Annotated in this window: 91 protein-coding genes (2 of these 91 cut by a window edge); 7 read left to right on the top strand and 84 right to left on the bottom strand. The window is 49.3% G+C overall.

Features of this window, described 5'->3' with window-relative positions; all coding sequences use genetic code 11:
* From fliD to BUA83_RS00575, 37 genes are all read right to left on the bottom strand, one after another.
* A protein-coding gene (gene fliD / locus BUA83_RS00755; protein WP_072934281.1) for a flagellar filament capping protein FliD crosses the window boundary here: on the bottom strand, positions 1-990 show its 5' portion. Its footprint begins 909 nt before the window's first position; the window shows 990 of its 1899 coding nt (coding positions 1-990); the start codon lies at positions 988-990; its stop codon lies off the left edge, out of view.
* Between the two features lie 12 nt (positions 991-1002).
* Positions 1003-1464 carry a flagellar protein FlaG gene (locus BUA83_RS00750; protein ID WP_072934280.1) on the bottom strand — a complete coding sequence of 154 codons (462 nt, stop codon included), beginning with the start codon at positions 1462-1464 and terminating at the stop codon, positions 1003-1005.
* Positions 1465-1530: 66 nt separating this feature from the next.
* Positions 1531-1749, bottom strand: coding sequence for a carbon storage regulator CsrA (gene csrA / locus BUA83_RS00745; RefSeq protein WP_072934279.1), 219 nt, complete (start codon positions 1747-1749; stop codon positions 1531-1533).
* The gene (gene fliW, locus BUA83_RS00740; protein ID WP_072934278.1) at positions 1749-2192 is read right to left on the bottom strand and encodes a flagellar assembly protein FliW; all 444 of its coding nucleotides are present in this window, start codon (positions 2190-2192) and stop codon (positions 1749-1751) included. The genes csrA and fliW overlap by 1 nt, the downstream gene beginning before the upstream one ends.
* A 15-nt stretch (positions 2193-2207) precedes the next feature.
* Positions 2208-2786, bottom strand: a complete 579-nt coding sequence (locus BUA83_RS00735; RefSeq protein WP_072934277.1) for a DUF6470 family protein — start codon at positions 2784-2786, stop codon at positions 2208-2210.
* Positions 2787-2991: 205 nt separating this feature from the next.
* The gene (locus tag BUA83_RS00730) at positions 2992-4320 is read right to left on the bottom strand and encodes a flagellin N-terminal helical domain-containing protein (protein ID WP_072934276.1); all 1329 of its coding nucleotides are present in this window, start codon (positions 4318-4320) and stop codon (positions 2992-2994) included.
* 11 nt (positions 4321-4331) lie between these two features.
* Positions 4332-6077 (bottom strand): flagellar hook-associated protein FlgK, encoded by a 1746-nt coding sequence (gene flgK, locus BUA83_RS00725; RefSeq protein WP_072934275.1) that lies wholly within the window; start codon positions 6075-6077, stop codon positions 4332-4334.
* A 15-nt stretch (positions 6078-6092) separates the two neighbouring features.
* A complete protein-coding gene (locus BUA83_RS00720) occupies positions 6093-6563 on the bottom strand; it encodes a flagellar protein FlgN (RefSeq protein WP_072934274.1) in 471 nt (156 codons plus the stop codon).
* A gap of 9 nt (positions 6564-6572) precedes the next feature.
* A complete protein-coding gene (locus BUA83_RS00715) occupies positions 6573-7055 on the bottom strand; it encodes a flagellar protein FlgN (RefSeq protein ID WP_072934273.1) in 483 nt (160 codons plus the stop codon).
* Positions 7056-7074: 19 nt separating this feature from the next.
* A complete protein-coding gene (gene flgM / locus BUA83_RS00710) occupies positions 7075-7356 on the bottom strand; it encodes a flagellar biosynthesis anti-sigma factor FlgM (RefSeq protein WP_072934272.1) in 282 nt (93 codons plus the stop codon).
* 178 nt (positions 7357-7534) lie between these two features.
* Entirely contained in the window at positions 7535-7957 is a 423-nt protein-coding gene (locus BUA83_RS00705; protein WP_072934271.1) for a hypothetical protein, read from the bottom strand.
* A 221-nt stretch (positions 7958-8178) separates the two neighbouring features.
* On the bottom strand, positions 8179-8838 hold the full coding sequence (locus BUA83_RS00700; protein ID WP_072934270.1) for a ComF family protein: 660 nt from the start codon (positions 8836-8838) through the stop codon (positions 8179-8181).
* Positions 8835-11006: an SF1B family DNA helicase RecD2 gene (recD2, locus tag BUA83_RS00695; protein WP_072934269.1), complete on the bottom strand. Its 2172-nt coding sequence runs from the start codon at positions 11004-11006 to the stop codon at positions 8835-8837. Before recD2 ends, BUA83_RS00700 begins: the two co-directional genes overlap by 4 nt.
* Positions 11007-11030: 24 nt before the next feature.
* A complete protein-coding gene (locus BUA83_RS00690) occupies positions 11031-12962 on the bottom strand; it encodes an ABC-F family ATP-binding cassette domain-containing protein (protein ID WP_072934268.1) in 1932 nt (643 codons plus the stop codon).
* On the bottom strand, positions 12959-14329 hold the full coding sequence (locus BUA83_RS00685; protein ID WP_072934267.1) for an LCP family protein: 1371 nt from the start codon (positions 14327-14329) through the stop codon (positions 12959-12961). The genes BUA83_RS00690 and BUA83_RS00685 overlap by 4 nt, the downstream gene beginning before the upstream one ends.
* Positions 14330-14467: 138 nt before the next feature.
* A complete protein-coding gene (locus BUA83_RS00680) occupies positions 14468-15778 on the bottom strand; it encodes a sugar phosphate nucleotidyltransferase (protein ID WP_072934266.1) in 1311 nt (436 codons plus the stop codon).
* Between the two features lie 2 nt (positions 15779-15780).
* Positions 15781-16716, bottom strand: coding sequence for a GDP-L-fucose synthase family protein (locus BUA83_RS00675; RefSeq protein ID WP_072934265.1), 936 nt, complete (start codon positions 16714-16716; stop codon positions 15781-15783).
* Positions 16717-16734: 18 nt separating this feature from the next.
* Positions 16735-17766 (bottom strand): GDP-mannose 4,6-dehydratase, encoded by a 1032-nt coding sequence (gene gmd / locus BUA83_RS00670; protein WP_072934264.1) that lies wholly within the window; start codon positions 17764-17766, stop codon positions 16735-16737.
* 89 nt (positions 17767-17855) lie between these two features.
* Positions 17856-18740, bottom strand: a complete 885-nt coding sequence (gene rsmI, locus BUA83_RS00665) for a 16S rRNA (cytidine(1402)-2'-O)-methyltransferase (protein WP_072934263.1) — start codon at positions 18738-18740, stop codon at positions 17856-17858.
* Positions 18737-19486, bottom strand: coding sequence for a tRNA1(Val) (adenine(37)-N6)-methyltransferase (locus BUA83_RS00660; protein ID WP_072934262.1), 750 nt, complete (start codon positions 19484-19486; stop codon positions 18737-18739). The genes rsmI and BUA83_RS00660 overlap by 4 nt, the downstream gene beginning before the upstream one ends.
* Positions 19479-20600, bottom strand: a complete 1122-nt coding sequence (locus BUA83_RS00655) for a PSP1 domain-containing protein (RefSeq protein WP_072934261.1) — start codon at positions 20598-20600, stop codon at positions 19479-19481. Before BUA83_RS00655 ends, BUA83_RS00660 begins: the two co-directional genes overlap by 8 nt.
* A 38-nt stretch (positions 20601-20638) precedes the next feature.
* Complete coding sequence (holB, locus tag BUA83_RS00650) at positions 20639-21640, bottom strand: DNA polymerase III subunit delta' (RefSeq protein ID WP_072934260.1); 1002 nt, start codon at positions 21638-21640, stop codon at positions 20639-20641.
* Positions 21640-22095, bottom strand: coding sequence for a YaaR family protein (locus BUA83_RS00645; RefSeq protein WP_072934259.1), 456 nt, complete (start codon positions 22093-22095; stop codon positions 21640-21642). The genes holB and BUA83_RS00645 overlap by 1 nt, the downstream gene beginning before the upstream one ends.
* Positions 22096-22234: 139 nt before the next feature.
* Complete coding sequence (locus BUA83_RS00640) at positions 22235-23146, bottom strand: PLP-dependent cysteine synthase family protein (protein WP_072934258.1); 912 nt, start codon at positions 23144-23146, stop codon at positions 22235-22237.
* Between the two features lie 13 nt (positions 23147-23159).
* Positions 23160-24314 carry a trans-sulfuration enzyme family protein gene (locus tag BUA83_RS00635; RefSeq protein WP_072934257.1) on the bottom strand — a complete coding sequence of 385 codons (1155 nt, stop codon included), beginning with the start codon at positions 24312-24314 and terminating at the stop codon, positions 23160-23162.
* A 27-nt stretch (positions 24315-24341) separates the two neighbouring features.
* Positions 24342-25244, bottom strand: a complete 903-nt coding sequence (locus BUA83_RS00630) for a class I SAM-dependent methyltransferase (protein ID WP_072934256.1) — start codon at positions 25242-25244, stop codon at positions 24342-24344.
* 19 nt (positions 25245-25263) lie between these two features.
* Positions 25264-26289 carry a uroporphyrinogen decarboxylase family protein gene (locus BUA83_RS00625; RefSeq protein ID WP_072934669.1) on the bottom strand — a complete coding sequence of 342 codons (1026 nt, stop codon included), beginning with the start codon at positions 26287-26289 and terminating at the stop codon, positions 25264-25266.
* Positions 26290-26299: 10 nt separating this feature from the next.
* Positions 26300-26971, bottom strand: a complete 672-nt coding sequence (locus tag BUA83_RS00620) for a corrinoid protein (RefSeq protein WP_072934255.1) — start codon at positions 26969-26971, stop codon at positions 26300-26302.
* Between the two features lie 36 nt (positions 26972-27007).
* Positions 27008-27856, bottom strand: a complete 849-nt coding sequence (locus BUA83_RS00615; protein ID WP_072934254.1) for a 4Fe-4S dicluster domain-containing protein — start codon at positions 27854-27856, stop codon at positions 27008-27010.
* Positions 27857-27895: 39 nt separating this feature from the next.
* Positions 27896-28768 (bottom strand): uroporphyrinogen decarboxylase family protein, encoded by an 873-nt coding sequence (locus tag BUA83_RS00610; RefSeq protein ID WP_072934253.1) that lies wholly within the window; start codon positions 28766-28768, stop codon positions 27896-27898.
* 199 nt (positions 28769-28967) lie between these two features.
* Positions 28968-29873, bottom strand: a complete 906-nt coding sequence (locus tag BUA83_RS00605) for a uroporphyrinogen decarboxylase family protein (RefSeq protein ID WP_072934252.1) — start codon at positions 29871-29873, stop codon at positions 28968-28970.
* A complete protein-coding gene (locus BUA83_RS00600) occupies positions 29873-31807 on the bottom strand; it encodes an ASKHA domain-containing protein (protein WP_072934668.1) in 1935 nt (644 codons plus the stop codon). Before BUA83_RS00600 ends, BUA83_RS00605 begins: the two co-directional genes overlap by 1 nt.
* A 202-nt stretch (positions 31808-32009) precedes the next feature.
* Positions 32010-32972 carry a class I SAM-dependent methyltransferase gene (locus tag BUA83_RS00595; RefSeq protein WP_072934251.1) on the bottom strand — a complete coding sequence of 321 codons (963 nt, stop codon included), beginning with the start codon at positions 32970-32972 and terminating at the stop codon, positions 32010-32012.
* A gap of 31 nt (positions 32973-33003) precedes the next feature.
* Positions 33004-33939: a hypothetical protein gene (locus BUA83_RS00590; RefSeq protein ID WP_072934250.1), complete on the bottom strand. Its 936-nt coding sequence runs from the start codon at positions 33937-33939 to the stop codon at positions 33004-33006.
* Positions 33940-34142: 203 nt separating this feature from the next.
* On the bottom strand, positions 34143-35555 hold the full coding sequence (locus BUA83_RS00585) for a monomethylamine:corrinoid methyltransferase (RefSeq protein ID WP_072934249.1): 1413 nt from the start codon (positions 35553-35555) through the stop codon (positions 34143-34145).
* Positions 35556-35610: 55 nt separating this feature from the next.
* Complete coding sequence (locus tag BUA83_RS00580; protein ID WP_072934248.1) at positions 35611-36258, bottom strand: cobalamin B12-binding domain-containing protein; 648 nt, start codon at positions 36256-36258, stop codon at positions 35611-35613.
* Positions 36259-36283: 25 nt separating this feature from the next.
* Entirely contained in the window at positions 36284-37297 is a 1014-nt protein-coding gene (locus BUA83_RS00575) for an MtaA/CmuA family methyltransferase (protein ID WP_072934247.1), read from the bottom strand.
* A 309-nt stretch (positions 37298-37606) separates the two neighbouring features.
* On the opposite strand from BUA83_RS00575, the gene BUA83_RS00570 reads away from it, so the two are divergent.
* The 5 genes from BUA83_RS00570 to BUA83_RS00550 all read left to right on the top strand — a co-directional run bounded on the left by BUA83_RS00570 (position 37607) and on the right by BUA83_RS00550 (position 43157).
* On the top strand, positions 37607-38635 hold the full coding sequence (locus tag BUA83_RS00570) for an HlyD family secretion protein (RefSeq protein ID WP_234988179.1): 1029 nt from the start codon (positions 37607-37609) through the stop codon (positions 38633-38635).
* Positions 38635-40413: an ATP-binding cassette domain-containing protein gene (locus tag BUA83_RS00565; RefSeq protein ID WP_072934246.1), complete on the top strand. Its 1779-nt coding sequence runs from the start codon at positions 38635-38637 to the stop codon at positions 40411-40413. The genes BUA83_RS00570 and BUA83_RS00565 overlap by 1 nt, the downstream gene beginning before the upstream one ends.
* Entirely contained in the window at positions 40410-41525 is a 1116-nt protein-coding gene (locus BUA83_RS00560; RefSeq protein ID WP_072934245.1) for an ABC transporter permease, read from the top strand. The genes BUA83_RS00565 and BUA83_RS00560 overlap by 4 nt, the downstream gene beginning before the upstream one ends.
* The gene (locus BUA83_RS00555; protein ID WP_072934244.1) at positions 41522-42640 is read left to right on the top strand and encodes an ABC transporter permease; all 1119 of its coding nucleotides are present in this window, start codon (positions 41522-41524) and stop codon (positions 42638-42640) included. The genes BUA83_RS00560 and BUA83_RS00555 overlap by 4 nt, the downstream gene beginning before the upstream one ends.
* A 169-nt stretch (positions 42641-42809) precedes the next feature.
* On the top strand, positions 42810-43157 hold the full coding sequence (locus tag BUA83_RS00550; protein ID WP_072934243.1) for a YezD family protein: 348 nt from the start codon (positions 42810-42812) through the stop codon (positions 43155-43157).
* Positions 43158-43271: 114 nt separating this feature from the next.
* Here BUA83_RS00550 and BUA83_RS00545 read toward each other — a convergent pair whose 3' ends face one another.
* The 41 genes from BUA83_RS00545 to BUA83_RS00345 all read right to left on the bottom strand — a co-directional run bounded on the left by BUA83_RS00545 (position 43272) and on the right by BUA83_RS00345 (position 106713).
* Positions 43272-44579, bottom strand: coding sequence for an S-layer homology domain-containing protein (locus tag BUA83_RS00545; RefSeq protein ID WP_072934242.1), 1308 nt, complete (start codon positions 44577-44579; stop codon positions 43272-43274).
* A gap of 242 nt (positions 44580-44821) precedes the next feature.
* Complete coding sequence (locus tag BUA83_RS00540; protein ID WP_072934241.1) at positions 44822-46555, bottom strand: ABC transporter ATP-binding protein/permease; 1734 nt, start codon at positions 46553-46555, stop codon at positions 44822-44824.
* A 72-nt stretch (positions 46556-46627) separates the two neighbouring features.
* A complete protein-coding gene (locus BUA83_RS00535) occupies positions 46628-47089 on the bottom strand; it encodes a deoxycytidylate deaminase (protein ID WP_072934240.1) in 462 nt (153 codons plus the stop codon).
* 42 nt (positions 47090-47131) lie between these two features.
* Entirely contained in the window at positions 47132-47527 is a 396-nt protein-coding gene (locus tag BUA83_RS00530) for a RuvC family protein (protein ID WP_072934239.1), read from the bottom strand.
* A gap of 18 nt (positions 47528-47545) precedes the next feature.
* Positions 47546-48730 carry a DUF3084 domain-containing protein gene (locus BUA83_RS00525; protein ID WP_072934238.1) on the bottom strand — a complete coding sequence of 395 codons (1185 nt, stop codon included), beginning with the start codon at positions 48728-48730 and terminating at the stop codon, positions 47546-47548.
* Positions 48731-48767: 37 nt separating this feature from the next.
* Complete coding sequence (locus BUA83_RS00520) at positions 48768-49865, bottom strand: LptF/LptG family permease (protein WP_072934237.1); 1098 nt, start codon at positions 49863-49865, stop codon at positions 48768-48770.
* A gap of 14 nt (positions 49866-49879) precedes the next feature.
* On the bottom strand, positions 49880-50599 hold the full coding sequence (gene lptB, locus BUA83_RS00515; RefSeq protein WP_072934236.1) for an LPS export ABC transporter ATP-binding protein: 720 nt from the start codon (positions 50597-50599) through the stop codon (positions 49880-49882).
* Positions 50600-50629: 30 nt separating this feature from the next.
* Entirely contained in the window at positions 50630-51331 is a 702-nt protein-coding gene (locus tag BUA83_RS00510; RefSeq protein WP_094756378.1) for an LptA/OstA family protein, read from the bottom strand.
* 5 nt (positions 51332-51336) lie between these two features.
* Entirely contained in the window at positions 51337-51882 is a 546-nt protein-coding gene (lptC, locus tag BUA83_RS00505; RefSeq protein ID WP_094756377.1) for an LPS export ABC transporter periplasmic protein LptC, read from the bottom strand.
* Between the two features lie 2 nt (positions 51883-51884).
* Positions 51885-52796, bottom strand: coding sequence for a lysophospholipid acyltransferase family protein (locus BUA83_RS00500; protein WP_072934234.1), 912 nt, complete (start codon positions 52794-52796; stop codon positions 51885-51887).
* An 18-nt stretch (positions 52797-52814) separates the two neighbouring features.
* On the bottom strand, positions 52815-53354 hold the full coding sequence (locus BUA83_RS00495) for a KdsC family phosphatase (RefSeq protein ID WP_072934233.1): 540 nt from the start codon (positions 53352-53354) through the stop codon (positions 52815-52817).
* Positions 53354-54328 carry a KpsF/GutQ family sugar-phosphate isomerase gene (locus BUA83_RS00490; protein WP_072934232.1) on the bottom strand — a complete coding sequence of 325 codons (975 nt, stop codon included), beginning with the start codon at positions 54326-54328 and terminating at the stop codon, positions 53354-53356. The genes BUA83_RS00495 and BUA83_RS00490 overlap by 1 nt, the downstream gene beginning before the upstream one ends.
* Positions 54329-54342: 14 nt before the next feature.
* Complete coding sequence (gene kdsA / locus BUA83_RS00485) at positions 54343-55170, bottom strand: 3-deoxy-8-phosphooctulonate synthase (RefSeq protein ID WP_072934231.1); 828 nt, start codon at positions 55168-55170, stop codon at positions 54343-54345.
* 27 nt (positions 55171-55197) lie between these two features.
* Positions 55198-55929, bottom strand: coding sequence for a 3-deoxy-manno-octulosonate cytidylyltransferase (gene kdsB, locus BUA83_RS00480; RefSeq protein ID WP_072934230.1), 732 nt, complete (start codon positions 55927-55929; stop codon positions 55198-55200).
* Between the two features lie 12 nt (positions 55930-55941).
* Positions 55942-58443 carry a tetraacyldisaccharide 4'-kinase gene (lpxK, locus tag BUA83_RS00475; RefSeq protein ID WP_072934229.1) on the bottom strand — a complete coding sequence of 834 codons (2502 nt, stop codon included), beginning with the start codon at positions 58441-58443 and terminating at the stop codon, positions 55942-55944.
* A 28-nt stretch (positions 58444-58471) separates the two neighbouring features.
* Positions 58472-60193, bottom strand: a complete 1722-nt coding sequence (locus BUA83_RS00470; protein WP_072934228.1) for an ABC transporter ATP-binding protein — start codon at positions 60191-60193, stop codon at positions 58472-58474.
* Positions 60190-61356 carry a lipid-A-disaccharide synthase gene (lpxB, locus tag BUA83_RS00465; protein WP_072934227.1) on the bottom strand — a complete coding sequence of 389 codons (1167 nt, stop codon included), beginning with the start codon at positions 61354-61356 and terminating at the stop codon, positions 60190-60192. The genes BUA83_RS00470 and lpxB overlap by 4 nt, the downstream gene beginning before the upstream one ends.
* A 184-nt stretch (positions 61357-61540) precedes the next feature.
* Entirely contained in the window at positions 61541-62347 is an 807-nt protein-coding gene (locus BUA83_RS00460) for an LpxI family protein (RefSeq protein WP_072934226.1), read from the bottom strand.
* Positions 62348-62376: 29 nt separating this feature from the next.
* The gene (gene lpxA, locus BUA83_RS00455; protein WP_072934225.1) at positions 62377-63198 is read right to left on the bottom strand and encodes an acyl-ACP--UDP-N-acetylglucosamine O-acyltransferase; all 822 of its coding nucleotides are present in this window, start codon (positions 63196-63198) and stop codon (positions 62377-62379) included.
* 189 nt (positions 63199-63387) lie between these two features.
* A complete protein-coding gene (gene fabZ, locus BUA83_RS00450) occupies positions 63388-63828 on the bottom strand; it encodes a 3-hydroxyacyl-ACP dehydratase FabZ (protein ID WP_072934224.1) in 441 nt (146 codons plus the stop codon).
* A 36-nt stretch (positions 63829-63864) separates the two neighbouring features.
* Complete coding sequence (lpxC, locus tag BUA83_RS00445; protein ID WP_072934223.1) at positions 63865-64713, bottom strand: UDP-3-O-acyl-N-acetylglucosamine deacetylase; 849 nt, start codon at positions 64711-64713, stop codon at positions 63865-63867.
* A 114-nt stretch (positions 64714-64827) separates the two neighbouring features.
* On the bottom strand, positions 64828-65703 hold the full coding sequence (locus BUA83_RS00440) for a lysophospholipid acyltransferase family protein (RefSeq protein WP_072934222.1): 876 nt from the start codon (positions 65701-65703) through the stop codon (positions 64828-64830).
* A 3-nt stretch (positions 65704-65706) separates the two neighbouring features.
* The gene (gene lpxD / locus BUA83_RS00435) at positions 65707-66732 is read right to left on the bottom strand and encodes a UDP-3-O-(3-hydroxymyristoyl)glucosamine N-acyltransferase (RefSeq protein WP_072934221.1); all 1026 of its coding nucleotides are present in this window, start codon (positions 66730-66732) and stop codon (positions 65707-65709) included.
* Between the two features lie 32 nt (positions 66733-66764).
* Positions 66765-67208 (bottom strand): OmpH/Skp family outer membrane protein, encoded by a 444-nt coding sequence (locus BUA83_RS00430; protein WP_072934220.1) that lies wholly within the window; start codon positions 67206-67208, stop codon positions 66765-66767.
* A 19-nt stretch (positions 67209-67227) separates the two neighbouring features.
* Entirely contained in the window at positions 67228-68286 is a 1059-nt protein-coding gene (locus tag BUA83_RS00425) for a hypothetical protein (protein ID WP_072934219.1), read from the bottom strand.
* Positions 68287-68378: 92 nt separating this feature from the next.
* Positions 68379-68849 carry an OmpH/Skp family outer membrane protein gene (locus BUA83_RS00420; protein ID WP_072934665.1) on the bottom strand — a complete coding sequence of 157 codons (471 nt, stop codon included), beginning with the start codon at positions 68847-68849 and terminating at the stop codon, positions 68379-68381.
* A gap of 111 nt (positions 68850-68960) precedes the next feature.
* Positions 68961-70250: a hypothetical protein gene (locus BUA83_RS00415; RefSeq protein WP_072934218.1), complete on the bottom strand. Its 1290-nt coding sequence runs from the start codon at positions 70248-70250 to the stop codon at positions 68961-68963.
* A gap of 2 nt (positions 70251-70252) precedes the next feature.
* Entirely contained in the window at positions 70253-72496 is a 2244-nt protein-coding gene (locus BUA83_RS00410) for a BamA/OMP85 family outer membrane protein (protein WP_234988177.1), read from the bottom strand.
* 41 nt (positions 72497-72537) lie between these two features.
* Entirely contained in the window at positions 72538-73065 is a 528-nt protein-coding gene (locus tag BUA83_RS00405) for a hypothetical protein (protein WP_072934217.1), read from the bottom strand.
* A gap of 150 nt (positions 73066-73215) precedes the next feature.
* Positions 73216-73857: a sigma-70 family RNA polymerase sigma factor gene (locus tag BUA83_RS00400; RefSeq protein ID WP_072934216.1), complete on the bottom strand. Its 642-nt coding sequence runs from the start codon at positions 73855-73857 to the stop codon at positions 73216-73218.
* 14 nt (positions 73858-73871) lie between these two features.
* Positions 73872-78188: a translocation/assembly module TamB domain-containing protein gene (locus BUA83_RS00395; RefSeq protein ID WP_072934215.1), complete on the bottom strand. Its 4317-nt coding sequence runs from the start codon at positions 78186-78188 to the stop codon at positions 73872-73874.
* 45 nt (positions 78189-78233) lie between these two features.
* The gene (locus BUA83_RS00390; RefSeq protein ID WP_094756376.1) at positions 78234-79922 is read right to left on the bottom strand and encodes a TolC family protein; all 1689 of its coding nucleotides are present in this window, start codon (positions 79920-79922) and stop codon (positions 78234-78236) included.
* Positions 79923-79997: 75 nt separating this feature from the next.
* Positions 79998-81272 (bottom strand): MlaD family protein, encoded by a 1275-nt coding sequence (locus BUA83_RS00385; protein ID WP_072934214.1) that lies wholly within the window; start codon positions 81270-81272, stop codon positions 79998-80000.
* Positions 81269-82018, bottom strand: a complete 750-nt coding sequence (locus BUA83_RS00380; RefSeq protein ID WP_072934213.1) for an ABC transporter ATP-binding protein — start codon at positions 82016-82018, stop codon at positions 81269-81271. Before BUA83_RS00380 ends, BUA83_RS00385 begins: the two co-directional genes overlap by 4 nt.
* Before the next feature lie 9 nt (positions 82019-82027).
* A complete protein-coding gene (locus tag BUA83_RS00375) occupies positions 82028-82798 on the bottom strand; it encodes an MlaE family ABC transporter permease (protein WP_072934212.1) in 771 nt (256 codons plus the stop codon).
* Between the two features lie 175 nt (positions 82799-82973).
* Positions 82974-84035 carry an ABC transporter ATP-binding protein gene (locus tag BUA83_RS00370; RefSeq protein WP_072934211.1) on the bottom strand — a complete coding sequence of 354 codons (1062 nt, stop codon included), beginning with the start codon at positions 84033-84035 and terminating at the stop codon, positions 82974-82976.
* 14 nt (positions 84036-84049) lie between these two features.
* Positions 84050-85708 carry an ABC transporter permease gene (locus tag BUA83_RS00365; RefSeq protein WP_072934210.1) on the bottom strand — a complete coding sequence of 553 codons (1659 nt, stop codon included), beginning with the start codon at positions 85706-85708 and terminating at the stop codon, positions 84050-84052.
* An 86-nt stretch (positions 85709-85794) separates the two neighbouring features.
* Positions 85795-86844 carry an ABC transporter substrate-binding protein gene (locus BUA83_RS00360; RefSeq protein WP_094756375.1) on the bottom strand — a complete coding sequence of 350 codons (1050 nt, stop codon included), beginning with the start codon at positions 86842-86844 and terminating at the stop codon, positions 85795-85797.
* Between the two features lie 203 nt (positions 86845-87047).
* Positions 87048-103826, bottom strand: a complete 16779-nt coding sequence (locus BUA83_RS00355; RefSeq protein ID WP_072934209.1) for a leukotoxin LktA family filamentous adhesin — start codon at positions 103824-103826, stop codon at positions 87048-87050.
* 40 nt (positions 103827-103866) lie between these two features.
* Entirely contained in the window at positions 103867-105567 is a 1701-nt protein-coding gene (locus BUA83_RS00350) for a ShlB/FhaC/HecB family hemolysin secretion/activation protein (RefSeq protein WP_072934208.1), read from the bottom strand.
* A 417-nt stretch (positions 105568-105984) separates the two neighbouring features.
* Positions 105985-106713: a LytR/AlgR family response regulator transcription factor gene (locus BUA83_RS00345; protein ID WP_072934207.1), complete on the bottom strand. Its 729-nt coding sequence runs from the start codon at positions 106711-106713 to the stop codon at positions 105985-105987.
* A gap of 180 nt (positions 106714-106893) precedes the next feature.
* Between BUA83_RS00345 and BUA83_RS00340 the strand changes: the two genes are divergently transcribed.
* Complete coding sequence (locus BUA83_RS00340; RefSeq protein ID WP_072934206.1) at positions 106894-108222, top strand: sensor histidine kinase; 1329 nt, start codon at positions 106894-106896, stop codon at positions 108220-108222.
* A complete protein-coding gene (locus tag BUA83_RS00335; RefSeq protein ID WP_072934205.1) occupies positions 108216-108539 on the top strand; it encodes a hypothetical protein in 324 nt (107 codons plus the stop codon). The genes BUA83_RS00340 and BUA83_RS00335 overlap by 7 nt, the downstream gene beginning before the upstream one ends.
* 41 nt (positions 108540-108580) lie before the next feature.
* On the opposite strand, the gene hemL is transcribed toward BUA83_RS00335, so the two are convergent.
* The 6 genes from hemL to BUA83_RS00305 form a co-directional block, all read right to left on the bottom strand.
* On the bottom strand, positions 108581-109903 hold the full coding sequence (gene hemL / locus BUA83_RS00330; protein ID WP_072934661.1) for a glutamate-1-semialdehyde 2,1-aminomutase: 1323 nt from the start codon (positions 109901-109903) through the stop codon (positions 108581-108583).
* A 63-nt stretch (positions 109904-109966) separates the two neighbouring features.
* Positions 109967-110941 carry a porphobilinogen synthase gene (gene hemB, locus BUA83_RS00325; protein WP_072934204.1) on the bottom strand — a complete coding sequence of 325 codons (975 nt, stop codon included), beginning with the start codon at positions 110939-110941 and terminating at the stop codon, positions 109967-109969.
* 350 nt (positions 110942-111291) lie between these two features.
* Positions 111292-112803, bottom strand: coding sequence for a uroporphyrinogen-III C-methyltransferase (cobA, locus tag BUA83_RS00320; RefSeq protein ID WP_072934203.1), 1512 nt, complete (start codon positions 112801-112803; stop codon positions 111292-111294).
* 80 nt (positions 112804-112883) lie between these two features.
* Positions 112884-113822, bottom strand: a complete 939-nt coding sequence (gene hemC / locus BUA83_RS00315) for a hydroxymethylbilane synthase (protein ID WP_234988175.1) — start codon at positions 113820-113822, stop codon at positions 112884-112886.
* Positions 113785-115101 carry a glutamyl-tRNA reductase gene (gene hemA, locus BUA83_RS00310; RefSeq protein ID WP_072934201.1) on the bottom strand — a complete coding sequence of 439 codons (1317 nt, stop codon included), beginning with the start codon at positions 115099-115101 and terminating at the stop codon, positions 113785-113787. Before hemA ends, hemC begins: the two co-directional genes overlap by 38 nt.
* Positions 115070-115343 carry the 3' end of a precorrin-2 dehydrogenase/sirohydrochlorin ferrochelatase family protein gene (locus BUA83_RS00305; protein ID WP_072934200.1) on the bottom strand. It continues 380 nt past the right edge of the window, so 274 of the gene's 654 nt are visible here — the last part of the coding sequence; its start codon lies off the right edge, out of view; the stop codon is at positions 115070-115072. Before BUA83_RS00305 ends, hemA begins: the two co-directional genes overlap by 32 nt.

Here is a 115343-nt window from a genome sequence, read left to right as displayed (position 1 = left end):
AAACTTACCCAGTTCTTCAAGCTCCGGAGCGCCATCCTCGCCAGGCACTGATTTCTTAAGATTGAGGTTATTCAGAAGCTTGGCTGCAAATGTACCGCCGTTATGCTCCGTAGTCGTATCCTTGTCTGCAAGCAACAGTTTGATACCCGACTCTTTTCCACTGACACTGTTGTAGAAGGTAAAGGAATCAGTCACGGAATCATACGATGCCTTAACATTCGTACCCATAGCATTGACATCGGCAGCAATATCATTATAGGTCTTTCCATTCGCCAAGTCTTTGAAGGTATATGTTATGGTCTGCTTCTTTTTCTCATCATCGGTCAGAACAGTCTGCGAGTCCTTCGTTTTATCCTCGGGCGAAAGAACCGCATCCGAATCTGATACCGTAAATTTGATAGCAATATCATCGCCCCTTACCTGAACCTTCTTGTATATGGTGTTGCCTTCTTCATCCGTTTTTACCTTTTGTCCGCCATTCCCATCGTCTTCCATCTCCGGCTCGCTGGTCGTATATGTATAGATTTCAACTTCTCTTTGTTCCTCTTCCGATGCCTTCTTCGATGCCTCAGCGTCATACTGGATATCTTTGAACAGATTGTCCGACAGTTTGATACTGTCTGCTTTACCCTCACGGGTGATAGTGCCATCCGTCAGCCAGTACGCATTGGAGCTGAGGCTGGTGACCTCTACTTTATGGTTCATGGCAATAGCGGCACCGTTAGCCGTTGCCGTAACTGCCGTCGAGTCTGTTGTTGTCGCAGCCATAGCGTTCAGCTTGGACTGGGATTTAAAGCCTGACAGCGTTGTGTACTTGAAGGTTGTAAGATCGGAATAAATATCCGCCAGAGCCTCTTTCGTCCACTGCTGTTTAACTGTTTTCTGGTAAAGCTTATCATACTCGGACTGCTTGGACATCATTCCAACCTTGACGAGGGATTCCACGTCAAGACCGGAGCCGCTGAGTCCGTATATTCCGTTAACACCCATGGTACTCCCTCCTTACGCGTTCTTGTCCAGGAAAGCACCGAGCCAATCCTTGGCCTTGATCATATTCTTGATCATTTCTTCCGGTGGGAATTCCTTCAGGACTTCCTTTGTCTGCTTGTCAATCATCTTGACAGTCATCATATCAACTTCCTTGTTGTATTTGAACTGAAGGTTGCAGTTGATTTTGCTCATGAGCTCATTGAGCTCCTGCGTCATAAGCGTGACGGCCTCTTCGTCCATCGGTTTTTCCTGCTCTGCTTTTTTCTCAGCAGCCTTCTGCTGACGTTCTGCAGCGCTGGCATTTATGGCTTCATTTGCGCCTTCAGCAGCCTGAGGTGCAAGAGCCGGGGCCTGCTGAGCGTTATTCTGCGCCAACGTTTGCGTATCGCCGGTAGAAGTACCGGCTGAATTTGAACCTGTGGCAGCGCCGACTACTATAGCAGCCGACATGACATCCTGAACTTTTCCAATCATCTTTTATCCCTCCATAGATACATGCTTTATCTTTCCCTGAACCCACACGGGTATTTGGCTTAACAATTAAATCTTCGGCAGGCTGCTCAAATCGAGGTCTGCCGGCATCGCTGCCTTCCGGTTCTCCTCCTGGATTGCCCGGTAAATCTCTCCGCGATATATTTTTACATCCCGCGGTGCCTCTATCGCGATGCGGACGTTGTCGCCCTGCACTTCAACGACATTCACGACGATACTGTCGCCGATCATAATCTGCTGCCGCGGTTTTCTTGTCAATACGAGCATTACTTCTCCTCCTTTTTCTGAAACAGAGGATGCTTTGTCGTATAACGGCTCTTTTCGAGCACAACCTGCTTCGCATCAAGCGTACGGTTGTTAATAACAATCGGAGCCATAAGGTTCGTTGTCATATCTGCAATCTCACCGTTTGGTATAGTCAGAAGCGTGTACAGAATGATATCCTCCGGGTCTCGGATTCCCAATTTTTCTGTCACATCATCCTCAAGCTGGAACTCATAGTCCGGGAAGAAGATGTACGGTACTGTCATCAAAAACGCCAAATCCGGCGTTGTAAGCGACTGCATGAAATAATAGGGGCTTTTTTCATCATAAGGAATCACCACAAATTCGTGCTCCTTTTCAAAAGCCGGCATACCTTCTTCAAAGCGGACGATTTTATCCTCCGCAACCTCAATCTCACCAAACCGTACCGTACTGACTTTTCTCATATAGCTTTTCCTCCATTATGCGTAAATATCATAATGACCTTCTGTTGTCCACATTCGAATCGAACCCCGGTCTTGCAGGTAGACTTCAAATTTCCCTGGATTATACTTAACATCCGCTGTTGAGGAGGTCTCAATCTTTACCGAATGATGCCCCGGCTCCGTAGTACCGTGCAGCTCCGACGGGTGCATTGTAACTATTGGATCCGGAATCGCCCGTGCCTCGATATAGCGCTGCTTGCTGACTTCCGCGGAAAGCCTGCCATCTGCCTGTTCATCAAAGATATCGCGTCCCTTCCGGGCAGCGTTATCAATTATGGACCAGGTGTCCTGTGCATGCTTTGACGTAGACTGTCTGACATCGCTCTTTCCCTGATCTCCGCACTGCTTCGTAAAATCCTTCATTGTCGAATGACCATACGAGTGACGGCTGGGATACGAATCGACTTCCATGCTTGGCTGACTGTAGCCGAGCTTCGACTGCGGTGCCTCATAATCCCCCTGCGGCTGAGGTTTTTTTATGCGGCTCGACAGTGTCGAGATATGCATATCAATACCTATTCGCGGCAGGGTATGCCGGATGTTCAGATAGAGCATAGGCTTCCCCCCTTTCCCTGGGCTTTAAGCGTTCCATCTTCTGAATGGCACAAGAGCGGGACGCATCATGCATCCCGATCAGGTGTCAAAGAATACTATTCCTCATTTATATTATAGCGCTAAAATAAATGTTTTTCCATAAAAAAACTTTCATTCATTTTAACAGCTCAATGCCTTTATTTTTGAGTGAAAGCATTCGTCATTCTTACAAGTAATCAGCCAGTGTCGGCGGCAGGATTCTCGAGCCGACCGAGAGCGAAAGCTGATAAATTGTCTGTGCTTCCATAAGCTTCGTCGCCAGCTTCGCAACATCTGTCGAATGAACCTCAGTAATGTCCGTCAGGATAGATTCATTCTGTGTGGTCAGCATATTCTGGCAGTCAGTGTACACCTGCTGACGCGCCGCAAGCTTGGACTGGGAAGTATTTACAATCTCAAAGGAGTTGTTTGCCAGTGTCTTGCCGTCCGAAGACATCCACGCCGCATTTCCCATATCCGTCATTGCGACGACGGTAAGCACATCGTTGAATGCTGCAGCGCCCGATGATCTGTTTCCGGAGTTCGCATCATCGAAAATGCTGGTTCCTGCCAAATCTATGCCATTCATATTCACGGTATCCGTAGCCGGCTGTGTAGCTCCATTCTCCTTGACCATTGAGAAGTGATTATTGTCCCCGGAATATGTGATGATATACTGCTCAATCGTAGAAAATTTCAACGTTACAGTTTCCCCGCCAACGGTGATATCCGAACTGAAGCTTTCCCCATCTGTGTTAATCACGCCATTGGCGTCAAAATAATTGTGCACTTCAGTTGAGCCGCCCCATCCGCTTACTGTTCCTGCCTCATCGCCGGCCTTCACCGTTGCCTGTCCGGCTGCCATCTTGTCCTTGTAGCCGTTGTCCATAAAATCCTTGGAATAGACATTGCCATCCATTGTATTCAGGTAGTACTCATTGCCATCAGAACCTTTCAGTGTAAGCATCTGTGAAAGATTTCCGGAGCTTGCCGTTTTCGACGGAGCAGTTCCCTGATTAAAGAACGCTGTCTGCTTATCATCAAGGTTCTTTGTGAGCCCTCTCTGGAATTTATCATTGGACATGGAATAAGGCTGCTTCAAATCCGACTGTCCCGAGAAAAGATATCTGCCGTTGACCTGCATATTTCCATCGGCAACCACCTGCTGGACTTTTACAAGCATCTCTTTCGCAATTGCCTGCATATCTGTGGTTGTATTTGTATCCTGCGCTGCATTGGATTTTTCAACAATGGTTTTCAGCGCGTCACTTATGTCCTGAACAGCAGCATCGCTGTTTTTCATCCATGATATCGCGGATTTTACATTCGTCTGATACTGATTGTTCTCCGCATAGGAATCCCCGTAACGGAGATATTTCGAATATCCGATTGCATCATCGGAGGCACGGTGCAGCTTGTCGCCGTCACTCTGCTCCATGAGCTTTGTCTGAGCTTCATATGTACGGTTCAGCTGTTTGAGATAACGATTTGTCATCATCATGCTTGCTACGCGCATTTCAGTTCACCTTACCTTCCTACCATACCGGTACTGTTAATAAGTCTGTCGAGCATTTCGTCCATGGTCGTGAGGCAGCGGCTGCATGCGCTGTAGCCCTGCTGGAACGTAATCATGTTCGTGAGCTCTTCATCCCAGTTAACACCCGATGTTGCCGAACGCCATTTTTCAACTTCCTCAACCAAATCCTCCTGAGCCTGAAGATTTGCTTTACATGCCGCGGAATCAACACCCATGGCTGTCATAATTGAGTTGTAGTAGCTCTCGAAGGAATTTGTTCCAATCGAGCAGGTTGTCGAATTAAGCGACGTATTTCCAAGATTAAACAAGGTGCTCATAAGTACACCGTTTGTGCCGTCGGCAGTTCCGTTTGCGACAACCAGTGTCATATCAGTTTCGCTCTCAGGCTTCGTCGGATCAGTAATCGACGGCGGCATAACCCAAGCCTGACCTGCCAGCTTCTTTTCTCCGTCCACCTCATTGAGAATCGGGTTGACAGCCAGTGCCTTGATGGCGAGGATGCCTTTCAGCTCCTCCGCCGTTGCCGTGCCGCTGCCTGCCACCGTAATGCCGACCTCGAAGTTTCCATCGGCATTTTTGATGTAATTCCCGTCGGCATCCTTTTTGAGATATTTCGTCGCGGTAAGACCATCTGCATACGCCGTTGCTACTGTGCGGTAATTTCCGTTGGCATCCGCTTCCCACGTATAGATTGTCTTATTATCACCGAAGAAGTTCGTTCCTGTGGTATTATTGGCGTCCATACCGGCACCCTGCTGATGCTGTCCGTTGAACTGTACCAAAAGGAAGGATGCCATATCTGCCAGCTTGTCGATATATTTCTTGTCCTCGGCAATGGCATCAACCTCAGCAGCCAGGGTTCCATTCAGCGGGTCAAACACAACTCCTGTGTCACCCAGCTCAATATTGTAATCTGTGAGGCCGTAATCCTTGTTGTGCATGCCGATAACATTTCCGTCATCATCACGCGGCCCCATTTTGAGGTCGATTTTAGTGATACCGTTTACGATTGTTGCACCATTGCACACGATGGTGTACATGCTGGTATCCTTTTCCTCGGATATCGAAACGCTCATATATCCCGAGAGTTCATCAGCAAGATTATCCCTGGCATCGCGGAGATCATTCGCTGAACCCCCGGCAGCCTCCAGAGCCATGATGCTTCTGTTAAGAGATACGATGTTGTCTGTGATTTCATTCACCTTTGCAACATTCGCGGTGATATCATTATACAGTGAAGTAATCTGTGACTGGAGCTGTTCACCGCTGCGGTTGATACGTTCTGACAAAATGCTTGCTTTTTCAAGCACTGCCACACGCTCGCTGACATCGCTATTATTCGTAGACCAGTCGGAGAGTGCCTTGTAGAACTCTGTTACAGCATTCTTCACGCCTGTATCCTGTGAATCATTGAATATTTCTTCAACCTTGCCGTAGTTATTTTCACGGGTTGTCAAATACTTCTGTGTGCCGTTTTCTGCCCAGTATTTTTTATCGGCATATACATCACGGGCACGCGTGATGGAGAGCGAATCAACGCCCGAGCCTACATACTGCTGAGTGCCGTTGGCGTAAATCTTGTCCGGCATAACAGCCGCCTGGTTAACGCTCTGTCGGGAATACCCAACCGCGCCTGCATTCGACATATTATGTCCGACCGTATCAAGTGCCAGACGGTTTGTACTGATACCGCGGTACATTGTATTAAGTCCCGCAAATGTGGAACGTACTGCCATTGTATTTCACCCTTTCTAGACCGACCGGTCGAACAATTTCTTTCCCTGAATTGCCGCCTTGTCAGGCGACTCCGTATCATCATATCCCGGTCCTGCCTGCGACTGTGTCATCACATTGAGACTGAACGTCAGATACTCCATATCATTCTTCAAAAGAAGCTTATTGGCCGAACCGATATTTCGAATTCTTTGGAAAAGTTCCGTCATACGGTTCATATATTCCTTTGCTTCCATTTTTTCCTTTGAATACGGCTGATGCTTCAAGAGCTCCAGCATTGACTCGCATCCTGCCTTTTGCAGAAGCTCCTCCTTCTGCTTTTCAAAGACCGAAATCTGCCGTAAAAGTCCATCGACGGTCTGCGTTGTCTCCGTGACACGCCGGCCGTCGAGATTTGCTTTGAGTGCTTCCCTCTGTGCCTGCGCCGCTGCCTCAAGTTTCATACAAAGCGCAAGCTCTGCGCGCAGGATTCGTATAATTTCATCCATTCCGTGACCTCATGCCTCGAAATCAAAATTCTTATGCCGGGTTACAATTTCCTGCCCCTTCTGCCCGTACGCAGGCTCCACCGTAGAATTTCCGATACGGTTAAGATGATAATGAACGGCACCAAGGGCACTTTTAATGAGGAATTCATTTTCCTCGCTTTTCTGGCCGGCTTCCTTTACAAGCTCACCAAGCTTTTCATGAAGCTCCGCGAGCTTTACCTTGTATGGCGTAGGACTATGTTCCGTGACTTCCTTCATGCTCATTTCCGGAAGCAGAGATTTCTCCGACTTACATAACTGCAGAAGCACACTCCTGCGCTCATCCTCGAGCTTATGGATACGGTCAATAACCGTTTTTTCAACCTCCAGCAGCTTCTCCAGCTTTTCAAGCTGCACTGTAACAAGTACGCCGCGCTTCGCGCTGGCAATCTTCAAAAGCTGACTGTAGGCTTCCGTAAGTGCATCCAGCACCCTCACAAGTTCCTTCCACATATAACCGGCCCCGTTTCAATCAATAACGCATGTTCAGCATGCTGGCTGCGATTGCATTCTCATCAATCTTATAAGTGCCATTTGAAATCTGGCTTTCGAGCTCAGTTACCTTATCCATACGGACGTCGTCCTTCTTGGAACGGATCTTCTGAAGAATAGCGCTGAAATCCTGTGCCTGCGTCGAAAGCTGAACAGAGCTGGACTCAACAGCCTTTGTAACCGGTTTTCTTGTGCTTGTTCCGCTTACACTCTGTGCGCCGTATACACTTGCCAGCGATTGAATGTGATTGTTGATAAACATGGTTTCCACCATCCTTGCTAAAGGGTATTTTCCCCTCGTTTTTCTTTCTGCTCATTAATCGAAAAAAAAAGCGGGATTCTTAACTCCCGCTTTTCGTGATTTTCACCTGTTTAATTAAGATTATCTCGCTATAGCTCTCAAATGCTCTCTTTTTTGCCAAAAGATGCCTTTTGAAAAATCAGCTGAGTTTCTTACCCATATCCCTTGAATACATACCCGAGCCTTTTTTCTGCGGAGCAGCAGCTGCAACCTTTGCAGTCATCTTCTGCTGTGTCTGCTGCATCTGCTTTGCAAGGTCATCGTTGCATTTATCGCAGAAACGTCCGCTGGTAATAGGTGTGCCGCAGGACTCGCATGGATATTCAATAGAAATTCCGTCCGTAACAAAACGTCCCTCACGAATCATACGCATTACAAGCTTCTCTTTTACCTTCAGTGCCTCGCAGATCTGTTTGACCGTAGAGTGCGGGTTGTCACGCACGTAGGAAGAAATCTCCTGCATCTGATCCTGCTGCTTCTCATAGCAGTCACGGCAGACACCGATTCCGGTATCAACAAAAATGCGTCCGCATTCTGAACAGTTCTTCAATTGATTTGCCATATCTATCACTCCTGTGTATAAATTTCATTTTCAGCGTCATATATCATATATTATAACGCCTTTGATACAGTTTTGCCAAGGGCAAAACTTCCTCTGTCAGCGTTTCAACGAGGCGAGAGATATGCTCGCCGCCTGTTATTTGTCCCAGCCCCCACTTACAGAAGTGGGGGACATCTTTTGCCGAGTTATATATTTTTTTCATGAGCACGGCAAGAAGAGATTCACGACCTGTCACTTGACAGGACAAGTCCGAAAATTTTTTCCGCTCCCCCCTTGCGAAGCACCTTTGCGCATTCCCGAAGAGTTGTTCCCGTGGTACATATATCATCAACCAGCAGCAGACATTTCCCCCGCACATCAGCGCACTCCGACAAGCAAAAAGCTCCCGAAAGATTTTTTATACGCTCATCTGCGCCAAGGCCAAACTGCGGAGTAGTACTTCTCGACCTTACCAATGCACGCTGCCAGGACATCCCCTTAGAAAGCGCCCATTCCCTGAAAATAAGCTCCGTCTGGTTAAAGCCTCTTGCTTTCTCGCGTTCCTCATGGAGTGGAACAGGCACAGCCGTTGACACCTGCATCAAGATATTCACGTTTCTGTTCCCCGTTGACTCAAGAAACGTGTGCAGATACGGCAGTCGGTCACGCTTGCCGTGAAATTTCAACGGAACCAAAAGAGGCCGAAGTCCATCATGATATTTCCCCAGCGCCCACACCTCATCAAGCACGGAAATAGTTTCCACATCCATCGGGAGTCTTCTTGTATCGGAAGCACTTCTCAGGCACTCCTTGCACCAGCCTCCCCTTTCGCTGACATACGCCGAACATATCGGGCACCTTGGCGGGAAAAGAAAATCAAGAACTCCTGACAACAGATTCATTTTGCATCCTCCGGCACCTGCGCCAGCCGCTCCGCAAGCAGCGTGTAGCGTCTGCGTGTGCGGTCATTTTCCACAGCAGTCCGAAGCGCCGCACGGCTTCCCACAAGAACAACGCGTTCCTTGGCTCTTGTCACCGCAGTATACAGAAGGTTTCTCTGCAGCATGATATGATGTCCCGGCACCAGCGGCAGGATAATTACAGGATACTCGCTGCCCTGGCTCTTATGTACACTCACCGCATAGGCAGGTGCCAGCTCCTGCATTTCGCTTTTCTCATAGTCTGTCTCAAGCTCATCACCGAATCTTACTGTCACAAGCTCCGGTGTGATTTCAGTAATAAAGCCGACATCACCGTTAAACACATTTTTCTGGTAATTGTTCTTTATCTGCATAACCTTGTCACCTACGCGGTAGGTAAACCAGCCCGCAGGACGCTCGTCCCGTCCGGGGCGCTTTGGATTAAGCGCCTCCTGAAGACGTTTGTTCAGCACATCAACACCGCACTCCTGCCTGTGCATAGGAGACAGCACCTGCACATCGCGCATGGGGTCAATACCCTCCCGCGCAAGCTCGTCAGCACAAAGCTGCACGATAACCTCCGAAGCCTCCTCGGCAGAATGGGTTTCGCGAAACTCAAAGGCTGTTCCGGGTTCACACTCAGGCATCCTTCCCCTGTTTATCGCGTGAGCGTTTCGTACAATAATGCTTTCCTCAGCCTGTCTGAATACCTCAGTGAGGCGCACACTTGGAATAACTCCCGAACGAAGAATTTCACGGAGAACAGCTCCCGGCCCTACTGCAGGAAGCTGATCCACATCACCGACGAGAATCACATGACAGCCCGACGGAACTGCAGCAAGAAAATGCTGCATAAGAAGGATATCCATCATTGAAACCTCGTCCAAAATGATGACATCTGCCTCCAACGGTTCATCCTCATCCTTGGCAAACATGGAGCCGTCGTCCTCCGACACCCCCTGCGCCTCCAGCATACGGTGAACCGTCATGGCACGCCTTCCGGTTGATTCAGCCAGCCGCTTTGCCGCGCGTCCTGTCGGCGCACCCAAAAGCACTGTAAGTCCAAGCTTTTCCAGTACAGCAATCATACCGCGCACGACAGTTGTTTTTCCCGTTCCCGGGCCTCCTGTGAGAACGAAAATTCCATACTGCAGCGCGCCTGCCACAGCCTCACGCTGCCCGTCCGCCAAATCCAGCCTGTCGGTGGTCTCCCACTCGTCTATAAGCAGCGAAGAATCCTCGACAGGAAAAACCGCCGCAGCTTTTTTCAAATAAAGAAGCGTATCTGAAACCTCTTTTTCCGCCATATAAAGCTGCTGCGGGTATATGAGAGTCTCGCTTCCCAAACGCTCAGCATAAAGCCTGCACATGCGCAGAGCGCTGCGCACCGCATCGCTCACGGCTTCCCTTGGCACCTCCAGAAGCCGCGCAGCACGTTCAATAAGGAACTCAGCAGGCACGCAGCAGTGTCCTGCGGAGGATACGGAGCTCAAAGTATAATCAAGACCTGCAAGAAGCCGCGACGGGTCATCCGCCGGTACATCCGCAGAGCGGGCAATCGCGTCCGCCGTAGTAAACCCGATTCCCTGCACCTCCTGCGCAAGACGGTACGGATCCTCCTGCATTACTCCGAGAGAAAACGAACCGAACTGCTGGTATATCCGCGCGGCATACGCCCCTGATACCCCGTGTGCCTCCAGCCATAGCATAATGTCCTTCAGCTCCACCTTTTCCTGATAGGAGCGGTGAATTTTTTCCGCAGTCTTCTCTCCGATTCCCGGAATTTCCCGTAATCTGTGGGGCGCATTTTCGATTATATCCAGCGTATCCTGTCCGAATTTTTCCACAAGACGGTGTGCAACAGCAGGACCTACTCCCTCCACAGCGCCCGAAGAAAGAAACTTCTCTATCCCCTCGGCACTTGTAGGCGCCGCCACCGTGAGACTCACAGCCTTGAACTGCTCACCGAAACGCGGATGCCGAACCCACTCACCAGACAGAGTGACCTGCTGTCCCACCAGCGGAGGTTCAGCATTCACTGTCGCTGCGGCCATTCCTCTCTGTCCGTCAACACGAAGGCGGAACACAGAAAAACGTCCGTCATCACTCGCAAAAACAATCGTTTCCACGGTTCCTGTCAGTTTTTCCATGCTCCGCCTCTTCTTTCCCGTATTTCAGGCTTCACCCGAAAGCTCGCCCCAATCCTCATATCTTCTTTCAATTTCTTTTTCTTTTTCCGCGTATTCCTCTGCAATCCTAGCCGACCTCTCAGGGTCTGACTGCACCGCAGGGTCATTCATCTCATGCTCCAGCATTTTAAGCTCTGCCTCTGCCATTGCAATCTCAGCCTCAGCCCGCAGAAGAAGGTCTGCCCGTTTATCTTCACTGAGCCCTGCATACTTGGATTTTGCGGAAGAACTCTTTTCCCTTACAGGGACTCCCTTTTTCTCCTTTTCAGGAACTGCTTTTTTATCCTTCCTTGAAGCTTCCTCTGCCAAAAGCTCCTCTGCTTCCTTCAAAAGCTCTTCCTTTTTCTCCCTGTAATAGCTGTAGTTTCCACCATACTCCGTGAGCTTTCCGTTTTCCAGCTCCACAGTAAAATTCGAGACCTTGTCAAGAAAATAGCGGTCATGGGAAACCACAATAAACGTCCCGGGAAATGCCATAAGCGCTTCCTCAACGGCTTCCTTTGCAGGAATGTCAAGATGGTTTGTCGGCTCGTCAAGAACAAGGAAATTTGCGCCTGTCAGCATCAGCTTAAGAAATGCCAGACGTGCCTGCTCGCCGCCCGAAAGCTCTCCGATTATCCGAAGGGCCTCATCCCCGCGGAACAAAAACGCACCGAGATACCGCCGCGCCTGCTCCTCGTCCATATCGAAATCATACTCAATTTCCTCCAGCACCGTACGGTCCATATTAAGACCTTCATGCTGCTGGGAAAAATATCCGATTTTTACACGATTTCCGATTTTCACGCGGCCTGTCGGGGACTCCAGCTCACCCAACAGAATCCTCAAAAGTGTCGTCTTTCCTGCTCCATTCGGTCCGACAACAGCAACACCGTCGCCACGGCGTACCAACAGAGAAAGCTTTGAAAACACCGTATTCTCTCCGAAAACAGCCGACACCTCTTCAAGCTCAGCCACCCGTTCTGCACATTCCGCAGGCGGATTAAAGGCAAAATAATTAAACCTCGCCTTTTCCGGCGGCAGCACAATCCGTTCAAGACGATTCAGCTGACTCTGACGGCCCCTGGCCTGCTTCGATTTTATTCCTGCCTTATACCGACGGATATATTCCTCTGTTTCACGTATATGCTCCTGTTGCTTTTCATACGCGCTTTCAAGGGCTGCCCTCCGTGCTTCCTTTACCTTCATGTAGTAGCTGTAATTGCCGTCATAGGTCGTGACAGTTTCTCCCTCAAGCTCAATTACCTTAGTCGCTACACGGTCCAGAAAGAAGCGGTCATGAGAAATCATCAGAACACCGCCGGGATATGAAGCAAGAAAACCCTCAAGCCACTCTATCATGCCTATATCCAGATGGTTTGTAGGCTCGTCCAGGAACAAAAGCTCCGGTTCACGAAGAAGCGCCTTTGCCAGACACACGCGGGTTTTCTGTCCACCCGAAAGATGCTCAATACTGCGTTTTAAATCCTCGTCATTAAAGCCTAATCCGAAGGCAATACGGCGTATGCGGCTTTCGTAATCGTAGCCCTCCATGTGCTCAAAGCGCTCAACGACGCGGCTGTACTCCGCCATCGTCTCATCATCCGCGCCCTTTGCGATAGCCTCCTCAAGCCTTCTTTTTTTATCGGCAAGAGCTTCAATATCACTGAAGGCTCCGCGAAACTCCTCATACAGCGTTCCCGTTCCGAGAGAAGCCTGCTGCTCCACATATCCGACCGATGCGGCAGAATCAATACGCACATTTCCGCCGTCATATTCCATCTGCCCCAAAAGGCAGCGCATAAGCGTAGTCTTTCCGGCACCATTGGCACCTAAAAAGCCCACACGGTCACCCTTTTCAACACGAAAATCAACATCATGAAAAAGCTCCACGATGCCAAAGGCCTTTTTCAGACCGTGAACCTCAAGTAAACTCATCTGTAATCCTTTCCAATACGGAGCACCGCCTGCGTACTCTCATCATTCAGAGTAATCACACAGTCAAAAGGCATTCCGTAGAAGAGGTCGGCAGCACTTTCAGGCACGACAAAGACCGTTTTCTCCCTGGTCTGCGTTTCACCATTGCCCACATCCGAAATCTTAAAGCCCTTGCCTTTCAATATTTCTGCAGTCTCTGCTCCGGCTCCGTTTATTCCGCTTTCGTTCAGGACGCGGATTGTAATATCCTCAGGCTTTAAATCCTTGCGTTTATCACTGCGTGTTTCCTTGTCCTCTTCCTTTTTATTCTTTACCTCTTTTTTATTTTTTACAGAGCCCTCATCCGGCTCAGAACCATCTCCGCGAAGCACCAGCGTGCCATTTACCTCCGTAAGCCCGTCAGGGAGATTTCTGTTATACACCTCTGTATCCTTCTCTGCATCGTCCTTCATTTCCTGCGTCATCTCAACGCCCATCTGCTCTGCCAGAAGCGCTCTGGCCCCAATGATATCAGGAAGCCAGTAGCTGGTATCGTTCCACCATGCAGGCTGTCCCGGAAGCATCGTCGTCTCTACGCCGTTGCTGCGAATCTCAGGAAGATGCTTTGCCATAGCCGCCATCTCGGATATCGGCATATTCGTTTTAAGTACAGAACGAAGCTCCTCCAGAATCTTTGGGATTCTCGGAAGCGTATCCGTTGAAACAGCCTTGGTCAAAAGGGCACTCAAAAACTTCTGCTGCCTCTTGATACGGCCGATATCTCCTTCCTCGTCACGGAAACGCACATACTCCATAGCACGTTCGCCATCAAGATGCTGCATACCCGGATAAAGGTCTATTACAAGCCCACCGTCGTCATCCCACGGATCTTCATAATACATACGCTTTTCAACATCCAGATCTATTCCGTCAATGGCATCAATGATACGCTCGAAGGCATGAACATCAATCATAACGTAATAATCCACATTAACATTAAGAAGCTTCTCCACAGCCTTCTGTGTATACTCGTGACCGCCGTACGCGTAGGCGTGATTGATTTTGTCATAACCGTTATTTTCAATGACGGTACGGGTATCACGGGGTATGGACAGCACCGATGCCTTCTTCTTTTCGGCGTTCATCGTGACCAGCATCAGCGTATCGCTTCTACCTGCATCATCCTTGCGCGGGTCAATGCCCATAACCATAATTTCCTTCGTCATTTCCGAGCGAAGAGCCTTCGGCTCATCAATCTTAACCGCCTTATGCTCACCGCCAAGGAGCTTCCATCCGACAAACCCTGCCGCAAATGCCACAACCGCAACCACAACAAAATAAATCGCACGCGTGTAAATATGACGTTTCCCTCCGCGCCGTTTTCTCATTCCTCATTCTCCGTTCGTTTCTCTACTATATTAAATGAAATCTTCAACAAGTATATCAAAAATACTATCCTTCATCAATGAAGACATCCGCCGCAAACAACTAAAACGGACATAGCTCCCAGCCATGTCCGCCTGTGATTACAGTTCCCATTTTTTCTTGTCGTTTACGTCGATATCTTTTCCGCGCTGGATTTCGATCAGCTGCAGGTCTTCTTCCGCGTATATGGTGTGCTTGCAGCCTGTTGGAATCTTTATTATGCCGCCGGGGCTTACGGATTGTTCCTTCCCGTCGAGAACAGCTTTTCCCGTTCCTGAAAGGATTGTCCATACCTCATCACGCCGTTCGTGGCTGTGGTAGTTCATTTTGTGTCCTGCAAGGAGCGTGACCTTGATAGTGAGGCTGTCCTCTCCTATATCCACGACCTTGTAGCTGCCCCATGCCTTTTCCGCGTACATTATCGGCTGATGAAACGCTTCCACGAAGGGTTTTATGTAGCTTGACTGGTTCTTGTCCGTTACAAGGATTCCTTCGGGGCTTGCCGCTATTACCATATTCTTTAGTCCGAGGCAAAGTATAGGCACGTCAAGCTCGTTTATAACATGCACATCCTCACATGTATCGGCAAGGACAGCCTTTCCTATGGAGGATACCTGCATTGCTTCCGTGAGAGTGTTCCAGGTTCCGAGGTCCTTCCATTTCCCACCGTAGCGCATTACAGCTATGCTCGGTTCTTTTTCTACAACTGCATAGTCAAAGCTGATTTTTTCCAGTGTATCGTACTTGGAAAAAAGCTCCTCGTAGCTTGAAAAGCCGATATTTTCCTGCGCTTTTCCAAGCAGATATCCGAGTTTGAAGGCGAAGACTCCGCCATTCCAAAGAGCGCCTTCATCTATATATTTCTGCGCTGTTTTTACATCAGGCTTCTCCTTAAAGGAAGCAACCTCTGCAATCTGTGCCTTTGATTTTGGCAGGATGTATCCGTATTTTTCACTCGGATATGTGGGCTCTATACCCATGAGTGCCAGATTTACCTGTCCCTTTTCCGCGATTTCAGCCAAAGCCTTAAGCGCAGAAAAATAGCTTTCTTCCACATAAGGATCAATGGGACAAACGACAACCGTCTCATTTTCATCCACATGCTTCACATCATGAAGGTATGCCGCCACAAGCGCCATTGCAGGAAATGTATCCCTGCGGCATGGCTCTATTGAAAGGTCAACGTCCTCTGAAAGCTGCGATGAGAGAATTGATGCCTGGGAGCGTGATGTTGCTACGGTAACAGAAACATCGCCAAGAGCGTTTCTTATCTGCCCATAGACACGCTGCACCATTGATATGCGTCCGCCATTCTCTGAAGGAAAGATTTTTATGAACTGCTTTGAACGTATGTCGTTCGAAAGCGGCCACAGGCGTTTGCCGGAGCCGCCTGACAATAAGACTATATTCATCTCTACGCCCTCATGGGATTGTTGAGGAAGTCTTCATAGGTCATTCTGATTCCGTCCTCAAGCTCTGTTTTATACTTCCAGCCAAGCTTTTCTGCTTTTGAGACGTCAAGAAGCTTTCTCGGCGTTCCATTTGGTTTTGATGTATCCCACAGGATTTTTCCTGTATAGCCTACTACCTTTGCAACAAGAGATGTCAGCTCTTTGATGGTAAGCTCTTTTCCCGTCCCGGCATTCACTGTTTCGTTTCCGCTGTAGTTATTCATGAGAAATACACAGAGGTTTGCCAGGTCATCCACATACATGAACTCGCGGAGCGGAGAGCCGTCTCCCCAGCAGGTGACCTCAGTGAGTCCCTTTTCCTTTGCCTCATGGAAGCGCCTGATAAGCGCGGGCAGTACATGGCTGTGCTCAGGGTGATAGTTGTCATTCGGGCCGTAGAGGTTCGTCGGCATGACTGATATGAAGTCTGTACTGTACTGACGGTTCAGGTATTCGCAGTATTTCAGTCCCGATATTTTCGCCAGTGCGTATGCTTCGTTTGTTTTTTCAAGCTCAGAGGTCAAAAGACAGTCTTCCTTCATGGGCTGAGGTGCCATGCGCGGATATATGCAGGATGAACCGAGAAATTCCAGTTTCTTTACTCCGTTTTTCCATGCGGCGTGTATGACATTCATTTCAAGAATCATGTTGTCATACATGAAATCCGCCAGCGCTCCCGAATTTGCCATGATGCCGCCAACCTTTGCCGCGGCAAGGAAGACATACTCGGGCTTTTCTTCTTCGAAGAATTTTTCGACTTCTTCCTGTCTGCAAAGGTCAAGCTCCCTGTGTGTCCGCGTTATTATGTTCGTATAGCCCTGTCTTTCAAGCTCACGGACTATAGCAGAGCCCACCATCCCGCGATGGCCTGCTACGTATATTTTTGCGTTTTTTTCCATCTCAATACGCCTCAATAATTATTTTCCATAGGTTTTTCTGTCTGCATCTACCATCATTTTGACAAGGGAAGGGAAATCAACCTTTCGTTTCCAGCCCAGCTCCTTCTCTGCCTTTGTTGAGTCGCCCCAGAGAAGCTCTACCTCAGCAGGGCGGAAGAATTTCGGATCAACGTCCACAAGGAGCTTTCCTGTCTCCGCGTCATAGCCCTTTTCATCTACGCCGCTGCCTTCCCAGCGGAGCTTCATCCCTGCCGCAGCAAAGGCAAGCTCACAGAATTCACGGACGGTATGTGTCTCATTGGTCGCGAGGACATAATCCTGCGGCTTATCCTGCTGAAGAATCAGCCACATACCTTCAACATAATCGCCTGCAAAGCCCCAGTCGCGTTTCGCGTCAAGGTTTCCAAGGGAAAGATGGTCCTGAAGGCCTGCGAGTATTTTCGCAACGGCAATGGTAATCTTACGCGTTACAAAGGTTTCGCCGCGCCGCGGAGATTCGTGGTTGAACAGTATACCGTTGGCCGCAAACATTCCATATGCCTCACGGTAGTTGACCGTAACCCAGTAAGCGTAGAGCTTCGCTGCTCCGTAAGGGCTTTTCGGGTAGAAGGGTGTCTTTTCGCTTTGGGGAGCAGTTCCCGGAAGTCCGCCAAAAAGCTCCGAGGTCGATGCCTGATAATATCTGCAGGGAACCTCGTTCTGACGAATCGCCTCAAGGAGACGGATTCCGCCTACGCCGGTAGCCAGCGCCGTGTACTCAGGAACCTCGAAGGAAACGCCTACATGAGACTGTGCCGCGAGATTATAGACCTCGTCAGGGCGTACCCTGCCAACGATATTACTCAGACTGCTGGCATCGGTAAGGTCTCCGTAATGAAGAATAACTCTGTCCTTAAGCTCCGGGTTATTCAGAATATGGTCGATGCGGTCGGTGCATGGGGTACTGTGCCTGCGCACGATACCGTGCACCTCGTAGTCCCTGTCCAAAAGAAATTCCGTAAGATATGCGCCGTCCTGCCCTGTAATGCCTGTGAGCAATGCCTTTTTCATGTGCTGTTTCCTCCGAACACTAAATTAAAAATCAGTTTAATATATATGATAATACAATATTTCGGTTTTTATCAAAGAATTTTTGAATATTAACCATTTTCCTGCTCCAAAAGTGTCTGATACACATCACGTCTTGATATGCCAAGCTCCTGCGCCGCGCTGCGCATTGCCTCTTTTTTGCTCTGGCCTGCTTCTATATATTTTTCAACAAGCTCCGCAGGTGAGGCCTTAGCCGTCTGTGTTTCTTCGTTCTCCTCTGTCTTTCCCGAAACCACAATGACGTATTCGCCGCGGGGTTCTATCCCGCTGACTGACGGACGCAGAGTTCCGAGAGTTCCTCTTGAAAATTCCTCGAATTTTTTTGTAAGCTCTCTTGCAAGAACAGCCGGACGGTCGCCAAGCGCATCGAAAAGTTCATCCATTGTCGCCTTCAGATGATGCGGTGCTTCATAAAAAAGAAGCGTTTCACGATGATTTTTTACTTCATCAAGTCTTTCCTTCCGCTTCTGCTTAGTTTTCGGCAAAAAACCCACGAAGGAGAAGCGCGTTGTATCAAGTCCCGAAGAGATGAGTGCAGACAGCGCCGCATTTGCTCCGGGAAGCGGGATAACACGTATGCCGGCTTCTATTGCCTGCTGTGCCAGCATGCTTCCCGGGTCTGCAATCCCCGGAAGTCCCGCGTCACTGACACAGGCAAGGTCATTGCCCTCCAGCATCCAGTCTATAAGCTCCTGCCCTTTTTCCATTTTGTTGTGCTCATGATAGCTTGTGAGCTTCGTATGAATATCAAAATGTGTCAGAAGCTGCCGCGTATGTCTCGTATCCTCTGCCGCAATCATGGGAACTTCCCCCAATATGCGCACGGCGCGGTACGTCATATCCTCCAGATTTCCTATAGGAGTTGCGCACAAATAAAGGACGCCGGGCGCCTTCTGCGTCCGAACGTCCTCCCGCTTTTCTTCCTGCTTGCTCATTCCATAGATTCCTTCCCGTAATACTTCAAAGCCTCAGCCGTATATTTTCCTTCTTTATCATAAACCCGAAGTGTGGGCAGCCAGCGGATGCTTCCTGCCTGTCCTCCCACCATTGCTTCTACAAGCACAAGATTCGCCGGTTTTCCTTCACGGGGTTCTATAAGCTGCACCCGTTTAGGCGCCATCTGATTTGCCGAAAGCGCCACGAAAATCTCATCCAACCGTTCGGGAATATGCACCATAGCAAACCGCCCGTGATATTTAAGCACGTACCTCGCGGCACGGATAACATCAGAAAGCGTAGCTGTCAGCTCATGACGTGCCTTTGCCTTTTCGGGAACAGCCGCGGCAAGTCCGCTTTTTACAGGAAAATACGGTGGATTTGCCAGTACAACATCAAAGCTCTCAGCAGGATACAGTTCCTTTATTTCCCGATAATCTCCCTGCTTCACACGGATTTTTTCTTCCAGTCCGTTGTACTCCACGCTCCGGGCCGCACGCTCAGCCATTTCAGCATCCAGCTCCAGAGCATCAACAGTATCCGCTTCCTCTGCCATCAGAAGAGGAATTACACCCGTTCCTGTTCCAAGGTCAAGCACACGGCATCTTGCCCCATATTTTGGAAAATGTGCCAGAAGCACCGCGTCCATACCAAAGCAGAAGGCATCCGTACGCTGTATAATCTGACGTCCGAGATGATTCAGGTCGTCGAGGCGTTCATTTTCATGAAGAACTATTTTACTCATTCGCCTCGTTGGTTCCCGGGTTTTCATGGTTATCGCGGCGTTCGCGGCGCGGACGGCGGTCCTTATGGTCGCGCTGTCCTTTGTCACGGTGAGGTCTGTCTCCGAAGTCACGTTTTCCGTGACCGTGTCCCTCATTTCCGTATCCTTCCTTGCTGCCTTTGTCCCTGCGGTGCTCTCCGTCTCCTCGTGAACGGCGTCTGCGTCCGCGTGGGCGGTCACCCATTCCGTTTTCCGCAGCCTCAGCCTGAATTGCGGCAATAGCAGCAAGTGCCGCTACATTTGCGAGATCCTCTTCCTCAGGCTCCTTCTCGACAACGTCCTCCCAGGATGCCACGATTGTTTTACCGTCATCAAGAAGAATTGTCGCCGTGCGGCGCTGCTGGTTCAGCGAAATTACACGGCCCTCGCCCTCGATGCTGACAACGCGGCTCCCCTGTGCCGGTGGCTGTACCTTCTTCTGGACAGGACACTGGTCGCAGTAGCATTCACTCTCGTATTTGAGGCAGCACATGAGTCTTCCGCAGATTCCCGAAATCTTTGTCGGGTTCAGGGAAAGATTCTGCTCCTTCGCCATGCGTATTGATACCGGCGCAAACTCACCAAGGAAGGTTGCGCAGCAGAGAGGACGGCCGCAGCAGCCGATACCGCCAAGCATTTTCGCCTCATCACGCACACCAATCTGACGAAGCTCGATACGTGTACGGAAAACTGCCGCCAGGTCCTTTACCAGCTCGCGGAAGTCAACACGTCCGTCGGCGGTAAAATAGAAAACAATTTTATTTATATCAAAGGTGTATTCAACATCTACAAGCTTCATGGGAAGATTTCTTGCCGCAATCTTTTCTTCGCAGATGCGCATTGCTTCCTTCTCCTGCTCATGATTGCTCTTTACGCGCTCACGGTCTTCATCCGTTGCCTTGCGCTGTACCGCCTTCAATGGAAGCGTTACCTCAGCGTCATCAACCTGACGCGGCCCGAGAACGACATGTCCGAACTCTACCCCACGGGCAGTTTCCACGATAACATCGTCGCCCGTCTTGATTTCAAGCGGCCCTATCCCGAAATAATATATTTTGCCCGCTTTTTTGAAACGGACGCCAACAATCGTCTGCAATGTATTCCCTCCTGCCGTAACTCTTCATCTTGGAAGAATTACCGATTCTGATTATTTGCACGCAGCAGAAACGCTTCTGCCTGCAGTCTTGCATTTGCATTGGAGCCTGTAAGCCTTTTCTCCAGCTCCTTTGCCAAATCCATAATATAAAAAATCCGTTCCTCGGAAAATCCGGAAAGCAGCCCTCCCAGCTCCTCCGCAAGGTCCTTCTGGCTCACAGCCGCGCCGCTGTACAGCGCCAGCATATCGCGAAGAAGGAGCCGCATATACCTGACCCAGTCCAAAAGCTCCTCTGCCGGCAGCTTTCCCAGGCGCTCGCCCTCTGTCCACACCTCTGAGGCAGGCATTGAAGGCAGGCGTTTCAGCATATCAAGAGCGTCCCTCCTGAGGGAAAGTGCTCCTTCCCCCGCGAGTCTCAACGCCCTTCCTATACTCCCGGACGCGAGAGGCGCAATCCCCTGCGCTTCGCTATCCGAAATGCCTTTCTCCTTCATAAGCCTCAGGATAACTGTATCATCCAGCGGAGCAAACGGAAGCAGCAGACACCGGGACACAATGGTGTCCAGCAGTGCCTGCCGCGCACTCGTCACCAAAATGAATACAACATCCCCGGACGGCTCCTCCAAGGTCTTTAACAGGCTGTTTTCAGCAGCTTCATTCATACGTTCCGCTGCTTCCATAAGAACGACACGGCGCTTTGCAAGCTTTGGAACACGCCCTATTTCTCTTTCAAGCTCACGAATCTGCTCGATTTTTATACTTTTCGCGGAACGTCCGCTGCTTTCAGGCTCCACAAGGTAAAAATCCGGGTGCGTGTCATCCCTCAGGGCACGGCAGCCTGCACAGTGGCCGCATGCCGTTCCATTCACAGGATTTTCACATAGAAGCGGCGCAGCCAGTGCCTGTGCCGCTCTTCTTTTTCCCACGCCCTCAGGGCCGTAAAACAGCAGCGCATGGGGAAGCCTTTTTTCCTGCAGCATACGCCGCAGTCTTCCGACCGCTTCTTCCTGTCCGAGGATTCCCTCCCATGACGTTTCCATCAGCTGTAAAGGTCTACAAGCATTCCGCGGATTGCGTCCTGACTGGCCACAATGGAGAGCGCGTCTGCCTGTCCGAGGCGTATATCCTCTGCCATATTCTCAAGCTCACGGTCAATTTTCCTGACGGTGGTATAGACCTTCTGTCTTCCCATGCGGTCCCAGCCTGCCGAGGTATGCAGCGAATACATACGCGACACCGCCTCACCGACAAATTCCTTGACAAGTGAGCGATATTCCTTCAGCTCGTCATAGGTCGGCGTGTTGGTAAGACGCGCACCCTGCTCGTCGATTTTTTTCAAAAGCTCCTCAAGCTGCTCGCGGGACATGCTGCTCTGCTGATCTTCGAGCTCCGTGGAAAATTCGGTATTAGTGTCTGCCACATGCGCCCTTGCCCCTGAGCCTGTTTCACGGGTCATGGACTGCTGACGCTGTGTCGAAAGCGCATCAATCTTCATATTCTTCACCTTCATTTCGGAGGTTGTTAGCCGCAGGCGGCAAAAAAGAAATACCGCCCCATTCTCAATGTATTATTATACCATACAATAGCGTGGGGAAAAAGAAAAAGCCGAGCGCAAAAAGCGCCCGACAAAAATTTTAATCCAAAATATGTTTGCTGAAATATCTTTCTGCGCGGTCAACAAACACCACGACGATGTTTCCCTTCGCGCCGTCCCTGACAAGCTTCAGTGCTGCGGACATTGCCGCTCCTGCGGATGAACCGACAAAAAGCCCCTCTCTTTTTGCCAGTTCCTTAACCTCGCCGAAGGCTTCATCATCAGAAATCTTGTACACCTTATCAACGAGACTCGTATCCATAGTCTCAGCGATAAAATCATTTCCGATACCCTCTATCTCATAATCCCCGTGCTCGCCTCCGCCGATGACAGAACCGACAGGGTCCGCAAGAATTCCCTGTATAGCAGGATTTTTCTCCTTCAGATACTTTGTGATGCCTGAAAAAGTTCCGCCGGTGCCTGCCCCTGATACGAGGTAATCTATTTCCCCGTCAAGGTCCTCAAAAATCTCCGGGCCCGTCGTATCGTAATGAGCCTTCGGATTCGCCTGATTTTTGAACTGGTTCATTGTGACAGCGCCCGGGATGGAATCACGAAGCTCTGCTGCCTTCGCCTCTGCCCCCAGCATTCCCTCGGAACGCGGCGTCGATACAATCTCTGCCCCCATGGCCTTCATAAGTGTCTGCTTTTCCGCGGAGAATTTTTCAGGCACGCAGAAAATAACACGATAACCCTTGTTCAGTGCCGCAAAGGCAATACCCAGTCCCGTATTTCCTGCAGTTCCCTCGATGATTGTACCGCCGGGTTTAAGTCTTCCGCTTTTTTCTGCCTCCTCAATCATGGAGCGTCCCACGCGGTCCTTTGCGCTGCCGCCCGGGTTCCAAAGCTCCAGCTTTGCAAAAATCCGTACGCCCTCCGGAAGGTCGAAATGTGTCAGCTCAACGAGCGGCGTATGCCCGATGAGCTCCTGCATTGATTTATAATATTTCATGATATTTTCCCCCTCAGCTGTTCTGAATTGCCTGTGTCAAATCCGCAATCAAGTCTTCCTTTGCCTCAATTCCGACGGAAAAACGAATGAGATTGTCCGTGATGCCGACCTTTTCCCGTGTTTCCTTTGGAATCGCAGCGTGAGTCATGGTTGCCGGATGGCAGACGAGGCTCTCAACACCGCCGAGGCTTTCCGCCAGTGCAATAAGCTTCAGGGATTTGTAAAATTTACGGATGTCATGTTTTTCAGTAAGCTCAAAGGATATCATGGCGCCGCCGTTTTTCGCCTGACGGGCGTTAATATCGTATCCCGGATGCGTTGTAAGCCCCGGATAATAAACTCTGCTGACCTCAGGATTTTCCGCCAGCCATTCCGCAATCGCCTGCGCGTTTTCCGTGTGACGGTCAAGGCGCACCGCAAGAGTCTTTATTCCGCGGATAAGCAGGAAGGAGTCAAATGGCCCCAAAACACCTCCCGTGGAGTTCTGAATAAACGCAATCTGCTCTGCAAGCTTTGCGTCCTTCACGACGGCAAGACCTGCAACAACGTCGCTGTGTCCGCCAAGATATTTTGTCGCGCTGTGTACGACGATATCCGCGCCAAGCTCAAGCGGACGCTGGAGGTACGGACTCATAAAGGTGTTGTCAACTATTGTCAAAGCGCCGTGTCTCTTTGCCGCCGCAGCCACAGCCGCCAGGTCCGTGATTGTGAGCAGCGGATTTGCAGGGCTTTCGATAAGTACCGCCTTTACATCAGGCGTCAGCTTCTTTTCGAAGGCCTCAACATCGGTCATATCCTCAAGGGAGTATGTGATGCCGAAATGGTTGAACACCTTGTCCAGCACGCGGAAGGTTCCGCCATACACGTTGCTCGACAGGAGAATCTTATCCCCGGTCTTAAAAAGACTGAGCACAGCTGTAAGCGCAGCCATACCTGAGCCGAAGGCAAAGCCTGCGGTGCCCTTCTCAAGCTCCGCAATCAGCTTCTCAAGAGCCTGACGGGTAGGATTTCCCGTGCGCGAGTATTCCCAGCCCCCGCGCATTTCCCCGATACCGTCCTGCTGATATGTGGATGTCTGATAGATTGGCACATTAACCGCGCCTGTCTGTTTGTCATTTTCGTACCCTGCATGAATCAGGGCACTCTCAATCTTCTCATAGCTTCCCATTTTTCCCATCTCCGTTATTTATCTTTTTTATTTTTTCTCCGCCAGGATGAAATGAATGTTTTCCATAGCCCTCTGATTGTCCATACGGTCATCAAAGAAGTGACGCTGAATATCTCTCGGGCCTTCATGACGGCGGATATTGAAGCCTTCCTCGTTGAGGATTGTGTGAATCTCATCAACTGAGAATCCGTGGAGCATAGGCTCACCCAGCTTGCTGGTGATTTCCGTAAGCTCGCGGACGCGTCTCGGACGCTTTTCCGCAAAGGTTGTCTCATCAGGGAAGTCAAACACGAACTGACTTCCCGAGGAGGCGAGCTCGCCTATACCGCGCACGATGCGTCTGAAGCTCTCAGGCGTAAGATAATACGCAACACCCAAAAGCGAGAAGAAGGATGCACCTGCCTGACAGAAGCCTGCTCTGAGAAGTGCGCGTCCGAACTCTTCCTTTTCAAAATCCACAGGAGCATAGTGGACATTTTCGGGTATCGTCCAGCGCAGCTTGTGGATTCGCTGCAGCTTGTACGCCTGTGTGTCAGGATGGTCAAGCTCGTAAATCTGTATGGTTTCATCTGTGTTGCGGAAGGCAAAGGTATCCATTCCAGCCCCCAGCACTACATACTGGCTTTCCGAACGGCTCTCTGCAAAACGGCGCAGTGCACGCTCTGCAAAGGCTATACGCGAAAGTGTAATCGGTGAAAAATAACGGTCCATTTCATCAAATACCCATACACTTTCAAAGCCATAGCGCGGCTCGTAGGGTTCTGCCGCGTAATCACTCTGGAGCAGACGGCCTATTCGGTCGTATTCGTCCTTTCCGATGATGTCGTAAGCAAGATAATCATCAAATATTTTATTTTTTCCCATTGTCGAATGGTATGCGCGTGCGAAGGAGCAAAGCTTCGCTGTCATACTTTCCTGTTCGGCTATCATATTTCTTCTTCCTTTCCCATTAACCCGACTGCTTTACGGTTTCCGTCATAACTCTTATGTTATCCGCCGGAGTCGTCGTAGAAAGACCGCAGGCAGGACTTATTATGTCGATTTTGTCGCTCAAAAGCTTTTCTGTTGCCCTTTGGATGACATCAGGCGTCTGCAGCTGCAGCGCAAAGGTACTGAGATTTCCCATTACCGTGCCCACTCCACAGGCTGCCTTGATATTTTTCAGATTAACCATCGCGTCTGTGCTTATGGCATCAGCGTGGATTCCTGCGAGATGCTTTTCTACCGACTCAAGCCGTCCGCATATATGCACAATTACAGGAGTATCCAAAGCATGAATCCCGTCCACCAGCTTGTTGAGATACGGCACAGCGTAGTCACCGAACATCTTCGGTCCCAAAATTTCGCCCGTCGCCGTGGGGTCTGCGATTGTTATTACAGGGAACCCGCTTTCTACAAGGACCTTGGCGTACTCTATGAGGAAATCCGCCACATAGTCCAGAACGCGGTTCGCGTTTTCCTTATCCCTCCGAAGCTCCTTCAAAAAGGTCATCGGGTCTACAATCGAAGCCGCCGTGGACACAGGGCCTGTAAGACTTCCGATTACAGGAATATCCGGATTTTTTCTGCCGATTTCATAGCCTGCCTTGGCAATAGCCTCTATGCGGCCCTCTTTGACCAGCTTTTTCACGTCATGAATCGGAACATCCCTCGAAAACTCATAACGCTCCTTGGCAATTTTCGGCTCGCATTCCTCGTTTCCAAAATCAATCTCGCTTCCCAGCACCTCAGCCTCAACCGTCATACAGTAGGGGATGCCGAAATTTTCAAAGCCTGTCCTCGTCTGCACCGAAGAGGAGAGCCGCTCCATAGCCTCAGCACTGTGGTGCACTGTAGGGAAGGACGCGCCGCATTCCTTCATGACATCCACAGTTGCACTGTTCATCATTCCTCCCGGGCATATAACAGGCGGACGGTCTACAGTTTTCTTTTCAAGCACGCGGAAAAGACGTTCCTTAGGGGAAATATCATTCATTGCCTTCACCTCACGCGCTCTGCAGGGCGGCTTCCTCCGCCGCTGCAAAATCCTTGGCGATGCGGGCTGCTTCCGCTGCCGTAGAAGCGTATGCGTCTGCCCGTATTTTCTTTGCGAAATTCGGGGAAATAGGGCCTCCGCCAATCAGCACCTTGTATTTATCACGCTTATCCTGTTTTTCGAGAAGCTCAACAACCTCCTGCATGGATGGCATTGCCGTTGTCATAAGTGTTGAGAGCGCGATAATCTCAGCGCCGTTTTCCTCGGCAGCATCTATAAAAGCCTGAGCCTTGATGTCGCGCCCAAGGTCTATAACCTCAAAGCCTGCGCTTTCCAGCATGATTTTCACAAGGTTCTTTCCTATGTCGTGGGTATCTCCCTCAACGACACCTATAACCACCTTATGCTGCACCCTCGTTTCCTCGCGGACGATATGCGGCTTCAGAATATCAATTCCCGCATACATCGCATCCGAGCACAGAAGGAGCTCAGGAATGAAATATTCCTCCTGCTCATAAAGCTCGCCCACCTTGTCCATTCCCTTTGAGAGTCCCTGCTCTATCGCAGCGTAGGCATCATAGCCGGCCTTTACAACCTCCGACGCGAGCTCCGCCGACTGCTCTTCATCCATATCTACAACCGCGTCATAAAGTCCCTGGTGCAGTTCCTGTTCCGTTGCCATATAAATTCCTCCTCTTTCATCAGCTTCACATATTTATCAGCCAAAATTCTTCTTTGCGGCACGCCCGGCTATTCTTACCACGCTGCCCTTCTGTTTTTTTATCTCTCCGGCATCTGCCGCTCCGAAATCGCGGCAGTGCAGAATACCCTCTGCGCTTATAGCATTTGCTCCGTAGCGCTTCTTATCAAGGCCTACCGGGCAGGCCGCCGCGCACCGTCCGCAGGGATAATGAAATTCCTGCTTCAGCTGCTGGTGGTAAAGAGCACATTTGTGTTTGTCCATGTTCGCCACAGGCTCCCCCTTCTTCCATGTGAAGGCCTGCATCGGACACGCCCTGATACACGCCTGACAGCGGATGCACACATCCTCCTTCAGCATGCGGCTGGCAGGAAGCTCCGCGTCCGTGATTATTGAGACGAGGCGGATACGCGGTCCGTACTTTTTTGTTATAAGCGTATGATTAAGACCTATAGTACCCAGTCCTGCGTAATATCCTGCTATTACATGTGAGAAGGCTGCCTCAGGCCGCTTAACCAGCGCTGAAATATCTCCGTAGCAGTCCCGCGGGAAGAAATGTGCCCTATAGCCTTCCTCATTCAAAAAATTCGCTATACGGTATGAAACATCATCCAAAAGGCGGTTTGTAGTGTTATAAAGCTCCGAATACACAACCGAAGGAGTCGTCTCAATCATACCCGGGAAAATCTGCATAGCGAGAACTATAACATTTTTAGCCCAGGGCCATATATTCTGCGGCCAAAATTCCTCATCATTCAGATGCTGCTCCTGCCAGCGCTTTACCGGCGCTACACCGATTAAATTTATATCCAGCGCCTTCGCCTTTCTTACGATTTTGTCCTTTAGTCTTGCTTTTTCTGATGCCATTGCTCATTCCCCATTCCATATACTCTCTGTAATCTGTTTTCACTTCAGTGTCAGCTTATATACGCCGCCGTTGCATAACGGACAGTAGGAACGCTGTATGCATCCGTGTCCGATGAAGCGGATATCATTCTCCTGCATGACCTTTTGCAGGGCTTCCCCGTAGTTAAGCTCCCTCGGCAGCAAAATCTTTTCTGAGGTACAAAAGCCTGCTTTTTCAAAGCCCACCGAGGTTTTGTTGCACAAATGAATCACAATGTGCTCTGTTGCCGCCTCGATTTTTTTCAGTACCTCGTAGGATATCTCTCCACAAAGCTCCTGATATATCTTCGGAGAAATCAGATCGCTGGCAACCGTCGGATCTGCGTAGGAGAGAAGGTCAACTCCGTGCGCCTCCGCTTCCCTTGCGTACCGCGCGAGTTCATTTCCGATGATTTCACTCAGTTCCCTCAGCCTCTCCTTCTTTCTGTAGAGACCTTTGTATATCTGTTTGGAAGGAACCAGCTGCCCGAGCACCGTGAACGGCCCCTCGATGTTCAGCATTATTTTTTCGCCCTGCCCGTGAAGAATTGATGCCGCCCTCAGCACCTCCTTCACCCGTCCGCTGGTAAAATCAAGCTGTGGAAGCGTATCTATTTCATCAATAGTCTCGTATCTGAAATGAGTCACAGCCGGGACTCCGTAGAGAGGACTGAGCTCGACCTCAGCTCCGAAGCCTTCCGCCTCTATCGTCACGCAGAACGGCAGCTTTACCCATTCATCATGATTCAGCCGCTTTACCTCAAGCGCTGCCTTTATCATGTCCTCAGCCTGTCCGAATACCGCAGCATACCGTGCGCCCGCGTTGGAGCAAAGCTCCTCGGTGATAGGTCTGTCAGGTTCCCCGAGACATTCAAAGCTCAGTTCATCATCCATACTGCCGCCCCCTTTCCAATTCGCCAAAAAACAAAAGGAGGCTCTGCGGCAGACTAAATAAGCCTGTCACAGAACCTCCGGTGTTTCCGGTCAGTCCGTTTTCTTTTCATATATACTTGCTATGTTTTATAGACATTATATTACCCCACTGAGTTTATCTTGTCAAGAGAAAAACATAACATTTCATGATTTTTACTGCTTATCTGAGAGTCAGTTTGTAAATGTACGGCTCCTGCATTCTCAGCGGCGAACGAACCTGGCAGCCGTGCCCCACAAGCCTGCAGTCTTTTCGGTTCAGTCCCACAAGCTTCAGTGCCTCGCCATACAGAAGCCCCGGAGTTACAGGAACCTTTTCCGCGACAGCACGGTCTGCTCTCTCAAGCCCAACCGAAGTCGCGCTGCAAAGCTGAAGCATCGTATGCGGCGCTGCTCTTCTGACACGTCGTACCGCATCCACGGTAACCTCTCCGCAGACATCCCGGTAAAGCTCAGGAGAAACAAGCTCAAAGGAAATCGTTGCGTCGCTGTATGAAAGAATACCCGCACCGCAGCGCACTGCCTCTCCCGCATATTCAGAGATTCTCCCTGCAAGCTCTGCGCCCCTTTGCTTTATTTCCTCAGGATTCCGATAGACGGCCTTGTATACCTCCCGTGAGGATACAAGAAGGCTTAGTACGCTGAACACTCCTTCAAGCTCCAAAAGGACAGTCTCACCATGATGCTTTAGCCATTTGACGGCTTCAAGCACCGCAGAAATCTGCCCCTTCGTAAAATCCAGCGGCTGAAGCGCAGGCATATCCTGAAGACGCTTATAAGGAAAATTTTTGACAGCAGGGATTCTCGTCTTTTCATTTAGTGTAAGCTTTGCTCCGTACTGCTCAGCCTCCACGGAGACCGAAAACGGCAGCCGGCAAAGAGGATCGTGGTCACGGCAGCTGAGAGCAAGCGCTGCCCTCGCCATTGCCTCACCATCGAAAAAAGCATCCTCGTAACGGATTCCTGCCGCCTCACAGATATCCTCGGATATAATACATGTTGGAGGCGGCGCGTCGGGATCGCTGGCACACTCACGGGCTATGTGAAGCTTCTCTGTTTCCTCTGCCATCAGGCGTCCCCTTCCTTCAGATGTGGGAACTCGTCCTTTGCGTGAGGGATGGCAAGGGCTTCCATAAAACGTGTCTGGAAATCAGGCTCAACTGCCGTCTCAATAAACTCAACCTCACGCGCTACCTTTGCCGCTTCTTTTCTTTTTTCTACATTTAACAGAGCGATACGGGCACCGTCACCGGCTGCATTTCCAACCGCCTGAACCTTTTCCAAAGCACAGTCGGGGAACATACCAAGAGCCATAGCACTCTTTTTATTAATGTAGCTTCCGAAGGCACCTGCAAGAATGACTTCATCTACATGGTCAATTCCATATTTTTCCATGAGATATTTCGCGCCGACGTAGATAGCCCCCTTTGCAAGCTGCACCGCACGTATGTCTCCCTGCGTGATTACAATATCCTTGTGGACTGCCGTCTCAGGCGCCCACGCCAGAACATATTCGGCCTTCCCCTTGTCATCCTTTCTTACACGCGGCGTATCAAGCTTCGTATTTATGCGGCCTGCCTTTGAGATTATTCCCGCACGGTAAAGCTCGGCCACAACATCAATTATTCCGGAGCCGCAGATGCCCTGTGCCCCTGTGAAGGAAATATCAGGGAACCACTCGTCCTTTCCGATAACCTTGTAACGCGGCTCATAGGTTTCGGGGTTTATTTCAATACGCTCGATAGCACCCGGTGCGGCGCGCATTCCGAAGGCAATCTGCGCTCCCTCAAGAGCAGGGCCTGTTGCGCAGGAGGTGGAAAGAAGTCTTTCCTTATTTCCAAGGTCAATCTCTCCGTTTGTACCTATATCAATGATAAGCTTTACAGACTCGCTGTTATACGGCTCCTCTGCCAAAAGCACCGCCACGTTGTCCGCGCCTACAAAACCTGCTTCGATGGGAAGGGAATGAATATTTGCGGAGGGATTTATAAGTATTCCGAGGTCACGCGCCTTGATGTCAAGGGCATCACTGGCTGCAGGTGCAAAGGGAGAACGGCCCACATACCTGGAATCAAGTCCAAGTGTGAAATGATGCATTGCAGTGTTGTACACCAGCACCATTTCATCAACCTCTGAAGGTGTGCGGCCGATTTCACCTGTCATCTGCGCGGCAAGCTCACTCACCGCGTCCTGCATTGCACGCTGTAGCTTTTCTCCGCCGTCCTCGTTTGCCATAGCATAGGAAATACGCGCCAGCACATCCTCGCCGTAGCCGATTTCAGGATTCATCCGTGAAGCCTTTGACAAAAGCTCCCCTGTCACAAGGTCGCACAAAAATGCCGCCAGGGTTGTCGTTCCTATATCAATGGCAATTCCAAGGCTATGCGGAGCCTCCCCCGACTCCACACGTATAACCTCCTTGCCCTGCCATACAGATACAGTGACAAGCCAGTCATTTTCGCGAAGTGTACGGGGAAGCGTGCGAAGCACAGGATAATCCACGGTGAGTCCAGAAAGCCCCTCCTTTTCCTCCAGAACATCCAAAAGACGGCGGCGGTCGTCGCGGGCATCCTCAAGAGTTGGTGCAGGAAGCTTTATCGTATACTGCTTCACTGCAGGATTTATAGTAAAAGTCCTTTTCTTTCCCTTTTCAAGGATGACCTGTTTTACGCTTCGGCTCTCCTCAGGTACTGTCACCACCAGATCTCCTGTAATCTGCGTAAGACATGCCAGACGATAGCCTCGGCTGAGTTCATCCTCTGTAAAAAATTTCTCCTCTGTCTCGCCGCGTTCAGATACATGGGACGCGCCCGAAACAAGCCCAAGCTTTTCAAAACGTCCTTCCTCTACAATAATACGGCACTTTCCGCAGACACCCTTTCCGCCGCATGACGCCTCTATACCAACGCCCAGCTCCTGCGCCGCTGCCAGTACAGTCTTCCCTGCCGGCACTTCCCCGCGCCGTCCCGAGGGCTGAAAAACTATCGTGTACGCCTCTGCCATCTTCCATTCTCCCTTCAACAAAAAAGAGGCTGTGGACAGAGCACTCTGCTCCATCCAAAGCCTCTGGTTTTCCAGTCAGTTTTGTTTATTCATACTTATATGCTATGTTTTATATTTTTAACTACTATACCGCAATAGCCGCATGATGTCAAGCAAAACCGTAAAACATTGCTAATTTATCTCCTTCGTATAAATATCCTCATTAATCAATAGTAATTTCCCAAAGGAACAATTCATTTTTCAAGCCGTTCAGTTTTTGGTACTGCTCGAGGTCAAAGGCTTTGGCACTGTATATCGAAACAGGACTTTGGAAAAGGGGAATTCTCTTTACCTTAAGCCCCTGAGCTTCAATAAACTGAACAGCCTCCTCTGCATTGCTGAAAAATGCCTTGTCAAAATCTGCTGAAGCAGTTTTTTCGTACATCTCGGCAGAATTTCTGTAAATACGCTGGGCATCTGTGTCATCATAAACCACCATCGCAGACGCCTTTACAAATTCACGTGCCGAAAAATCGGAAGTGACGTACGCGCCGCCATGCTTTTTCAAAATTTCCCTAATGCTCTGCAGCACAGCTGCCTGCTCCTGTCTGCTGAGGTACATCATCAGTCCGTCCATAGTTATGCAGATACGTCCGTCAAGCTTATCAGCCGCACGCATCATGCCTGCCCCGTCCGTTGCATCAGCAACGATATAGGAAATACGCTTCTGCTGTTTTACAGGTACACACTCAGACACAATACTGCTCACTTCTGTTATTGACTGCTTAAAATCCGTGCCCACAAAATTCCGTCCCTGGCGTGCCATAGCTATGCTGCGCGGGGCAAAACCGCAGGCTATGTCAAAATTGTTTTGATAGTTATTCCCTGTGATATATTCATTAAGCGCCGCATAGCGCATTTCAATGTAGAGCTTATTTACAGGAGCCAGCTCATCATAATTGGGAATCGCATTCTTCGCCAGACTCACCTTATTATCTCCGATAGCATTGGAAAATTCTGCCGCCTCCGGAACGCCTGCCTCCCTCAGCCAATAAAGAGAAGTGTACGCCGTATAGGAAACCGGCCGCATGGAATCTTCCGCATAAACGTTTCCGCAGACTGCGCACAGAAGCAGCGCAAAAATCAACAGCCTGCCGATAAAATATCTTTTTGTTTCATGAGACATAAATAATCTCTCCTATTGATTGAAAGCAATCTTAAATTCTGTGGTTGGAAAGCTCCCTGTACCATTGCTTCATAACAGTGCCTGCCTTTGTTACCCCGTCATCAAAGGCTGCCCTGTAAAGAATTACAAAACCGTCCACGTGAACCTCGCGGACATAGTTTTCCCTGCCATCCTGCAAAAAGAAGTCAAACCGTATTTTTTCATCAGGGAAGCTGAGCGTCACACATTCTCCGGCAGGCACATCCTTCGAATCAATCATTTCATACCTTGCGTTCCTTATGAGCTGCTCCACGTATTTATCAGCTTTTACCTCATCCGAAAAAAATGCCCCCTGCCTTGACATGCCGATTGTGTAGTTTACTCTTGGCCCATAGGCGGTGCGGGCTAGATACATAGCCACGCTGCTGTTGTCATAGGCTTCACGTACAAGTCCCTTGTTGGCCTGTATAAACTCGCCCGGAAGCTCCGTTCCTGCCCACTTGTTCAGACTGCTCCATATTTCACCGTCACGGCGCATATCCTCGTTATTTTTGCGGAACAGGCGTACATCCGTCGGATGCTCAAGGATATAATGGTTCCCCTTTGCATCCTTTGCAAAGACCTCCGCTCCCGACATATCACTGCAGAGCATTTTATGAAGCTTTTTTTCACTGACGCGGCGGATTGTACAGATCCAGCCTGGGCCATTTCTTCGCTCATTCTGCAGCCATGCCGCCGTCACCGATTTCGCCTCGGTGATTGAGAAGAGTCTGCCGTCCTTGTCATCCTTAAGCACCTTCGTACGGAGCAGACTGTCATAATAACCCGGTACAAGCAGCGTCATCCCGTCGTTCTGATACGGAACCATCGCCTCGCACACCGCCGCGCCGAATACAGGCGCAGGAATAAACGACGGCGATACAGCAGTAAGTGAAGCAGTAAGTGAAGCAGCTATTGCAGCCGTAAAGATTGCTTTTCTGATTTTCATTTTCAGCTTACCCCTCTCCGTTTAAGCAATTATGTAATGCAATTTCTAATAACCTACTATCATTTTACTACATTAGAGCAGCATTGGTGAAACTTTATTTTTACAAAAAAAGACCGTCCACAAAAATTGTGAACGGCCCGGAGACAGAGTCTCCGAAGAGTTATGGGAAAGCCCCCTTGAAAGGAAGCTTAATGGGAAGCTCTTTAAACGATTGGCAGACCGAGCTCACGAAGCTCTGCCTTGACCTTGTTGTATTTTGCAAGGAACTCAGGCTTCGGCTGAACTGTCGTAAGGTCGTATGCCGTGCGGAAGTCTCCGCCGACTGTATGCAGCGTGCGGTTGTCGATGAGCGGCTGATATTTCGGCAGAATCTTATTGACAAGCTCGTTTGCCTGTACGCGGGTAAGGCGGGCCTTGCCGACTGCCCTGCCGACCTCTGCAGCAAAGCGCGCGCCAAGTCCGCATGCGTGGTCGAGGCCTGCGCTCTGATGGCCTGTGCCGCCTGCGACAAGAAAGCCGAGAGTTGCGCTGCCGATTGCGCCGGCTGCGGTCTCCCAGAAGTATTCCTCACTGTTGATGCCTGCAGTCTGCTGCCAGGAAGCACCGACGAGGGACGGGAAATGAGTATGCTTGCTGAAGGCCGCGCCGCCATAGTCCGCCACATAAAGAGCGTATTTGCTGGAGTTGCTGAAGTAAAGGGCATCTGTCGGCCATGTGCCGAGAATCGTAGGTTCATACAGCATTACGTATGCAAGAAGGTCAGCAACGCCGTTTACCGCGGAGGTCGCAGGGCCGCCTGCGGCGCCGCCGATGTAGGACTGCAGAATACCCCAGATGTTTGCGCCGTAAGAGTGCCAGAAGTACGCGCGGCTCATCTGATCGTAGTCTGTTTTAAGCTGCGGCATGATGTAGACATGGCGCACGTCACCCTTTTTAACGCCCCAGTACGGATTTGCCGCAGCCATTTCAGCCTGAAGATTAACCGGAGTTGAACCGCCGTCGGGAAGCCCAGGACGTCCGACGCGGCGTTTTACATCATTTACGATGGCGACGTGCTGCTGTTCAGCCATCATTTCAAACGGAGAGCCAGGTTTTACAGGAATACCGTTGATTTCCGTCTTGACACCCTGGAAGTGAACATAATCAATAAGAGGCTCCTGAGCGTATGACAGCGCAACCTTTTCATACAAATCATCGGAAATAGGCCCGAGAATACGTCCCATTGTGCCAACAGGGGTTTTTCCGCTGTCATAATCCTCAAAGCCGCGGTGCGGAATGGTAATAGCATCCTGTCCCTCACCCAGAGTTACCTGAGTCGGCAGGTTCTCAAGTGCTGCATCAACCTCTTCCTCGCTGAAGGTTATACGGCGTTCTGTCGATACGTTCAGAATACCGACATCCAAGAGCAGTTCCTTGCCTGCATTCCAAATAGCATCAAGCTCATCATCGTCAGTCGGGACAACCTTTCCGGGCGCGTACTCAATGCCGTATTTCTTCGTGAGCTCCTTCAGGCGAGGCCAGTAAACCTTAGTATCAAATTCCTTCTGAAATGTAATCGGGCCTGTTTCACCGCGGCCCCAGTATTCGATAAATTTTCCTTTGGATCCATGACTCATAACAATTCCCTCCAACTATATCCATTCAATTTATTTCATATAAAAGCTTGTATTCTTATGCTACGTGAAGCAGCTTCTTTGCAATCTCAACAGTTGCGATCGCATCCTGCCCGTAGCCGTCTGCCTTAATCTGGTCGGCCCACTCCTGCGTTACGACACCGCCGCCAACAAGAACGATGAAATTGTCGCGAACGCCCTTTGCCTCAAGGAAATCAATAAGGTCCTTCTGTACGGGGCGTGTGGTTGACATAAGAGATGCAGCCGCAATGATTTTCGCGTCAAGCTTCTTTGCTTCCTCAAGAAAACGGGACGGGGCGACATCAACACCCAAGTCATGCACATCAAAGCCTGCAGTCGTCAGGAATGTAGCTACCATGTCCTTGCCCACCTGATGTACGTCACCCTGCACGGTGCCGATAACTACCGGGATAGCCTTCTGCCCTTCAGTGTTTCTTTTCTTTATCTCAGGCTCCAGAACACTCAGCGCATTTTTGAAGGCATCCGAGGCCAGCATGATTTCCGGGAGGAATACCTCCATACGCTCAAATTTATCACCCAGCTCGTTGAGTCCGTCAGCAAGAGCGCCTACAGCCTCTACCGGGTCAACGCCTGCTGCCAGTGCTTCATTTGCCGCATCAAGTGCCGCGTCCTCATCGAAGTCAAGAATTGTCTGCTTGAGTTTTTCCAAAATATTTTCTGCCATGATTTATTCCTTCTTTCTTTTCTCTTTACAGTCCTTCAACTGTTTTAACCATTGCTATGATATTTTTAATCGGCGTATCCGGCGCAACCGCGCAGTCCGGGGAGACTGCGTCAACGCCGTCGGCGATGGATTTTTTCACGCCCTGGGCGACATCCTCCTCCGTGCCCTCCAAGAGAGCGCTTATGGGATGAACCGCACCGAATACCGGCGTCGAAATACCATTTTCCTTAAACTTCCTTTTGGCTTCCCTGACATCCACAGCGGACTCAACGCTTATCGCGTCCGCCCCTGTCGCAGCCACATCAAGAATTACCTGATCCAGCTTGCCGCAGATATGGATGATAACAGGAACCCTTTTGTTAATGAAGGAAATCAGCTGTTTTTCGTAGGGTGCCGCAAGCTCCCTGTACGCCTTCGGGCTAATCATATCCAGTGACGCCATCATGTCTTCAATGACGATTGCGTCAGCACCTGCATTGATGACTGCCTCCGCATACTGCTCAGCGGTTTTCTCTGCCGCCTCGAAAAAAGGAGCAAGCTTTTCCGGCTTTCTGAGGCTTGCCTTCAGAAGTGCCGAAACACCGATGATATTCGCCGCCACACTGAACGGGCCTACAATACTTCCCATTACAGCAGTTTCACCGCCAACATCCTGCTTCAACCGACGAATGGCATCGAGTACCGCAGGAATCCTTCCCTTTTCCGTGAAATTCTCCGGGATGACCGGAACATCGTCCACACTCAGGGCAGGCTTTTCAATACTGGGAATCTGCTTCTTTCCTCCATCCTTAATCTTTGAGCCGTATATTTCCGCCTCAACCGTCTGACAGTATGGCACGCGCACCGCGTCAAGATGAAGCACTGTTGCTCCGCCTGCCGCAAGCGCCGCCATTTTCTCACCGTCATAATGAGCCTCAGGCCAACAGGCTCCAGTTTTTTCCATCAACTCATAGGTAGCGTACTGACAAACGGAGAGCACAGGCATTCGGTCCGTCGCCCCGCCGCGTAATGCTGCCAGCAGCCGTTCTTTTCCATTCATTCCATCATCTCCCAAGATACTTTGGATTGCTTTTGAAAAAGAAAGGAGGCTTCAACAGTCCGCTCTTACGGTTCTGTTGAAGCCTCCGGTTTTCCAGTCAGCCATTTCATAGCTAATTGCTATGTTATATATCTTTTGGAATACTATACTGCACATGTGTAACTGTGTCAATACCTTTTTGAAAATTTTTTGAACAAATCCATAGTGTCTTCACAAAAACTTATTCGTCCGTGTTATTCCTGCTTACAGAGCTCAATATTTTTTCCCAAACAGACTCAAAAATCAATCAGTTTATGGTATACTGAAAGCATGAATGAATATTCAGAAATCGAGGCGATGGATATGCAGAATAAAAAGACCTGGTTGTTAATTTTTGCCGGAATTGTTTTGGTCGGAGGAATCATCTGGTATATGCACGAAAGCGCCGCCCAGCGCGAGGCGTCGAAGCATCTTGTATTATCAGGAAATGTTGACGTGCGCGAGGTGACTCTTGCTTTTCGCTCCAATGACCGCATTGAAGAGCTTCTTGCGGAGGAAGGCGACAATGTAAAAAAGGAACAGGTTCTCGGACGCCTCGAAACACGTAGTCTTTCCATACAGCTGGCACAGGTAAAAGCACAGGTAAAGGCACAGGAGAGCGAGGTTGCCAAGCTCCATAACGGAACACGCTATGAAGAGCTGGAGCAGGCAGCCGAAAGAGTCCGTCAGGCAGAGGCCTCCTCTGAGCTGGCTCAGAGCGTACTCGCCCGCAAACAGAAGGTTTATGATGACGTACAGGGCATCAGTGAGCAGGAGCTTGACAGCGCCATTTCAGCGGCAAACGCTGCCCAGGCCCAGACTGAAGCTGCACGCCGTGCCTATGAGGAAGCACTGACAGGACCGCGCGCCGAGGATATTGCTGCCGGTGAAGCACAGCTTGATGCGCTGAAGCAGCAGCAGGCACATATCGAATTTCTGCTTTCAGAAGCGGTGCTCAAGGCCCCGGCTGACGGCGTAATACGCTCACGCATGCACGAACCCGGCGATATGGTTTCCCCGTCCTCAGCCATCTATAAGCTTTCCATCCTCGATAAAAAATGGGTGCGTGTCTATGTAAAGGAAAGCGATCTCGGACGTATCCATGAAGGACAAAGCGCGTCAGTAACGATTGACAGCTTTAAGGATAAATCCATCAAGGGGCAGATCGGATATATTTCCTCCACGGCGGAATTTACTCCGAAAACGGTTCAGACCGATGAGCTTCGTACCTCTCTTCTCTATGAGGTACGCGTTTACCTCGATGATCCCGAAAACATTCTGCGCCTTGGTATGCCTGCAACAGTCCGGGTGGATCTCTGATGAACGCACAAACTGATTACATTGTAAAAACTGAAAATCTTACGAAGGTCTTTCCGCAAAAGGACGGAACCTCCGTCACAGCACTTGCGCCCCTTAACATTGAAGTAAAGAAAGGGGTGCTCTCTGCTCTTATAGGCCCTGACGGCTCTGGAAAAACGACGCTCATGCGCCTTATGGCAGGGCTTATGCTTCCGACTGAGGGGCGCCTTACTGTTCTCGGCAAAAATGTTGCCGAAGAGCCACAGGCAGTGCAGAACGAACTCAGCTACATGCCACAGAAATTCGGTCTTTATGAAGATCTCTCCGTAGAGGAAAACATGAATCTCTATGCCGACCTCCACGGTATCCCTCAGGATATACGTCCGGAACGCTTTGAGCGGCTTTTGAACATGACAGGGCTTTCTCCTTTTACAAAACGGCTTGCCGGAAAGCTCTCAGGCGGCATGAAGCAGAAGCTCGGGCTTGCCTGTACGCTGGTTCGCTCCCCGTCTCTGCTGCTTTTGGACGAGCCAACTGTCGGAGTAGATCCGCTTTCGCGGCGTGAGCTTTGGGAAATTCTCAAAAGTCTTGTGGCAAGCGACCCTATTTCCATTTTTGTTAACACCTCCTACATGGACGAAGCAGAAATGTGCGCCGATGTTTTTGTCATGAACAGGGGGCGCGTTTTGATGGAGGGCACACCTGCCGATATACGCGCTCTGGCGAAGAATCTCTGCTTTTCCGTTGAGCCTCCCGAAACTGTTCCCACCCGTGTTCTGCAAAGCCTTCTGCTGGATGACTCGGAGCATATAATCGATGCTGTTCCCGATGGAGGACGCGTTCATTTCATCACGCGCGGGGCGGAGCAAAGTCCCGTCCTTGATAATTTTTCACTTACTGCAGAGGCTGTTCCCGAGCGTCTTGAAGACGGCTTTATGCTGCTAATGCACAAGGACCTTAAGGAAAATCCCGACCTCTCCGCTCCTGCCGTCCAAAGCCGCGACGATAAAATCCTCAAGGAACAGAAACGCATTACCTCTGACGCAGGACTTCCTGTCGATATAGAGGTCAAGAATCTCGTTCGCAAATTTGGTGATTTTACCGCCGTTGCAAATACCTCATTTTCCGTTCATCAGGGAGAAATATTCGGCCTATTAGGTCCTAACGGCGCAGGCAAAACCACGACCTTCCGCATGCTCTGCGGACTTCTCCCTGCAACCAGCGGCTATCTCAATGTCGCAGGGGTTGACCTTTCCGTTTCCCGTACAAAGGCCCGTGAAAAATTAGGCTACGTGGCGCAGAAATTTTCTCTTTACGGAAATCTGAGCGTGCTTGAAAACCTGCGCTTTTTCGGCGGTGCCTACGGCCTCAGCGGAGAGACACTGAAAAAACGCATCAATGAGGTCATTGATGAATTTTCCCTGCACGGCAGGGAGAACGATGCCGCGGAATCTCTTCCGGGCGGCTACAAACAGCGTCTTTCCATGGCAGCTGCCCTCATGCACAAGCCGAAAATTCTGTTTCTTGACGAACCTACAAGCGGAATAGACCCCCTCGCACGGCGTCAGTTCTGGCGGCAGATTACTGATCTCTCCGCCCACGGAACAACCATCATAATCACAACCCACTTCATGGAGGAGGCCGAATACTGCGACCGAATCATGATACAGGATCAGGGAAGACTTTTTGCCATCGGAAGCCCTGAAGGGATTCGTGATGAGCTTGGGCTGAAGCATGCGCCCATGAATGAGGTGTTCATCACAATAGTTGAAAACGGCAGAAAGGAGGAGCACAAGTGAACGATTTCTCAGGCTTTTCCCGCCGTCTGCGGGCGCTCGTTTACAAAGAATTTCTGCAGCTCATCAGGGACAACAGCAGCCTTCTTCTCGGCATAGCTCTGCCCCTTGTGCTTATACTCCTCATCGGCTACGGCATATCACTGGATGTAAAAAATGTCCCCACCGCCGTAGTGCTGGAGGACCCCTCTCCAACAGCCCAGGACAGTGTGAGCTTCCTCACAGGTTCAGATTATTTCAACCCGCGCTACGTCACCTCCATGAAGGAAGCAGAAATACTCATGGAACAGCGCAAGGCAGATGTTATTCTCCGCATACCGCCGGACTTTACTGAAAAGCTTGAGCACGGCGAAGCAAAAATACAGGCGATTCTATACGGAGTCGAGACTACCACCTCCATGACTGTACAGGGCTATCTCGAAACGGGCCTTGCATCGTGGCTTGAAGCAAGACAGGGAAGTACTCACGGTGCTGTCATAGTAACCCGCATGTGGTTCAATGATGCTAATACAAGCTCCTGGTTTTTCGTCCCGGGCCTCATAATGCTCATAATGACAATTGTAGGCGTATTCCTGACTGCCGTTGTCATGGCGCGTGAATGGGAACGCGGCACCTTTGAATCCCTTTTTGTAACACCCGTGCAAGCAGCAGAGCTGATTCTCGCAAAAATGATTCCTTATTTCTGCGTTGCCATGGCAGGAATGCTTCTGTGTCTTGTTGCAGGCCATTATCTTTACGGAGTACCGCTGCGAGGCTCAATCATTTTAATTCTTGCCGTTTCCATGCTCTTCCTTATTGTTGCTCTCGGAATCGGTCTGGTTATTTCAGCACTTACAAAAAATCAGTTTAACGCCTGCCAGCTGGCACTGCTTGTTACATTCATGCCATCTGTAATGATTTCGGGATTTCTTTTCGACATGCATTCACAGCCTATAGTTATTCAGGCAGTAGGACAGCTTTTCCCGACAACATATTACTTAATACTGCTGAAATCCCTGTTCCTTTCAGGCAACAATTTTCCTCTTATCATAAAAAATTCTCTGATATTGGTAGTTTATGCCGTCTTATTCTTAGGCCTTGCCTTTCACATAACAAGAAAGAGGGTAGAGGAATGAATTTCGAGTCCCTTCGTGCATTTTTCATACACCTGCGTTTTATCTGCGAAAAGGAGCTTCTTGCAACCTTCAAGGATAAAACCGCCCGTCAGCTGCTCCTTGCTCCCGTTTTGCTCCAAGGACTTCTTTTCGGATATGGCGCTACTTACAACCTTGATCAGGTTCCCTTTGCGGTTCTTGACATGAGCCATACAAAGGAAAGCACCTCCCTGATAGCACACATTGACGGAACAACAGCCTTCTCCCGCGTAAAAACGCTGTATTCTACCAATGAGATTGCGGGAGCCATGGACAGCGAAGACGTCATGGTTGTAATCGTTATACCGTCGGATTTCGAATCAAAGCTTGCCCATAACGAGCAGGCCCCTGTCCAGCTCATCACCGATGGATGCAATACCATGACAGCAGGACTTGTTGCCTCCTACATTGGGCGAATAACTGCAGCCTGGAACGCAGAAAACATCGGCACTCCGCCAATTGAGCTTATAACCCGCACCTGGTTCAATCCAAACCAGACAACAAGATGGGCGTTCCTTCCTGGACTCATTGGCATGATAAGCTTCACACAGGTCATCATGCTTGCAGGGCTTTCAATAGCAAAAGAAAAAGAACAGGGAACCTTTGACCAGCTCCTTGTCGCGCCCTTTTCACAGCTTGAAATACTCGTTGGCAAGGCACTTCCGCCTATGCTCATAGGAATGTTTCAGAGCACTGTTCTTTTTCTGCTGGCGCTGTTCTGGTTCGAAATTCCGTTTTCGGGCTCTGTTCTCCTGCTTTATCTCACACTATTTATTTTCGTGCTGAGTTCCACAGGCATCGGGCTTACCATCTCCGCAATATCAAACAGCATGCAGCAGGTTCTCGTTTACGTCTTTGTACTTCTGCTTCCTCTGTCACTTCTTTCCGGAATTGCGACTCCCATCCATAACATGCCTGAGGCACTGCAGATTTTCACCTACGCAGATCCGCTCCGCTTTGCCACTGATGCTCTTCGCCGCATATATCTTGAGGGGGCAGGTCTTAAAAACATTTACCACGACTTCATCCCCATGCTCTGCGTTGCAGCCATAACCCTGCCATTCGCAGGCTGGCTGTTCAGGAATAAGACAACCTGATAATGTATTACAAAGCCCTCCCCTGAGAGGGCTTTTTTATTTCACATCTTCGTCAGACCAAACAACCATGAGTCGAAATCTCCAAAAATTCACACTTTCGTTGACATACGGGATACGGTATGGTATTCTTTTATAAATCATAGTTCACAGCTATGAAAGGTGGGTATATATGGCAGCAGAAAAGAAAGCCTTGGAAAGCATAAATCCTCAGGCTATGAAATACATTCGTCAGGCTCTCTCGGAAATCTGTTTCGGTGAGCTGATACTTGTGGCGCAGGATTCACGGCTCATACAGATAGAACGGAACGAAAAAATCCGCATTCAGCAGAATGCTCCCTCATGTCAGAGAAAAGCCTTTGAGGAAAAAGAGCTTTCCTTCCTTGAGGAGAAGATAAGAGCCTCATTTAAAAATCTCGATTACGGGCAGCTTGTAATCGTCATAAAGGATGGAAAGGTAAAACAGATGGACCGCACTATAAGAAGCCGTTTCACCGGAATGGACGGTGAAGGCATCTAGAAAACAGACATTAAAAGGGAGCGTGAAAAATCCCCGCCCCCTTTTAATGTCTGTTTTTCTGTACACAAAAAGACCGCGCCGAAGCGCGGTCCTTTATTATTTTCGATTCAGTTATCAGAAGAAGAAGTTCAGCTCTGTGAAGAGTCTGTGAGCCTTCGTGTTGTTCTCATCCATTTCCTTGCCTGTGAAGTACTTGACAGTACCCTGGATATTCTTGTCAAAGACATAGTCAACGCCGAACTCCCAGCCCTTTTGGTTGCGCTGAATTGCATCGTATGTTGGGAGCCATACAGAAGCCATGCCGAGCTTACGATATGCAGCGAAGATACCGAAGGAGCCCTTCTTGGACGGATCTGCGCCCTTGTAGTCGAGCTCAACAGTCCAAGCACGTTTTGCATTTTTATACGTTAACTCATCGTCTTTCTGTGTGTTGGAAGCAGCCGTGTTCCAAGCATAAGCACCCTTCAATGCAACATTGTCCGTGAACTTGTAGCCGAGACCAAGAGTCCAGATGTTAAGGTCATGGTTTTCGCCCTTGTCGCCAACTGCAATCTCCTTGTTAGCGAAGTGATGGAAGCCAACACCGTATGTGAATTTAGCATCGCGGTCGTTGTATACCTCAATGCTCTGGTAGCTTGCTGTAATGGAATCGATTTCATCGTCCGCTCCACGAACATAACCAAAATCATCATAACGAGCACGACCAACTGAGAGAGCAACCTTCAGGTTTTTGCCGAAGACTACCTGGCCGCCTGCGATATTGTCATCGAAAATCATACCGTCATCAACCATGGAGTACATTGGAAGCTTACCAAGGTTGATAGTTGTGTTGCCATACTGGCCTTCAACCCATACACGCTCAACCTGAACAGTTGTATTGTTCTTACCCGTATCCATGTTATTCTTTTCATCATCTGTGCCGTAGTCGATACGTGCATGACCTGTCCAGTGGTTGTTGATTGTCATGGACGGCTCAAGACGGAGGATAACCTGGTTCGTGTTCGTATGATCCGGGTCGTTCTCTTTACGGGAATTTATATAACGATAACGAACCGTGCCGTTCCATTTAACGTTGTCGACCTTCTTCTCGAGAGCAGCAACGCGAACGCCAAGAGCATTGAGTTCATCAGCGAACTCAGCAGCCAGCTTGTCGATCATAGCTTTGTCAGCTGCGGAAACGCCGCTCTTTGCCATAGCGCGTGCAACCATCTGAGCCATCTCATAACGAGTGATTTCCTGGTCGCCACGGTATGTGCCGTCGCCATAGCCTTCGATGACGCCGTCAGCAGCGAGCTGAGCAACAGCATCATAAGCCCAATGGTCTGCAGCAACATCCTCGAACGGATTAGCTGCTGCAAAAGTTGTGGATGCAGCGCCGACTACGAGTGCAGTCGTCAGTGCAGATACGAGTGATTTTTTCATTACGAAAAACCTCCTAAAAATATATAGAAATGAATTTGGCGTGGAATTCATTTCTCCGCTTCAGGAGGCCCCTTTACGAGTTTCCATGTTTCCTCACATGACGCCGTCCGTCCGACAGAAAAAGAAATCCAAGTGTTATTATAGTACAAACCGAAAGGAAATGCAAGTTTTTGAAAATATTTCTCAAAAATACGTATAGAGGTATACATTAAAGTATACCTCTATACATGGATTAATATGTTTCACACCGCAGGCTGCGGCTCCTTTTTAATGCTGCGTAAGCTCCAAACACCTTCCTCAAGATGAAGCTCCTGCTCATGCTGACTGAAAAGCGTGCCCCTGTGTCCAACACTTAAAATACCTGTATTGGGAAGCTCCTCCCGCAAAAGCTCATACAGCCTCTGCTCTCTCGGTTCATCAAGGGCACTGGTCGCCTCGTCAAGGAATACCCAGTCAGGCCGCGTGATGAGAATACGGGCGAAAGCAATTCTCTGCTGCTCACCGAGAGAAAGAATCCGGCTCCAGTCATCAACCGTATCAAGCTTATCAACAAAATGAGCCAAATCCACACGCTTAAGAACATCCTTAAGGCTGTCGTCAGTTATACTTCCGTCATCCGGCATAGGATAACACAACGCACGCCGCAGTGTACCGAGCGGAAGATACGGACGCTGCGGCAGGAACAATACCTTATCATCATTTTTGACGTACATTGCACCTTTCCCGAAGGGCCATATTCCTGCAAGTGTGCGAAGAAGCGTGCTTTTTCCGCAGCCTGAAGCACCTGTAACAAGAAGTCGACTTCCCCGTGGGAAAGCCAGTGAGCAGGGTGTCACGAGCTGCCTTCCGTCAGGAAGCGCAACAGCAACCTCCGCAAGCACAAGCTCTTCTCTGTCTCCGTCAATTCGTGAAACCGCAGGCTTTAGCGCTTCTACCTCATCAAGATGTTCAGTAAAGCCGTTGAGTCGGTATATAACAGCAATAAGCTGAGCGATTGTGTCATAAACTGTTACAAAATATGAAAGCGCATCCTGTACGCGGCCGAAGGCGCTGACCGTCTGCATAAGACCACCCAGCTGCATAGCCCCTCCGAAATATCTGGGTGCTGCCAGCACAAGAGGCGCGATTATGGCAAGCTGTGCATAAAAATTTGAATAGAAATTCAAAAACTTAGTCTGCCTCATTAGCGCACGGAAATTATTTATGACATTTCCGAAACGCTCCCTAAAGCCCACACGTTCAGCATCCTCGCCTCGATAAAAAGCAATGCTTTCACTGTTTTCACGCACACGTGTCATGGAAAAACGGAAATCAGCCTCATACCGCTGCTGGTCATAGTTCAGTCGGATGAGCTTACGCCCCACAAGATGGGCAAACCATGTTCCGAGTCCCGAATACAGAAGCGAAAACCAAAGCATATATCCATAAATCTGAAAATTCCAGCTCCCTACAGGGACCTCAATAACACCCGAAAGATTCCACAATACAACCGCAAATGCAGCCAATGTGGTGAGCTGCTTCAAAATGTTCACCAGAAGGCCGAGGGTCAAACTAACAAACTGGTTGATGTCATCCTGAATACGCTGGTCAGGGTTGTCCATGTCGCTCCCCACTACCTGCAGCCTGTAATAGGACTGTCCGTTGAGCCATGCACTGACATACCGCTTCGTCATCCATGTTCTCCATCGTATCTGCAAAAGCTGCTGGAGATAGATTGCGTAGACTGCAATCACAATATGAAGCAGCGCAAGCGCTGTAAATTGTCCGAGAAGCGGCCAAAAAAGTTCGTAGTTATAAGCCTGAAGCGCGTCGTAAAAATCCTTGTACCATTCATTTATAAGTACTACGAGATAGACCATAGCAAAATTCAAGGAAATAACAACGCCAAGAAGTCCGCAGGCCTTCCATTTTTCTTCTGAATGCCAATAGCCATGGAAAAGATTCCAGAAGCCACGCAGGAAATGCGCCTTTTTCATAAATTCACCTTTCTTTTCTGCTTTTTTGCAACAGAAAAGACCATGCCGTAAATTTTCGGCACAGTCTTTTCATCAGTCCTTAATATCCTTAGGAGCTATACAGACCACACTGCCATCTGTCTCCTTATAGACAGCTTCCTTTATCATCGCGTTGCGGAGCATGCGCCGGCACAAAAGACACGGTTTACCCGATGCCAGCGTTCCGTCAGAATTAAAGCCCACGATATATATAGTAGCTCCCTGCATTTTTACAGGGTCCGCATTAATTATAGCATTTTGTTCAGCATGAACAGCTACACAAAGCTCATAGTTCTGCCCTTTAGGAACATGCAGGCGCTCACGCTCACAGATACCGGTATCAATGCAGTTTGCTTCGCCGCGCGGTGCGCCATTGTAACCTGTACTGATGATAATTCTATCCTTTACTATAATCGCACCGTACTGTCTTCTCAGACACGTAGAACGGCGTCCCACCGCCGCCGCTATGTCGAGAAAATACTCTGTCCACTCAGGACGCTCCTTTTTTTCCGGCATGTATTTTTCACTCCTTTAAAAATCCCCCAGGCGTCGTGGGACTCATCTTCGATTGATTAAATAACGCTGTCCCAAAATAATGGCTGCATAATCATCTATCGGAACCGGCGGAACCTGCATGCTTGTCGGGAAAAATCGTCTCCAGCCTGTAGGAGGATTTTCCTCCCAATAGGCCCGCTTCGCATCATCCGTTGTACGGTACTCGTCCGCCTCATGGACAGAAAGCTCCGGAAACTCCTCCCGTATAGCCGCCTGTGCGCTTTTGCTTGAGGTTCCGTTGCCTATGACCAGAAGCGAGGGTTTATAACGCTCAACACGCTCCTTCAGTTCCTCCGTAAGCCAGACGGTGGCAATGACGGAATGCTCCTTAACCTCTCCGTTTTCTCTCAGAACAGCTATCCCGCATTTTTCTCTTCCGGGATCAACGGCTATTATCATTTCAGGGCTCCTTTGTACTTAGTTTGAAGAATCAGAAGTAAAGCCGGACTCCAGCTTTATATTAAGCCGCAGTGGGCCGAGAGCATCCGTATCATCACGGGCATACGCGCTCAAAATAATATCACCGGATATCGGCACAAGCGCCTGCACAACATCAAAGAACTGTGAGCCCTCCATAACACCGACGGAGCCGCGTATAGGGTCCGGCAGAATACCACGGTCTGTTGCCGCGAGGTTCACATCCTTCAGGAAACTCATGACCGTATTCTCAGCCTCTGAACTATCCCCTGCAGTGATACGGAACGGCCGAGCTATAATAAATTCATTTTTCCTGTAGATAATCGAATTTTTGAACAACTGAAGGTTTGTACGGACAGGCTCTCCGGCAATAAGATTTCCAGCTGCAACTATACGGACAACCATATCATTTTTACCTGACGAAATCGTTTCTACTGCTTTATCGTATTCAGGCTGATAAATCCAAATGCTGCTGTTTTCATCATTCACGCCAAGCCGCTGGGTCGTATTCCGGTTCGCCAGGACTATAAGAGATTCCATATCCTCACGGATCTCTTCCTTCGACCGGCCGCCCTCAATAACTCCGCTGGCAACAACCTCTCCTGCACGGAAAACAATATCTCCTTCGCGCATCGTCTGCAGGCCCTGCCGTAGAAGCTCAGAACGCTGCTCCAGTGATTTGTTGTCGGCTTCAAGCGCTGTATTTTCTGAAGAAAGCGCGTCATTCTTTGAAAGCAGCGCACCCTTTTCAGCTTCAAGTGCGGCATTGCCTGCCTCAAGTTCGGATGCTCTTGCTGCAAGCTTCTCCTGCTTTGACTGCAGCTTTTCTATTTCTTCCCGTGAATCCTTCAGCTTCTCCTCAGCCTTCTTCTGCTGCTCCTCAGCTGCAGAAAGCTTCACGCCTGCCGTATTCAGACGTTCCTGTGTCTCCTGCATTGCCCTGTTCAGTTTTTCCATACCGAAAAGTGCCGTGCGCACGTCCTTTGAGACAGCCGCCATTACGCCGAAGGTCATAGTCGTAATACAAATACCTGTGATAATGGTAACAATGACAGAGGTATGCCGCGGGCGCAGTCCGAAAAGAGACAGCTTTTTCTTGCCCACCTTTGTTCCGACGCGATCGCCGATAAAAGCAATCACACCGCCGGTTATAACAAGAACCACAATGAGCACAACTCCGTACATTGTTTTCCCCCCATTCACTGTACTTAGCTTACTTTTCTTACCTTGATGCCTTCCACATAAGATATACACCCGCTATGAGACCGACGATATTCGGAATCCAGACCGCAAACATGGCAGGAAGCGTCCCCCCCTGTGCAAAAGCGCCTCCCATAGTCATAAGCGAGTAGTATATGAAAATAATCACTATACTGAGAGCAAAGCCACGTGAAGAGCTTGCGCGGTTTGGCTGAAGGCCAAGCGGAATACCCACCAGCGCAAAGATAAAGCTGGCAAACGGTACAGTAAAGCGCTGATGGAATTCAGCCTCCATCTTTCTGGAATTTACAAACTGCCCCTTTAGAAGCTTAATTGTCTCACGAAGCTCACGGATTGTCATTTCCTCAGGTCTCTTCTGTGAACGGACAATCTGACGCGGGCTGTCATTGATTGGAAGCAGCTGCGTATCAAAGTGCATCAGGTGCTGGGCAGCGCCCTCTTCCTTCGGAATATCGTATATTACGCCCTGATGCATCGTCCATGTTCCATTCTTCCACTCTGCATACTCAGCATTTTCTACATGGCTCACCTTTCCATTTTCGAAAAGCTGCATTGTAATATTCTGCATCTGCTCGGTGGACGCGTCATAACGGCGCGCGTATATGAGACGGTTAATAACACCGCTCTTGATGTCCTTAAGAATAATATGGTCCTGTGACTGCGGTGCCGTATTACCCTTGATTTCGTAGTTCAGAACTCTTGTGTACGCCTCGTTGGACCAGGGCACAATATATTCATTGAACCACACAGCAAAAAAACTCACAACCAGACCAAGAAGAAGTCCCGGTGCCGCAATTCTCCAAAAGCTGACGCCGCATGACTTCATAGCCGTAATCTCGCTGGAGCTTGACAATCTTCCGAATGCCAGGAGCGTCCCGAGCAGCATGGACATAGGGAATGTCCAGATTACAGCCCCCGGAAGGCTGAGAACAAAAATTTTTATGCAGGAGCTAAGCGAAGCCCCATATTCTGTCATATACTGTGCGATTCGAAACAGTGTTCCGGATCCCACAAATACTGTTGTAAACGCCGCAATACCAAACAGAAAGGTGAAGAACACCTCACGGAAAATATAGCGGTCTAAAAGCCGAATATGCATTATTTCCTATACTCCTACAGGGTGAAATTGTCACCCAGATAAAATTTCTTTGCAAGCTCATCGTTTGCAATCTTGTGACGGTCGCCTTCCAAAAGGATTTCCCCGTTGTTTAATATATACGCCCTGTCAACGATACGCAGCGTCTCCCTGACGTTATGGTCCGTAATAAGGATTCCAATACCACGCTTTCTCAGATATTCAATAATTCCCTGAATATCCGCAACGGCAATCGGATCAACCCCGGCAAACGGCTCATCCAGCAGGATGAATTTAGGCTCAAGCGCGAGACAGCGCGCGATTTCAACACGGCGGCGCTCGCCTCCGGAAAGCTCCGTTCCTTTGCGCTCCCGGACATGTGCTACGTGAAATTCCTCCAGAAGATCCGACATTTTCTGCCGACATTCCTTTTTACCGGCTCCCGTCATCTCCAAAATAGCCATGAGATTTTCCTCGACGGTCAGCTTACGGAATATTGATGCCTCCTGTGCCAGATAGCTTACTCCCATCTGCGCGCGCACATGCATCGGTAAATTTCCGATTGGCTTGTCGTCCAGAAAAACCTCTCCGGAGGTCGGACGCTCAATGCCGATAATCATGTAAAAGGTCGTCGTCTTACCGGCACCGTTAGGTCCAAGAAGGCCGACTATCTCACCTGTCTTCATCTTGATTGACACATGGTCAACGGCGTTCCGATTCTTATATGTTTTTACTAAGTCTCTTGCTTCGATATACAAACCGTAAAACTCCTTTGTTCCTTAGGACTCTTACTGTGCCGCCTCTGTCTGTGCCTGTCCCTTTTCATCGAGATAAACCGTAAGACGCTGGCTCTTAAGCCTGTTATTGTCCTGAATTGCCCATGCGTTACCTGTCAAAACCACTTTTCCGCTTTCTTCTCCGAAATACTCGGCCTCATCTCCGCCGCCCTCAAAGTTTCTCTTCGGGCTGGTAACATAGGCATTACCTACACCGCGGGCATGATTTTCCTTCATCCAGCCCTCCATGTAATCTGCTGTAAAAGAGCCGTCCGCCGTGGTGATTGTACCTCCTGCGGGAAGTCTCAGATACTCATTGTCAGTGGAGTATTCCGCACGCGGTCCCTCATAGGCTTTATCTCCCTTTGAGCCATGAACATTTCCTTCAGCCACGACCTGAGTTCCTCCGAAGAAACGCACGGAATCACATGTAAGGTGCGTATCCCCCTGATTGGCGACTACTCCGCCGGTCAAAAGACCGTCCTGTGTTTTCGTATTGTATTCTGCATGGCTGCCTCTTGCAACACCGTCATTATGCTTAAGAACAACATGTCCATCTGCCGTCATGAGGCCCGTCTTCGCATTATATTCTACCACATCTCCGTTCAGTTCGGATGCTCCGTTTGAAGGCTCCGCTCCGACGATTGCAAAGCTAGAAATACCAAGCAGCACAGCTGCTGCAGCTGCAATACTTTTCTTATGAATTGATTTCATCGTGCTCATTCCTTTCCTTTCACGATATGCGCATTACCCTGCGCCTTGAAGGAATTAAATTCGTCTGCGGCTTCAATCCTGTCCGCCGTGATTGTTACCCCACCGCGCACAAGCTTCGCTTTTCCTATTGCCAAAAGCCGTCCTTCATCTGCCACCCATTCAAGGGATGCGCAGTCCAGCGTCTCGTTATCACTTGTTACGGCCTTTGCTCCGCCGTCCAGCCGCACATTGCGCGTCTTGCTGTTATAGACGCCGTGGGGCGCTGTAATGGTGATAAGCTTATCTCCCTGATAATATTTTCCTTTTACGTTCTGGAAAACCGTATCCTGAGTATCCACATTCATCTGTGACTGCTCAGCATAAATCTCCCATATGACCTTTCCATCCTTTTCTTCACGAATAGTGTTGGAGGAATATTCCATAAGTCTTGGACCGGGGTCTCCGGCTTCCTTCACATTTTCTTCCTTAGGTACGGAGAATACTACCCATGCGATTCCGCCTATAAAGGCAGCCGCTGCAAGAAGCATCACCATTTTCATTTTCTTTTCCATGATTACGGCTGCTCCTCCTCTGCCTTGACAGTATGGTGTTTAACATGCTTTTGCTCCGGAGGCGTATTCCACCTCTTCTGGAACCAAAGCCACTGAGTCGGATTTTCCTTTATAATCCCTTCAAGTATGCGTGTCATGCGCACAGTGAAATCGTAGAGGTCCTTGTCTGTATCTCCGTGATCCTCATACCGCATTGCCTCTCCGATAACAACCTTATGGGTTCCATCAGGCTTTCTGAGTATAAACGCAGGAAGCACAGGGGCATTGAACTTGCGTGAGAACACCGCAGGTCCCATTGGCGTTGACGCGGTTTTTCCGAGGAAATCAATAAAGGCTCCCCCGGGGCCCGCATCCTGGTCTGCCAGGAATCCCAGAATTTTGCCATGACGAAGTGCCCGTGCTGCCGCAAGGAGCTCGCTTGTACCCCGGCTGAAAATCTCAACATTTATAGTAGCCCGAAGGTCATTCAGCACACGTGTATACTGCTCATTCGGCTGTGGCTTTGCGATTGCAGTAACCGGAAGATCCGAAAGAGTAAATGCCGCAGACAGCCATTCCCAGGTTCCAACGTGGCCTGTAAGAACTACAACACCATGCCCTTCAGCAAGAGCATCCTTCATGCGTTCAAGATGATCAATCTCAATATATTTATGAAAATTCTTTTTATTGAGATGCGGCATGTAAAGAATCTCAAAAACATTGGTAGCGAGATTTATGAAGGATTCCCTCACGGTTTTACGGGCCTCATCCTCCGGCATGTCAAGGCATTCCATCATCTGCTGCACGGCGCGTTCACGCTGCTTCTTTATGAATTTGTAATACAGGACACCCGCTCCCCGGCCCAGAACCAGCAGGGCCGAATGCGGCAGACAGCAGACGATTCTGCTGAGCAGCATAAGGCAGCGATAAATCATACTTGTTCCTCCAAAAGCTTAACTCAAAAAAGTGTTTACTATATCCTTCCACAGGTTCTGAGATTTGAGAATAAATTCCAAAACCTCCCGAACAGCTCCGCGCCCTCCGTATGCTTCAGTGACAAAGTGAGCGCGTTCGCGCACATCACTGACCGCGTCCGCAGGAGCAGCTGCAAAGCCAACCTGTATCATAACAGGAAGATCAATAAGGTCATCACCGATGTAGGCGATTTCCTCATCCTTCAAAGAATACTTCTCCTTAATCTCCTTATAGGCATCACGCTTATCCAGGCATCCCTGTCTGAACTCCGTGATATGAAGCTCCTCAGCCCTTTTTTCCAGCATCTTGGACCTGCGCCCCGTAATGATTGCCGTCCTAAAACCGGCCCTCTGCCAAAGAGCGATTCCCATGCCGTCCTTGATGTTGAAGGTCTTAAAGAGTTCTCCCTCTTCACCGATATGAACGCCTCCATCAGTAAGGACTCCGTCCACATCGAGAATAATCATTTTAATTTTCTTTGCACGCCCGAGGACGTCTGCATCTCTTGCTTCTTCCATCATACGACTCCCTGACGTAAAAGGTCTGTAAGATGTACTATCCCTATCGGATGTTTTTTATCATCGACTACCGGCAGAACAGTTATCGGCCGTGGCTTATGCTTCTCCATAATGCTGAGCGCCGAAGCCGCCAGCTTATCCTTTGTTATAGTAATCGGATTCTTTGTCATAAAATTATCAACCGGCTCGTTCAAGAACTCGCTTCCCTGTGCAAGACAGCGGCGGATATCTCCGTCCGTAACAAGCCCGATAAATGTACCGTCCGAAGATACTACGGATGTTGCGCCTACTCCCTTTGCCGTCATGACAAAGAGCGCTTCCTTTGCCGTCTTTTCTACACCGATAACAGGATTCTCGTCTCCGGAATGCATGACATTTTCCACCGTCAGCAAAAGTTTCCTCCCAAGAGATCCGCCAGGATGAAATACCGCAAAATCCTGTGCCGTGAAATTTCTTGCAGAAAGAAGCGCCATTGCAAGAGCGTCGCCCATTGCAAGGGCTGCCGTTGTGCTGGCCGTCGGAGCAAGTCCCAAAGGACATGCTTCGCGATCGACTCCTGCATCTATAAACCAGTCAGCATTTTTTCCAAGTGTAGAATCACGGCGTCCGCAGAGAGCTATTATCTTGGCACCTATTCTGCGGATAATAGGCAGAATATTGACAACCTCGTTTGTTTCACCGCTGTTTGAAATAGCCAGCACTATATCGTTAGCCGTGACCATACCCAAATCACCGTGAAAAGCCTCCGCAGGGTGCATAAAGAAAGAAGGTGTTCCGGTACTTGCCAGCGTTGCAGCAACCTTCTGCCCCACATGACCGGATTTCCCTATTCCTGTAACGATAAGGCGGGCTTTGCATTCCAGTATACCATTTACCGCATCCTCGAACTCATCATCAATGCGGTCAATGAGCTTAGTTACCGCATCAATTTCAATTTTCAGCGTATCAACTGCTTTTTCCTTGATTAAACTCATGCTCAGGACCTTCCTCAGTAAAGTTTCTTGCGTACGATATTATAAATCGACAGGCAGTCCTTCAGGATATCCTCCAGCTTATCGAGATAAATACTGTTCGGACCGTCACAGAGTGCTTCCTCAGGATTATCGTGAACCTCCATGAAAAGTCCGTCAACGCCTGCACCTACTGCTGCACGTGCAAGATACTCCGCCAGTTCACGGTTTCCGCCGGAGCTTGTACCGCTTCCTCCCGGAAGCTGAACGCTGTGTGTAGCGTCAAACACAACAGGATAACCGAAGGAACGCATTATCGGGAAGCTTCTCATATCAACCACAAGATTATTATAACCAAAGGAAGCTCCGCGCTCCGTCAGTATGATATTCGAATTGCCGCCCTCAAGAATCTTGTCAACAACATTCCGCATATCCTTAGGCGCCATGAACTGTCCCTTTTTAACGTTTACGACTGCCCCTGTTTTTGCAGCAGCATTCAAAAGATCAGTCTGACGGCAGAGAAATGCCGGAATCTGAAGGACATCCACGACCTTTGAAACAGGCTCCGGCTGAAGCTCCGTATGGATATCAGTCACGACAGGTACCCCGAGCTCCTTTTTGATATTTGCAAGCATTTCCAGCCCCTTCTCAAGACCGGGGCCGCGAAATCCATGGAAGGATGAGCGGTTTGCCTTATCAAAGGATGCCTTGAAGATATATGGAATACCAAGACGGCTTGTAATATCGCGTATAGTACGTCCAATAAAGAGACAGCGCTCATAATCCTCCAGAACGCACGGACCTGCCATGAGCACCAAAGGGTTTCCTGCTCCCATCTCAAAATTTCCGATTTTTACTGTATTCATGATGCACAACCTTTCTTTTATCATCACTCAGTTCATATTTCTGTATATCTCATTAACCTTCGCGAGATCTTCTGCCGTATCGACTCCGACAAATTTCGCGTTGGTCGCTATCACACGGATGCGGTATCCGTTTTCAAGTGCTCTCAGCTGCTCCAGCGACTCAGCCTGCTCTAAAGGTGTCGGGGCAAGCTTTGCGTACTGCAGCAAAAAATCCCTCTTGTACGCATAAATTCCGATATGCTTATGCACAGGTGCCTTTCCTTCTACTCTCGGATAAGGCATAAGGGAACGGGAAAAATAGAGCGCATACCCGTTTTTGTCCGTTACAACCTTAACATTGTTTGGATTTTTCTGTTCTTCCTCATCCGTCATTGGAGTCATTACCGTCGCCATAAGAAGCTCACGGTCTTCCTCAAATGCCTCTGCCAGTTCATCAATGAGAGAAGGCTCAATAAGGGGCTCATCTCCCTGAACATTGATAATGAGGTCAACATCGGTATATGCAGCCGCAACCTCTGCAAGACGGTCTGTGCCTGTAGGATGATTTTTTGACGTCATCATTGCTTTGCCGCCGTTTTTTTCGACCGCCTCAATTATTCTTTCATCATCTGTAGCAACGACAACCTCAGTTATTTTCTTTGCCTGCGCCGCACGGTCATATACCCTGCATATCATAGGCTTTCCTGCAATATCCTTAAGCGGTTTTCCCGGCAGACGCGTAGATGCGTACCGCGCCGGAATAACGCAAAGTGTCTTCATGTAAAAATCTCCTTATTTACCAAGCTTTTCCTTCAAGTCCTTATGAATACAGCCCAAAATACGGTCCGCATCATCCCTGAAGGTTACCTCGACGCTGACAACATAAATAGGAACCATATGTCCAAGCTTTCCGACTATCGTGTCGCGTGTCAGAATAGGAACCTTGACGGCATCCTTTTCTGTTATTACGACAGCCTCAGCATCCATCTGAACAGCGAGATTTGCGGCATCAAGCATCTCCTGCTCCGTATAATCATGATGGTCAGGGAAACGAAGGCTCTCAACGACAACGGCGCCGAGATTTGCCAATGTCTGCTCAAAGGAAGCCGGATTTCCGATAGCAGACACAGCCATAACACGCTTGCCCTTCATCTGATTGACATCTATTCCTTCGCTTGCGATATTTGCGTGCCAGTCAGCCAGTTCAATAAAGCCTCTCGGACGGTGGACTGACTCCACAACAAGGGCATGCTCGTTCTCCTCTTCAATGACCGTATGGATATACTGCCTTGAAGTCTCGGACGCCTGGTCAACCTTTGTAAGAAGGCAGATGTCCGCGCGGTCGATATGGGATATAGGTTCGCGCAGCGTTCCTCGTGGGAGCATATATCCGTTTCCGAAAACATTCACTGCATCGATAAGTACGATATCCATGTCACGGTCCAGCTGCCAGTGCTGATATCCGTCGTCGAGAATTGCCACCTCAGCACCGAAATGCTCTATGGCGTATGTACCTGTCTGATAGCGCTCGGGTCCGATAAGCACCGGAACATCCGGCAGGTGCTTCGCAAGCATGTACGCCTCATCGCCTGCCTCCGCCGCTGTCATGTGAAGAGTCTTTCCGTCGGAAACCACGCCGACCTCGCCGCGCCATTTTGCACGGTAGCCTCTGTTAAGTATGACAACGCGGTATCCAAGATTACGGATTTCCCTTGCAAGAAGCTGGGCAGTCGGCGTCTTTCCTGTACCACCGACAGTTATGTTACCAAGACTGATTACATAGCATCCAAGCTTTTTGCGGCTGAAAACGCCGAATTTATATCCGGCAAGCTTCAGATTTACAAGACCGCCGTATATAAGCGAGAAAATATAGAGTACAGCTATAAACATCTGCACCAGAAGCCCGTGGCTCTTGCGGCTGTGAATCAAATGGTAGAAATACGTCTGGAAGTTTTCAACCTTGTTTGTAGATTTGATATATCCGCTCGCAAGACGGCGCTCCTCCACCTGCTCCAGCATTTCATGGAGAAGAATCGCGGAGCGGCGTGCCGCGCCCTTATTTTCGCTGCAGATAGCGAGTGTTTCACTTTCCATGCGGTGGCGTTCCTCATCATCGCTGAAAAGGCGCACAACCTCTTGGGTAAGCTCGGCAGAGTTCTGTACCGTGATTACCGCGCTTCGCTTTGTGAAAAGCGCATGGGTTTCCTTGAAATTGAACATGTTAAAGCCAACAATGATGGCTTTTCCGTGAGCCGCAGGCTCCAGGATATTATGGCCGCCGTGGGCAATCAGGCTTCCGCCTACATAAATAACGTCACCGACGCTGTATACCTGTCCAAGCTCTCCTATGGTGTCAAGGATTACAATATCGTGTCCTTCGGAGGGATGCTCCAAAAGCTCAGTACGCCTTGCCGTCTTAAAACCGGCACTATGACAGATTGCAATAACCTCACGTACCCTGAGCAGCTCACGCGGAGCAATAACCAGCTTAGCGTTCGGCTTTTCCTTACGAACCTCCTTAAAGGCTTGAAGCACCGGTTCTTCCTCGCCCCGGTGTGTACTTCCTGCAAGGAAAATGCCGTCATTATTCTGAATTCCCATTTCGTCAATCAGCCGCTGCTTTTCCTTTGTGCTGACATCGGTATAGGTCTGGTCAAACTTCGTATTTCCTGTTACTACGACAAGATTCGGATTCGCACCCAGACGTATGATATACTCTGCATCAATAGGCGACTGCATGGCAAACTTCGTAACAGTGCCTATCATGTCGTCAAGAAGACTGTGCAGATGATGATATCGCTTTACGCTCTTATCGCTTATTCGTCCGTTGACCATCATGACGGGGATGTTCATGGTACGGCACGCACGGAGGAAATTCGGCCAAAGTTCTGTCTCTACGGGCATAAAGACACGTGGAGTAATCATACGGACCATATGCGCAGCCAGAAGAGGCAGATCCAGCGGGAAATATATAATACTGTCCGCATCCTTTATAATGCGGTTAGCCATTTCATAGCCGCTGGTTGTTACAACAGAAACAAGAATCGGACTTTTGGGAAATTCCTTACGAAATTCCTTGATAAGCGGACTTGCCGCAACGACCTCACCCACCGATGCCGCATGAACCCATATACAGTTTTTCTTCGCTACCTTCGCAAGCTCCTCCTCCGGAACAAAACCCAGAGACTGACGGATACGCTCAACGAATCCGCGCTCACGTATTGCCCTGACCGCGAATACCGGAATAATGAGCAGCACCACGATTATGGCGGCGATATTATATAGTAACTGCATGTTTTTTCCCCTGTTATATGCTTAAAATTTATTTGCTGAACTGAATATTATACAGACTGCTGTAGAGACCTCCGAGAGCAAGAAGCTCTTCATGTGTCCCATGCTCCCTGATATGTCCTTTTTCAATGACGTAAATCTGGTCAGCATTGAATATAGTCGAAAGACGATGGGCGATAACGAAGGATGTACGTCCCACCATCAGACGGTCAAGAGCTGCCTGAACAATCTTCTCGCTTTCCGTATCCAGTGCTGATGTAGCCTCATCAAGAATAAGCAGCTGTGGATTTTTTAATATTGCACGCGCGATAGCAATACGCTGACGCTGTCCTCCGGAAAGATTAAGGCCCCTCTCGCCTATTTTCGTATCATAGCCCTCCGGAAGCTGCATAATGAACTCGTGGGCGTTCGCATCCTTGGCAGCCTGGACAAGCTCCTCATCGGTAGCGTCCAATCGTCCGTAACGGATATTTTCGCGAACCGTCGTTGAAAACAGCATCGTTTCCTGCGGAACAATACCAATCTGCTCGCGAAGGGATGACATAGTCACATCCCGCACATCCTGCCCGTCAATACGTATAGCTCCCCCATTGACGTCATAAAAGCGCGGAATAAGATTTGCTATCGTTGACTTGCCGGCTCCGCTGGGTCCTACAAAGGCAATCATCTGCCCGGGCTCTGCCTTAAAGCTGATATGCTCAAGTGCCGGGATATCGTCCTTATAGCCAAATGTCACATCATCAAATTCAACATAACCCTTAACCGCAGGCATAGCCTTTGCCTCCGGCTTGTCAGCAATCGCCTCAGGCATGTCCATTATACCAAAGACACGCTCCGCGCCTGCCATAGCCTTCTGAATGGTACCGTAAACACGGCTGATTCTCTTAACCGGATTTGCAAGGTTTACAGCATAAGTCAAAAATGCAACCAGCGCGCCTGCCGTTATATTTCCATTGACTACCTCATAGCCGCCGAACCACACGATAACAGTAACCGCCAGAGCCGCGAGGAACTCAACCGTCGGCGTCAAAAGGCTCTGAATCTGCACGCTCTTCATCTGAGCGCGGAAATTCAGGTCATTTTCCCTTGTAAAGCGCTGAATTTCAAAATCCTCACGCACAAAAGACTTTACCACGCGTACTGCGGAGATACTCTCCTGCATAAGTGCCGTAATATCTGCCAGCCGCTCCTGTATAACTGCACCGGAGGATTTCATCTTACGACCGAAAATTTTCATAGCCTCGCCTACCAGCGGCACGGTAATCAACGTCAAAAGACTGAGCTGCCAGTCAAGCAGAAACATCATAACAAGAGAGCCTACGAAAATCGAGCTCTCCGTGACCAATTCAATGAGTCTGTCCACAAGTGCGTTCTGAAGCGCCGCAACATCATTTGTAATGTAGCTCATTATTTCGCCTGTCTGATGACGGTCAAAATACGAAAGCGGAAGACGCTGAAATTTTTTAAACAAAATTTCCCTGACATCTATGATAACACGTTCCCCGACAAAAGACACGAGGTAACTTTGCCCATAGTAAAAAATTCCGCGTATAAGGAACGTAATAACAATTCCCGCTGCTATCACATTCAGCATAAGCATATCCTTCTCGGCGAGAACCTTATCAATCATGTCCTTTATAATCCATGGCAGATACAAATTCGCGCCCGCCGCGATTATAATGCATACGATGGCCTCAAAAAGCCTTCTCTTGTATGGAAGTATATATTTTAACAATCTTGTGTAATTTTTCATACAGATCCTCCGAAAGTCTGCTTATCTGCGCCAAGCCTCACAGCCGCAGCCAGGATTCGCTCTGCAACGCGTTTTGCAGCATTGGGCGGACCCAGGCGGTCACATGCCTCACGCAGTTTTTTTCGCACACCTTCAGCGTAGGATGACTCCTCCCAAAAGCGGCGTGCTTCCTTCAAAATTCTTTCAGGATTCACTTCATCCTGCAAAAGCTCCGGCTGGATTTCTTCGCCCAATAAAATATTCGGCAAGCTGAAAAACCTCACATGAACAAGGAGCTTTCCGAAAAAATACGATACCGGTGAAAGCCGATACAAAACTATACATGGAAGCCCCATAAGTGCTGCCTCCAAAACAACCGTGCCGGAGGTTGCAAGGGAAAATTCCGCCTGCGCCATGAGGTCATAGGTATGGTCATGGGTAAAACGGATATCGACACCAGCCTTCTCTGCCATTTTTTCCATATCTTCCTGCGCCATGCTCTGTGCGACAGGAAGATAAAAGACTGTGTCCTTCTTTACTTCCTTAATGCGTTTGGCAGCTTCAAGCATAGCAGGAAATAAAAGCTCTATTTCCTGTCGGCGGCTTCCCGGCATCAAAAGAACGGGATATTCATCAGCCTTTATCCCGAAATATGCCTTTGCCTCTTCATCACTCATTGAAGGGCGCACCTTATCCACAAGGGGGTTTCCTACAAAGCTTATGTTTGCTCCAGCATCCTCATAGACCTTTGTTTCAAAAGGGAAAATGGCCGCAAATTCATCGGCAAGAGCAGCGCAGCTTTTTGCGCGCCCCTTTCTCCATGCCCACGCTGATGGAGGAATATAGGAAAAAACAGGGATACCTAATTCCTTCGCCCGTTTTGCAAGTCTCCAGTTAAAATCCGGATAATCTATAAGCACCAAAAGATCCGGACGTTCCTCCTTCATCACATTTGTCAGATGATTTAACAGCCGCATAATGCGGCGGAGATTTAAGATTACCTCCCAAACCCCCATAACACTGTAATCAGCCATGTCGGCATTGAGGCGGACACCTGCCGCCTGCATTTGTTTCCCTCCAAACCCGATAAGCTCAGTTTCGGGGGAAAGTTCATGTATCGCAGCAGCTATACTTGCACCGTGCAGGTCTCCGGACACTTCTCCGGCAGAAAGCATAATCTTCATACGTCCGCCTCCTTTCGGCAAAAGTCAAAACAATATACATAATAGTATATCATAACTCACACATAACACCATTAATCAAAATTTTTGCTATGGACTGTCGGGCAAAATCTCAGTACCGCACAGCAAACAAAAAAGCGGCAGATACTTTTCGTAGTATCCGCCGCGCATCTGTTCTTTCTACGGACTACATGGCAACAATAGTTATCTTGTTCTTCTCCGCCAGAGCAATAACTTCCTCGCGGTCAACCAAAAGCGTATGTCCGGCCTCTATAGCCAGTGCCTTTGCTCCCACCGCAGCCATGTGTTCAATAGTCGTGACACCAACCGCCGGAACATCAAATCTCAGGTCCTGCTCAGGCTTAGCAACCTTCACCACGACAGCTCCGCCGCGTGAAAGCTTTCCTCCTCTGTCTATGCAGGCATCGGTTCCTTCAATTGCCTCCAGCGCCATAACCGCCAAATCCTTGACCACCGCAGTCTGCCCAACATCAAGCCGGCCGATTTCCTTTGCCATACGGAATCCGAACTCCATATCCTTGAGCTCGGCCTCCGTCGGCTCGCGCTTCGTAAGCGTTCCCTTTTCAGGCATCAGCGGACGAATCAGAAGTGTCTGGTCACAGACCTCAATTCCTTCCTTCGCAAGCTCCTCAACAAAGGTAAGCATTATAGTGTCATCCTTGTGATCCGGCAGCGACCACAGAAGCTTCACTGTGCGAAAATCAGGCAGCGCATAATTTCCGCTCATTAAAAGCTCCTTTGTGACCTTACCTATCATAGTAACCTTATGAACGTCATTTTCCTTCAGAAAATCTATGATCTTTCCGACCTTTGCGACATTAATATCAGCATAGCCGGCAACACAATCCTTCAATGTCTTATCGACTTCGGAAAGGAGCGCAACTGCATAGACCTCATACCCGAGTTTTGACGCGGCTTGCGCGCACTCCACCGGCAGATGACCTACACCTGCCAAAAGACCGATTTTTTCCATCGTATCCTCCAGTATATGGTTTTTTCCTCTCAGGCATTATCCGAATCGCTTCGGCCTCCGCGGCAGATACCACGGTCCGCGTTCCTCAGGAAACGGAGGAAATGGTCAACCTCCAGGCAGGAATCTACCTCCTGCTCAATAATTTCAATAGCTTTGGATACATTGTACCCTGAGCGGTATAAAATCTTATACGCCTGTTTAAGACGCCGGCGCGAATCCGAAGAAATTCCCGCACGTGAAATTCCTACGCTGTTTAAGCCAATAGCACGCGCAGGGGCACCGTTTACAATCGTATACGGAACTACGTCCTGCGTCAGGCGGCTCATTCCGCCGACCATGGCATTACGTCCGATTTTTACGAACTGATGGACACCTGTCATTCCGCCGATAACTACCCGGTCCTCAACCTGAACATGTCCTGCAATCATGGCTGCATTCGACATAATAACATTGTTTCCCACCACACAGTTATGCGCAATGTGAACCGTAGCCATCAGCAGGCAGTCGTTGCCAATGCGGGTTTCCTCGCCCTCGCCGGTCGCACGGTGTATCGTTACGCACTCGCGTACCTTCGTACGGTCTCCGATGACGACATAGCTTTTCTCACCGACAAACTTCAAATCCTGCGGCTCCTCGCCGACTGATGCAAACTGATAAAACTTACAGTCATTACCTATTTTGGTCCAGCCTGTAATAACAACATGCGGTCCAACTACCGTACCGTCCCCGATTGTAACATTAGGGCCGATAACCGCATAAGGACCTACCTCAACATTTTTCCCTAGCTGTGCTCCGGGATATATCACCGCGGTCTCATGTATTTTGTTTGTATTTTCATTCTCCGCGCTCATTTCCTACACTCCTCCATCGAACCTGCTTTATGAGTAAACTCTTCCTTACGTAAAATATAATCCCTTGGATACGATATTTCTTGCAGACGATTTCGGACTAAATAACCTCATTTTCCACAATCCCACAGAAACAACTCCATTTTACGACAAAAATCTACTTAATATGCTCTATTTTCTATACTTTTCCTTTTAATCTTCATTTTTCTTCAGAGCAAAAATGAAGTCTGCCTGCGCCACAAGTTTATCGTCCACGAAAGCCTCAGCATGAAGCTTTCCAAAGCTTGACTTCACAACATGCAGCAGCTTGGCCTTCATTACTAGCTGATCTCCCGGAACAACGGGACGCTTGAATTTCACATTCTCCATACCGCCAAAAAGCGCAATCTTTCCGCGGTGCTCTTCCGGATAAAGCATCGCTATTCCGCCTACCTGTGCCATTGCCTCAAGCAGCAGTACTCCCGGCATTATCGGATTGCCCGGGAAATGCCCTGCAAAAAAGGGCTCGTCAGCCGTGACATTTTTTATCCCGGTTGCCGACTCGAATGGCTCAATCTCAATGATACGGTCTACCAGAAGCATTGGTGCGCGGTGCGGTAAAATCTGCTGTATTTCTTTAATATCGAGTACCATACTTTCACTCCTCTTCAGTTCCAAGCTATTTTCAGTTCAGCGCAGTGTCTCGTATATTTTTTTTGCCAGCTGCGTGTTCAGGGCATGTGCTGATTTAACAGCGATTACATGTCCGCGGATAAGTCCTGCCAGCCTAAGGTCGCCCAACACGTCAAGCACCTTGTGGCGAACAAGCTCATCAGGAAACCGCAGCGTGTTCAGCCATTTTTCGTCGCTGTACACAATGACATTTTCAAGCGTTCCGCCAAGTCCAAGGCCCATCTGCCGCAGCGCCTCGATTTCCTTTTCATACGCAATGGTACGCGCAGGCGCAATCTCTTTCCTGTACGCATCCCCCTCAAGAATGACATCACAGTACTGTGTGCCAACCAAAGGATGCGGATTAAGCGATGTAAAGGATACGCGCAGTCCATCGTAAGGCAGAACCATGACAAAACGGTCTCCGTCATCCACACGGTAAACACGGTCAATAACAGTCTCCTTACGTTCCTTCTCCTGCTCCTTTATTCCGGCCGATTCCAGAAGCTGTAAAAAAACAAGTGCTGCCCCATCAGCAACCGGAGGTTCCTCCGCATCGAGCTCTACGCGGCAGTTATCAATGCGTGCTGCCTGAAACGAAGACATCAGATGCTCGATAGTGAAAAACTTCACTCCGTTTTCCTCTATCGTGGTCGCACGAACAGTTGCGGTTACATTTGACGCTACAGCACGAACAGTCGGCTGCCATTCGATATCCGTACGCACAAAAACAATGCCGGTATCCACCGGCGCCGGAAGAAGTCTCATGTGAACTTCTTTTCCCGAATGCAGTCCTACTCCTGTATAGACTGCTTCCTTTGCGATAGTTTGCTGCTTCAAAACAAAGCCTCCCAAAAGCCTAAGCATTAAGTCCATATTTTCCCATATTATTTATTTTAACGAAGATTTCTTTCATACGCAAGTTTTTTACTTTTACACTACTTTCAAAGAAAAAGGCAGCCCTCAAAGGCTGCCCCTCAATCATGGATTATCTTTATTCCGAACGGACTTCCATCGGTCGTGAAGCCAGAACCATTCCTCAGGATATTTTCGTATGTGTGCCTCAAGCACTTCACTTATCGCAATCATTGCCTTCCGTATATCTCCGGCTTTGTCCTTTGTTTTGTCGACAAATATAGGCGGATAAATAATAATCTTGTGATGACCGTCAGATTTCCGTGTTATATATCCCGGGAAAACCGGAATACCCTGAAAACGTCCCATCACGGCAGGTCCCTGAACAAAATTCGTCGGCTGTCCGAACCAGTCAAAAATTATCCCATCCCGAAGGCTGCTGTCCTGATCCATCAGAAGACCAATTGTCCAGCCCTTTTTCAGCATATCGAACATTTCACGTACATTATCCTTATAGGTAATATGCATGCCCACAAGGCGTCTGTACTCATTGATAAACTTATCAAAGCCGGCTTCCTTCTGACGCATTGCCACGCCTACAAGGGAAATCCCCGCGTTTGCAAGAGCGCCGCCCATCAGCTCCCAATTGCCTGAATGTGACGTTGCGATTACAGCTCCCTTTCCCTTAGAAAGACCTTCCTGAAGATACTCCATTCCCTCGATTTCCACATAGTCATCCATGTGCTCCAAAATCTTCGGAAATCTCATTACTTCCATAAGCATAGGGCCGAATCTCACCCAGCTGGCCTTTGCAATGCGGTCCGCTTCAGCTTCATCTACCCCAAGGCAGCGCATAACGTTGTCACGTGCCATGCGCCGGCGTTTCCTTGGAACAAAGCACCAGGTGAGCTTTCCAAGAGTAACTCCGAGCCATTCGCAAAATCCGGCAGGCAGAATACACAGGATAAAGCTCGTTGCCTTTGCAAAATAATATGCCAGCATAGCTTATTTCTTTCCTTCTTCATAAGCCGCGAGCTTCTTCTCAAGCGCCTTCATTTTTTTCATCATATCAGGAAGCTTTTTAAGCGCTGCCTGCATACGCAGCCAGTCGTGATGCGGCTGTACAGGGAAGCCTGAACAGAAAACACCCTCCGGCATATCTCCGATGATACCGCTTCTTGCGGCATATACCGAATGTCCTCCGATATGAATATGACCGACCGTTCCCGTCTGTCCTCCAAAGGTAACATTATCACCGACAATCGTAGATCCGGATATTCCTACCTGCGCCACAATGAGGCAGTTTGCTCCAATCCGGCAGTTATGCCCGATATGAACAAGGTTGTCAATCTTCGTGCCATGTCCGATAACCGTTGCTCCTGTAGTAGCACGGTCTATTCCAACCTGAGCGCCAATCTCCACGTCATCCTCCACAACGACGCAGCCAACCTGCGGAACCTTTGTATGAACATCGTCCTTTGTCGTAAAGCCGAAACCGTCTGACCCGATGACTGTTGAGCTGTGAATTATAACACGCTTTCCCACACGACAATGCTCACGTACAGTAACATTTGAGTAAATAAGCGAGCCGTCGCCAACCTCCGCGTACTGTCCGATATATGTGTGCGGATAAAGTGTTACGCCATCTCCGATTACCGCATGGTCATCAACCACTGCAAAGGGCATGATGATGACATCCTTTCCGATGCTTACATCCTTTCCGATATGCGCCTCGGGGCTTACACCTTTTTCAAATGACAGCGGCGGCGTAAACGTCTTAAGAAGAACAGCAAATGCCTCACGAACATCCGCAACATAAATTGATGGCTTTCCAACCTTGCCCTCGCCCTCAGGAAGAATTACAGCGGCAGCACCGCATTTGGAGGCTTCCTCAAAATGTTTTTCGTCTGCAAAGGTAATCTCCTTTGCTCCGGCCGCGTCAATATTATTTACGCCTTCAATAACAGCAGCACCGTCACCTTCAAGTCTTCCTTTGACCAATGCTGCAATTTTCTCCAGTGTTATCTTCATATCGGTTTCCCCTCAAACATCATTCTTACAAGTCATTTCAACTTCTGAATCAAATCATCAGTTATATCTACTCCACCAAGAATAACCGCCTTCTGCATATTACTGTTTGCCATAACAGCGTCCAGCTTTTTCTCCTTGCTGATAGTCTCAAGTGCCTGCTGCACCTTCTGCTGAATTTCTATCTGATACTTCTGGTTAAGCGCCTGCATCTTAAGCATCTGCGCCTGCTGTGCCTTCATGAAATCCTCATCGGACATCTCAGCACGTTTTCCCTGAAGTGCAATTGCTTCCTTCTGTGCCTCTGCCAGCTTTTCATTTGCTTCTGCTTCGATAGCCTTGAGTGCTTCACTTTCTTTATCAATACGTTCTGCATTGAAATATCCGACCGACGCCTGATTTCCTCCGCAGCCGGTCATAAGGACAGACGCCAGGAGCACTGCCCCCGCTATCAATCCTGATTTTTTACCAAACCTCATAATCTGTTAGCCTCTTTCGTTATTGTAATTCACGGATGAGTTCATCCGTAATATCCTGTGCGCTTCCGGCCACAACACGGGCATTCTTTTTCAAGACTTTGCCATTATGCAGCCATCCGGCGGAAATTGATGAAACATCCACCGCAGGCGAAGAATAAATTATGGAGAAATGATGAATGGCCGCAAGCTTTGCAGCTTTTCCTGCAATCTCCTTAAGCATGTATGCCTCCAGCGCCGCAATTTCCTGATCCTTTGCCTTCAGCATCTGCATTTTTTCCTGAATTCGTGCCCTAAGCTTAGATGCATCCAGCATATTCCTCTGCATCGCATCCACATTACGTGCCTGAGCGGAACTCTGTTTCGCTGACTCTGCGGCACGCATGCGCTCAGTCATCTGGGCGGAAGCATCCTCTTCCTGTATGCCCTCCCGTGCCGCAAGCTCAGCACGGTGCTGCTTGATTTTTTCCTCGTACGCTCTCCAAAGTGCAATCTGTCTGCGACCGCGCTCCATCTGCAGCTCGTGAAGACGGTTCTTCAGCTCCTGCAGTGTTTCCTCGGAAAGGCGCATCGCCTTTGCATTATCCAGCTTCAGTTGAATATTGAAAATTTCATTGAAATACTCGGCATTGATTTCATCCCTCGCGGCTTCAAGCATGGGGCGTGTAGCTTCACGTTCCGCCTTTTCTGCCGCATCAAGACGTTCAACAACCTCACCGTGCATATGAATGGCTTCCGTCCTGACCTTCTGACGTACAGCCGCATCAAATGGACCCTTTTCCGCTTTAGGTGCCAAAAGCTTAATAACCATACGCTGTGCAACAGCCAGATCAACAGCCATGCGCTCACGTTCCTCGCGGAGCGCTGAAAGCTGGCCATAAGCATTATGCGCCTGCATGGCCTTCTTTACATCGATAATTCCTGCCGCGTCCGATACCGCTGCCGCAGGCCTTTCAACGGGTTTATTTCCCGTAAACAGAAACGCTGCCGCTGTCAGAATACACAGAAGAACTGCGCCGCCGATGAGTATAGACCCGGGAATTTTTTTCCCGGTGCCATTGGGCATTTTCTCATCAGCCATCGCAATCCCTCCTCATCCACAAATTTGCCGAGTTAATAAAGTACCGAGCACAATAAAGGCTCGGTACAAAAATTCCTATTCAGATGTACTGCTTATTTGCCAAGCTTTTTAACAACATCCTGCGTAATATCCTGTCCGCCGTAAACAACTGCGTTCTTATCAAGAACGACCTGCAGTCCTTTAGCTTCTGCAACTGCTTTTACAGCCTCGTCAATTTTCTTCTGGATTGGCTCGATGAGATCCTGCTGTTTCTGTGCGAGGCGCTCCTGCGTCTGCTGATAGTACGCAGCCTTTTCTTCATCACCCATGTTAGCGGATTTTGTTTCGAAATCGTTCTTTGCTTCCTCAACAGCCGCCTGCATCTGCTGGTCTGCAGCAGCGAGGTCAGGAGACTGGCTCATTGCCTGACGGTAATCAATCACACCCACAGAAGAGGATGCCGCGGAAGCAACGCCTGTCATGCTGCCCATCTGGGAAACACCGAGAGCCACAACGCTTCCTACGAAAACAATTGCAATGAGAATGCTGAAGATTTTGATCTGTTTCTTTTCAAGTTTAATCATGTGAGAAGACTCCTTTTCTTTTTTATCATGATACTTTAAAAACATTACTATTATAACGCCGTTTGTCAGATTTTTCCATAGGCTGACCGAAAGAATCATATAGGAAAAACATCAGAAATTTCCTATGACTCTCAGCCAGTTGTCATCCTTATCAACAGCGTATTCAAAACTAAGGAAATCATGCATACGATAGCGTACAGCGGCCTCCCCCTTCTGGTCTGCCCATCGGTATTCATACCTGAGCATCCATCTGTCAGAGATTGCCTGCTCTCCTCCAAGGACGAATCTGTCCTTTTTCAGGTCATAGCGGACAATAGCCCTGGTCCATGGAGTGAAGTGTCTCGCATAGCCGACATCCCACTTCCATTCGACAACGTGCGGAAGGAAATCAGTCTGGAGAAAAATCTCATCCTGAGGAGTAAACCTTCGGCCAACGTGCAACCGGAATACCGTATGTTCGTCCTTGTCGCCCCTGCGTGATATATCCGTCCAGCCTTCCAGCCTTATAAGATATTTCTTCGTGTTCGAGCGGCTCATAACAGCCAAATCCTCACTTATACGCAAAAGCTTGACTTCTGTGTGCATCGAAAGCGCCCGGAAGTCATCCATACTGTCCAAATCCTTGGCAAACATTGCTTCAAATTCAGCACTGTGACGTTTTACAAACGACACCGGCACACCGATAAGTGTATTCACAGACTCCTGCATGTGCGCCCTGTGATTGAGCAGTGTGAGGTTCGGAATTGAATCCGAACGCATACTCAAGTCAACAGTACGGATAACAGGAAGACGAGGATATACTATAAGCTTTACTGAAGTTTCTTCTCCGGAAAGTATTTCAAAATCACCGCGAAACTCAGGAAGATGCTCATCAAGATACTCGTTAAGGCTGCGCTTCAAAACACCGTTTGTCCAGTCCGTGGCAGCCTCAGGAAGTCCCGAAAGCCCCCCTTCAAACACCTGACCTACATCTGCCAGATCGCGCCGCACGAGCGGTTCAACGGCAGGAGACATCCCTTCAACCGTTATATCAACATTGACCTTCCGAATCACATCTGCCCACGGAATCAACGAAACAAACACATGCGTTTCCTCCGCCGGTTCAATCCGGACACTTTGTACAGAATATCCGACAAGAACCTTGTCAAAAACCTCACGTATGACTTTTTCGTCATTGGCCCTGGATGCCTCTGCCTCAGAAATACGGCGCCCCTCCAACAGCTGTGCGCCGATTGCCGAAACAGTTGTCTCCATACGCCTCTCAATCAGCGGAGGAAGGTTCTGTCCGGATTCAACATCAGCCTTTACAGTTTCCACGAAAGCAGATGCCTGCGCTTCCGCAGCAAGCATCACCGTGAGAAGCAAAACGGCAAGACAGCAGAATACCTCACGCCGCAGCATAATCAGAAATTGCCGCCGACGCTGAAGTGAACGCGGTTGCCCTTACTTCCATGAGCAAGATCCACACGAATAGGACCGACAGGCGTCTGAACCGAAAGGCCAAGACCGATACTTTCGTGGAAATGCTTCGGAGACCAGCCGCTGTCCCATGCAGCACCGAAGTCGGTAAAGAGCGCGCCCTGTACCTTGCTGACAATCGGGAAACGATATTCAACAGAACCAATGAACATGTTGTTCCCACGGAACTGATCGTCACGATAACCGCGAAGCGTAGTCTGACCGCCGATACGGTACTCATTTGCTTCCGTTATATTACCAAAGCCGCGTCCATACATTCCCCGCAGTGCAAATACCTGGGCATGACCTGCTTTGATATAGTGATTTTCCTCCACCGTGAACTTACGGAAATTAAAGTCACCGCCGAAACCGCCAAACTCACCGCTGAAGCTCAGACGATCACCCGTCATCGGGAAGTATACGTTATCGCGCGTATCCGTTACATGCATGAGCGTAATACTTCTGGTAAGACCAAAGTTCTTGTCACGCCATTCCTTGCTGTTAACGATATTTCCCTTCGCATCCGGCGCCCATGCGTCTCCGCTTCTGTTCCATGGACCGCCTTCATGGCTTATATACCTGTCCTTGCGGTTTTTAAGGGTGATGTAATTGGTCTGATATTCATTCATCGGGCGGCTCAGCGTAATTTCTCCGCCGGAATATTTACGCATATATTCCTCGAGCTTATCGCCGTCTGTATTATAATCGTAGTACTCGTATGTTCTGTTATAGATACGGAATGTTACAGCCGTCTCACGGCGGTCAAGCCATGGCTTGCGGTACATGAAGCTGTAGCCGTGGGCATCTGTATTATCACCGCTGAACTCGAACTGGAAGTTAAACGCGTCGCCGATTCCGCGGAAGTTAGTATCACCGACACCAACCATTCCGACAAAACCGTCTCTGGAGCTGTAGCCTGCGCCGACGCTGAAGTTTCCTGTACGCTTTTCAACTACATCTACCTCAAGCACAACAGCATTCGGCTCAACACCCGGATTAAGCTTCATATTGACATCTTCGAAGAATCCGAGGTTATATACTCGCTGCATTCCGCGGCGTGCCAGCTTTGCGTTAAATGCTTCGCCCGGCTTCTGACGCATCTCGCGTATAACGACCTTATCCTTTGTTTTGGTATTTCCTTTGACAGTATATCCTTCAAGTATACCCTCGTTTATGACAATCTTGAGCTTACCGTCGCGGTCAATATCAAGGTTGCTGAGCTTGACGAGAATATATCCGTCATCATGATATTTATTTGTGATTGCCTGAATATTCTCATGAAGCTCCCGTGTGTTGAGCATTCTGCCCTCTTTAACGGTAACGAGCTTCATAAGCTTCTCTGTGGACTCTGCTTTATTTCCCGTAAGCTCAAAAGAAACCAGCGTCGGATTTTCAAGCACATGATATGTAATCACGACACCTTCCGGAATAGTCTGGAAGGTCGGGAATACATCATAGAACCAGCCTGTATCATAGATAGCGGCACGGTCATTTTCCATACGGTCTTTTTTGAACACGTCTCCGGAGCGTGTCGAAAGAGCAGCTTTCGCATCCTTCAAGGTTTCAGGACTTGCACCCTGGAATTCAACATCAACAATCGTCTGTCCTTCAAAGGAGCTGAGCCAACGATCGATTCGGTCTTCATCCGGACGGGATTTTGCCCAGCGGTCTGCAGCAGTCTGATTTGCATTGTCAGCAGCTGCAGGCTTTGCCGCTTCTGGAGCTGCTTCCTTCGGTGCTTCCTCAGGAGCCGCCTCAGCAGAAACATCCGCATTCTCTGCCGCAGCCTCAGCAGGTACTTCCGCCGGTATCTCTGTTGGAAGTGTTCCCGTCTCCTTGAGCTGTTTATCCGCAGCATTCGCATCAGCCTGTGCAGCGGCATTTTCCGCAGCCTTCGCCTGTGCAGCAGCTTCCTCAGCCTCTGCTTTTGCACGTGCGGCAGCAATCTCCTCGGGAGTAAGCTCCGGTCTTGCCACTCCAGGCGCTGTTGTCTGCTCTGCCGTGGCCTGATCCGATGGAATAACCTCGGAAGGTGCTGCTGATATATCAGGAAGATTCAAGGGATTGAATACTCCCTCTGCTGCAGGTTCTCCTTCCTCGGCAGCATACACATACTGCGCCGGAAGCGCAGTGACGCTTGCCGTAAGTGCTACTGATAAGGCCAAGGCCCGATACGATTTCTTAGTCAAAGACGAAACCTCCCAAACATGATTTGTTTCTTATCAATCTATCATTGTGCCCGCAGACTTTTACCTGCGGTATTCATAAGCTTTTGCATATCCCTGTCCGGCATTGCCGCTGCCGGCTCCTTTACCGGTTCACTTGCTTCAGCCGGCGAGCTCTCTTCAACAGCCGGTGCTTCCGCAGCAGCCGGGATATCTATTTCTCTTTCATGCAGCGTAATTTCCTGTTTTTCCAGCGGCATTATCTTTTTTGCAGGCAGTTCCTTCACTGCCTGAGTCTCAGCCGGCCTTTCAGGAACAGGCTCTGTAATGGGCTTGGGATATATAACCGTAAAAACCTGCCAGACAACGCCTAGCACAAACATCGCACATGCAACAGGAACAACACGTTTAATCAAACGCTGACGTGCTGTCAGGTGCTTTGTTTCATGAGCACGCTGAAGCTCCGCCTGAGCCAGCATGAGATTCAAATCCCCGCGAAGATCCTCTTCCTTATCCAAAGACGATTCGGCTTCGCCCAGCCACTCCTTTGCCGCCCGCACATGCTGCTTAAAATCAGTGCGTTTGTCCGACATAGCGTTTCCTCCTTCACAACATACTACAATAGTATATTCCAAAGAAAGCCGACACATTCTGCACGGGAAATTCTTTCAAAAAACCCGTTTTCACGATATTATCTTTAATTTTGTCCCAAAATTGCCCCCGCAAGGCTATTTTCCTCTGCCTTACGATTTCCAATGCTGCATGAATCGGGACATCATCCCGCGGATACGCCTTATTCCGGTTTTCTGCAGCCGGTATATGTGCGATTCGCTCACCTGAAGCTGCTCTGCGGCCGTACCCACATCAGCTGACCCTATGCATACTTCCTCAAGAACGATGCGTTCTTTTTGTGGAAGCCGCAGCAGGGCCTCTCTGACACGTGCCGACAGCTCGTGGGACTCTGCCATCTCAGAAACTGATGCGCAGGGATCTGCAATCTGTTCCTTCAATGAAAATCCGTCATCATCTACAGCACCGTCGATACATGCGAGATCCGATCTGCCCTCTTTTTTCAAAAAATTGAGCATACGCCCGCGGATGCGATGCACCGCGAAAAGGCTGAATGCAACTCCCCGCGAAGGTTCATAGCTTTCCACCGCCTCAATGAGTCCCACCGTACCCTCCTGCAGCACATCCATTATATTGTCCATGAAGCGGTACGGCAGTGCCTGTTTGAAGACAAGCGGCTGGTAAGATTGGATAAGCTCCTTCCTTGCAGCCGTGTCTCCCTTTTCTTTGAAAGCCTTCCATAGCTCAGCTTCTCTATCAGAGGTGAGCAGTTTGATTTTATTCAATTCATGGATATATTGCTCAAGCTGCTCCAAAAAAACACCCCCTGTCAAAATCTGAACCTGCCCTCAAAGCCGACAACCTTATCGTTGTTTTCACGGGTACCGGCAAACACACTCAGACGATCATCGAATTCATACCTCACAAAGAATCTGCTCACATTCTGATTGATTCCCTGAGTGTATTGCAGCATGACCTTATCTGTAATATATTTACCTAACTTTACATTATACCCTTCAGTTGAACCGTTGTCTCTAACTTTTTTAGATTTTTTGAAATCATCTTTTACAATCGCCAGCTCATCAAGCATCAAAAAGCCTCTCACAGTTTCCTGAACATCGCCCAGGAAGCTCATCTGCAGGCCCGCGCCCAAAAGTGCAGCCCACTCGCCTTTTGACGTATCCTGCCCCTTCATGTATGCGCCACGCATAGTCAGCAGCTTCAGGATTTCCTCACGGCTCATCTCAGGACTTGATGTTAGCTTAAGCTCCATTCCTTCCAGAGGTCCTTCAATGCCCAGGAATATCTTCGTCCGGCTCAGCCGTGTATCCGCATGGAAGGAAAGACTGGGCAGGAATGAGTGCACCTGGTTAAAGTAAGCCTCTCCATGACGGATTCTGAACAGCGTCTGCAGATACGTAACAGTACCGCGCCGTACCGAAATCATTCCCGACGGTGACGGATGACGGGTTGTTCCTCCATAGTGAATATTTCCCTGCAGCCACATGTCATACAGCGCAGAACTGTAGAAATGAGTATTTTTCCCAACCTCAATTCCTACATCAAGCAGCATCGGAGGAAGCTCCCCTTCGCTTTCCGGTATAGATGGAACAGATATTGTGCAGTTATCCACCTTTGCCTTTAATGTAAGCTTCGGAAATATCCTTCCGAAGAATGTTCCCTCATTGAGTTCAGCATCAAAAGAAAACGGTCCGCGGTAGAAAGGACACTGAACATCAAGCTTATCTGCATGAAGCTTCATGTCATAGCCAACCGGAGTACGGCCTTCTATGCGCATTGATCCTTCCATCGTGAAGCTTCCGTTCCCAAGTTTTCCGCGTCCCTCGCTTATTGTAAAGGTATCTCCTGCAAAGTTTATCCCAAGATTCAGCTCAGTAAACGGAACATCAAGATTCTTAAGCTTGACAGAAGCATCCTTCAATCCAAGTGTTCCAACAATTGACGGCTCCGCAAGCGAACCTCCCAGCAAAAGCGTTCCCTGTGTTTCTCCAACAGCCCAGTCTACTGAATCCGATATGACCGGAAGGAGTCCGAGATCACCGTCATCCAGGGACAGCTGCAGATTCATCTGATCATATTCCTCAAGACTTTCGCCAAAGCTGCTGGTAACCGCTCTGAGAGGAATCATTCCGTAGGCACTTGCCTTGTACAGCTTTCCTCCCTGGGTTTTCTGAACGATAAACTGCTGCACCTCAATAACAGGGCCGCGAAGCCTGAAGAGTCCTGTCATTGTATCGAAAGCAGAGGTTCCCACACCACCGCTGGAAATCTCAACAGACGCTTCCGCAGAAGGATTATTTACTGTCCCGCCAAATTGAGCTTCGATGTTCATAAGCCCCTTAAACTTATAATCGGAGCCTGCGGCTGCAGGAATCATACCTGCATCAATATTCTGTGCAGAAAATCTTCCTTCCATAGCGCCGTCCAGGTCCACGGTTCCGTTTGCGGCAAACCGGCCTGTTCCCTGCTCTCCCTCAAACCTGTCTATTGAAATGACACGGTCTGAAAGAGTTCCGTTGAAATACGTATTTGTGACCTCATAGCCCCCGATATCTCCGTCCTTCATGAAAACCGAAGCGTTTGCTGAAGGGTTGGAGAAGGTTCCGGAAACATCAATAGTTCCGTCAACGTGGCCGTGCACCGCCTGGTTTTTGACGTTGCCTATTGTCATAAGCGCGTTGACGTCGCCGCCCTTGACCTCGATTCTGCCTGAGAGCCTCTCTGTCTTAAGGTCAGCCGAAGCCGTCATAGTGTAGAGTCCGCCCTTTTGCTCGAAGCGGACAGGTTCACACACCACACGACCGTTTCGCATGCTGACCTGGCCCACTACGTTAGTAACAGTCTCACCGTTGAAGTAAAGCTCCGGGGCGGTCAGCCTGCCATCGAAGGTTGGCGACGAAAGCGTTCCTGCGATAAGTCCCTCAAACTTCCCATGTCCCATAACAGGATAAGGAAGCTGATGCTCAAACCGTTTCATGTCGATATCATGTGCCTCAACCTTAAGATTAAGCGCCTGAGTTGAACGTGTGATTGTACCGTTAAGATCCATATCCACAAGCGGTGAAAAAATATGGAAGTCATGAAGCGTCATCACGCCGTTCTTTAACGTATAATCTCCGTCCATTCCGGAAAGCAGATAACCGTTGTAGCTTCCGCGGTAGAAGTGAATGTAGCCTGTCATCTCAGGATCATCAAGAGTACCCTTAATGGTTATGATGTTATCGACATTACCGGTGATAGGAACATCAGGCGCTACAAGAGCTGCGATATCCTCCATCCGCACACCCGTCGTGTCTATTGTAAGATTTACACGGCGTGCGCCGGTAAAGCCGATCGTACCTTCCACAAGCCAGTTGACATTGCCGTCATTTTCCATTGAGAAGGAGTCAATGGAAATTCCGTCGAGATTTCCGCTGGCCGAGCCGTGCAATGACCTGTACGGCTGTTCAAAAAGCTTTCCTGCCATGGCAGCGTACCGCACCTTTACAAACGGATTTTCCACAGGACCGCGGATTGTTCCGTCAAAATCCGCAAAGCCTGTCATATTTGCGTTAGGCTCCAAATTTCTGAGCATTGAAAGATCTACGTGCAGCGCGTAATAGCTTAAGTCAAGCTCGGTCATATCCCTGATTGTACCCTCGACACCAAGCTCCCCGCCGTTTTCAAGCATAAGATCGGCATAATCAATAATGACACTGTTATCTGCAAAATAGAAGGAAGCCTCTGCCTTTGGTATCGAAATACCCTTATACCCCGCATCCTTCGCCGATACACTTCCGTATACACTCAGCATATTGGCATCGTTTCCTCTTCCTGCTATCCCGAGGTCGCCGCTGACTTTTCCCGAAACGCCCGGTAGCACATCACCAAAGCCTTCCATGCTCACATCATACAGCTTGACATGACCATTAAAGCCAAAGCTTTTTGCGTCAAATTCACCCTCTGCCTCTGCCCTGCCCCCGTAAAGCTCCGTTTTGAGAGAGCGGAGAACAATTCTCCCATCCTCATACGCTGCATAAGCCTTCGCATTGCTGAAGGTATAGCCGTATACCTCGCCGCTTTTGGCAGAAAGCTCACCCTTAACAGCAGGATTTGAAGGAGTTCCGCTGATATTCGCTACAACAGCCACAGCTCCATGATATGGGCAGTCAGGCAGAACACGGCTTGGATCAAACTCCTGGGATTCTGCCACAAGGCTGAGTCTCGGCTCACCGTCTCCGAAAATAATTTTCCCGTGAACCGCTGCCCGCTGCTCCTCTGCAACAGCACCCAGGAAAATATTGACAGTTTTCCCTGATATATCCGCAAGTCCGCGGATTTCCTTTATCTCGGTATCCAGTACCTTGACTTCTCCGCCGCTGACATTTACCTTTCCATTCGCGGAATATTCTCCGTTCTTGCGTTGTATAACAGCTGACAAAGTATCAATTTTTCCTTTTTTTATTTCAACAGACTCCGGAAGTGTTCCGGCCGGAATCCAGGAAAGATAATCTCCGATATCTACATTTTCACCGTCTACGGAAAGGCGGATTTCTTCACCCAAAGTACCCTCGGCAGAGACCTTCGCCCCGTTTATAAAGCCTCTGGCGCTCAGCTTCATCGCGTCTGTATCAGAAAAATCAACAGCCCCGCGAAGTCCCTCCGCGAGCAGTTCCTTTCCATCCATACGCACCGCGATTTCTCCGTTATCAACCCGCACGATGCCGGCAAAATCGGATTTTTCACTGTCGTCAGAAATAAGGTCCTGATAGTTCCATGTGTCATCGCCGCGTTTCTCAATAACGGCAGACAGCTTATGAATATCCACATCCTTTACGGCCTTGGCAGGATTTCCCCCAAGAACGCCAAAAAAGCTGAAGCCGACAGTTGCCGACTCAGCTTTAATGATTTCCTTACCTTTTTTGTCCCATAGGGATATGTCACGTATTGTCAACGAATGTAGAGAGTCCACCCGTACCGTACCGATTTCGGCGCGCACTCCAAGAGCATCAGATGCCTTTTCAGACACCATGCTGCCCATATTTTCCATGAATTCACGCGTACCGATATAGTACCAGACGGATACGGCGACGAAAAAGCATGCGGCCAAAACTGCACCGGCTGTAATGGTCCATCTGCGATTCATCGACAACAACTCCCCAACTCTCTAGTAAACTTTTGAAGAAGCGCCTCAGCCTTCCTCTGTTTCGGAAACCGCCGCCTCGGCAACGGCTTCCTCCGCCATCGCAGCCTCTGTTGCTACGTCCACATTTGCGCTTTCATGCTCGGACGGACGCTCCGCGTGCGGCAGCTGTATTGCATGTGTCTTTGGCATAGCAGCTTCCGATGCCGAAAGGTTCTGTGTTTTATCTGCGGATTCCCTTACAGGAATATCTCCCGGCAGCCCATTCTTGTAATAGCCTGCAACATCAAGGTCAACCTTGATGCCCATTGCCATATCGAGGCTTGCCTTGCTTGTGTTGTAGTTGTAAAGCGCCGTTATGTACGTCGTCTGTGCCGTTATAAGCGCCTGCTCCGCATCCATAACGTCAAGGTTTGTACCTACACCTGCGCTGTAACGTACCTGAGCGATTTTATAATCCTCCTGGGCTTTATCCACGGCAACCTTTGTAGTCTGGATATTTTTCTCAGCTGCCTGCAGGTTCAGGAGTGCCGTCTGCACATCAAGCTGAATCTTATCATCCATTGCCAGGGCTTCCTGCTGTGCCTTTTTAAGAGCGGCCTTCTTCTGGGCTACCTGTGCCTCAGTGATTCCATTGTCAAAAATATTCCATGTTGCTACGACACCGTAGGTGGTGCTGTTGTTATCAACACTGCCGTTTGTCTTGAACGGGCCGTCACCGCCAAGGTTTCTGGAAACCTGTGCAGTAAGGGACGGCTGCCATCCGGATTTTGCCGCGTTCATCTGTGCCTCCGCGGCCTTTACTCCGCGGTCAGCAGCAAGTCCGTCAGGACGGTGATAGAGTGCGTACTCAGTACATGCCGGAAGCGACAGCTCATACTTTGTATATGTGAGCTCATCACTGGCATTTACAATAGTATTTATCGGCAGCCCGACTATGTTATTAAAGGTTGCAACCGAAATATCGTAGTTGTTCTGTGCATTGATAAGATTCTGCTGCGCGTTGGCCAGCTCAACCTGCGAACGGAGAAGGTCGGATTTTGCGACCGTTCCGACAGTGTACTGGGCATTAACATTTTTCAGATGTGCCGCCAGTGTATCGACAGCCTCCTGACGCACCTGAATCAGATTGCGGTTCTGCAGAATGTTGTAATAAGCCGCCGTCGTCTGATAGCGGATATTCTGCTTAGTTGCTTCCAGAGTCAGGTCAGCCACATCAATTCCATATTCTGATGCCGCAATACTGTTCTCAATTTTCCCACCGGTATAAATAGGAATTGCCACAGAGAAGGAATTCGTGTAGCTCTTTGTTCCGTCGTAGTTAATGTTTCCCATCTGACGCTGCTGATCAATGTAGTCTCCGGCCTTACCCTTTATTTTACGGGCTGAGCCTTCCCATGTGAGCTGAGGACCGGCAGCGCGTCTTGCTTCATGACGTGCCCATTTTGCGGAATCAACATCCGTATCCGCTTCCTTTATTGTCCTGTTATTGTTCATGGCCATCCTTACGCTCTCAAGAAGTGTCAGGTCAACGACCGCAGGATTACCCATGGACGCGGAATTGACAGCCGCCGTTCGGGGCACACTCATTTCCTCTATACGGGTAGATTTAAGACGCTCCGTGTCATCGCGTACATAGTTCTCGGAAATCTCCGCATAGGCCGTTCCCATTACGGTCAGGCTGAAAATACTGCTCAAAACAAGAGCAGTCAGTCTTTTGGAATTATATCTCTTCACGTTAAAATACCTCCCAGCATCTTCAAATCAGCTAAAGATTGCCTTTATCATAACACTTTTATGTGAAATTATTCTTTAAAAATCATGACGTATGCCAAAATATGTTGCTCTCCGATCGCTGTCATTCACATGATTCATCTGACTGAATATCGACCAGTTATCTGTTACCTTAAAGCGCACACGCGCCTTTACCTTTGCATGATTGGGATCGTATCCATCTACTGAAAACCGCCAACGGGAACCGGCATCCACATCAAGTCCGACCCCGACCTTGCTGTCAATAACTCCGGCACGTACGCCTAAAGCGCCTCCCTGTTTCCCTACCTGAGCGTTGAACCGGTTTCCGTCACCGATGTCATTGACGCCGAGGAGAAAGAAGTTGTCCGCTGACGGGTAGAGTCGCATATCGAAATTCGTCTGCCAGTCGTGGCCTTTGCTGCTGTACATCTCTTCAAGTCCTGCCTCAAAATGTCCCTTTGAAAGACCTCCCAGCATATTGTTCGCCTTTTCCGATACTCCGCGGGCATTATGAAGAGTAGCACGCAAATCCTCCGCCGTCTGCGGGTCCGTCACAAAGCCCTCGACGGATTTTGCCATATTTTCTATACGCGCGCTTGTTGATGCCAGATTTGCTATTGCCATACGGAGATTTGCTCCTGTCTCTCCGTCTCCGGAGAAGTTCTTGACAAGCACCTCGACCTCAGCCGCTGTCTCCACAAGGCTTGCGGACATACGGTTCAAATTTTTTACCATCTGCTGAATATCAGTTTCACTATTAACCGCCATACGCGAAAGCGAACCCGTAAGATCGCGCATATTTGCCGTAATATCCTTGATGTTAACGGCAGTTTCAACCATTGAAGTCTGCAGCCTTGGATTTCCAAGTATGTTGTTTACCGACTCCAGAAGGTCATGAATCTTATTAACTGCCATATTCATGTTCGCCATCATTGAATCCATGGTGACTTCACTTATACCGTATACGTATTCCCCATCCTTGAGGTAATCGCCCCTGTCGGTTCCCGGTGAAATACTGACGAACTTCTCACTGAGAAAACCGCTTGTTCCCACCGAGAATTTCGAGCCGCGGGGAATTTTTATCTCCGGCTTTATTTCCACGTTTACCACAGCACCCATACCGTCTGTTTCAACGGATTTTACGCGTCCTACAGACACACCGGCAAACAGCACCTCCGCACTGGGATTCAGCCCGATAACCTCTGTAAAGCCAATGTGCAGCGAATAATTTTTCGTTCCGAAAAGATGGAAATTCGAAAGACCGAACAGAAATCCTGCCAGCAGCACGATTCCCGCAAGCGTAAACGCGCCTACCTTCGCCTCATTACTCATCCTTCCGCCTCCTTATCCCCTATATACAAGCCGCGCAAAAATGCACGGATGCGTTCATCCTTCATACGCCTGAATTCATCCACAGGCGCGCAGGCTATAAGCTCTCCTTCGTAGACCATAGCAATGCGGTCAGCGACAAAGCATGCTGTTTCCATATCATGAGTGACAACAATTGATGTTACGTTAAGCCGTTTCTGCATTGATATGATAAGCTCGTCAATCTTTTCCGTTGTCACCGGGTCAAGGCCTGAATCCGGCTCATCATAAAAAATAGTAGACGGCTCAAAGGCAATGGCGCGGGCAAGTCCCACACGCTTCTTCATTCCGCCCGAAAGCTCATTGGGCATCATGTCCTCAACATCGGTAAGACCAACCAGTCCGAGCTTTTCACTTACTATTGAACGTATCTTCTCCTCATCATAGTCCGTATGCTCCCGAAGACCGAATGCCACATTGTCTCCGACAGTCATTGAATCGAAAAGCGCCGAATACTGAAATACCATACCCATACGCACACGAACCTTGTCCATCTGTGCTTCATCATAGTGGGATATTTCATCATCATCAATCCAGATTTCTCCGCTTGTAGGCTGTATCAATCCAATCATCAGCCGGAGCAGAGTACTCTTTCCGGAGCCGGAGCCGCCAATAAGCGCCAGCGTCTCACCATCATTTATTGTCAAATTGATGTGGCGCAGCACTTCCTTCTGTCCGAAGGACTTATTCACATCTACCAGTCGTATCATATCTCAGCCTCATTGATATAGAATCAGCGACAAAAAGCAGTTTGCACAGAAAATCATTATAATAGCGCTGACCACCGACCGTGTCGTCGCAAGACCGACACCCTCTGCACCGTTCGGTGCCTTAAGACCGCAGTAACAGCCGAGAACCGCAATAATAATGCCAAAAACAACGGACTTTATCAGACCGCCTGTAATATCATAGGCCTCCACAAACATCGTTATGGAGTGCCAGTACAGATACGAGCTTATTCCTGACCTGAATACGGCAACGAACCAGCCGCCGACGACACCTATAAAATCTCCGAAGATTGTAAGCACAGGAACCATGAACATACATGCCAGCATGCGTGGCACCACGAGGTAGCCCACAGGATTTGTCGCCATAACGCGCAGCGCGTCAATCTGCTCGGTTACCTTCATCGTACTGATTTCCGCGGTTATAGCTGCTCCGACACGGCCTGCCGCCACGACACCCACAAGTACAGGTCCAAGCTCACGTCCAACAGCTATGGTAATAACACCGCCAATGGTTGACTGCGCGCCAAACCGTATAAATTCGTGAGCAACCTGAAGCGTCATAACCATACCGGTAAAAAGAAGTGTCAGCCCGACAATCGGAAGAGTATCGACACCGAGGTGCGCCATCTGCGCGAACATGTGGTGTATACGCAGAGGCTTCTTCATCTGGCGCAGTGTCTCAACAAAAAGAAGCACTACTTCACCGATATATTGCAGCCACTTGATTACAGCGCTGCCTAATTTTTCCAGAAAGTGCTCCATACCGCGCCTGCTTCCTCCTATAGTCACCTTTTGATTTTAACACAAAAAGAAAAATAGTAAATACCTGTTTACTATTTTTTGTTTTTACATAATTACTATAACATAAAAACGAAAACAAAAATATAGAATTATTAAAAAACAAATAGAGCCCATGCGCATGCACAGGCTCTATTTATCAATCATCTTCTTCAATTACATGGGTGCGGTCTGCCGCAAAGAGCATGTAGACCTCTCCCTCATAAATTTTGCGTCCCGGATCAAAGATATCCGCAATCCATTCCTGACCTTTACGGTCCTGAACGAAATAACGCATCTTTTCTCCGAGGAACATGCTGCGGACGACTGTCACAGGCATGATATTATCTGTTGCGCTTGGAGACGGCTTTTCCGAAAGACGGATTGATTCCGGACGAATGGAAAGCGTATGCTCTCCCTTCGGGCATACAGCATCTGCCTGAAGAACAGTATCCTCATCATAGCCAACCAAAAGAGCATCGTCTCCGTTGACCTTTATGAGATTGGTCGTACCAATGAAGTCAGCCACAAACGGCGTACGCGGAGCAAAATAAATCTCATGAGGCTTTCCCTGCTGACGAAGGAAGCCCTTCTGCAGCACGATAACCGAATCGGACATGGAAAGCGCTTCCTGCTGGTCATGGGTAACGTAAATCGTCGTAAGCCCCATCTTCTGCTGGATGCTTCTAAGCTCAACACGCACCGACTCGCGAAGCTTCGCGTCGAGATTCGAGAGCGGCTCGTCGAGAAGAAGGACATCAGGCTGCATGACAAGAGCACGTGCAACCGCAACACGCTGCTGCTGACCGCCTGACATCTGATTCGGATAACGGTCCTCCATGCCGAGAAGCTGCATAAGCTCAAGAGCTTCCCCCACCTTTTTCTTCACAACGGAATCCTCTGTGTGGCGAACCCGAAGACCGTATGCAACATTTTCAAAGACAGTCATATGCGGAAAAAGCGCGTACTCCTGAAAAACCATAGCCGTATTACGGGCGTAGGGTGGAACACGCTCAATCTGGCGCCCTGCCAGATGAATCTCTCCGCTGTCCGGCTCGTAAAAGCCCGCAATCATTCGGAGAATAGTTGTTTTACCACAGCCCGAAGGCCCAAGCAGGGTAACAAAATCACCCTTCTGCACCTTGAAATTCACATCATGAATTACCTGGGTTGACCCGAAAAATTTATTGATGTGCTTAAGCTCCATCACTGTTTCACTCATCTATATCCAGCTCCTCACAAATCGAAGATATTGATCTGGTCTCTAAGCAATAGCTTCGCCAGACCGAAGGTCGCGAAAATCGTCAGCATCATGCCTACCGCCGTTGCGCTTGCAACCGTCAAAAAGCCCTGATTTGCAAGGCTCATGATATTTACAGACGCCAGATTCCACTCGGGCGAAATCAGGAAGATAACAGTAGACAGCGTATTCATTGACTTCATGAAGGAATACACGAGGCTGATGGATAGCGCGTTTTTGAGCATCGGGACAACAATTTTGAAAAAGGTCCTTGCACTGTCAGCACCAAGGTTTGTAGACGCCTGCTCCATTGACTTATCAATCTGCGACAGACCTGCAACTGCCTGGCGGTAGCCCACGGGAAGCTGTCTCAGTGTCATACCTATGATAATAATGGTAAGTGTTCCCGTAAGCTCCACAACACCGGAATTAAATGCCATGATGAGAGCAAGACCGATGAAGGTACCCGGAAGGGATACAGGGAGCATAGCAAGAAAATCCAGAACTGCACGCCCTGGGAAGCGGCGGCGGAGTGTAAGGAATGCCAAAAGGATGCCAAGAACCGTAGTGATTCCTGCTGTTGCGATTGAAGCAATCCAGCTGTTCTTCATTGATGCCGACTGGAGAACACCCTCTACGAAATAATCCATTGTAAAGGTATAGTCATAACCAAAGGTTCTTGTAAACGCGAACATGAACACAACGCCGATAATAAGAAGAATTGTCAGCGCGATAAAAAGGCACACGCCAAAAAGCATCCAGCGTACAGCAGGACTTACCGTTACGCGGTTAAGGCCCGATACAGGCTTTCCGGTGACAGTAACGTAGGAATTTTTTTCGAGATAATACCGCTGAACGAAGAATACCAGAAGCGTCGGCACAACCAGCACTACAGAAAGCACCGCGCCCATCGGGAGGTTCCACGCTCCCACAACCTGTGCATATGCTTCTGTAGCGAGAACATGATAATTCGCACCAACCAGCATAGGATTACCGAAATCCGCCAGACTGCTGATGCCTACAAGAAGAAATGCACTTGCAAGGCCCGGCGTAGCCAGCTTCAGCGTTACAGTGCGGAAAAGATAAAAACCACGAGCGCCGAGATTCTGAGCAGCCAGCTCAAGATTCGGGCTGATTGCTTTGAGTACGCCCGAAATCGTTATATACGCAAGAGGGAAAAACGCGATTGTCTGAACAACCCAAAGACCGAACCAGCCGTAAAGGTCGGTCTTAAGACCGAGAATATTCCACGTAATAAAGCCGCGCCGGCCGAAAAGCATGATAAAAGCAAGACCTGACACAACCGACGGAGCCATCGTTGGCAAAAGCGCAACGACCTGAAAAAATCTTTTACACGGCATCTCCGTGTAATTCATCGCATAGGCATACATAAAGCCCAGCACCATCGCAGAGGTTGTCGCCAAAAGCGAGGATGCCATGGTATGCCAAAAGGCCTCATAAAATTCCTTACCGGTAAAGGCTGCCGCCCAGTCAGATGCCGACGGCACGAGAATAATCTTAATAAACGGATAAATTATAAAGCAAGCAAAAAGCACGAACAAAATCCCGATTACCAAAAGAATCTGCGGTTCGCGCGTCAAAACCTTGAGTTCGGCCGCCCAGCCGCTCTTCTCGCGGCTCACGGACTCAGTCATATTACCACCCCATATTCAAAAAAACCGCCAAAGGAGCGCACCAAGCGTCCCTTCGGCGGTCTCCTTACCAATCCTTAAAGCAGCGATTAAAGAGCTGCAAACTTAGCAAGCAGTTCGTCCTTTACCTTTCCTGCCTGTGCGAAGTCATATTTATCGAAGAGCGGAAGCTCATTCAACGGTTTCAGACCTTCCGGTACAGCAGATTTCGGATTGCATGCAATACCATTTGTCGTCTTAACCAAAATGTCTCCTGCTTCCTTCGAAAGCATGAAGTCGATGAAAGCATCAGCTTCAGCACTGTGTGCGCCGCCCTTCAGCTTGGAAACACCGCAAAGGCTCCAGCCTGCATCCTTGAACACCGTGCGATGCAGCTTCTGGCCCTTGTTATTTACCAGAGTCTGGTCAGAGAGGAAGTTCACAGTGATAAGGAACTCACCTGCGCCGCATTTCTGTGCCGGTGTGAAGCCCGACGGAGTCAGCTGTGCAACAGAGCCCTTGAGCTGTTTGAGATATGCAAGAGCCTTCTCCTCGCCCATGCTCTGTACGAGCGAGCTTACGAAGGTATAACCCGTACCGGATTTAGCCGGATCCGGCATGATGATTTCGCCCTTATAGGCAGGATTAAGAAGGTCCTCAAGAGTCTCAGGCATCTTCAGGCCCTTATCCTTGAATTCCTTTTCGAAGCGCTGCTCGTTGACACCGATGGAAAGAGTCTCAACATATGTGCCCTTCCAGAAGCCTTCCTTATCACGGTATTTTTCCGGAAGATTTTCGTCGAATTTCGATTTGTACGGAGTCGTGATACCCTTCTGCTTCATAAGCTCATGAGCATCAACCGTGCCGCCAAGCCAGAGATCAGCCTTAGGAGCATCCTTCTCAGCCTGGAGACGGGCCACAGCCTCACCGGTCGGGAGACGGATAAACTTGACCTCGCAGCCTGTCTTCTCCTTGAACAGCTTGCTAAGTTCCTTTGCCGTATCCTCATGGAAAGAAACATACATAACAAGCTCCTTGCCCTTCAGCGACTGTGCATTGTTGTCAGCCTTCGGCTTGTCACCGCCGCCACCGCCGCATCCCAGTGCACCGACCAGGCAGGCACCCGTAAGGCATGCAGCAGCAACCTTTTTGAATTTCATTGTAAAATCCCCCTTTAGTTTATGTACTTAAACCTAAATTCATTATACCCATACACGCACTCCAAAACAAGAAAAATGTCTGATAACGAAAGAAATATTTATCATGTTCAGTCGAAATCCCTGTTTTTCCAATTACTCCATCACTTATTCATACCCGAAAAAAGCAGACAACCGTTGAATTTTTGGCTGCCTGCTTAATTTTCTTACGAAAGGGCTCTCAAAAGCTCCTCGTTGTCATCCTCATTCTCCGCGGCTGCGATCTGAATGCTGCCCGGCTTCGCGTTCTCAGGCATGCTCTGCATCCAGGCACGGAAATCAATGAGATCATTCAGCTTCAGAAGGTCATAGCGGAAGGAATATGCTCCGCTTAGAACATCCTCGTTGAACTCAATCAAATCTGCGTCCTTCGGACTGTGCCATAAGCCGACTGCCGTGCGTGTCTGATCTCCTGCCAGAAGAATATCAAGCACCGTCGGCGACTCAACAGTTCCAAAATCCTGATTGATTGCATAAAGTGTAATGAGCTCGTCGGCATGGAGTCTGTCCGCCTTTGTGTCTTTATCCTTTCCGTAGTTCAAAATCATCAGGCGATTGCCGCCGTCCACATCCTTGAGGTCCATATTTCCGTTTTTCGCCATAAGCTCCAGACGCTGACCTGCCTTAAGTTCACCCGTTGCGACGATGTCTCCGCTGCCGAGCTGAGCAATGTCTATCTCATGCCCAACACTGAGTTTGCCGAGGTTCACGTTTCCATTACCAATATGAAGAACTGCACCGTCCCCGTGTATTGCAGATTCATAAAGGTTCATGCTTCCCGTTCCTCTATGAATTGCCGTAAGACCTCCCGCGTCAATTGTATTTACGGTCATATCTCCGCCGCCTGCACTCAGGAAGGTTTCTCCTGTGCTGTTAAGGCTCTTGGCGTTAATGTTTCCACCGCCTGTAATGTCGATACTGCCTGCGATAATACTTCTGTCTGCGTTAATGGCTCCACTGACAGAGGAAACCACCGCACGTCCTGCAGCATTTATATCTCCAGTGACGTTTACAGCACCGCTTACCGTCGAAAGATTAACACTGCCATTGACAGCCTCAACATCTCCTGCATTTATCTCTCCGCTCCTCGTAGAAAGATTGACATTTCCATGGGACGATTCTGCAGTGCCTACGTTAAGCTCTCCGCTTCCGGTTGAAACGGATATATTTTTCCCGGCAGTGACCGTTTCGATATTCGCCGCGCCACGGTTAGTGTAAACAGACGCATTTTCTCCTGCCGTCGCAGATGTGAGATTGATTTCTCCGACGCCCGCCGCACGGAGCTTGGCATCTTCCCTGCCTGCCCTGAGCATAAGATTCTTTCCTGCGCTGACAGTCGTAACGCCAAGCTCAAGATTCTTTCCCGCATCAAGGGTAAGGTTTCCTGCCGCAGACTCAGCAACCGTCTTTCCGCCGTCCCTGAGGGTGATATCCTCTCCTGCCTTCGCGTAGAGATCGTTGACGTTCAGACTGCTTCCAATCTCCACGGACTTTCCTGCATAAAGATTTGCCGTATCTTTTGCCGTAACTTCTGCATTCAGCGTTATATTCCCGTCGGCTGACACATTCATGATATCGGCAGACGATTTGGAAAGCACTGCATCTCCTGCTGCTGACACATTCATAATATCAGCAGACGTTTCGGAAAGCACGGCGTTACCGACTGCATCCACGTGCATGGCTTTGGCAGAAGTACCCGAGATGGATGCATTTCCTCCTGCGTCTGCACGCAGAGTATCTGCCCCACTATTTGAAACGGTCACATCATTGCCGGCATTCGCCTGCAAAGTTTCCACAGCAGAAATATCTGAGAGCTTAACATCGCCTTCGGCCTCTGCCTTTATATTATTTGCAGATGTACCGCCGCTGACGGAGATATCCTTCTGTGCAGCCAAGCCTACCGCTTCAGCCGTAAGCTTACCTGTCACTTCAATGCTTCCTTTCAGCGATTTTATTCCTATGCTTCCGTTTTCAGCCGTAAGAGCTCCATTGACGGCAATATTTTCATTGGCCGCCAGCACCATATTTTTGTCACTGGTGAGGTCAGCATTTTCAGCGAGAGCTCCGCTGCTTGTAAAGGCAATTCCTCTGTCCGTCGTTTCCAGCTTTCCGTTGATGGTAAGGTCGCTCTTTGGCGCACAGTTCTGTACAGTGACATCAATACGCTTCGCTGTTTCTCCGCCTGTGACCTTAAGCGTGTCCGCACCGTTGCCGAAGGTGACATCAAGCCCGTTCTCCGCGTTGGATATTACACGGACATTTCCTTCTATGCCTTTTTCACTGTCGGCTGCACATACCGCTGCCTTTTCGAAGGTGTTGGCTATTGCGCCGATGTCTATGCTGCCTCCTGCTTCCGAGGCTTTGCCCGTCTGCAGCAGCAGCTTTGCATTTTTTCCGGTAGATATACGGGAGTTTCCTGTATCCTTCTGTGCTATTGTATTCTCCGCTTCAAGCCTGAGTGTCCCTTTTTCCTCTTTTATGCTTCCGTCGGTGAGATTCAGATTTTTTGCGGTAATAGATGAGTCACCGTTCAGACTGATATCTGCTTTCTTTTCACCCTTGGAAAGAACAATATCTCCTTCATCATTTGAGGCATGAAGCTCTTTACTCTGAATTTTGCCGAGGACAAGATTTCCGCCGCTGTTCCCCGTTCCTGCGGTATATGCGTTTCCTTCACTTGCAGCCGCATTTATGACAACACCATTATCCAAAATGCGTACGGCAGAATCATCCGAACCGATACTTCCGCTGCCCGAGGCCAGGGAAATCATATTTCCGGCATTGATATAACCTGCTCCGTCCTTCTCCATGAGGATATCCTTTTCAGCGGAGATTTCTATATCATTATCCGCCGCAAGCGCGCGAAGTGTAAGGTTTTCTCCTGCAGTCTGCGCAATATATATGGAATCGCCGCTGTTAGCTGAAAGTGTCCCCGCCACATTTACATCAACGGCATCAGCCTTGCTTCCAATACTTCCCTGCCCTGCATACATGGAGAGATCCTTAGCTGAGACAGTACCTGTAGAATCTATGCCGTTTCCTGCATAAAGCATGACGTTCTGTGAATCAGTGCCCATATCGCTGCTGAGGTGCATAGCTTTTCCTGCGGTAGTGGCGAGGTAAATATGACCCGCAGTATCCACGGTGATTTTTCCCATATTATTCGGATTACTCTCATCTACTTCGTAGGTGAGCGGCTGGCGATTGTCCAGCGTAATGCTCACGAGCTCGCCGTTTTCGTCGTAGTTTTTCGTCACTCCTCCGATATGAGCCTGGGAAAGCTCCTGCAGATGGTTCTTGATATCCGCTTTATTGATGACGGTTATTTCGCTGTCCGCTCCGATACCTTTGGCATGAAGAGTTACATTGCGGCCTTTGACGTTTGCAGTATCAAGAAGGCTTACACGCCCCGGGTCACTGTTGATTACGCTGCTCTTAATGGCATACAGGAGCTCATTTTTCGTCCAGCCGTATGCCTGTACAGCGTCGTCCCGTACAGCTTCGGAGTACGCTATAATAGCGTTCTGCTCTTCCGCCGTGTAGTCCTTCCCGTCGAAGAACTCCTTCTGTGCCTTCTCGTAGGCAGCCTTTGCTGCTTTTTTATCCGCATCCGCTGCCGCGCTGGAACGAAGCGTCTGAACATAAGCGCTGCGTGCGGAATTTACTGCATCGGAGTATTCCGCAGCCGCGGATTTATACCCGTCAACAGTACGGTTCTCCATCTTTCCCGTAAGCTGGCTGAAACGGATTTCGAGATTCTTCTTTGTAGATTCCTGAATTTCTCCGGAAATTTTTGCTTTGGAATCATCAGCATCCTCTGCCGAAATGAGTCCTGCATCAATCCATGACTGCACGCGTGAGGGTGTATTGGAGACACTCTCTGCATCCGAAGCGTCTACGATGTTTCCATTCGGAGCAAACAGCTCAACATCGCCGTTTCTGCTTTCAATGTGGTTAACGCGCATGTCGCCGCTGCTCTGCTCAAGATAGATTCCTTCCTGCGCCAAAGCGCTGACACCGGAATCTGCCGCATTGCCGCTTAGAGCCTTAGAGCCTGCATTTATACGGAGTGCGTTTTCCCTTGTTCCGATTGAACCGCGGTCACTTGTGAGATTTATAACCGCCGCCTGAAGCGGAGCAGTATGTGCCTCAGGATTATTCGCAAAAATGCTGTCTGCAGCGTGAATATTTATCTCAGAACCAAGTTCGTCTTTTGATACTCTGGCGTCTACAAGTGTTATATCTCCGTTCTTTGAATCAAGAGAGATTTTACCGTAAGTACTGCTGAGCGATATATTCGAAGCCAGACTGTTTCCGTCTGAATCCCGGGCAGCTTTCGCGGTCTGCGTCAAATCTACGCCTTTTGTTGCGCCTGCAATAAGGTTGTTTGTTATTATTGTGCCATTTCCGGATATATTTCCCATAGAACTGAGCAACGCATAATCGTCCTTGGTTGCGGATGTAATCGTTCCGTCAACTATGAGATTACCTCCTGCATTGACATCAATGGCAGGCTTTTCACGCCCGTTAACATCAGCCCTCAGGAAACCTACACTGACATCATTGTCCGCTTTTACGCTGTAGGTAGTTGACGATGCCGTTCCGTAGGTCTCTGACCATCTTGATGTGATTTCCTTATAAATCCAGCCCAAAGCGAATTTATCTACCTCATGAGTGACAGGGCTCGTTCCGATAAGATTTTCCGAATATGTGCCACTTATAACAAATTCTTTGCTGCCGTTGCTTCCCTCTTTCAGATAGCTGCTGGTATCCAATACATTTTCCGGATTATTCGTAGAGCTGGTAGTCTGTATTTTCTCTTTTTCTGAATCCGGCATATTTTTAGTCATTTCAGTAGGTGAATCATAATCAATGCAGCCTATCCATTCTGTGGTTACATACTCATACGTTTTAACAGTCTGGCCCGATACGCCTCCCGTCCACTGATATGTCAGATTTTTCTTGGGGCTGAAACGATACATATCAGTTCCTGAGAGATTTTCCCAGGCCCCTGCTGTCTTTCCAATATCGTAGCTCCTGCCTTTGACTCCGGCATCTCCCGTATTTGAATACTCAAACACCTTGTTCTGCAGAGTATCTGTGATATTGATGTATCCGCTGCGGCTGCTGTTCGTTATATTGTTCAGCACAAGATCGCGGTAACTTACGGCTGTAGTATCCACGTCTATCTTCGCCACGCCGGATGCGGCCAAAATACGTCCGTTCCCTGTGGAACCGACATTACCGTTTATGAATATCTGTCCGCCTGATGCTTTCACATCATCAACAATGAGCTTCTGCGTTGACGGATTGTAATAAACTCCAACATGATACTTGTAGCATTTTGCGCTCTCATCATAATAAGCGCCCCTGTCAGAAACAAGATACTTCGTACCTGACATCACATCACTGTCAGAAAGATTCACCTTGGATTTAGCCCATTCACTGTCCAGAGAAATAACCTTAGCCACAGAATCATCCGTCAGCTTTACCGAGTATGTATCGTAGCCGCTCTGAACAAGACCTCCGATATTAACCTCATGGCCGCTGATAAATATACCGTTGTTTGCAATAATTCCTGCGCTGGGGTCCGAAGCTTTTTCATTCACAGGAATATTCAGCCCACTGGAGGATTTAACCCAATTGACATAATCAGAATAAGTGCTGAACGCAGGTATTGCCTTACCCGCCCTAAGCCAGTTATCCAATGCCTTTTGAATATCCTCGGCATGGTCAAGCATATATTGAGCAATCGGGTCTGCTCCTATCATGACAATACCATTCGGATTCGATTGTGTAACCGAGCCGTTATCAGCTTTCATGTAGATATTAGTGCCGCTCACCGTTGCATTCTTATCTACATAGATGTTGTATCTGTCATTGGAGATAGTGACATCGCCTGCTTTATTTGTAACGTTACCGTATATACCGATATCCGGCTGATTCAGCGGGTCAGTAGGACCGCAGACATTGGAAATCGTGATTTCCCCGGAAGCCTCGCTGCCTATAGAAGTCTTAATTTTTTTACTGCCTGTTACTCCATTTGGAACATCGTTTCCTGACAGGGATTTTCCGTTAAAGGTCACATCACCGCCTGCGGTTTCAACCACAACATCGTTGACATAGAGATACGTCGGGCTGGAATTTGTAATCTTCACTTCAGGGCTGCCATTTGCGGTGATATTTCCCGTAACGGTCAGCTTGCCGCTCTCAATCTCTACGTTTCCGCCGGATACCGTCATACCGGGCACAACAACAGCTGCTGCCTCACGGCTCTTAGCCACAGCATAGCTGCTGCCATTTTTCACAGCAAAGCCTGCCTGCACCATGACCTCGCACAATGCATCCATCTCCGCTTTGTACGAATTATACTCCTCTGTTCCGGGAGTATATGTCTGAAGCATTTTAGAAAGCTCCGTATAACGGTCATAGTAGCCGTTCTCAATAGTGATAGTTCCTTTTTGGAAATCAATGCCGGTAAGCCAGTCAGAACCTTCCTTTACATTGACTTTGACTCCGCTCATATCAGCTTTATAGCCGGAAGACTCATTACCGCTTATCTTTACATCCCCTGTAATTTCAACATTTGCCTTGTTATGTGTTCCTGCAGTAACAGAGCCGTCTATGACTACGCTGTTGTTATACTCAGGCTTTCCAAGCCCCGAATCATCTCCGTTCATTTTTGTCGTTCCCTCGCTGTCGCAATCGGTGAACCAGCGATACTCTGTCGAGGACTGACTTATGCTGTCCTTTCCATTGTCAGCAGCGAGAGCAATATTTCCGATGCTCTGAACGGTAGAATTTTTGTCGATGGCGACACTGTTTGTATTTTTTACATTGCTGCTTATGGATGCCGAAGATGAAAACGGTAAGAATGTGCGGTTATAGGAGTCGCTGAGGATCTCCAACTCCGTTCCCGTCTTTCCTCCGTTGATATTTCTGTTTGCGTAAATACCCACATTCCCGCTGCTTGAAACGGCAGAGGAGTTAAGGCTTACTTCATTGCTGCGCGTGAGATTATTTGACGCGTCTGAAACCGCAACTCCCGCCACAACGCCCTCACTCTTGGCGATGGTGTCAGAGGCCAGGCGGATGTCATCATATGCTGCGAAATCGATTTCCCCTCCCGGTACACCCAGATTCGTATAGTTCCCTTGTTCTGCTGCTCCGGCTTTGTTTACAAGATTTGTTCTAAATTTGGAATTTGATGCCTTCACCACATTCCGTAAATCCGTATCCAGACTGCTGTCTGTGACAGATACCTCCAGTCCGCCTGCTCCCGCATCAAGGAAGTTCTTGCTGTCAATGCTTCCCTTTGCGGCCGCAGCTGCCTTTATGTCTCCGTCAGCAATAAGCTCCGCACCGGAGAAATTTACCTGATTGCTGTACTTGTGAGTCTGATCCATGGTGCCCGCATTTACGCCGCCTATTGCACCGAAGCCGCTTGCAAGAATATGCTCTGTGTTATCAGCCTGAACTCCTGCAGAATATTTTTGGGTTCCTGTCGTATCAACCTTTGCCGTATTTGTAACAGACGCATTTTCCGTCGTGGTATCTGTATATCCCGCACCGCTGCCATTTACAACAGAAGCTGCAGAGGCATCTGCCTTAAGCGTCAGATTTTCTTTGTTAACTGCCGATGCAAGTAAATCTCCGTCCACTGTCCAGCTGCCGGAAAGATTCGTTTTTGTATCCGCGGTGACATCATTTTTAAGCACAGCAGCACCCTCGGCAAGCATACCGCCTCCGAAGCTGGACGACCTTGAAGCGTTGGAAACCGATGAAGCTGCCGCTGCCGATACTTCTTTAAGTACCGAACCATTTTTTGCACCCTTCGCGTTAACCGCGGTATTCAGTACATCCTTCGTCTTCATGAAATTGTTGCTGAAGGAGGCCCAAAGACCCGCATCATAACCCTGAGCCGAAGAATCCTGCGTCAGAACATTATTCCCTTTGATATCAAGATCTGTCTTTGTCTCCTCCGCTCCGTAAGCAGCTTCCTCCACGTTTACCGTCACGTTGCTGTAGGCGTCGACGTGATTCACATCTGTGATAACATTTTCTCCCAGAGACCCGGCAATAGATTCAAGTATTGCTGTCTCGGAAACGTTCGCCTCCGCCAAAAGAGATATCTCAGGCGCGACAAAGCTGCTTCCGTTTTTAACATCAAGCTTCGTCTCAAGAGGCTTGTCTTCATCACCTATGCCAACATGAACGACTGAAAGACCGCCGCTGGCTCCGAGAGATGCATTCATCATGCCCGTCTTTGCCTCTGCCTTGGGCGCGTTCTTTGCCGTCACGAAAATGCCCTTTCCGTCCTTCCTTGCCTCGGCCCGTGTATTGCTGATGGAGATTTCCGTGTCTCCGCTCATGCCCGCATCTGCCACCTGAATCGCTCCGGTAACCATGGATGCATTGACTGCTCCGGCATGAATCGCAAGCTCCTCCTCATTACCGGATGAAAGCGAAATATTCCCTCCCGCGGTGTTCAACACGCTGTTTTCCACAGTCATGGTATTATTTGCCGAGGAATTGGCAACACCCACGGCTCCGTTCAGATTCATGGCTAACGTTGCCGAACCCATATAAAGATTCAGTTCAGATTTTCCGCTTGTTCCGTTTGCAAAAGTAATATCATTACCTGCCGTAATATTTGTACCGTTTGCTTTAATGCCCGTATTGCTTTCCGCATCAAGAACACCTACGCTGCCGCCGAAGTTTGCTCCGCTTAACGCCGCATTGACGCTTGTCTCCGTGAGATTCGTCACCGCGTCTGCCGTGACCTTTACTCCGTCGCCTGCGTTTATGCTGCTGCCCGAAACATCCGCGTAGACTCCGCCGGGCTGCTGCCCCGCATCCATACCGCGGCCTGCTTCGACCTTTGGAGCATCCGAAGTCCATCCGAAGGTATAATCCGAACTCATGCGGTTCCCTTCAATGGCCTCATTGGCGCTCTTGTACACAGCTCCGAGATCCACCCCTGCATCCGCTGTCTCGCCTTCGTCAGACTCATAGGAATATTTATCCGCAACCGCATGATTGACCGTGAGCACACCCACATTAAGACCGCCGGACACACCACCGTACAGCGTATTGCCCAGCATGAGGTCAGCCTTGCGTTCATCCTTTGCGGCTACTGTCACATCGCCACTGCTCTGCACCGTACTTCCCGTCACTGCAGCCTTTGCATTGGAACCGATAGTCGCCACCTGCACCCCTGCACCCAAAGCAACAGCACCGGCGCTTCCCGACCAGTTTTTCGGAGTGACCTTCGTCTGATTTTCCGCACTGACCGTAAGGTCTTTGATTTTATTATTTTCTTCACCCAGGGTGCTGTCTAACACCTGCGCGCTAACACTGCTGTCAAAATTGCCGACACTGACAGTACCGCTGACTGCTCCTGCTCCCGCGTTCACCGCAAACATCTGATAGCTGTCGTCGGTAAGATTTTTGGCGTCAACATTTACTGCTTTGCCCTTAATGCTGCTGTTCTTTATCCATGATTCTACCTTGCCCTTATCCTGAACAACATCAACCCCGAGCCCCACATTAGCACCAAGACCTGCAATACCGCCCATTATTCCGATTGTGTGAATGTAGGATTCACGGTTAGCAAGAACATCAACGTTATTACCGACAGTCATATCCGTAAAATCAGACAGCTCTGCCGTAGTATGTCCTTTAAGCATTGTGATATTATCCACATTGCTGACTCCGCCGCCAACTCCTGTAATTCCGATTCCGACGCTCGCATTTGCCGCGCCGTATTCTGCGTCAGCGTGAACTTTTGCGTTGTTCGCGTTCAGAACAGTTTTGTCATTTCCTGCAATCGTCCCCCTAAGCGCAGCCTCCGTGTTGCGGTTGATTGTAACAGTGGCACTGCCTAAACCAACGTTGCCTCCCACTGCTGCCATATTTGCAACACCGCCTGCGGTGAAATTATTGGCATAGTCCTTGGCAATAACATTTATATCTCCTGTGCCGGCATCAAAAACTGCTCCCTCCGCTTCTGTTACAGTGGAGCCTCCGATTGTACTGACGTTGACTGTTCCGTTAACAGCTCCGCCCACAGCAGCAAAGCCGGAATTTGCACTGTAGATATCAATCTTATTCGCAGCAGACGAAGAAAGAATTATGCCCCCGCCATAGGTATTTTCCACACGGTCCATATACACGCCCGGAACTATGGCATCTCCGCCCGAAGAATAATCCTTTATCAGCTGATTATCCTCAAGTGTATCATTGAGCTTTACCTCCGGGCCTCCCTTTGCCGAAATTTCCGTCTCTTTTCCCTCTACGATAACCTTAGTATCTCCCTGAATGTCGCTGACAGCGACGGAAAGCCCGACTGCTGCACCCTCTCCTGCACCGGCTGCCGTTCCTGCCATAACATCTATTGCGCGGTCGCTCTGCGCGGCAACAACCACGTTTGAATCGGATTTCACAGTTGTCCTGTCTGTAGTGTCTCCAAGCTGCGCAACGGTATCCCCTGTTTGTACGCTGACCGCCACAGAGCCCGTAATTCCTGCATTTCCCGCCGCTGCAACTCCAATACCGATATTCATTATTTTTTCCCTGGACGCCGCTTCTACATCAAGGTCTGTTACCTTATACACACCCAACGATACGGACGCAGATGTATCAGTGCCATCATAATTCACGGACACACCTGCACCCACAGACGCAGTACCGCTGCCTGCGATAACAATTGCATTATTATAAATGCTTCCGTCTGCCTCAGACTTTGCGGTCAGGGAGTCCTTTGCACTGTCCTTTGAGGCGTTCATATCAACATCAAGAACCTCTGTCCTGACATTGCGTGCCATAACAGAAGTAGCCGCTGCGCCCTGTACTGCCGCAGTTCCCGCGCCGCCGATGCCTGCCGCTGCTGTTCCGATTCTTTCCTTGTCCTCTGCGATGACAGAAACAGCGCCGTTATTCGTATTATTATTGACAATATCCGTATGGCGCAAAGCCGCCTTTATCTGCTGGTGCTTTTCATCCTCCTCCGTCTTATCGTCATCTGCGAACCAGCTTCCGATTTCATTGTATGCAACACCGCCGCCGACGGCTGCCGTGCCTGCGCCCGAAAGGCCTCCTGCCACAGCGACCTTTACACCTGTATCCTTAGCCGATACATCAATACTCTTTGCGTTGCTGATACTGCTGCGTTTACCACTGCTGCCTTCATCCACGATGGCAAGAACGTTATTTCTGCCCTGATTTACAGCAACAGCACCCTGCACTGCCGCGGTACTTCCACCGCCGACTCCTGCCGTCACGGAAACCACCGTGCCGCTGTCCTTTGCCGTAACCTCCAGAGGAGCTTCGGCATTTTCTTTAAAGTTCAGAGTCGTCCCTTTAAGGTATGCCTCAGTATTGTTGTTCAGGTGATTATAAGCAAGCGCAAGCCCTGCTGCGTTCTTTCCTGCGGAAATCTGTCCGGATATATTAACATCAACATCCTTTGTTTCCGCTGAAATTTGTACGCCATCGTTTCCTGTAACGTTAATATCCGCGTTCTCCACAGAAGCCGTAACGTCATTACTCGTCCACTGTATGCTTGCAGAGCCCGCGCCGCTGAAGGGACCTGCAGACACCGCAGCGCCCCCTGCAATATTTACGAGAACCGCATCGGATGATGCCTCGTTTTTCAGTGACTCCGCTGTGATTGTCCTATTCTTTTTATCTTTGATAACTGCACGCTTGTCGTTATCTATGGTCGACACTGCTGCCGCGCCCGCGCCGCCTACGCTCTTCTTTCCCGTGCTTATTACAGCATCCATTGCTGCTGTAAGAATAAGCGTACTGCTCTTATCATCTGTACTGATGGTAACGGAATTTTCTACTGTTGTGGCAGCATTATCCGAAACATTGTCACTGTATGTAACACCCACAGGGTCAAGGCCGTTATCCTGAATTACCTGGTCAAAATGCTTGCTGAGATTATTCGTATCAGCCGCCTGATTTGAAATGAGTCCGCCTTTTCCCACAGACAAATCAATAATTTCCGCAGAATCATTATTCTTTATAAAGGAGCCTGCAAGTGCTCCGTTGAAGTTTGCGCCCATTTCAGCGCCTACAGATGCGCTTACACCGATTGCAGTCGTAACCTGTGTAAGGTCTGTTGCCGCGAGGTTTGAAATATCCGCCTCCTGCTCATTATGCAATGTGACGGAGTCCATTTCTGCGGTTATGTCATTGGTAATATCCGCAATAGCTGCAGAGCCTCCTGCCCCGACACCCATTTTGCCGCCCATGAGGAACGTGGTATTCGCTCCGCCCGTAACCTGAGTATCGCTGTCAAAGGCATAGTTATTAAGCCCGGCCCTGCGGTCAGTCTTATCAGTTACCTCAATATCCGAAAGCTTCGCCGTAATATCAGCCTTCGTTACGTTTATCGATGCAGAGCCTGCAGCGTCAACTGCTGCCCCCTTCGAGCCTGCCTGCTCCTTGTTTACTGCCACGGCAAGTCCTGCCGCGACAAGGGCCCCGTCCTTCTGTGCGATATTCGTCAATGAATCAAGGCGGTTGAAGGTTGTGTCTTCTACCTTTGCATTGACCGTCTGTATTGCGGAGTTGATGGCCGCGGCGCCGGCCATTGCCACACTGTAGCTCTCAAGCCCCTCGTTTCCTGCCTTATAGTCTTCTCCCGGTGCCTCGGGTTTATCGTGGTCCGGCTGCTCCAGCAGGTCATGCTTCTCTGTATCTCTTGTATTCTCAGTTTCCTTGTTTGCTATCTCTCCTGCTTCATCTACTGCTTTTGTTGCTGCAGACTGCTTCCAGTTTACAGCCGCAGAGCCGCTCCAAGCCCCCACAAAAGCGGCGTCCTCCGCTTTTACGCGCACTGAAGCTCCCGCGTCAGCGCCTGTCGCCGTTACTTTCGCATTTTTAAGCGTTGCCTCGGTTTTTGTGTTAATGATATTTACCGACGCGCTTCCCGCTCCGGATAGATAAAGCTTCGGAGCTTTTGTATCCTGCTTTGCATTTGCTTTTCCTTCTTCGTTCTGCCGGGGATTTGTTATGTTGTCATTTTCATTGACTTCGTTTACATTTTCATTTGCATCATCCTGAACGTCACGAAGCTCAATATCGATTCTGTCCTCAATACCCTCTTCATCATTATTCCCATGAATAGTCTCATCATCCCCCAGAATTTCTCCTGCGTCCTTAGCTTTGCTGTCAGGTTCTTTTGTTGTGGTAAGCGCGCCTGCCAGAGTAATAGTGTTGATTACTCCGTCAGTAAGAGCGTTTATGTCCAGCGCTGAATCCGCCGCGCCTGAGTGGGATGTGCCGTCAATGCTCAGATTGCCCCTTACATGGACAATATTATCTATGTCATAGCATGACATTCCGTCAGCAGCACCCATAGAGACAGCCCCGCTGCTCCATGCTACGGCTCCGACGAGATTCGTACCGACAACATTCATATCTCCCTCGATATCAATGCCGCGTTTTTCCGTGTTGAAATCTGAAGTCTGGGAATGCGAGTCAAGTTTCGCCGTTTCGTCAATAGAAATATTATTTTTCGCCTCTCCTCCCATCCACGAGAAAAGCCCTTCAAAGCCTGCTTTGCCTGCATGACCCGCGCTGTAGGAAACATCCGTGGTGATGTTCTGATTGTCAGCCTTTATTGTGATTCCGCTGTATTCATCCGTCCTCGTTATCGGATTGTCATCATCATCTTTTTCCCCTGTATCAATGGTCTTGCGGCCATCCATGCCGGTGATTTCCGCATCAGCACCTATGTCAACGATGTTAGTTGTGGAATGTTCGGACACACCAAGAGAGCCGCCTACGGCGACTCCATTGGATTTATCCATCTGGATTATATTTTTGACATCAAAAGCTTCTCCGTTCTTTGCCTTTTTCACTGAATCAATAAGCCCCTCGGGACTTACTGTGACATTTGCCTTGCCATTCATAACGACATTCGTCTGTTTTGCCTCGGAATTAATCACCACAGGTCCGGCATTTGCCGTCAGCACCGCTCCGTTTCCTACACTAACCCTTGCATTGTTATCAAGAAGGTTCAGATTAAACGAGCCTGCCGCGGTTATCGAGCCCTCAGCAGCCGTGCCCACCGCGCTGGATGCCGCGAAATTCGCGTATTTTTCAGGAGTCAAAAACATGAGAACCTGATTCTCAAGGGATTTTACTATGGTTTTAGCTTCAGCCTGGTATCCCTGTGAGAGACTTGCCACACTCTGCTCTATGCCGGCCGCAAGAGAAAGAAGCGTCAAAGCCGCGCCGGTAAGAGTTGTAGGGTGTGATGAGACAGAGACCGTGTAATCCGCTACATCCAGTCCCGTACTCTTTTTTATTCCGCTTCTAAGATACTGTACCGCCTCTCCGAATTTTTGTACCTTATATTCGAGGTCGTCCTTTTTTTCCTGAGGAACATCGGGGTCATCCTTGACAGCATCAATGAATTTCCCAAAATCTCCATATATCTTCTCTATGTCACCCCAAAGGCCCGCAAGACGGTCGTATTCCTGTGTGCTCTGAGCGTTGATGACTATTCCGCCGGCACCCAGGGCTGTGATTTTCGCGTGCCTGTGCTCTGCATTGTTCCTGCTGTCTATATTCACACTTGCGTTATTGTCAACAAGCCCGATAAGAATAGCGCCGTCTGCAGAAATCATCGTTTCGTCCTTGGAATTTTTATTCTGCATGTTGCCTGTCGCGGACATGTGAAAATCCTGCAGGTCTTCTTTTGCGGTTAGGGAAACGGCTCCGCCGCTGATGTCTGCAGCACTGCCAACATTTACCTTCGCGTCAAAATCCTGCTCGCCCACAGCAATACTTACCCCGGCGGTAAGCAGCGAATCATAGCCTGTTTTTTCCTTCAGCATACGGGATAGCTTGCTCCCATTACCTGCTGTATCGTCAATTTTATTATCTATGTCATCAGCAATTTCAGCGACGTCGTCCAAAAGCGGCTTCAGCCGCTCCTCATCCACGATACCGTTTTTCTCCGCCTCACCTGACAACTCTTTTGTTTTTGTTTCCTCTGCTCCGTTCATGCCGTTTGCAGCAGTAACATTGTCACGGGCAGTCTGATTTGTAGCAGAGGCCGCTACCGCACCATTATTCGCTTCAACAGTTCCCTTAAGGTCAACCTTTGAATCGCTGTCAAAGGTCATTATACTGATGGCAGTACTTCCCAGTGCCTCGGGATTTGCCGTTACCGTTGCCGCCGCATCAATACTGTTCGCCGCGGCTGCCGCTGCAGTCACGTTTCCGTCACTGCTTTTGATTGAAGAACCTTTGCCAAAGGTCACATCAGCAGAATTTGTTCCGTCCGCGTAAACTATGGAAATATTTACCTTTGGTGCTGTACCGGTATTCGTTCCCTTTGAACCGTTCGCGTTTGACTTCGCAACAACAGCATCAGTGGATTTCGCCTTTGCGTTTATACTGCCGTCAGCTTCAATCTTACCGTCCACATTTACCGTCGCCTCGCTGTGAGCTCCACCATAAACAACCGCAGCTCCTGCAATGTGCGTCGTTTTTTTCCTGCCCGAACCTGCCGGTGGGATTGGCGTGTCCTTGCTGAGACTGCCCGGCGCAAGAACCGCCGTGTCTGCGCTGCTTGTGGCTGCCTGTACCACATTTGTAGTATCGCTTGTCGCCTCAAGATTCACTGCATTCTTTGCACCGTCAAATGCCGCATCTGCCTTCAGCTCCGCATCTGCGCCAACATTTATCTCCGCCTTTGATTCGAGATGACTGTATATAACATCCACGTTCAGGATGTCACTGGCACGCTTTACGATATTATAGCCCTTGCCCCAGTGTGCCAGATGGGTGATATCTCCTGTGATATCAGTGAGCTTGGCTGTATCGTTCAGGCTGTTATACTCATTGCTGGAGGTTGCTTTTACATCAATAGCATTTGTTGCATGAATTTTGCCGTTAAGGTCAATCGAAGCCTCTGTCTTAACAATGTTTCCCAGAGGATTCTCAACCGTTATGTCAAAGTTTTCATCCATATACCAGCCGATATCGGAGTTCTTGGCAGTCGCAGAGATTTTCACATCCCCCTTGCCGGTGCCGCCATTAGCGTTAATCCGCGTTCCCGAGTCCGCCGTCACCGTCGCCTTGCGTACATCCCAGAAATCCTCCGCGTGAGCGAAGGAACCTGTCGCGCCATCAGCCACTGCAGTAAGGACAATATCTCCGTTTCCTGCCTGTGTCGCCGTAAGGCTGCCGTTTCCAAACCCTGCAGCTGTTTTCTGCTCATCAGAAAGATTTACAAGAGTTGAAAAATCTACCACGCCTGTCTCTACGAGAGCATTCCCCTTAAGATTTATATTCGCCGACTGCATATGGATGCCATCCACGGCATTCAGTCTGCCTTCAACCTGAATAGTACCCTCAGGATTTATGCTGACCATTCCGTTTGCCATCCTGCTTCCCAAATCAAAATCCGCCTTCTCAAGCGCATCTCCCTTAAGTGAAGAATAATCCCCGGAAACAGGTGTTACCATGTTGATTGTTCCGGCATTGATTACGCCTGTTGAACCCACAGTAATTCCGTTGCTGCTGATGAAAAAGATATTTCCGCCAAGATTTCCGCCGCGTATGGCATTCACTGTACCATTGATATTTATATGGTCATTTACGAAGTTGTAAAGATTCGAAGCGTTACCGTTTTTATCCAGACCAAAATACATGTTGGCGATATCGCCCTGAGTAAGATCAAACTTGGAAAAAACGCTGACGGCATTATCGCCGTTCACCTTGTCTGCGAATATAGAGTAAACACCATCTGTTCCCGTTATGGGCGCAGCGCTGCCGTCCTTCTGAATTTCGCTGGCATAAACCGCCTGCAGCATAAAGGGCTGCATGAAAATGCCCGCCGCCGCAATTCCGCACGTAACGCGGCGCGCAAGCTCATGTGATTTCCCGTATCGCTGTATTTTTCTGAGATAACCCGACATGACGATCTATCCTTTCCTTACAACACAAAACCATTCTTACTCAAAAACGCAGGCTTCCGACAAAATTCAGCCGCATGCTGTCCACCTTTTCATTTCCGTCCAAATCCCTCTTCATCGGGAAGCCCAGACAGATGTCAAGAGAAAGAGCCTTTATTTTAGCTCTTAGGCCCACGCCGGCGCTGCTCAATGTATGATGCTCCGCCAGCGCGTCGCCCCAAAGGGTACCATAATCCAAGAAACCGTACATGGAAAGTGCTCTGTCCTTTGTAACCGGCACGGAATATTCCAGGGAAAGCGAACAGCCGCTGTCGCCTCCCACTGTATTCTCTTTGTAGCCGCGCACAGTGTTCACGCCGCCGATGAAGAACTGCTTGGAAGGGCGCAGGTCGTCAGTAAAGCTGCACTGCACATTCGTCCGAAACGTGAAAAGCTGCCCATGGGCCGCCCCCTGCTGAAAGATACCCGTAAAATTATAGATATTGTAATCCGCCGACGGCTTTGCTATACGGGAAAGCTCGGACTGATTGTCCCAGTCTCCGTGTGTGAAGCTGTGCTTCTGATAAAACGCGCTGCGGTTTCCGTAGAAGGTCATCGCCAGCGCCGCGGTGTAGTCGGTAAAGACATCATCTATCATCTGTATTCCCGCGATATCTGTTACGGAGTGCATTTTCTGCCAGCCGAAGGATGCCTCTATCTTCGAGTTATCCTTTACGACAATCGGCTGTGTAAGAGTAAAGCTGTAGGACGAGGCGTGTCCTCTTACAGGAATGTCCCAATCCTTGTACTGCCCCTTGACAACCTTTGTTCCGTTGGAGCTGTAGAAGGCCGAAAGCCGCGTTCCGCTTCTCCCGACAGGAACACTGTAATTCACATTGCCGGAATCCATTCCCCTTGAGCGGAGCCATCCAAGGGACAACGCGTCACGGTCTCCGAAAAGACTTCTGTTCGCGTAGAAAAGTCCGGTGCGAAAATCCCCTGTTGTTTCGCTTCCGGCATTGTCCGTATAAATCGTGACCATGGAATTCTGCGGTTCCCTCGCTGTAAGAACATAGTCTGTCGTCCCGGCCTCTGCTCCTGCCTTAAGCGATACCCGGAGCTGCACGTCGTTTGTACCGTTGAACCTGCGAAGCTTTTCCGCAAGCTCCGCCATGCTCTCAATCTCTCCCTTTTTGACGTGCACGCGGTCCGTGATGTATGAAGCTCTGGTATGCCTGTTCCCCTTAAGGAATACCTCTCCGTTCCTGCCCTCGATAAGAGAGATATGCACAACACCATCGTGAATGGTCTGCGGCAAAAGATAAGCACGGCAGGTCAGGTACTGATTTTCCGCATAGAAAGCGTTGATGTCTGCGACTATTTTGTAGAGATCATTGACCGTGACCATTTTCCCTATGTAGGGCTTTATAATCTCATCTCTTTTTTCCGCAGGAAGCACCGCTGACTCATCAACTACAACCTCATTCAAAAGAAACTCAACACTGCCCCCCTGCTCCTCAGGCTTCTTCTGATTGTCCTCAATAGTCGTTTTCTCCCTATGCTCCGCCAGCTCCTGCTCCACACGCTCGCGCTCCATCTGCTCGCGCATGTCCTGCAGCTGACGTCCCGCCGAGCCTCCCCCGATAGGCGAATATGTCGACGCCGCATGTCCGATACCCGCCTGAGCCGTCCACAGCCCTGCAGCAAGCACCGCTGTAATTATCCTGCACAAATATTTTTTCTCAGACTCTCCTGTCTTCTGCATTTCCCCACCCCGGACTTTTTGTTCATTTTTATACCATAAAACACATTATCCTACTCATAAAATACCCCAAAAATTCAGAAAAATCTATACCCAATCAAAAAGTGATGGAAAAATCGAAAAAGTGATGATTTTTCATACCTTTTGACCTTTTCTTTATGAAAAAATAGGACTGTGAAAAAAGCAACAATAATGCCTTCTCCTTTAGGAGAAGGTGGGCCCGAAGGGCTCGGATGAGGTGCTCCCCAAAGTGCCTGCTATGTACATAAATAGCGGCTTTCCTTGGTGTACCTCATCCACCACTGCGTGGTCCCCCTTCCCCAATGGGGAAGGCAAGAGATGCTTTTTCACAGCCCCATCCGAATTTCCTGTATCTTTACACCCTGCCGCATCACGACTTTACCCATCCGCGGGTTTATATCATCGATGCACCAGATAATGCATGTAAACTGCCTTTGTCTCCTTTTTACGGCGCTGACTGATTGGCAGTCGCGTGCCATCCTTCATTACAAAATCATCTTCCTCCATGCGGTGGACGTAGTCCATATTAATAATAATGCGGTGATAACACTCGGTAAAATTCCTCTTCGTCAGCAAAAGCTCCTGACACTGTGCATATGCCATACTCGTTTCCACCTCTATATCCATGAGGTGAAATGTCAGCTTATGCCTGGTATTGATATCGGCATAAACAATCCTTCCCAGAGGTATCTCAACAGCCTCCCCGTCAATCACCGCCGGGATTCCTTTTTCTTCCTTTACCAGAGAAGGCAGAATATGATTCATTGTACGATTGAAGTCTTCTACATGCTCCTCCAGGGGTTTCATAAGATACCCTGCCGCAAATACCCGATAGCCCTCCAGCATAAAATCCTGACTCGTAGTCAAAAACACAATGGGAACCTTTTCATCCTGAAGACGGATCGCCTCCGCAGCCTCCATACCGGTCATATCTTCCATAAAAATATCTAAAATCATAAGGTCATATTTCCCCGGTGAAAAATTTTTCAGCAGCTCCTCCGCATTCGGGAATGTGTCAAGCTCAAAATTTTTCATACCGGCAGGAAAGGCTGTCTCAATGTACTGACGCAAATGTGTCTCCGCCGCCTCCAAATCCGTCACCAGGTCGTCCGCAACCGCAAATCTCATCAGCTGTTCCCTTCTTTCCCATCATATCTGCTGAATTTTTCTCCTACACGAATCATAGCACATAATCAATAATCTTTTTACCTGTAATCAAAAAGTGATGGAAAAAACGAAAAAGTGATGAAATACCATACAAATCGTATATAATATAATCATGTGTACACATAGGAGGGGGAAGCAGTCATGGATTGGACAATATTGTTGTTTGCTGTTCAGATTACGCTCGCCCGTATTGCCGATATTTACCTTAGATATTATGCTTTTCGCGAGATGATGACACCTGAAGCGAAACGTACGCTTTTGAAAAGACTGTCCGTCTTCAGTATTTTCTTCACGGCTTTCTCGGCTGCTCTTTTTACCTGCACCGAAATGACCGTCTCCAGCTATAAGGCTGTACTCCTTTTTGGCTGGATACCATATCAGTATTTTCTTGTTCAGGCAGTTCCCGATCAGAAGCTTCCCCACGTTTTTCTCGTCAGCATGTCCTTCCTGTGGAATTTTATTATACACAGCATTAGCTGCATTATTCTGGCGCTTTATTTCAGAGATGCCTCAACACCTGTAGTACTGCAGACCGAATCCTTTATCTACCTGTCGCTTTTCCTGCTGTTTCTTCCCATTTCCCGTCATTTTTTCAATTCACTTCTCCCTGCCTTCGCGCACTTTACCAGCAGAAATGTACGAATCTATATAGCTGTGCTGCCCTTCCTCATGACCGTGGGGTATATCGTTCTGATAAGCGACAATGTCCTGTGGCATTCCTGGGAGGAGCGCATAGCGAGGCTTCTTCTTCCTGCGGCCTTTGTTTTCACATACCATTACATTATGAGTACAGCCAAACAGGTATATGAGCGAAAACGTCTCACGCACGAAAAGATGCTGCTGAAGCAGGAGCTTTTGTACCTTGAAGAAGGCAGACTCCTGGCAGCTGACAACCGCGAGCAGCTGCAAAAGCATCTGGACGGACTCCTTGACACCTATTCTCAGCTTCGTCAGCTTCTTCACACAGGTGACATAAAAGAGGCGCAGGCGTACATCGCCCAACAGGAGGAAAAGCTTTCTGCCGCGGCAATTCTTCCCTACACTGACTACGCCATAGTGAACGCGGCAATTTCTATTTATCTGCACCGCGCCAAGGCAAAAGGTATAAATATCATACAAAAGATTAATCTTCCCAATGGCATGAACACCGACGAAAATGATTTGTCCGTGCTTGTCGCGAATCTTTTGGAAAACGCACTGCTCGCCAGCGCTAATGGGCAGGAGCCGCGCCAGATAACGCTGATACTCCAGCACAATGGTTCACAATGCGTGCTCGAGCTTGCCAACACCTTTCACGGCGAATTGCAGCTGGGAGAGGACGGGCTTCCAAAATCAGGTCACTCAGGACACGGTATCGGGATGCTTTCCCTGAAAAATTTCCTGACGAAGTACAACGGGTACGCGGATTTCAGCTGTGAAAACGGCTGGGTTCGCATTACAATCTACTGGGAGGACAAAGCACAATGCTGATATTTGCAATTTTCCTCACACTGAGCCAGCTCCTCATCGTGTATCTTATCTTCCGTAAGGAGCTGCACGACAACATCCAAAAAGAAGAAGCCAATGATCTTCTTCTGCTGCGGCTGAACTCCCTGAAGCACGAAGCAGAGCTGATACAGCAGGATATAAAGACCACGCGCATACTGCGCCACGACCTCCGTCATCATTACCGGATGCTCTACGCGCTCTTGAAGGACAATAACACAAAAGCAGCACTGGATCACATAACAAAGCAGGAGGAAACAATTGCCGGCATAAGGTCCGAATCAATGAAAAAAGGGCAGTGACAAAATGGTTGCATTTTGTCACTGCCCTTTACTTTGCCCCATTACTTATTTCTGTATTCCGCCACGGCTGCCATAGCCTTCTCGGCAGCGGCAAGAGTTTTATCCAAATCTTCCTCAGTGTGCGCGCCGGACATGAAAATCGTCTCAAACTGGGACGGTGCAAGGTAAATACCCTGCTCCAGCATGTTGATGAACCACACCTTGAATGCTTCCTGATCGGATGCGGCAGAGGTATCGTAATCATAGACCTCATTTTCATTGAAGAACATTCCGAACATGGAGCCTGCCTGATGTACCTGAACAGGCACGCCGGCCTTTTTCGCAATATCCGCAAAGCCCAGCACCAGTTTTTTCGTCTTGATTGTAAGCTCACGGCTGTAATCCGGGCCGCCGTCCTCAGACTGCTCTGTAAGAATTTTGAGTGTTTCAATTCCTGCCGTCATGGCAAGAGGATTTCCCGAAAGAGTTCCTGCCTGATAAACAGGGCCTGCCGGAGATACGCAGTTCATTATATCGCGGCGTCCGCCGTAAGCAGCAACAGGAAGTCCTCCGCCGATAATCTTACCGAGACATGTGAGGTCAGGAGTTATTCCATATGCAGCCTGCGCTCCGCCAAGTGACGCACGGAATCCGCACATAACCTCATCAAAAATAAGCAACGAACCGTGCTCCTCCGTAAGCTCACGGAGCTTATCAAGGTAGCCCTGCTTCGGAAGAACAAGTCCCATGTTTCCTGCTACAGGCTCAACGATAACAGCAGCGATTCCGTCGCCGTGCTCCTTCATCACCTTTGTGATTGCATCAAAGTCGTTATAAGGAACTGTAATCGTATCCGCCGCAACTCCTGCTGTCACGCCCGGACTGTCAGGCACTCCGAAGGTCGCAAGTCCGGAACCTGCCTTTACAAGGAGGCTGTCGCTGTGTCCGTGATAGCAGCCGATGAATTTTACAATTTTATCACGATGAGTATAGCCCCGTGCAAGACGCAGGGCGCTCATTGTCGCCTCTGTCCCCGAATTTACCATGCGGACAACCTGGATAGAAGGATAAACCTCCATTACCAGCTTCGCAAGCTCCGTCTCAAGAAGCGTCGGAGCACCGTAGCTCGTTCCGCGCTCTGCTGCCTCCTGCAGAGCCTTTACGACTCTCGGATGTGCGTGACCGACCACCATCGGACCCCATGAACCAACGTAATCTATGTATTCATTACCGTCGATATCAAAGATATGGCTTCCCTTCGCATGAGCAATAAACGGAGGATTGCAGTCAACGCTGCGGAAGGAACGCACAGGACTGTTGACGCCGCCAGGCATCAAGGTCTTAGCTTCTTCAAATGCGGCTTTGGATTTATCAAGCTTCAGCATATTTTCTCCTCTTTTCTGAAAAAGGCGCACCCGCGTACGGAAATGCGCCTTTATATTCACTTATTAGCCTTTGAGCCATTTTGCTGCATCAATAGCATGATACGTAATGATGATATCGGAGCCTGCACGCTTCATGGATGTAAGTGTTTCAAGCACAATACGTTTTTCATCAATCCAGCCGTTTGCAGCTGCAGCTTTCACCATAGCATATTCGCCGCTGACATTGTAGACAGCAATCGGATGCTCGATACGGTCGCGGACGCGGCGGACAATATCAAGATATGCAAGGGCAGGCTTCACCATTATGATGTCTGCGCCCTCTTCAACGTCAAGGGCAACTTCCTTCATCGCCTCATGGGCATTAGCCGGATCCATCTGATATGCGCGGCGGTCTCCAAACTGCGGAGCCGAGTCCGCTGCATCACGGAACGGGCCGTAATATCCCGACGCGTACTTGACAGCGTAGGACATAATGGAAACATTCAGGAATTTATTTTCGTCCAGAGCTTCACGGATAGCACGAACACGTCCGTCCATCATATCAGACGGGGCGATTATATCGGCACCTGCCTCTGCCTGACTTACCGCGACCTTCTGCAGCAGCGGAAGTGTTGCATCATTGTCTACATAGTGACCGTCCAGCTTTCCGCAGTGGCCGTGGGAGGTGTACTGACAGAGGCATACGTCTCCAACAATAACAAGCTCAGGTACCGCTTTTTTAATTGCTGCAATAGCACGCTGAACAGGACTCTTCATATCCCACGCGGACGAACCGATTTCGTCCTTGTACTCAGGCAGACCAAACACCTCAATGGAAGGAATACCGAGGTCATAAACCTCCTTCGCAAGCTCCACGGCTTTATCCACCGACAGGCGGCTGCAGCCTGGCATGCTTGGGATAGGCTCAGAAATATTTTCTCCCGGAATAACAAAAATCGGATAAACGAAATCCTTTACGGAAAGGCTGGTCTCGCGGACCATGGAACGCACGCCTTCAGAAATACGCATACGGCGTGGACGTAATCTTTGTTCAAACACAATAATTCCTCCTAAACTCAAAAGGAAACACTAAAAGCGGCAGCCGGCACAGCATGACTGGAAAAGACACGGCAGCTGACACAACATGACGGAAAAAGACACGGCAGCAAAAACGTAAAACAACGCCTTGCCTCTGCCGAGGTATTTTTCGTCAGGCAAGGAAGATGTCGTGAAGGCGTAGCAACGGCGCTACGTCGAACGGCATCTGACACAGCATGACGATAAACAGCCTGCATATAGCCTAAACCGCCAAGGTATTTTTTCGCCAGGCAAGGAAAAAGGCTCGACAGCGCAGTATCGCTGCGTCGAGAGCCTTTTGACACAGCATGGCGGAAAAATAACCGGCAGCTTTAAATACTGCGGAGAGCAGTTACCAACCCATCAATAGTATATTCCTCTGCAACAGCTGCAGGCGTAATACCAAGCGACTCGCATGTTTTTGCGGTGACAGGCCCTATTGCAACGACCTTCGCGTTTTTAAGAAGGGATGCGTCACCGATAAGCTTCACAAGATTTTTGACTGTAGATGAGCTGGTGAAGGTAACATAGTCTATTTCACCCGCGGCAAGCTGTTCCTTAACATTCGACGGGTCTTCCGTCGAAGCAACCGTTTCATAGACAGGAGCTACGTCAACGATTGCACCGTATTCGCGCAGGCTTTCAGGGAGTACCTCACGGGCTTCCTGTGCTCTCGGTATGAGAATCCTTTCACCGGGGGCAAGTTCCCCTTTTAGCGCCGCAAGAACGCCTTCTGCACGGTACTCTGCCGGTACTATATCCGCAAGAATTCCGTAATGCTTCAAGCGTTCAGCCGTTGCCTTTCCAATGGCTGCCACATGCGCCTTGGCAAGGTCACGCGTATCCTTATTTGCCGCAAACAATCTGTCAAAGAAACGGTCAACACCATTTGTGCTTGTAAAAATAAGCCAATCATATGAGGCAAGAAGTGAAATAGCCGCATCAACTGCTTCGTAATGGTCGGACGGTTCCACAAGACGGATTGCAGGAAGCTCAACACAGGAAGCGCCGAGGTTTTCAAGCTGCTTCGTAAGCTTGGATGCCTGTGCGCGGGAACGTGTAACAAGAACCTTTTTCCCAAAGAGCGGTCTCTGGTCTTCATTATCAAACCATGCCAGCTCTTCACGCAGCTTCACAACATCGCCAACGACAAAAATTGCAGGCGGCTTGATGCCGTTCTTTTTGACGTCCTCTGCTGCAGTTCCCACTGTCGTGACAAGAGTACGCTGCTCCGGCTTTGTACCCCAGCGGATGACGGCAGCAGGCGTATCGGCCGGACGTCCGTTTTCTATAAGCTTCTGCGTTATTTTCGGAAGATTTGAAACGCCCATAAGGAATACAAGAGTGTCAACACCTGTAGACAGCTTGTCCCAACGCATGTTGGAGCCGCCCTTTGTCGGGTCCTCATGACCTGTAATAACCGCAAAGGATGTTGCTACAGCACGGTGCGTAACAGGAATACCTGCATAGGCAGGAACGGAAATAGCCGACGTAACGCCCGGAACAATTTCAAAAGGAATATGGTTCTCACGGAGAAGCAGTCCTTCCTCACCACCGCGGCCGAATACGAAAGGGTCTCCACCCTTCAGGCGGACAACACACTTTCCTTCCTTTGCCTTGTCAACCAGAAGCTGATTGATATCCTCCTGCTTCATTGTGTGGTTTGCAGAGGCCTTGCCGACATAGATGTACTCCGCGTCCTTAGGCGCCCAGCCAAGGATGCGGTCATCTGCCAGGCGGTCATATACAACGACATCCGCAGCTTCCAGACATTCCCTTCCTTTTAACGTAATGAGCCTGTAGTCACCGGGACCGGCTCCGATAAGATATACCATTCCAGGCATAATTTCACTCTCCCAATTCTTTACTTCCACAAAACTTCCAATAGACCTGTAGGTTCATAACAGGTAAAAGAGCCCGACCGTCATTTACGGTCGAGCAGCAAGCCTATCTCATGAAGGATTTCTATACCGCCTGCGTCAAGCAGCCGATTTGCAAGCTGATGCCCAAGGGCTTCTGCATCATTCCACTCACCCTTGACCTTATCGCGGAAACGACGTTTTCCGTCAAGTGACGCAATAACCGCCTCCACCTCTACACCTCCGTCTGAAGGAACAGCGTAGACACCCACAGGCACCTGACATCCGCCCTCAACCGTTTCGAGGAAAGCACGCTCCGCCGCGGCACAGCGTGTAGTTTCATCATCCTGCAGAAAAGCCAGCATATCACGGATTTCCTTATCATCCTCACGGGCTTCAATAGCAAGTGCGCCCTGCCCCACCGCCGGAAGGCACATGGATTTTGGAAGTACCTCCGTGATACGGTCTCCGAAGCCAAGACGCTTCAGCCCTGCAACAGCAAGGATAATCGCGTCGTATTCGCCGTCATCCAGCTTTTTGAGCCGCGTATTGACATTACCGCGCAAATCAATAAGCTCCAAATCAGGACGCACAGCAAGAATCTGCGCGCGGCGGCGCAGGCTGGACGTGCCTACACGCGCTCCCTGCGGAAGTGCATCCAGCGTTTTGTATTTCGGGCACACAACCGCATCACCCGAATCAAAACGTTTCGTAATAGCCGTGATAACAAGGCCATCAGGAACCTCGGTCGGCATATCCTTCAGACTGTGTACCGCGAGGTCGATGCCGCCCTCAAGCATTTCTGCCTCAAGCTCCTTTGTAAAGAGCCCTTTTCCGCCGATTTTTGCCAGCGGCGCGTCGAGAATCTTATCGCCCTTTGTCGTCATCTTTTTTTCTTCCACGATAAGTCCCGGATATTTCTTACGCAGGCAGTCGGCGACATAATCCGCCTGCCAAAGTGCCAGCTTACTGCTGCGCGTTCCAATTACGATTTTCTGTCTCACTTGACTCTGCCTCTCCGATAACATCTAATTTGAACAGGCTCCGCATAGCCTCGATGTAAAACTGCTCCCGGTCCGTGCCTGCCGATGCATTGATTTCCATCATCGGGAATCTCAAAAGCTTCCGCACAATCATCCTGGACATCTGCTCAACTATCCTGCGGTCACTCTCCGAAAGGGCAGGAAGCTTTCCAAGGGCACGACGGAGTTCACGGCTGCGAACCATATCGGCGCGCTTTGAAAGACGAGCCATGAGCGGCTGAAATGAAAGATACTGGAACTTGTCGAGAATGGATTTTACCTCTTCATCGACAATGCCCCGTGCCTCATGTGCTTCCTTCTCACGTTCCTGCCTATGCTCATCAACAACCTCCTCAAGGTCATCTATGTTATAGACAGTAACACCCGGAATCGTATCAACCTCCGGGTCAACATCACGGGGAACCGCAATATCAATGAACACCAGCGGACGTCCGTGACGTTTTTTCATGGCAAGCTGAGTCTCCCACGGCGTCACAACGTAATGCGGCGCGCCCGTAGATGTTACGACGACATCAACGTCCGGATTATGAAGCAGCGCTTCATCAAATTCCACTGCCTCTCCGTTGAACTGTGCTGCCATCTCCTCAGCCTTATCCTTATGACGGTTTGCAACATAAATTTTCTTTACACCGCGTCCGACAAGATTTTCAGCAGTCAGCTCTGCCATCTTGCCCGCGCCGAATATAAGCGCTGCGGATTGATTAAGCTCACCGAAAATCTGACGGGCAAGCTCAACAGCAGCATAACTGACCGAAACAGCATTAAACGCAATGCGTGTTTCCGTGCGGACACGTTTTCCTGTCGTGATTGCACGATGAAAAAGCGTATTCAGTATAGTGCTGGTAGCACCCTCTTCGTGAGCCAGAGTGTATGCCTGCTTGACCTGACTCAAAATCTGTCCTTCCCCGATAACAAGAGAATCCAGACTTGAAGCAACATTGAAAAGATGCCGTATGCACTTTTCATCCTTGAAGATATACAGATACTCGCTTATATCCTCTTCATTTCCTGTCAAATCCGACCAAAAGGTTTTCAAAAGCTCGGATTCATCGGAATCCGAATCTACAACAGCATAAAACTCATTGCGGTTGCAGGTCGAAAGGACGACAGCCTCGTTAATTCCGCCGTACTCTCCCAAATGACGCAGGCCGCTGCGAATCTGTTCCTTTGTAAGGGAAAACCGCTCGCGCACCTCGACCGGCGCTGTTTTATGATTCAGTCCCAAAACGACTAATTGCATTTCTTACCAGTGCCTCCGCCTCATCATACTTCTTTTCTTTCACGAGAGCCATTACCTCGCTGTTGAGGGCCTCCCGCCAAAAAGCCTGACGCTGTGCGTGCCCCTCAAGCTTTTTCCTCATTTCCTTACGTATTGGAGTGAGTCTTTCCAGCCATGGGCCGTACACCTCAAGAATATCTGCTTCCATTGACTGACGGATTCTGCGCGAAAGCTCAGGACTTGCACCGTTTGTAGAAACAGTC

It is taken from the genome of Schwartzia succinivorans DSM 10502, from assembly GCF_900129225.1.
Classification (GTDB): Bacteria; Bacillota; Negativicutes; order Selenomonadales; family Selenomonadaceae; genus Schwartzia; species Schwartzia succinivorans.
This window is presented reverse-complemented; position numbering and strand designations above follow the sequence as displayed.

Coding starts and splice junctions, on each gene's coding strand:
- lpxA (WP_072934225.1), bottom strand. CDS start 63,198: ATGAGCGCGGAGAATGAAAATACAAACAAAATACATGAGACCGCGGTG.
- BUA83_RS00340 (WP_072934206.1), top strand. CDS start 106,894: ATGGATTGGACAATATTGTTGTTTGCTGTTCAGATTACGCTCGCCCGT.
- lptC (WP_094756377.1), bottom strand. CDS start 51,882: ATGGAAAAGAAAATGAAAATGGTGATGCTTCTTGCAGCGGCTGCCTTT.
- BUA83_RS00635 (WP_072934257.1), bottom strand. CDS start 24,314: ATGGGAAGCTATGAGAAGATTGAGAGTGCCCTGATTCATGCAGGGTAC.
- BUA83_RS00415 (WP_072934218.1), bottom strand. CDS start 70,250: ATGCTGCGGCGTGAGGTATTCTGCTGTCTTGCCGTTTTGCTTCTCACG.
- BUA83_RS00495 (WP_072934233.1), bottom strand. CDS start 53,354: ATGGAAGAAGCAAGAGATGCAGACGTCCTCGGGCGTGCAAAGAAAATT.
- BUA83_RS00565 (WP_072934246.1), top strand. CDS start 38,635: ATGAACGCACAAACTGATTACATTGTAAAAACTGAAAATCTTACGAAG.
- BUA83_RS00470 (WP_072934228.1), bottom strand. CDS start 60,193: ATGAAAAATTACACAAGATTGTTAAAATATATACTTCCATACAAGAGA.
- BUA83_RS00500 (WP_072934234.1), bottom strand. CDS start 52,796: ATGATTTATCGCTGCCTTATGCTGCTCAGCAGAATCGTCTGCTGTCTG.
- BUA83_RS00510 (WP_094756378.1), bottom strand. CDS start 51,331: ATGAAATCAATTCATAAGAAAAGTATTGCAGCTGCAGCAGCTGTGCTG.
- BUA83_RS00545 (WP_072934242.1), bottom strand. CDS start 44,579: ATGAAAAAATCACTCGTATCTGCACTGACGACTGCACTCGTAGTCGGC.
- flgK (WP_072934275.1), bottom strand. CDS start 6,077: ATGGCAGTACGTTCCACATTTGCGGGACTTAATACAATGTACCGCGGT.
- BUA83_RS00610 (WP_072934253.1), bottom strand. CDS start 28,768: ATGGATGATGAACTGAGCTTTGAATGTCTCGGGGAACCTGACAGACCT.
- BUA83_RS00700 (WP_072934270.1), bottom strand. CDS start 8,838: ATGAATCTGTTGTCAGGAGTTCTTGATTTTCTTTTCCCGCCAAGGTGC.
- BUA83_RS00520 (WP_072934237.1), bottom strand. CDS start 49,865: ATGCATATTCGGCTTTTAGACCGCTATATTTTCCGTGAGGTGTTCTTC.
- BUA83_RS00640 (WP_072934258.1), bottom strand. CDS start 23,146: ATGAAATATTATAAATCAATGCAGGAGCTCATCGGGCATACGCCGCTC.
- BUA83_RS00735 (WP_072934277.1), bottom strand. CDS start 2,786: ATGCTCTATCTGAACATCCGGCATACCCTGCCGCGAATAGGTATTGAT.
- csrA (WP_072934279.1), bottom strand. CDS start 1,749: ATGCTCGTATTGACAAGAAAACCGCGGCAGCAGATTATGATCGGCGAC.
- BUA83_RS00750 (WP_072934280.1), bottom strand. CDS start 1,464: ATGATTGGAAAAGTTCAGGATGTCATGTCGGCTGCTATAGTAGTCGGC.
- BUA83_RS00600 (WP_072934668.1), bottom strand. CDS start 31,807: ATGGCAGAGGCGTACACGATAGTTTTTCAGCCCTCGGGACGGCGCGGG.
- BUA83_RS00690 (WP_072934268.1), bottom strand. CDS start 12,962: ATGAGTTTACTTGAGGTTCACGGTCTGAAAAAGGCCTTTGGCATCGTG.
- hemL (WP_072934661.1), bottom strand. CDS start 109,903: ATGCTGAAGCTTGATAAATCCAAAGCCGCATTTGAAGAAGCTAAGACC.
- BUA83_RS00540 (WP_072934241.1), bottom strand. CDS start 46,555: ATGAAAAAGGCGCATTTCCTGCGTGGCTTCTGGAATCTTTTCCATGGC.
- BUA83_RS00370 (WP_072934211.1), bottom strand. CDS start 84,035: ATGAGTGAAACAGTGATGGAGCTTAAGCACATCAATAAATTTTTCGGG.
- BUA83_RS00535 (WP_072934240.1), bottom strand. CDS start 47,089: ATGCCGGAAAAAAAGGAGCGTCCTGAGTGGACAGAGTATTTTCTCGAC.
- BUA83_RS00365 (WP_072934210.1), bottom strand. CDS start 85,708: ATGACTGAGTCCGTGAGCCGCGAGAAGAGCGGCTGGGCGGCCGAACTC.
- BUA83_RS00525 (WP_072934238.1), bottom strand. CDS start 48,730: ATGTACGGAGTTGTGCTCATTGTGGTTCTTGTTATAACCGGCGGTGTG.
- BUA83_RS00705 (WP_072934271.1), bottom strand. CDS start 7,957: ATGGCAAATCAATTGAAGAACTGTTCAGAATGCGGACGCATTTTTGTT.
- BUA83_RS00380 (WP_072934213.1), bottom strand. CDS start 82,018: ATGATACGACTGGTAGATGTGAATAAGTCCTTCGGACAGAAGGAAGTG.
- BUA83_RS00625 (WP_072934669.1), bottom strand. CDS start 26,289: ATGAATGATATTTCCCCTAAGGAACGTCTTTTCCGCGTGCTTGAAAAG.
- BUA83_RS00630 (WP_072934256.1), bottom strand. CDS start 25,244: ATGATAGCCGAACAGGAAAGTATGACAGCGAAGCTTTGCTCCTTCGCA.
- BUA83_RS00430 (WP_072934220.1), bottom strand. CDS start 67,208: ATGAGGTTTGGTAAAAAATCAGGATTGATAGCGGGGGCAGTGCTCCTG.
- BUA83_RS00335 (WP_072934205.1), top strand. CDS start 108,216: ATGCTGATATTTGCAATTTTCCTCACACTGAGCCAGCTCCTCATCGTG.
- BUA83_RS00585 (WP_072934249.1), bottom strand. CDS start 35,555: ATGAGTCATGGATCCAAAGGAAAATTTATCGAATACTGGGGCCGCGGT.
- BUA83_RS00620 (WP_072934255.1), bottom strand. CDS start 26,971: ATGGCAACGGAACAGGAACTGCACCAGGGACTTTATGACGCGGTTGTA.
- BUA83_RS00355 (WP_072934209.1), bottom strand. CDS start 103,826: ATGTCGGGTTATCTCAGAAAAATACAGCGATACGGGAAATCACATGAG.
- flgM (WP_072934272.1), bottom strand. CDS start 7,356: ATGTTTATCAACAATCACATTCAATCGCTGGCAAGTGTATACGGCGCA.
- BUA83_RS00720 (WP_072934274.1), bottom strand. CDS start 6,563: ATGGATGAAATTATACGAATCCTGCGCGCAGAGCTTGCGCTTTGTATG.
- BUA83_RS00345 (WP_072934207.1), bottom strand. CDS start 106,713: ATGAGATTTGCGGTTGCGGACGACCTGGTGACGGATTTGGAGGCGGCG.
- BUA83_RS00530 (WP_072934239.1), bottom strand. CDS start 47,527: ATGATAATAGCCGTTGATCCCGGAAGAGAAAAATGCGGGATAGCTGTT.
- BUA83_RS00440 (WP_072934222.1), bottom strand. CDS start 65,703: ATGCTGGCATATTATTTTGCAAAGGCAACGAGCTTTATCCTGTGTATT.
- BUA83_RS00350 (WP_072934208.1), bottom strand. CDS start 105,567: ATGCAGAAGACAGGAGAGTCTGAGAAAAAATATTTGTGCAGGATAATT.
- BUA83_RS00395 (WP_072934215.1), bottom strand. CDS start 78,188: ATGAATCGCAGATGGACCATTACAGCCGGTGCAGTTTTGGCCGCATGC.
- kdsB (WP_072934230.1), bottom strand. CDS start 55,929: ATGAAGACACTTTGCGTTATTCCGGCGCGGTACGCATCTACGCGTCTG.
- lpxK (WP_072934229.1), bottom strand. CDS start 58,443: ATGCAGTTACTATATAATATCGCCGCCATAATCGTGGTGCTGCTCATT.
- rsmI (WP_072934263.1), bottom strand. CDS start 18,740: ATGAGCAAGCAGGAAGAAAAGCGGGAGGACGTTCGGACGCAGAAGGCG.
- hemA (WP_072934201.1), bottom strand. CDS start 115,101: ATGCAATTAGTCGTTTTGGGACTGAATCATAAAACAGCGCCGGTCGAG.
- BUA83_RS00555 (WP_072934244.1), top strand. CDS start 41,522: ATGAATTTCGAGTCCCTTCGTGCATTTTTCATACACCTGCGTTTTATC.
- fliW (WP_072934278.1), bottom strand. CDS start 2,192: ATGAGAAAAGTCAGTACGGTACGGTTTGGTGAGATTGAGGTTGCGGAG.
- BUA83_RS00425 (WP_072934219.1), bottom strand. CDS start 68,286: ATGGCTGATGAGAAAATGCCCAATGGCACCGGGAAAAAAATTCCCGGG.
- BUA83_RS00420 (WP_072934665.1), bottom strand. CDS start 68,849: ATGATTAAACTTGAAAAGAAACAGATCAAAATCTTCAGCATTCTCATT.
- kdsA (WP_072934231.1), bottom strand. CDS start 55,170: ATGAATACAGTAAAAATCGGAAATTTTGAGATGGGAGCAGGAAACCCT.
- BUA83_RS00645 (WP_072934259.1), bottom strand. CDS start 22,095: ATGAAGATTGATGCGCTTTCGACACAGCGTCAGCAGTCCATGACCCGT.
- BUA83_RS00405 (WP_072934217.1), bottom strand. CDS start 73,065: ATGTCGGACAAACGCACTGATTTTAAGCAGCATGTGCGGGCGGCAAAG.
- BUA83_RS00580 (WP_072934248.1), bottom strand. CDS start 36,258: ATGGCAGAAAATATTTTGGAAAAACTCAAGCAGACAATTCTTGACTTC.
- lpxC (WP_072934223.1), bottom strand. CDS start 64,713: ATGCTTAGGCTTTTGGGAGGCTTTGTTTTGAAGCAGCAAACTATCGCA.
- BUA83_RS00680 (WP_072934266.1), bottom strand. CDS start 15,778: ATGAATATAGTCTTATTGTCAGGCGGCTCCGGCAAACGCCTGTGGCCG.
- lpxB (WP_072934227.1), bottom strand. CDS start 61,356: ATGAAGATTATGCTTTCTGCCGGAGAAGTGTCCGGAGACCTGCACGGT.
- BUA83_RS00490 (WP_072934232.1), bottom strand. CDS start 54,328: ATGAGTTTAATCAAGGAAAAAGCAGTTGATACGCTGAAAATTGAAATT.
- recD2 (WP_072934269.1), bottom strand. CDS start 11,006: ATGGAAAAACTGACAGGAACCGTGGAAACGATTGTTTTTGCGAGTGAT.
- BUA83_RS00685 (WP_072934267.1), bottom strand. CDS start 14,329: ATGAGAAAACGGCGCGGAGGGAAACGTCATATTTACACGCGTGCGATT.
- BUA83_RS00605 (WP_072934252.1), bottom strand. CDS start 29,873: ATGGCAGAGGAAACAGAGAAGCTTCACATAGCCCGTGAGTGTGCCAGC.
- BUA83_RS00615 (WP_072934254.1), bottom strand. CDS start 27,856: ATGGCATCAGAAAAAGCAAGACTAAAGGACAAAATCGTAAGAAAGGCG.
- BUA83_RS00460 (WP_072934226.1), bottom strand. CDS start 62,347: ATGGAAAAAATCGGTCTTTTGGCAGGTGTAGGTCATCTGCCGGTGGAG.
- BUA83_RS00385 (WP_072934214.1), bottom strand. CDS start 81,272: ATGAGTAATGAGGCGAAGGTAGGCGCGTTTACGCTTGCGGGAATCGTG.
- lpxD (WP_072934221.1), bottom strand. CDS start 66,732: ATGAAGATAACACTGGAGAAAATTGCAGCATTGGTCAAAGGAAGACTT.
- BUA83_RS00375 (WP_072934212.1), bottom strand. CDS start 82,798: ATGGAGCACTTTCTGGAAAAATTAGGCAGCGCTGTAATCAAGTGGCTG.
- BUA83_RS00730 (WP_072934276.1), bottom strand. CDS start 4,320: ATGCGCGTAGCAAGCATGATGATGACAAATCGTTATCTCAAACAGCTG.
- BUA83_RS00575 (WP_072934247.1), bottom strand. CDS start 37,297: ATGAATGGAAAAGAACGGCTGCTGGCAGCATTACGCGGCGGGGCGACG.
- BUA83_RS00360 (WP_094756375.1), bottom strand. CDS start 86,844: ATGAAATTCAAAAAGGTTGCTGCTGCATGCCTTACGGGTGCCTGCCTG.
- BUA83_RS00570 (WP_234988179.1), top strand. CDS start 37,607: ATGAATGAATATTCAGAAATCGAGGCGATGGATATGCAGAATAAAAAG.
- gmd (WP_072934264.1), bottom strand. CDS start 17,766: ATGAAAAAGGCATTGCTCACAGGCATTACAGGGCAGGACGGCGCATAT.
- holB (WP_072934260.1), bottom strand. CDS start 21,640: ATGGAAACGTCATGGGAGGGAATCCTCGGACAGGAAGAAGCGGTCGGA.
- BUA83_RS00590 (WP_072934250.1), bottom strand. CDS start 33,939: ATGAAAATCAGAAAAGCAATCTTTACGGCTGCAATAGCTGCTTCACTT.
- BUA83_RS00660 (WP_072934262.1), bottom strand. CDS start 19,486: ATGAGTAAAATAGTTCTTCATGAAAATGAACGCCTCGACGACCTGAAT.
- BUA83_RS00675 (WP_072934265.1), bottom strand. CDS start 16,716: ATGGAAAAAAACGCAAAAATATACGTAGCAGGCCATCGCGGGATGGTG.
- fabZ (WP_072934224.1), bottom strand. CDS start 63,828: ATGGTACTCGATATTAAAGAAATACAGCAGATTTTACCGCACCGCGCA.
- BUA83_RS00715 (WP_072934273.1), bottom strand. CDS start 7,055: ATGTGGAAGGAACTTGTGAGGGTGCTGGATGCACTTACGGAAGCCTAC.
- cobA (WP_072934203.1), bottom strand. CDS start 112,803: ATGCCTGGAATGGTATATCTTATCGGAGCCGGTCCCGGTGACTACAGG.
- BUA83_RS00595 (WP_072934251.1), bottom strand. CDS start 32,972: ATGTCTCATGAAACAAAAAGATATTTTATCGGCAGGCTGTTGATTTTT.
- BUA83_RS00550 (WP_072934243.1), top strand. CDS start 42,810: ATGGCAGCAGAAAAGAAAGCCTTGGAAAGCATAAATCCTCAGGCTATG.